General features: G+C 41.9%; 123 protein-coding genes, 4 tRNA genes and 1 pseudogene (2 of these 128 only partly in view). 65 read left to right on the forward strand and 63 right to left on the reverse strand.

All coding sequences use genetic code 11. The features are described from left to right. The 5 genes from MST17_RS13690 to MST17_RS13710 all read left to right on the forward strand — a co-directional run. A protein-coding gene (locus MST17_RS13690; protein ID WP_168377871.1) for a homoserine O-acetyltransferase crosses the window boundary here: on the forward strand, positions 1 to 665 show its 3' portion. It extends 496 nt beyond the left edge of the window; the window shows 665 of its 1,161 coding nt (coding positions 497-1,161); its start codon lies off the left edge, out of view; its stop codon occupies positions 663 to 665. Next, positions 665 to 1,258, forward strand: coding sequence for a methionine biosynthesis protein MetW (metW, locus tag MST17_RS13695; RefSeq protein WP_067763682.1), 594 nt, complete (start codon positions 665 to 667; stop codon positions 1,256 to 1,258). The genes MST17_RS13690 and metW overlap by 1 nt, the downstream gene beginning before the upstream one ends. Continuing rightward, the gene (locus MST17_RS13700) at positions 1,255 to 1,845 is read left to right on the forward strand and encodes a tetratricopeptide repeat protein (protein WP_078189669.1); all 591 of its coding nucleotides are present in this window, start codon (positions 1,255 to 1,257) and stop codon (positions 1,843 to 1,845) included. Before metW ends, MST17_RS13700 begins: the two co-directional genes overlap by 4 nt. 103 nt (positions 1,846 to 1,948) lie before the next feature. Next, positions 1,949 to 2,572 carry an RdgB/HAM1 family non-canonical purine NTP pyrophosphatase gene (rdgB, locus tag MST17_RS13705; protein ID WP_180026016.1) on the forward strand — a complete coding sequence of 208 codons (624 nt, stop codon included), beginning with the start codon at positions 1,949 to 1,951 and terminating at the stop codon, positions 2,570 to 2,572. A 65-nt stretch (positions 2,573 to 2,637) separates the two neighbouring features. After that, positions 2,638 to 2,931, forward strand: a complete 294-nt coding sequence (locus tag MST17_RS13710) for a hypothetical protein (protein WP_180026017.1) — start codon at positions 2,638 to 2,640, stop codon at positions 2,929 to 2,931. A 36-nt stretch (positions 2,932 to 2,967) separates the two neighbouring features. Here the strand turns inward: MST17_RS13710 and MST17_RS13715 are convergent, their stop codons facing one another. Further along, positions 2,968 to 3,849: a permease gene (locus MST17_RS13715; RefSeq protein ID WP_180026018.1), complete on the reverse strand. Its 882-nt coding sequence runs from the start codon at positions 3,847 to 3,849 to the stop codon at positions 2,968 to 2,970. A 141-nt stretch (positions 3,850 to 3,990) separates the two neighbouring features. Between MST17_RS13715 and tatA the strand changes: the two genes are divergently transcribed. From tatA to MST17_RS13735, 4 genes are all read left to right on the forward strand, one after another. Next, positions 3,991 to 4,212 carry a Sec-independent protein translocase subunit TatA gene (tatA, locus tag MST17_RS13720; protein WP_078189673.1) on the forward strand — a complete coding sequence of 74 codons (222 nt, stop codon included), beginning with the start codon at positions 3,991 to 3,993 and terminating at the stop codon, positions 4,210 to 4,212. A 12-nt stretch (positions 4,213 to 4,224) separates the two neighbouring features. Further along, positions 4,225 to 4,701, forward strand: a complete 477-nt coding sequence (gene tatB, locus MST17_RS17165; RefSeq protein ID WP_180026019.1) for a Sec-independent protein translocase protein TatB — start codon at positions 4,225 to 4,227, stop codon at positions 4,699 to 4,701. Then, a complete protein-coding gene (tatC, locus tag MST17_RS13730; RefSeq protein WP_180026020.1) occupies positions 4,698 to 5,468 on the forward strand; it encodes a twin-arginine translocase subunit TatC in 771 nt (256 codons plus the stop codon). The genes tatB and tatC overlap by 4 nt, the downstream gene beginning before the upstream one ends. Positions 5,469 to 5,688: 220 nt before the next feature. Then, a complete protein-coding gene (locus MST17_RS13735) occupies positions 5,689 to 7,905 on the forward strand; it encodes a PhoX family phosphatase (protein WP_180026021.1) in 2,217 nt (738 codons plus the stop codon). Between the two features lie 40 nt (positions 7,906 to 7,945). Here the strand turns inward: MST17_RS13735 and MST17_RS13740 are convergent, their stop codons facing one another. Continuing rightward, positions 7,946 to 8,725, reverse strand: a complete 780-nt coding sequence (locus MST17_RS13740; protein WP_078192717.1) for an NRDE family protein — start codon at positions 8,723 to 8,725, stop codon at positions 7,946 to 7,948. A 93-nt stretch (positions 8,726 to 8,818) separates the two neighbouring features. Here MST17_RS13740 and lgt point away from each other — a divergent pair, with 93 nt between their 5' ends. From lgt to MST17_RS13755, 3 genes are all read left to right on the forward strand, one after another. Continuing rightward, entirely contained in the window at positions 8,819 to 9,631 is an 813-nt protein-coding gene (gene lgt, locus MST17_RS13745; RefSeq protein WP_180010199.1) for a prolipoprotein diacylglyceryl transferase, read from the forward strand. A 156-nt stretch (positions 9,632 to 9,787) separates the two neighbouring features. Then, positions 9,788 to 10,180 carry a hypothetical protein gene (locus MST17_RS13750; protein WP_180026022.1) on the forward strand — a complete coding sequence of 131 codons (393 nt, stop codon included), beginning with the start codon at positions 9,788 to 9,790 and terminating at the stop codon, positions 10,178 to 10,180. After that, the gene (locus MST17_RS13755) at positions 10,181 to 10,549 is read left to right on the forward strand and encodes a hypothetical protein (protein WP_180026023.1); all 369 of its coding nucleotides are present in this window, start codon (positions 10,181 to 10,183) and stop codon (positions 10,547 to 10,549) included. It begins immediately after the preceding gene. 22 nt (positions 10,550 to 10,571) lie between these two features. On the opposite strand, the gene MST17_RS13760 is transcribed toward MST17_RS13755, so the two are convergent. Further along, a complete protein-coding gene (locus tag MST17_RS13760; protein WP_180026024.1) occupies positions 10,572 to 11,084 on the reverse strand; it encodes a peptidoglycan amidohydrolase family protein in 513 nt (170 codons plus the stop codon). Between the two features lie 559 nt (positions 11,085 to 11,643). Between MST17_RS13760 and thyA the strand changes: the two genes are divergently transcribed. The 5 genes from thyA to msrA all read left to right on the forward strand — a co-directional run bounded on the left by thyA (position 11,644) and on the right by msrA (position 15,424). Then, positions 11,644 to 12,486 (forward strand): thymidylate synthase, encoded by an 843-nt coding sequence (thyA, locus tag MST17_RS13765; RefSeq protein ID WP_078189681.1) that lies wholly within the window; start codon positions 11,644 to 11,646, stop codon positions 12,484 to 12,486. Between the two features lie 100 nt (positions 12,487 to 12,586). After that, positions 12,587 to 13,099 carry a dihydrofolate reductase gene (locus MST17_RS13770; protein WP_180010197.1) on the forward strand — a complete coding sequence of 171 codons (513 nt, stop codon included), beginning with the start codon at positions 12,587 to 12,589 and terminating at the stop codon, positions 13,097 to 13,099. Positions 13,100 to 13,126: 27 nt separating this feature from the next. Beyond that, complete coding sequence (locus tag MST17_RS13775) at positions 13,127 to 14,197, forward strand: DUF4105 domain-containing protein (protein WP_180026025.1); 1,071 nt, start codon at positions 13,127 to 13,129, stop codon at positions 14,195 to 14,197. An 84-nt stretch (positions 14,198 to 14,281) separates the two neighbouring features. Continuing rightward, complete coding sequence (locus MST17_RS13780; RefSeq protein WP_168377884.1) at positions 14,282 to 14,740, forward strand: META domain-containing protein; 459 nt, start codon at positions 14,282 to 14,284, stop codon at positions 14,738 to 14,740. A 159-nt stretch (positions 14,741 to 14,899) separates the two neighbouring features. After that, entirely contained in the window at positions 14,900 to 15,424 is a 525-nt protein-coding gene (gene msrA / locus MST17_RS13785; protein ID WP_180026026.1) for a peptide-methionine (S)-S-oxide reductase MsrA, read from the forward strand. Between the two features lie 86 nt (positions 15,425 to 15,510). On the opposite strand, the gene MST17_RS13790 is transcribed toward msrA, so the two are convergent. The 5 genes from MST17_RS13790 to MST17_RS13810 form a co-directional block, all read right to left on the reverse strand. Next, positions 15,511 to 15,915: a biopolymer transporter ExbD gene (locus tag MST17_RS13790; RefSeq protein WP_078189686.1), complete on the reverse strand. Its 405-nt coding sequence runs from the start codon at positions 15,913 to 15,915 to the stop codon at positions 15,511 to 15,513. Continuing rightward, a complete protein-coding gene (locus MST17_RS13795; RefSeq protein WP_078192725.1) occupies positions 15,915 to 16,538 on the reverse strand; it encodes a MotA/TolQ/ExbB proton channel family protein in 624 nt (207 codons plus the stop codon). Before MST17_RS13795 ends, MST17_RS13790 begins: the two co-directional genes overlap by 1 nt. A gap of 30 nt (positions 16,539 to 16,568) precedes the next feature. Then, positions 16,569 to 17,333, reverse strand: coding sequence for a TonB family protein (locus tag MST17_RS13800; RefSeq protein ID WP_180010194.1), 765 nt, complete (start codon positions 17,331 to 17,333; stop codon positions 16,569 to 16,571). A gap of 210 nt (positions 17,334 to 17,543) precedes the next feature. Beyond that, a complete protein-coding gene (gene purU, locus MST17_RS13805) occupies positions 17,544 to 18,410 on the reverse strand; it encodes a formyltetrahydrofolate deformylase (protein WP_078192727.1) in 867 nt (288 codons plus the stop codon). Positions 18,411 to 18,489: 79 nt separating this feature from the next. Then, the gene (locus MST17_RS13810) at positions 18,490 to 19,191 is read right to left on the reverse strand and encodes a TetR/AcrR family transcriptional regulator (RefSeq protein WP_168377888.1); all 702 of its coding nucleotides are present in this window, start codon (positions 19,189 to 19,191) and stop codon (positions 18,490 to 18,492) included. Between the two features lie 116 nt (positions 19,192 to 19,307). Here MST17_RS13810 and MST17_RS13815 point away from each other — a divergent pair, with 116 nt between their 5' ends. The 5 genes from MST17_RS13815 to MST17_RS13835 all read left to right on the forward strand — a co-directional run bounded on the left by MST17_RS13815 (position 19,308) and on the right by MST17_RS13835 (position 23,602). Next, entirely contained in the window at positions 19,308 to 20,756 is a 1,449-nt protein-coding gene (locus MST17_RS13815) for a coniferyl aldehyde dehydrogenase (protein ID WP_180026027.1), read from the forward strand. Between the two features lie 162 nt (positions 20,757 to 20,918). After that, complete coding sequence (gene rpmB, locus MST17_RS13820; protein WP_000048256.1) at positions 20,919 to 21,155, forward strand: 50S ribosomal protein L28; 237 nt, start codon at positions 20,919 to 20,921, stop codon at positions 21,153 to 21,155. Between the two features lie 12 nt (positions 21,156 to 21,167). After that, a complete protein-coding gene (rpmG, locus tag MST17_RS13825) occupies positions 21,168 to 21,323 on the forward strand; it encodes a 50S ribosomal protein L33 (RefSeq protein WP_001205031.1) in 156 nt (51 codons plus the stop codon). Between the two features lie 141 nt (positions 21,324 to 21,464). After that, positions 21,465 to 23,183 carry a cation:proton antiporter gene (locus MST17_RS13830; RefSeq protein ID WP_180026028.1) on the forward strand — a complete coding sequence of 573 codons (1,719 nt, stop codon included), beginning with the start codon at positions 21,465 to 21,467 and terminating at the stop codon, positions 23,181 to 23,183. A gap of 176 nt (positions 23,184 to 23,359) precedes the next feature. Continuing rightward, positions 23,360 to 23,602: a hypothetical protein gene (locus MST17_RS13835; protein ID WP_180026029.1), complete on the forward strand. Its 243-nt coding sequence runs from the start codon at positions 23,360 to 23,362 to the stop codon at positions 23,600 to 23,602. A 78-nt stretch (positions 23,603 to 23,680) separates the two neighbouring features. On the opposite strand, the gene MST17_RS13840 is transcribed toward MST17_RS13835, so the two are convergent. The 6 genes from MST17_RS13840 to MST17_RS13865 all read right to left on the reverse strand — a co-directional run bounded on the left by MST17_RS13840 (position 23,681) and on the right by MST17_RS13865 (position 27,854). Beyond that, positions 23,681 to 23,959 (reverse strand): hypothetical protein, encoded by a 279-nt coding sequence (locus MST17_RS13840; protein ID WP_078192732.1) that lies wholly within the window; start codon positions 23,957 to 23,959, stop codon positions 23,681 to 23,683. A gap of 105 nt (positions 23,960 to 24,064) precedes the next feature. Next, positions 24,065 to 24,568: a DUF6586 family protein gene (locus tag MST17_RS13845; protein ID WP_111884067.1), complete on the reverse strand. Its 504-nt coding sequence runs from the start codon at positions 24,566 to 24,568 to the stop codon at positions 24,065 to 24,067. 75 nt (positions 24,569 to 24,643) lie between these two features. Then, the gene (locus MST17_RS13850; protein ID WP_180004571.1) at positions 24,644 to 25,006 is read right to left on the reverse strand and encodes an ASCH domain-containing protein; all 363 of its coding nucleotides are present in this window, start codon (positions 25,004 to 25,006) and stop codon (positions 24,644 to 24,646) included. Positions 25,007 to 25,048: 42 nt separating this feature from the next. After that, the gene (locus MST17_RS13855; RefSeq protein WP_078189697.1) at positions 25,049 to 25,300 is read right to left on the reverse strand and encodes an RNA-binding protein; all 252 of its coding nucleotides are present in this window, start codon (positions 25,298 to 25,300) and stop codon (positions 25,049 to 25,051) included. A gap of 86 nt (positions 25,301 to 25,386) precedes the next feature. After that, complete coding sequence (locus MST17_RS13860) at positions 25,387 to 27,375, reverse strand: ATP-dependent helicase (protein ID WP_180004572.1); 1,989 nt, start codon at positions 27,373 to 27,375, stop codon at positions 25,387 to 25,389. 119 nt (positions 27,376 to 27,494) lie between these two features. Then, positions 27,495 to 27,854, reverse strand: coding sequence for a hypothetical protein (locus MST17_RS13865; RefSeq protein ID WP_180004573.1), 360 nt, complete (start codon positions 27,852 to 27,854; stop codon positions 27,495 to 27,497). A 154-nt stretch (positions 27,855 to 28,008) separates the two neighbouring features. Between MST17_RS13865 and MST17_RS13870 the strand changes: the two genes are divergently transcribed. Both MST17_RS13870 and MST17_RS13875 read left to right on the forward strand, forming a co-directional pair. Then, complete coding sequence (locus MST17_RS13870; protein WP_071851480.1) at positions 28,009 to 28,404, forward strand: transposase family protein; 396 nt, start codon at positions 28,009 to 28,011, stop codon at positions 28,402 to 28,404. Continuing rightward, the gene (locus MST17_RS13875; protein ID WP_079393637.1) at positions 28,352 to 28,840 is read left to right on the forward strand and encodes a transposase family protein; all 489 of its coding nucleotides are present in this window, start codon (positions 28,352 to 28,354) and stop codon (positions 28,838 to 28,840) included. The genes MST17_RS13870 and MST17_RS13875 overlap by 53 nt, the downstream gene beginning before the upstream one ends. A gap of 58 nt (positions 28,841 to 28,898) precedes the next feature. Here MST17_RS13875 and MST17_RS13880 read toward each other — a convergent pair whose 3' ends face one another. Continuing rightward, positions 28,899 to 29,645, reverse strand: a complete 747-nt coding sequence (locus MST17_RS13880) for an IS5 family transposase (RefSeq protein ID WP_026056797.1) — start codon at positions 29,643 to 29,645, stop codon at positions 28,899 to 28,901. 112 nt (positions 29,646 to 29,757) lie between these two features. Beyond that, positions 29,758 to 30,912, reverse strand: a complete 1,155-nt coding sequence (locus MST17_RS13885; RefSeq protein WP_180026606.1) for a glycerate kinase — start codon at positions 30,910 to 30,912, stop codon at positions 29,758 to 29,760. 83 nt (positions 30,913 to 30,995) lie between these two features. On the opposite strand from MST17_RS13885, the gene MST17_RS13890 reads away from it, so the two are divergent. After that, positions 30,996 to 31,445, forward strand: coding sequence for a carboxymuconolactone decarboxylase family protein (locus tag MST17_RS13890; protein WP_180026607.1), 450 nt, complete (start codon positions 30,996 to 30,998; stop codon positions 31,443 to 31,445). A gap of 77 nt (positions 31,446 to 31,522) precedes the next feature. Here MST17_RS13890 and MST17_RS13895 read toward each other — a convergent pair whose 3' ends face one another. From MST17_RS13895 to MST17_RS13925, 7 genes are all read right to left on the reverse strand, one after another. Beyond that, positions 31,523 to 32,095 (reverse strand): HdeD family acid-resistance protein, encoded by a 573-nt coding sequence (locus MST17_RS13895; RefSeq protein WP_180026608.1) that lies wholly within the window; start codon positions 32,093 to 32,095, stop codon positions 31,523 to 31,525. Positions 32,096 to 32,221: 126 nt separating this feature from the next. After that, a complete protein-coding gene (locus tag MST17_RS13900) occupies positions 32,222 to 32,980 on the reverse strand; it encodes a hypothetical protein (protein WP_180010184.1) in 759 nt (252 codons plus the stop codon). 1 nt (position 32,981) lies between these two features. Further along, entirely contained in the window at positions 32,982 to 33,785 is an 804-nt protein-coding gene (locus MST17_RS13905) for an NYN domain-containing protein (protein WP_180026609.1), read from the reverse strand. 91 nt (positions 33,786 to 33,876) lie between these two features. Beyond that, entirely contained in the window at positions 33,877 to 36,519 is a 2,643-nt protein-coding gene (gene topA, locus MST17_RS13910; protein WP_180026610.1) for a type I DNA topoisomerase, read from the reverse strand. Positions 36,520 to 36,557: 38 nt separating this feature from the next. Further along, positions 36,558 to 37,007 (reverse strand): ammonium transporter, encoded by a 450-nt coding sequence (locus tag MST17_RS13915; protein WP_180005286.1) that lies wholly within the window; start codon positions 37,005 to 37,007, stop codon positions 36,558 to 36,560. 70 nt (positions 37,008 to 37,077) lie between these two features. Then, positions 37,078 to 38,079 (reverse strand): hypothetical protein, encoded by a 1,002-nt coding sequence (locus tag MST17_RS13920; protein ID WP_180024467.1) that lies wholly within the window; start codon positions 38,077 to 38,079, stop codon positions 37,078 to 37,080. A gap of 132 nt (positions 38,080 to 38,211) precedes the next feature. Further along, the gene (locus tag MST17_RS13925; protein ID WP_078189840.1) at positions 38,212 to 38,457 is read right to left on the reverse strand and encodes a SlyX family protein; all 246 of its coding nucleotides are present in this window, start codon (positions 38,455 to 38,457) and stop codon (positions 38,212 to 38,214) included. A 34-nt stretch (positions 38,458 to 38,491) separates the two neighbouring features. Between MST17_RS13925 and MST17_RS13930 the strand changes: the two genes are divergently transcribed. The 4 genes from MST17_RS13930 (at position 38,492) to MST17_RS13945 (ending at position 43,511) form a co-directional block, all read left to right on the forward strand. Next, complete coding sequence (locus tag MST17_RS13930) at positions 38,492 to 40,396, forward strand: ATP-binding cassette domain-containing protein (RefSeq protein ID WP_180026611.1); 1,905 nt, start codon at positions 38,492 to 38,494, stop codon at positions 40,394 to 40,396. Positions 40,397 to 40,581: 185 nt separating this feature from the next. Continuing rightward, positions 40,582 to 41,343: a 3-oxoacyl-ACP reductase gene (locus MST17_RS13935; protein WP_180026612.1), complete on the forward strand. Its 762-nt coding sequence runs from the start codon at positions 40,582 to 40,584 to the stop codon at positions 41,341 to 41,343. Positions 41,344 to 41,430: 87 nt separating this feature from the next. After that, on the forward strand, positions 41,431 to 42,366 hold the full coding sequence (gene lpxL / locus MST17_RS13940) for an LpxL/LpxP family Kdo(2)-lipid IV(A) lauroyl/palmitoleoyl acyltransferase (RefSeq protein ID WP_180026613.1): 936 nt from the start codon (positions 41,431 to 41,433) through the stop codon (positions 42,364 to 42,366). Positions 42,367 to 42,398: 32 nt separating this feature from the next. Continuing rightward, complete coding sequence (locus MST17_RS13945; protein ID WP_180026614.1) at positions 42,399 to 43,511, forward strand: glycosyltransferase family 4 protein; 1,113 nt, start codon at positions 42,399 to 42,401, stop codon at positions 43,509 to 43,511. 177 nt (positions 43,512 to 43,688) lie between these two features. On the opposite strand, the gene MST17_RS13950 is transcribed toward MST17_RS13945, so the two are convergent. Together MST17_RS13950 and MST17_RS13955 are read right to left on the reverse strand one after the other, a co-directional pair. After that, entirely contained in the window at positions 43,689 to 43,994 is a 306-nt protein-coding gene (locus MST17_RS13950; protein ID WP_257223129.1) for a hypothetical protein, read from the reverse strand. Between the two features lie 371 nt (positions 43,995 to 44,365). Further along, positions 44,366 to 45,493 (reverse strand): endonuclease/exonuclease/phosphatase family protein, encoded by a 1,128-nt coding sequence (locus MST17_RS13955; RefSeq protein ID WP_180026615.1) that lies wholly within the window; start codon positions 45,491 to 45,493, stop codon positions 44,366 to 44,368. Positions 45,494 to 45,676: 183 nt separating this feature from the next. Here MST17_RS13955 and asd point away from each other — a divergent pair, with 183 nt between their 5' ends. The 5 genes from asd to truA all read left to right on the forward strand — a co-directional run bounded on the left by asd (position 45,677) and on the right by truA (position 51,584). After that, positions 45,677 to 46,795, forward strand: a complete 1,119-nt coding sequence (asd, locus tag MST17_RS13960; protein ID WP_111884081.1) for an aspartate-semialdehyde dehydrogenase — start codon at positions 45,677 to 45,679, stop codon at positions 46,793 to 46,795. A gap of 143 nt (positions 46,796 to 46,938) precedes the next feature. Continuing rightward, entirely contained in the window at positions 46,939 to 48,372 is a 1,434-nt protein-coding gene (locus tag MST17_RS13965; protein ID WP_180007153.1) for a hypothetical protein, read from the forward strand. A gap of 75 nt (positions 48,373 to 48,447) precedes the next feature. Continuing rightward, the gene (locus MST17_RS13970) at positions 48,448 to 49,758 is read left to right on the forward strand and encodes a fimbrial protein FimV (protein ID WP_180026616.1); all 1,311 of its coding nucleotides are present in this window, start codon (positions 48,448 to 48,450) and stop codon (positions 49,756 to 49,758) included. A 49-nt stretch (positions 49,759 to 49,807) separates the two neighbouring features. Further along, positions 49,808 to 50,770: an asparaginase domain-containing protein gene (locus MST17_RS13975; protein ID WP_180007259.1), complete on the forward strand. Its 963-nt coding sequence runs from the start codon at positions 49,808 to 49,810 to the stop codon at positions 50,768 to 50,770. A gap of 16 nt (positions 50,771 to 50,786) precedes the next feature. Then, complete coding sequence (truA, locus tag MST17_RS13980) at positions 50,787 to 51,584, forward strand: tRNA pseudouridine(38-40) synthase TruA (RefSeq protein WP_078189716.1); 798 nt, start codon at positions 50,787 to 50,789, stop codon at positions 51,582 to 51,584. Between the two features lie 129 nt (positions 51,585 to 51,713). Here the strand turns inward: truA and MST17_RS13985 are convergent, their stop codons facing one another. Beyond that, positions 51,714 to 52,721, reverse strand: coding sequence for an AraC family transcriptional regulator (locus tag MST17_RS13985; RefSeq protein ID WP_078189717.1), 1,008 nt, complete (start codon positions 52,719 to 52,721; stop codon positions 51,714 to 51,716). A 231-nt stretch (positions 52,722 to 52,952) separates the two neighbouring features. On the opposite strand from MST17_RS13985, the gene infA reads away from it, so the two are divergent. From infA to MST17_RS14000, 3 genes are all read left to right on the forward strand, one after another. Continuing rightward, complete coding sequence (gene infA / locus MST17_RS13990) at positions 52,953 to 53,174, forward strand: translation initiation factor IF-1 (protein WP_001284370.1); 222 nt, start codon at positions 52,953 to 52,955, stop codon at positions 53,172 to 53,174. Between the two features lie 153 nt (positions 53,175 to 53,327). After that, positions 53,328 to 53,702, forward strand: a complete 375-nt coding sequence (locus MST17_RS13995) for a hypothetical protein (RefSeq protein WP_180007150.1) — start codon at positions 53,328 to 53,330, stop codon at positions 53,700 to 53,702. Between the two features lie 114 nt (positions 53,703 to 53,816). Then, positions 53,817 to 54,263, forward strand: coding sequence for a hypothetical protein (locus MST17_RS14000; RefSeq protein ID WP_306669366.1), 447 nt, complete (start codon positions 53,817 to 53,819; stop codon positions 54,261 to 54,263). Between the two features lie 74 nt (positions 54,264 to 54,337). On the opposite strand, the gene leuB is transcribed toward MST17_RS14000, so the two are convergent. The 5 genes from leuB to MST17_RS14025 all read right to left on the reverse strand — a co-directional run bounded on the left by leuB (position 54,338) and on the right by MST17_RS14025 (position 58,688). Next, positions 54,338 to 55,417 (reverse strand): 3-isopropylmalate dehydrogenase, encoded by a 1,080-nt coding sequence (gene leuB / locus MST17_RS14005; protein WP_078189719.1) that lies wholly within the window; start codon positions 55,415 to 55,417, stop codon positions 54,338 to 54,340. A gap of 41 nt (positions 55,418 to 55,458) precedes the next feature. Then, complete coding sequence (locus MST17_RS14010; RefSeq protein ID WP_111884086.1) at positions 55,459 to 56,022, reverse strand: hypothetical protein; 564 nt, start codon at positions 56,020 to 56,022, stop codon at positions 55,459 to 55,461. A gap of 109 nt (positions 56,023 to 56,131) precedes the next feature. Next, positions 56,132 to 56,782 carry a 3-isopropylmalate dehydratase small subunit gene (leuD, locus tag MST17_RS14015; RefSeq protein ID WP_078189721.1) on the reverse strand — a complete coding sequence of 217 codons (651 nt, stop codon included), beginning with the start codon at positions 56,780 to 56,782 and terminating at the stop codon, positions 56,132 to 56,134. Positions 56,783 to 56,881: 99 nt separating this feature from the next. Continuing rightward, positions 56,882 to 58,330, reverse strand: coding sequence for a 3-isopropylmalate dehydratase large subunit (leuC, locus tag MST17_RS14020; protein WP_180026617.1), 1,449 nt, complete (start codon positions 58,328 to 58,330; stop codon positions 56,882 to 56,884). 157 nt (positions 58,331 to 58,487) lie between these two features. Then, positions 58,488 to 58,688 (reverse strand): hypothetical protein, encoded by a 201-nt coding sequence (locus tag MST17_RS14025; protein ID WP_180026618.1) that lies wholly within the window; start codon positions 58,686 to 58,688, stop codon positions 58,488 to 58,490. Here MST17_RS14025 and MST17_RS14030 point away from each other — a divergent pair. Next, positions 58,687 to 58,923, forward strand: a complete 237-nt coding sequence (locus MST17_RS14030) for a DUF2061 domain-containing protein (RefSeq protein ID WP_078189723.1) — start codon at positions 58,687 to 58,689, stop codon at positions 58,921 to 58,923. The genes MST17_RS14025 and MST17_RS14030 overlap by 2 nt on opposite strands. A 128-nt stretch (positions 58,924 to 59,051) precedes the next feature. Here the strand turns inward: MST17_RS14030 and MST17_RS14035 are convergent, their stop codons facing one another. After that, the gene (locus tag MST17_RS14035) at positions 59,052 to 59,261 is read right to left on the reverse strand and encodes a hypothetical protein (protein WP_180026619.1); all 210 of its coding nucleotides are present in this window, start codon (positions 59,259 to 59,261) and stop codon (positions 59,052 to 59,054) included. 466 nt (positions 59,262 to 59,727) lie between these two features. Between MST17_RS14035 and MST17_RS14040 the strand changes: the two genes are divergently transcribed. After that, entirely contained in the window at positions 59,728 to 60,591 is an 864-nt protein-coding gene (locus MST17_RS14040) for a LysR family transcriptional regulator (protein ID WP_078189725.1), read from the forward strand. Between the two features lie 197 nt (positions 60,592 to 60,788). Here the strand turns inward: MST17_RS14040 and MST17_RS14045 are convergent, their stop codons facing one another. The 3 genes from MST17_RS14045 to MST17_RS14055 form a co-directional block, all read right to left on the reverse strand. After that, positions 60,789 to 61,031 (reverse strand): DUF2789 family protein, encoded by a 243-nt coding sequence (locus MST17_RS14045; protein ID WP_078189726.1) that lies wholly within the window; start codon positions 61,029 to 61,031, stop codon positions 60,789 to 60,791. A gap of 96 nt (positions 61,032 to 61,127) precedes the next feature. Continuing rightward, positions 61,128 to 61,601 carry a DUF2628 domain-containing protein gene (locus MST17_RS14050; RefSeq protein WP_180026620.1) on the reverse strand — a complete coding sequence of 158 codons (474 nt, stop codon included), beginning with the start codon at positions 61,599 to 61,601 and terminating at the stop codon, positions 61,128 to 61,130. Positions 61,602 to 61,694: 93 nt separating this feature from the next. Beyond that, complete coding sequence (locus MST17_RS14055) at positions 61,695 to 62,351, reverse strand: HAD family phosphatase (RefSeq protein ID WP_078189728.1); 657 nt, start codon at positions 62,349 to 62,351, stop codon at positions 61,695 to 61,697. A 181-nt stretch (positions 62,352 to 62,532) separates the two neighbouring features. Here MST17_RS14055 and MST17_RS14060 point away from each other — a divergent pair, with 181 nt between their 5' ends. From MST17_RS14060 to MST17_RS14075, 4 genes are all read left to right on the forward strand, one after another. Continuing rightward, positions 62,533 to 63,012: an RNA pyrophosphohydrolase gene (locus MST17_RS14060; RefSeq protein ID WP_180010168.1), complete on the forward strand. Its 480-nt coding sequence runs from the start codon at positions 62,533 to 62,535 to the stop codon at positions 63,010 to 63,012. Positions 63,013 to 63,089: 77 nt separating this feature from the next. Further along, entirely contained in the window at positions 63,090 to 65,387 is a 2,298-nt protein-coding gene (gene ptsP, locus MST17_RS14065; protein WP_168377918.1) for a phosphoenolpyruvate--protein phosphotransferase, read from the forward strand. Positions 65,388 to 65,466: 79 nt separating this feature from the next. Then, entirely contained in the window at positions 65,467 to 65,895 is a 429-nt protein-coding gene (locus MST17_RS14070; RefSeq protein WP_180082394.1) for a hypothetical protein, read from the forward strand. 67 nt (positions 65,896 to 65,962) lie between these two features. Next, positions 65,963 to 66,124: a hypothetical protein gene (locus MST17_RS14075; protein WP_180010167.1), complete on the forward strand. Its 162-nt coding sequence runs from the start codon at positions 65,963 to 65,965 to the stop codon at positions 66,122 to 66,124. A 22-nt stretch (positions 66,125 to 66,146) separates the two neighbouring features. Here the strand turns inward: MST17_RS14075 and MST17_RS14080 are convergent, their stop codons facing one another. Together MST17_RS14080 and MST17_RS14085 are read right to left on the reverse strand one after the other, a co-directional pair. Next, positions 66,147 to 66,347, reverse strand: a complete 201-nt coding sequence (locus MST17_RS14080) for a hypothetical protein (protein ID WP_067764150.1) — start codon at positions 66,345 to 66,347, stop codon at positions 66,147 to 66,149. Positions 66,348 to 66,531: 184 nt separating this feature from the next. Further along, positions 66,532 to 68,193: an acyl-CoA dehydrogenase family protein gene (locus MST17_RS14085; RefSeq protein ID WP_180026621.1), complete on the reverse strand. Its 1,662-nt coding sequence runs from the start codon at positions 68,191 to 68,193 to the stop codon at positions 66,532 to 66,534. A 91-nt stretch (positions 68,194 to 68,284) separates the two neighbouring features. Here MST17_RS14085 and MST17_RS14090 point away from each other — a divergent pair, with 91 nt between their 5' ends. Then, entirely contained in the window at positions 68,285 to 68,893 is a 609-nt protein-coding gene (locus tag MST17_RS14090; RefSeq protein WP_180007140.1) for a TetR/AcrR family transcriptional regulator, read from the forward strand. Positions 68,894 to 69,097: 204 nt separating this feature from the next. Here the strand turns inward: MST17_RS14090 and MST17_RS17230 are convergent, their stop codons facing one another. Both MST17_RS17230 and MST17_RS17235 read right to left on the reverse strand, forming a co-directional pair. After that, complete coding sequence (locus tag MST17_RS17230; protein WP_180026622.1) at positions 69,098 to 69,277, reverse strand: hypothetical protein; 180 nt, start codon at positions 69,275 to 69,277, stop codon at positions 69,098 to 69,100. A gap of 130 nt (positions 69,278 to 69,407) precedes the next feature. Continuing rightward, positions 69,408 to 69,647, reverse strand: a complete 240-nt coding sequence (locus tag MST17_RS17235; RefSeq protein WP_180026623.1) for a hypothetical protein — start codon at positions 69,645 to 69,647, stop codon at positions 69,408 to 69,410. 1,166 nt (positions 69,648 to 70,813) lie between these two features. On the opposite strand from MST17_RS17235, the gene MST17_RS14100 reads away from it, so the two are divergent. Further along, on the forward strand, positions 70,814 to 72,334 hold the full coding sequence (locus tag MST17_RS14100; protein ID WP_180026624.1) for a catalase: 1,521 nt from the start codon (positions 70,814 to 70,816) through the stop codon (positions 72,332 to 72,334). Between the two features lie 81 nt (positions 72,335 to 72,415). On the opposite strand, the gene MST17_RS14105 is transcribed toward MST17_RS14100, so the two are convergent. From MST17_RS14105 to hcaE, 9 genes are all read right to left on the reverse strand, one after another. Continuing rightward, positions 72,416 to 73,471, reverse strand: a complete 1,056-nt coding sequence (locus MST17_RS14105) for an MBL fold metallo-hydrolase (protein WP_180026625.1) — start codon at positions 73,469 to 73,471, stop codon at positions 72,416 to 72,418. A 60-nt stretch (positions 73,472 to 73,531) separates the two neighbouring features. Continuing rightward, positions 73,532 to 74,473: a cation diffusion facilitator family transporter gene (locus MST17_RS14110; RefSeq protein ID WP_078192768.1), complete on the reverse strand. Its 942-nt coding sequence runs from the start codon at positions 74,471 to 74,473 to the stop codon at positions 73,532 to 73,534. Between the two features lie 231 nt (positions 74,474 to 74,704). After that, the gene (locus tag MST17_RS14115) at positions 74,705 to 75,607 is read right to left on the reverse strand and encodes a DMT family transporter (RefSeq protein ID WP_168377924.1); all 903 of its coding nucleotides are present in this window, start codon (positions 75,605 to 75,607) and stop codon (positions 74,705 to 74,707) included. A gap of 436 nt (positions 75,608 to 76,043) precedes the next feature. After that, positions 76,044 to 77,279 (reverse strand): 3-phenylpropionate/cinnamic acid dioxygenase ferredoxin--NAD(+) reductase subunit, encoded by a 1,236-nt coding sequence (gene hcaD, locus MST17_RS14120; protein WP_168377925.1) that lies wholly within the window; start codon positions 77,277 to 77,279, stop codon positions 76,044 to 76,046. An 11-nt stretch (positions 77,280 to 77,290) separates the two neighbouring features. After that, positions 77,291 to 78,253, reverse strand: coding sequence for a 3-carboxyethylcatechol 2,3-dioxygenase (locus MST17_RS14125; protein WP_180026626.1), 963 nt, complete (start codon positions 78,251 to 78,253; stop codon positions 77,291 to 77,293). Between the two features lie 65 nt (positions 78,254 to 78,318). Continuing rightward, complete coding sequence (gene hcaB, locus MST17_RS14130; protein ID WP_078192772.1) at positions 78,319 to 79,137, reverse strand: 3-phenylpropionate-dihydrodiol/cinnamic acid-dihydrodiol dehydrogenase; 819 nt, start codon at positions 79,135 to 79,137, stop codon at positions 78,319 to 78,321. Between the two features lie 2 nt (positions 79,138 to 79,139). Next, positions 79,140 to 79,466 (reverse strand): 3-phenylpropionate/cinnamic acid dioxygenase ferredoxin subunit, encoded by a 327-nt coding sequence (hcaC, locus tag MST17_RS14135; RefSeq protein WP_067763933.1) that lies wholly within the window; start codon positions 79,464 to 79,466, stop codon positions 79,140 to 79,142. Beyond that, the gene (gene hcaF / locus MST17_RS14140) at positions 79,466 to 79,984 is read right to left on the reverse strand and encodes a 3-phenylpropionate/cinnamic acid dioxygenase subunit beta (RefSeq protein WP_067763936.1); all 519 of its coding nucleotides are present in this window, start codon (positions 79,982 to 79,984) and stop codon (positions 79,466 to 79,468) included. Before hcaF ends, hcaC begins: the two co-directional genes overlap by 1 nt. Continuing rightward, positions 79,981 to 81,348 (reverse strand): 3-phenylpropionate/cinnamic acid dioxygenase subunit alpha, encoded by a 1,368-nt coding sequence (gene hcaE / locus MST17_RS14145; protein WP_078192774.1) that lies wholly within the window; start codon positions 81,346 to 81,348, stop codon positions 79,981 to 79,983. Before hcaE ends, hcaF begins: the two co-directional genes overlap by 4 nt. A gap of 278 nt (positions 81,349 to 81,626) precedes the next feature. On the opposite strand from hcaE, the gene hcaR reads away from it, so the two are divergent. Further along, positions 81,627 to 82,532, forward strand: a complete 906-nt coding sequence (gene hcaR / locus MST17_RS14150; RefSeq protein ID WP_180002937.1) for a DNA-binding transcriptional regulator HcaR — start codon at positions 81,627 to 81,629, stop codon at positions 82,530 to 82,532. Positions 82,533 to 82,938: 406 nt separating this feature from the next. Here the strand turns inward: hcaR and MST17_RS14155 are convergent, their stop codons facing one another. The 8 genes and pseudogenes from MST17_RS14155 to MST17_RS17240 all read right to left on the reverse strand — a co-directional run bounded on the left by MST17_RS14155 (position 82,939) and on the right by MST17_RS17240 (position 91,516). Continuing rightward, a complete protein-coding gene (locus tag MST17_RS14155; protein WP_168377928.1) occupies positions 82,939 to 83,796 on the reverse strand; it encodes an alpha/beta fold hydrolase in 858 nt (285 codons plus the stop codon). Positions 83,797 to 84,090: 294 nt separating this feature from the next. Then, complete coding sequence (locus tag MST17_RS14160) at positions 84,091 to 85,359, reverse strand: OprD family outer membrane porin (RefSeq protein WP_180026627.1); 1,269 nt, start codon at positions 85,357 to 85,359, stop codon at positions 84,091 to 84,093. Positions 85,360 to 85,906: 547 nt separating this feature from the next. After that, positions 85,907 to 86,926 (reverse strand): 4-hydroxy-2-oxovalerate aldolase, encoded by a 1,020-nt coding sequence (gene dmpG, locus MST17_RS14165; RefSeq protein ID WP_111884105.1) that lies wholly within the window; start codon positions 86,924 to 86,926, stop codon positions 85,907 to 85,909. A gap of 11 nt (positions 86,927 to 86,937) precedes the next feature. Continuing rightward, a complete protein-coding gene (locus MST17_RS14170; protein ID WP_078192779.1) occupies positions 86,938 to 87,834 on the reverse strand; it encodes an acetaldehyde dehydrogenase (acetylating) in 897 nt (298 codons plus the stop codon). Between the two features lie 36 nt (positions 87,835 to 87,870). Next, positions 87,871 to 88,668, reverse strand: a complete 798-nt coding sequence (mhpD, locus tag MST17_RS14175) for a 2-keto-4-pentenoate hydratase (protein WP_078189749.1) — start codon at positions 88,666 to 88,668, stop codon at positions 87,871 to 87,873. A 692-nt stretch (positions 88,669 to 89,360) separates the two neighbouring features. After that, a complete protein-coding gene (locus tag MST17_RS14180) occupies positions 89,361 to 90,029 on the reverse strand; it encodes an HAD-IA family hydrolase (protein ID WP_180026628.1) in 669 nt (222 codons plus the stop codon). Between the two features lie 151 nt (positions 90,030 to 90,180). Continuing rightward, positions 90,181 to 91,152, reverse strand: coding sequence for an RluA family pseudouridine synthase (locus MST17_RS14185; protein WP_078189751.1), 972 nt, complete (start codon positions 91,150 to 91,152; stop codon positions 90,181 to 90,183). A 55-nt stretch (positions 91,153 to 91,207) separates the two neighbouring features. Beyond that, a pseudogene (locus MST17_RS17240) lies at positions 91,208 to 91,516 on the reverse strand (hypothetical protein). A gap of 394 nt (positions 91,517 to 91,910) precedes the next feature. On the opposite strand from MST17_RS17240, the gene MST17_RS14190 reads away from it, so the two are divergent. The 6 genes from MST17_RS14190 (at position 91,911) to MST17_RS14215 (ending at position 98,142) form a co-directional block, all read left to right on the forward strand. Further along, the gene (locus tag MST17_RS14190; RefSeq protein ID WP_180026629.1) at positions 91,911 to 95,339 is read left to right on the forward strand and encodes an Rne/Rng family ribonuclease; all 3,429 of its coding nucleotides are present in this window, start codon (positions 91,911 to 91,913) and stop codon (positions 95,337 to 95,339) included. Positions 95,340 to 95,524: 185 nt separating this feature from the next. Continuing rightward, entirely contained in the window at positions 95,525 to 97,366 is a 1,842-nt protein-coding gene (locus MST17_RS14195) for a long-chain-acyl-CoA synthetase (RefSeq protein WP_180026630.1), read from the forward strand. Between the two features lie 140 nt (positions 97,367 to 97,506). Next, a tRNA-Lys gene (locus MST17_RS14200) sits at positions 97,507 to 97,582 on the forward strand. 21 nt (positions 97,583 to 97,603) lie between these two features. Further along, positions 97,604 to 97,679 (forward strand) — tRNA-Lys (locus tag MST17_RS14205). A 49-nt stretch (positions 97,680 to 97,728) separates the two neighbouring features. Further along, positions 97,729 to 97,804, forward strand: a tRNA-Lys gene (locus MST17_RS14210). Positions 97,805 to 98,066: 262 nt separating this feature from the next. After that, positions 98,067 to 98,142 (forward strand) — tRNA-Lys (locus MST17_RS14215). A 137-nt stretch (positions 98,143 to 98,279) separates the two neighbouring features. Here MST17_RS14215 and MST17_RS14220 read toward each other — a convergent pair. Next, positions 98,280 to 98,933: a hypothetical protein gene (locus tag MST17_RS14220; RefSeq protein WP_180007128.1), complete on the reverse strand. Its 654-nt coding sequence runs from the start codon at positions 98,931 to 98,933 to the stop codon at positions 98,280 to 98,282. Positions 98,934 to 99,235: 302 nt separating this feature from the next. Here MST17_RS14220 and MST17_RS14225 point away from each other — a divergent pair, with 302 nt between their 5' ends. Then, positions 99,236 to 99,493, forward strand: a complete 258-nt coding sequence (locus tag MST17_RS14225; protein ID WP_180002930.1) for a PspC domain-containing protein — start codon at positions 99,236 to 99,238, stop codon at positions 99,491 to 99,493. A 117-nt stretch (positions 99,494 to 99,610) separates the two neighbouring features. Here MST17_RS14225 and MST17_RS14230 read toward each other — a convergent pair whose 3' ends face one another. After that, positions 99,611 to 100,717 (reverse strand): HPP family protein, encoded by a 1,107-nt coding sequence (locus MST17_RS14230; protein ID WP_168377935.1) that lies wholly within the window; start codon positions 100,715 to 100,717, stop codon positions 99,611 to 99,613. A 275-nt stretch (positions 100,718 to 100,992) separates the two neighbouring features. Here MST17_RS14230 and MST17_RS14235 point away from each other — a divergent pair, with 275 nt between their 5' ends. Then, positions 100,993 to 101,574 (forward strand): hypothetical protein, encoded by a 582-nt coding sequence (locus MST17_RS14235; protein ID WP_180002928.1) that lies wholly within the window; start codon positions 100,993 to 100,995, stop codon positions 101,572 to 101,574. After that, positions 101,574 to 102,182 carry an OmpA family protein gene (locus MST17_RS14240; protein WP_180002927.1) on the forward strand — a complete coding sequence of 203 codons (609 nt, stop codon included), beginning with the start codon at positions 101,574 to 101,576 and terminating at the stop codon, positions 102,180 to 102,182. Before MST17_RS14235 ends, MST17_RS14240 begins: the two co-directional genes overlap by 1 nt. Before the next feature lie 291 nt (positions 102,183 to 102,473). Here MST17_RS14240 and MST17_RS14245 read toward each other — a convergent pair whose 3' ends face one another. After that, positions 102,474 to 102,761, reverse strand: a complete 288-nt coding sequence (locus MST17_RS14245) for a 2OG-Fe(II) oxygenase (protein WP_257223011.1) — start codon at positions 102,759 to 102,761, stop codon at positions 102,474 to 102,476. A 313-nt stretch (positions 102,762 to 103,074) separates the two neighbouring features. Here MST17_RS14245 and glyQ point away from each other — a divergent pair, with 313 nt between their 5' ends. From glyQ to MST17_RS14290, 9 genes are all read left to right on the forward strand, one after another. Next, a complete protein-coding gene (gene glyQ, locus MST17_RS14250) occupies positions 103,075 to 104,058 on the forward strand; it encodes a glycine--tRNA ligase subunit alpha (RefSeq protein ID WP_067666981.1) in 984 nt (327 codons plus the stop codon). Beyond that, positions 104,058 to 106,127, forward strand: a complete 2,070-nt coding sequence (gene glyS / locus MST17_RS14255; RefSeq protein ID WP_180026631.1) for a glycine--tRNA ligase subunit beta — start codon at positions 104,058 to 104,060, stop codon at positions 106,125 to 106,127. Before glyQ ends, glyS begins: the two co-directional genes overlap by 1 nt. Positions 106,128 to 106,234: 107 nt before the next feature. Continuing rightward, positions 106,235 to 106,501, forward strand: a complete 267-nt coding sequence (locus tag MST17_RS14260; protein ID WP_257223145.1) for a hypothetical protein — start codon at positions 106,235 to 106,237, stop codon at positions 106,499 to 106,501. Further along, positions 106,502 to 106,708, forward strand: a complete 207-nt coding sequence (locus MST17_RS14265) for a hypothetical protein (RefSeq protein WP_257224519.1) — start codon at positions 106,502 to 106,504, stop codon at positions 106,706 to 106,708. A gap of 235 nt (positions 106,709 to 106,943) precedes the next feature. Continuing rightward, positions 106,944 to 107,300: a DUF3060 domain-containing protein gene (locus MST17_RS14270; protein WP_078192788.1), complete on the forward strand. Its 357-nt coding sequence runs from the start codon at positions 106,944 to 106,946 to the stop codon at positions 107,298 to 107,300. A gap of 107 nt (positions 107,301 to 107,407) precedes the next feature. Further along, positions 107,408 to 107,797, forward strand: coding sequence for a hypothetical protein (locus tag MST17_RS14275; RefSeq protein ID WP_078189759.1), 390 nt, complete (start codon positions 107,408 to 107,410; stop codon positions 107,795 to 107,797). Positions 107,798 to 108,149: 352 nt separating this feature from the next. After that, a complete protein-coding gene (locus MST17_RS14280) occupies positions 108,150 to 108,797 on the forward strand; it encodes a hypothetical protein (protein WP_180026632.1) in 648 nt (215 codons plus the stop codon). A gap of 262 nt (positions 108,798 to 109,059) precedes the next feature. Next, positions 109,060 to 109,548: a hypothetical protein gene (locus MST17_RS14285; protein ID WP_180010278.1), complete on the forward strand. Its 489-nt coding sequence runs from the start codon at positions 109,060 to 109,062 to the stop codon at positions 109,546 to 109,548. Between the two features lie 111 nt (positions 109,549 to 109,659). Continuing rightward, positions 109,660 to 110,169: a hypothetical protein gene (locus tag MST17_RS14290; RefSeq protein ID WP_180026633.1), complete on the forward strand. Its 510-nt coding sequence runs from the start codon at positions 109,660 to 109,662 to the stop codon at positions 110,167 to 110,169. 235 nt (positions 110,170 to 110,404) lie between these two features. Here MST17_RS14290 and MST17_RS14295 read toward each other — a convergent pair whose 3' ends face one another. The 4 genes from MST17_RS14295 to MST17_RS14310 form a co-directional block, all read right to left on the reverse strand. Continuing rightward, positions 110,405 to 110,632, reverse strand: coding sequence for a hypothetical protein (locus tag MST17_RS14295; protein ID WP_180026634.1), 228 nt, complete (start codon positions 110,630 to 110,632; stop codon positions 110,405 to 110,407). Positions 110,633 to 110,688: 56 nt separating this feature from the next. Beyond that, entirely contained in the window at positions 110,689 to 111,642 is a 954-nt protein-coding gene (locus MST17_RS14300) for a 2-hydroxyacid dehydrogenase (RefSeq protein ID WP_180026635.1), read from the reverse strand. 97 nt (positions 111,643 to 111,739) lie between these two features. After that, positions 111,740 to 111,931 carry a hypothetical protein gene (locus MST17_RS14305; RefSeq protein WP_257224013.1) on the reverse strand — a complete coding sequence of 64 codons (192 nt, stop codon included), beginning with the start codon at positions 111,929 to 111,931 and terminating at the stop codon, positions 111,740 to 111,742. Between the two features lie 124 nt (positions 111,932 to 112,055). Next, positions 112,056 to 113,327 carry an alpha/beta fold hydrolase gene (locus tag MST17_RS14310; RefSeq protein ID WP_180026645.1) on the reverse strand — a complete coding sequence of 424 codons (1,272 nt, stop codon included), beginning with the start codon at positions 113,325 to 113,327 and terminating at the stop codon, positions 112,056 to 112,058. Between the two features lie 116 nt (positions 113,328 to 113,443). On the opposite strand from MST17_RS14310, the gene MST17_RS14315 reads away from it, so the two are divergent. Then, positions 113,444 to 113,896 carry the 5' portion of a class I SAM-dependent methyltransferase gene (locus tag MST17_RS14315; protein ID WP_180026637.1) on the forward strand. The gene runs 324 nt beyond the window's last position, so only the first 453 of its 777 coding nucleotides appear in the window; its start codon is at positions 113,444 to 113,446; the stop codon falls past the right edge of the window.

Raw genomic sequence — 113,896 nt, forward strand, 5'->3', positions numbered from 1 at the left:
CTGTGGACTATCCAGATCGTTTACAAAAGTGCGTGATTATTGCCAGCACACCTAAACTGTCTGCGCAAAACATTGCCTTTAACGAAGTGGCACGTCAGTCGATTTTGTCTGACCCAGATTTCCATGATGGTCGCTATTTAGAAAATGACAGTTATCCTAAGCGTGGTTTGATCTTGGCCCGTATGGTCGGTCATATCACTTACCTCTCTGAAGAGGCCATGAAACAAAAATTTGGCCGTGACTTAAAGTCAGGTAAATTTATGTATGGCTTTGACGTCGAATTCCAAGTCGAAAGTTATTTGCGCTATCAAGGTGAGCAATTTAGCCGTAACTTTGATGCCAATACCTATTTGATCATGACCAAGGCTTTAGATTATTTCGATCCATCACGTGAATATGAGCAATCATTAAAAACCGCGATGTCTAAAACCAAGTGTCAATTTTTAGTTGTTTCATTTACAACGGACTGGCGTTTTACCCCTGCTCGTTCGCAAGAAATTGTAGATGCATTAATTAGCAATCATAAGCCTGTGAGCTATGTCGATATTGATGCTGAACAAGGCCATGACTCTTTCTTGTTCCCGATTCCGTTATATGTGAAAAGCTTACGTGCATTCCTAGGCGGTGTAAAACACCTGCAAGAAACACCGAAGGAGACCAACTAATGCGTATTGATCATCAACTGGCTGAACGTTGGATTAAACCAGATTCAAGCGTACTCGATTTAGGGTGTGGTGACGGTGAACTGCTTGCACATATGAGCAAAAAGCACAATATTCGTGCATATGGCTTAGAAATTGATCAAGAAAAGATTGCAATTGCGGTCAGTCGCGGGTTAAATATCATCCAACAGGACTTGAACTTAGGTTTAAGTCGCTTTGCCGACCAGTCTTTTGACTATGTGGTTATGGCACAAGCCTTGCAAGCTGTAGATGCACCAGACGTTCTTTTAAGAGACATGGTGCGTGTGGGGAAACAGGCCATTATCACCTTTCCAAACTTTGCACATTGGAAGACTCGTTCTTTCCTTGCATTAAAAGGAATGATGCCTGTTTCAGACGCGTTACCCTATATGTGGTATAACACGCCCAATATTCATTTATGTACTTTCCGTGATTTTGAAGCGCTGTGTGCTGAAAATAACATCCGGATTATTAACCGACTTGCCGTGAATGGGGATCAACAAGATAGTTTACTGAGTAAACGTCTCCCAAATCTATTTGGTGAAGTCGCAATTTATCGAGTGAGCGCTCTATGAAAAAATTATTATTAAGCACGACGCTACTGATTGGACTTTTTAGCATACAAGCCCATGCGGATTATGTTGCTCCATCATCTTCAGTTTCTAGCCAAGCTGCACAATATTCAATTATGGATATTCACAGCTTAAGTAAAGCTGCTAAAGCAGGTCAGCCTGGTGCTCAGTTTTACTTAGGCACTAAATATCAACAAGGTAAAGACGTTGCAAAAGATGAACGTCAAGCTTTTGCATGGTACAAAGCTGCTGCCGATCAAGGTTTATCTGCAGCTCAGCTCAATGTGGGTCGTATGCTCGCTGATGGCATTGGGACTAAAAAAGATGAAGCGCTTGCTCGTCAATATTTCGAAAAAGCAGCCAGCCGTGGTGATAACCGCGCAAGCTTTAACTTAGCCATGATGGAAGAGCAAAAGAAAAACTACATGGGTGCATACCAATGGTATGAGCTTTCTACCCGTGATGGCATGCTCGACAACAAAGTGATTAGCTTGTCTGAAGGCAAAAAAACCGCTTTAGCAGCGAACTTAAGCCAAGACCAAATCCGTCAAGCACGTGACCGTGCGGACAAATGGATTCAAGCACAATAAGTTTTTGAATCTTAAAAAGCACCTTCGGGTGCTTTTTTATTGCCTGTCAGCCACAGCATCTTGTTAAAATAGCCTCAAATCTTGTTTTATGGTGAATATTCACATGGCTTCAACTGATTGGTTATCTCAAGGCACTTTGGTGCTTGCAAGTAATAACAAAGGCAAAATTGCAGAATTTGAAAAAATGTTTGCCGAGCTTAATCTTCCTGTTGAAGTGATTCCACAAGGTCAGTTGAACATTGAAGATGCCATCGAAGACGGTCTAAGCTTTGTTGAAAATGCCATTATCAAAGCGCGTCACGCATCGAAAATTTCAGGCAAGCCAGCCATTGCAGATGATTCTGGCATTTGCGTTCCTGTACTCGGTGGCGCACCAGGGATTTACTCTGCGCGCTATGCAGGTGAACATGGCAATGATGCCGCTAACAATGCCAAGTTGCTTGCTGACCTCAAACCACTCCGTAAAGAGAGTGAAGCCATCGAAGGGATGTTTGTATGTGTCTTGGCTTTGGTCCAACATGCAGAAGACCCACTCCCACAAATTTTCCAAGGGATTTGGCGCGGTGAAGTGATGGAAGCAGCACGCGGTGAAAATGGCTTTGGCTATGACCCACTGTTTTGGCTGCCTGAACTAAACGTTTCTAGTGCTGAATTATCAAAAGAAGAAAAAAATAAAATCAGCCATCGTGGTCAGGCGATGAAATTATTTAAAGCAAGTTTGAAATAATTTGCATTGGAGTTAATCTTAATGCCAAAGATTAACTCCAATCCCTGAATAAAAATAGAATAATTATGGCACTTCAACCGATACAGATCATATGTAACACTTGCCATCACACTTCAACTGAAATCCCGACACGCTCTTTTCTTGGTTTTCAAAAATTAAGCTGCCCTCATTGCCAGGCGCAACTGACCTACCCGCTCACCTCAGGCTTTCGTACCACTTACGCTATTTTTGCAGTGTTGATCATACTGTCGATCATGCTTAATCTGTCGCAAGGTCAGGTTGGATTTCCAGGGCTGATAGGTATCGCGATGATATATGCCCTCGTGCGTGATTGGCAGATTCGCAAACAGCTCAAGTAGTCACCCTTTGCTGGCATCTATAATTCACTTTTCATTTTAAAGCGAAAAAAGATGCAAAATTAACCCATAAAAACTGACGACGATACAGCTCATAATCGTGCCTGAAGCAATATAACGTGCCGAAGTGCCTGTTCCTTGATAATGCGTTTCTAAAGCCACAATATTCGCTGCAGGGGGTAAGCAGAACAGCATGAACATCACCCCAATATATTTCTCGATCTGGGGAATCGGAAGAAAGGCATAACTCAAACTACAGATCACCGCGCCAACGGTGAGTTTCATCGCATAAATACGACTACTGTTAATCAGATCACGCCACTGTATCTTAGTTTGGCGCAGCCACATGCCTAAGACGCACATCCCTGTGAAACTCATTCCTATTTTTGCAGCTTGATAGAGCCAATCTAAGATCTGATGTTCTTCTAAATGCTGCAGTCCAACTATTCGACAGACACCTGCAATCATCAAGGCAAATACAGGGGGTGACATCGCCACTTTTTGAATCACGCTCGACCATGGGAGTTGGGCTGAACTGACGGCTGTCACGGCCCACATATTGCCAAAGATAGAGCCACCGACATACAAAGCCACCATCGCTGCACTTATTTCAGGGCCGAACAGTGCTAAGGCAAAAGGAAAACCCAGCCAAGCCAAGTTCAAATAACTGACACACAAGGCACGTAAACTATCTTTTAACAGCCAGCGAAATAAATAAAACATCAGCACGGCAACACTAAAGCTAAAAAGCATGAGTGCTAAACTGCCTGCTTGATAGAACACCATGTTGTAGATGATCACGGCTGGAATAAAACAGCGTGCAAGTAAGCTAGAGAAAATCGATTTGAGCGATGATGTTCCTGATAATGATGCCAATCCGAGACCACTTAAAAAACCCAATATCGGAAGAAGAAACGCCACTACACCACCCTCACTGCTCAATCTATGCATAGTAACACTGAACATAAGCTTCGCGGCTGTCTTTAAACTGCAACATCTTGGTCACTTCACTGTCATCTACAACTGCTGAAATGTTGTGCAGACCAACAAGAGGATAACAAGATGGCTGGACTATCGATTTGGCATGTACTGATTTTTGCAATTGTGGTGATTTTACTCTTTGGTACCTCTAAGCTAAAAAACTTGGGCAAAGATGTCGGCGGCGCGGTCAAAGATTTCAAAAAGTCGATGCGTGATGAAGACGCAGCAAATACACAGCTTAATGAGCCTCGCACGCTAGAGCATGAAGCTCAAAATAAAACCAATTCCTCAGTTCAAAGCTAAGGAGTTGTCATAATGCTTAATATTGGTATTAGCGAATTACTGGTGTTCAGCATTATTGCGCTGATCGTACTCGGCCCGGAAAAACTGCCTGAAGGTATCCGCTTTGCAGGCAAATGGTACGGGAAAGTTAAACGACTGATCAGTAACGTGCAAACAGATATTGACCGTGAACTTCGCATGTCCGAACTTCGTGAAGAAATGCAAAAAGAAATGCAACGTATTCAACAGCTCGAAGCGCATATGCAGGCGCAGATGAATGAATTGCAACAAACGCAACATCCCATAGAACAGACTGCGCAAAAACAACAAGAAGCAGTCCTACCTGACAATAAAAATTTATCCCCACGTTATCAATACATCGAACGTGGTCAGAGCACGATCTTTGCCATGGTTACACCCCAAATGAAAATAAAGCACGAAATTAAAACAGATCAATCTGCTGCATTAAGCTCGACCGAAGCATTAGCAGAATATCAGGTGGCCGTATGACAGATCTTTCACTGAATAATTCACAGAACACTGTGCCTGATTTGGAAGAAATGCCGATCACCAAACATTTGGTGATTTTGCGTCGGCATTTGATCAAAATTACAGGGCTCATTTTGATTCTGTTCTTTTGTTTATTGCCCTTTGCCAATCAAAGCTATCAATTGATGTCAGAGCCTCTGCGTGCGCAGTTGCCGATGACCTCATCCATGATCGCAACGGATGTGACCGCCACCTTTATGGCGCCGTTCAAGTTGAATTTCTTTGTCGCGCTTATGCTCGCGATGCCTTTCGTGATTTATCAACTTTGGGCCTTCATCAAACCTGCACTGTATGAAAAAGAGCGGCATTTGGCGATGCCCTTATTATTCGGCAGTATCGTCCTCTTCTATGTCGGAATTGCCTTTGCCTATTGGGTTGCTCTGCCCTCCATCCTACATTTTTTTATGAGTGTTTCCCCTGAAACAGTCGCCCCGATGACGGATATCAATAGTTATTTAAGTTTCTGCTTAAAGCTTTTTTTGGTGTTTGGGCTGACCTTTGAAATTCCCATCATCACGCTAATTTTGATTTTGATCGGGGTGGTGTCTACTCAAACCTTGGTGGAGAAGCGTCGTTTTATTATCGTCGGCTGTTTTTTTGTCGCCATGTTTGCCACGCCACCCGATGCGCTTTCGATGATCATGCTGGCCATTCCCATGTGGATGCTCTTTGAGCTGGGTTTGTTCTTTGGCAAGCTGATTGAAAAACGACGTACATCTGTAACTTAAACAAACTGATGTTTCGACAATTTTGGTGAGTTTTACACCTAAGAGGCTGAGATAGCCTCTTTTTTTATGCGCCCATTTAATGTTTTGCAATTTTCATGCAGCGAAATCTAAACGCCTATTTCATCAGTTTGCAACATTAGCTTCAAAGCATTGTCATATTTTATCTATAGTTTTATGTGATCAACTTTTACCCAGCACACCTTTGCCAGGATTTAAATTCATGACAAACATGCCATATAACGAAGATCAAGAACTTGATAACAACACTTCGGATAACCTTCATTTTCGTGACATTTTAGAACAGCGCATCAGCCGTCGTAGCTTGATTACCAAGACTGCGAGTGGTGCCGTCGCACTTGCATTGGCATCTTCATTAACGGGGTGTAATGATGACAATGACTCAGGTTCAAATAGCAATACCAAACCACCTGTCACTGATCCAAATCAAAAACCGACCAAGTTCAATTTCACACCGGTGAAAAAAAATTTAGACGATATTGTGACTGTTCCTGAAGGCTATCAAGCGCATGTGCTATATGCGATGGGTGACTCGATTAACCCTGCATACCCAGCGTGGGATGATAACAATGTTCCTTCTGGCCCGAGCTTCCAATTCCGCTCTGGTGACTGCCATGACGGTATGAGCTTCTTTGGTTTAAATACCACCTCTGGACGTTATGATGCCAAGCAGTCTGACCAAGGTTTGTTGGTGATGAACCATGAATACATCAATCCAACCTTCTTACACCCACAAGGCCCAACCAAAGTGGATGGTCGTCGCCCTGAAGATGAAGTCATCCGTGAAGTCAATGCACACGGTGTTTCTGTGATTCAAATTGAAAAAGACAGCAAGACTCAAGCCGTTAAACTGGTACAAAATTCTCCATTTAACCGTCGTATTACCGCATCGACCGTAATGGACTTTAAAGGCCCTGTAGCAGGCTCAAGCTTAGTTTGCACGAAATTTTCAACCAATAGCCAGCAAACCCGTGGTACACACAACAACTGCGGTAATGGCTATACCCCTTGGGGCACTTACCTGACAACAGAAGAAAACTTCATTGGTTACTTCGCTCGTGCAAAAGACGATGATGCCAAACGTAGTCCTGCTGAAATTGTGGCACTCAACCGTTATGGCCTAAAAGCGGGTGCAAACTCACGCTATGGTTGGGAAACGGCGATTGGAAGTAATGAGTCACAAGATTTATATGACCGTTGGTCAGCGAATGTTACCGGTACTCAGGCAGCAGAAGATTATCGTAATGGTCCAAACACCTTTGGTTGGATTGTCGAAATCGACCCATTTGACCGCCGTGAAAACCCAGTAAAACGTACAGCACTGGGTCGCTTTGCACATGAAGACTGCCGTGCAAGTCGCTTACGTGAAGATGACAACCTTGCGTTTTACATGGGCGATGACTCGCGCGGTGAATACATCTATAAATTTGTATCAGACCAAAAATGGAATAAAAAAGATGTCAACGGTGGCTATGCCGCGGGCGACAAATACATGAACAACGGTAAGTTATACGTTGCCAAATTTAACAATGATGGCAAAGGTCAATGGATTGAATTGAGCTATAACGTCAATGGTTTAAACCAAAGCAACAGCGTGTATCCGTTTAGCTCACAAGCAGATGTTCTGACCTTCGCACGTCTTGCCGCAGATGCTGTCGGTGCTACCAAAATGGACCGCCCTGAATGGGTCGCTGTGCATCCAGACAATGGTGAAGTCTATGTGACCCTCACCAATAACTCGAACCGTGGTACGACGCATGCACTAGATGCTGCCAACCCTCGTAACTACACCGACCCTGAAGGTGGTAAAGGCAATGTCAACGGTCATATTATCCGTTTCCGTGAAGATGGTGATACAACCACAGCACTCAGCTTTACTTGGGATATTTACCTGTTTGGTGCTGAAGCAAAAATGGCGAGCAACATTAACTTATCTGGTCTAAATGACAATAATGACTTGTCATCACCTGATGGGATGTGGTTCGACCCACGTGGTGTGTTATGGATTCAAACCGATGACGGTGCTTATACCGATACCACCAACTGTATGATGCTTGCTGCACTTCCAGGTCAAGTCGGTGATGGCACAAAAGCTACGACCTCATCGGGTCAAGAAACCATTGTGGGGGCAAAGCTGAATGATGAAAACTTACGTCGCTTCCTGACTGGACCTAAAGAATGTGAAATCACAGGTGTGACGATGACACCTGACTACAAAGCGATTTTTATCAATGTGCAACATCCCGGCGAAGATTCAGCATCCTATGCTGAACCGACCAGCCACTGGCCTGCATCACAAACCAATGCTGCAGCGACCTCACGCCCACGTTCTGCAACCGTTGTCATCACCCGTAAAGATGGTGGTGTGATAGCTGGCGAAGCGGTAGAACAAGCTCAGCCAACGCAAAAAACCGCATAAAAAAACTCTAAAAAATAAGCCGACGAATCGTCGGCTTTTTTTATGGCTTTAAATGCACTTCTATCTGTGTGATCTGTCCTTGTTGCTCACCCTGCTGCTGTTTTTCCTGCCAATGCCACTGTGAATCCCGCATACACAATAAATTTGAACAACGTGTGCCATACACCGGACTTTGAATAAAGGTTGAAGACAGCAAATGTTCCATTTCTGTCTGAATCCCAGTATTGGGTAACAGCGCTGGAATGATTTTTCGCTCATCTTCCAAAATATCCCACGCAGCAGCGTCTATGTCCGCCTGTGGTTGCTGGCTTTGTAGCATCGGCAAAAATTCTTGAGTGAACCGTTTACGTAAATGTCGGGTCTTTTCCCAATGTTCAGTCATTAAACCATTGGATGTGACATACACCCCTTTGGCTAAGACTTGTGGTGCTTCACCGCGATTACTCATATAAACGGCTTGAGTGGCATCGCCAACGAATAAATTAAAGCCAGCATAATTACATTGGATTTGTTCCAGTGCTTGCGCAAACCGAATGGGCGTTTGCTCAGATTCTAAAAATTGCTGAATCAAAGCGCCACGTGAAGTGGGATATGTGGTCTGATCACGACCATCACGAAAATTGGTCACAATCGCCCAACGCCCTTGAGCGGTTATCCCCATCCATGTTCCACCAGACTGTAAGTCCTGCCCTGCAATAATCGGACTATCTACCCATTGCTTTAGGCCTGCCGTCGGTCGATGATAAAACTCATCACGATTCGAAATCAGGCAGAGTGGCATGTCATCCAAGACCTGCCAAGCAAAAGCCACAATGCACATATTCAACTCTCAATATCTTTACACATTGAATGTACAACATTTTTCAGCACATTCAGCTAAAATCTGTGCAAAACATAATGACAAGGAACAGCAATGCTGACATATCCAAATATCGACCCTGTGGCGATATCACTGGGGCCACTACAAGTTCACTGGTATGGTCTGATGTATTTATTGGCCTTTTTATTTGCATGGGGCTTGGCAACCTACCGTGCAAAACAACGTGACGGCTGGAACGCAGAAATGGTCTCAGACCTGATTTTCTACGGTGCATTGGGTGTCGTGATTGGTGGACGCTTTGGCTATGTCTTCTTTTATGGTTTCGATCAGTTCCTTGCCAACCCATTGTGGCTATTCCAAGTTTGGACAGGCGGCATGAGCTTCCATGGCGGTTTCCTTGGGGTCATGATTGCCATGTTAGTGTGGTGCAAGAAATATAAAATGACTTGGTTCCAGACCCTCGACTTTATCGCACCCTGCGTTCCAACAGGCTTAATGTTTGGTCGTATTGGGAACTTTATTGGTGGCGAGCTATATGGTCGTGCAGTGACTGACCCAAATTTTGCTTTCGGCATGATCTTCCCGACCGATCCACTTCAGTTGGTGCGCCATCCGTCGCAACTCTATCAAGCACTCTGTGAAGGTTTAATTCTGTTTATCGTGCTGTGGTGGTTTAGTTCAAAACCTCGTCCACGTTATGCCGTTTCAGCCTTGTTCCTCATCGGATATGGTATCGCACGCTTCACCGTTGAATTCTTCCGTGAGCCGGACAATGGTCAACTGTTCATTGGATGGATGAGTAAAGGTCAGTTCCTGACAGTTCCGATGATTCTGATTGGCCTATGGATGATGTGGTATGCCTACCAGAAAAAAATCTATGACTGGGGTCCACAAAAAAATCATTAATATTTTCTAAATGTCTTTAAGCAAGCGAGGTTTAAGCCTCGCTTTTTTATGCGCTGAAATTTATTCCTTCATACGCATTTACTGCACATGAAGTGACTGAATTAGACAACTGATCTGTGCTAAAGTTTATTCAGCTTATTTTTAAACTATCGATCCATGCTTGAATTTTGGTTTAACCCCAGCGTTTCTGTACTTAAAAAAATCCTGTTTTTTATTGCGATGACCATACTGACAGGTGCTCTGTATTGGATGGAACCCTTAACACTTCAAGCCATTCTCATGTTCATGGGTACAGGCGTGATTTTCCTGATTTGTCGTTATTGCAAGATTCATTTTGCAGCAAAAAACCCAACTGGTTTGCTCTATCGTTTATTGACGTGGATACCGATTGCACTGCTGTTGGCATTGGTTTTTATCAACATGAATAAGGGTGAAATTCTGATTCCGGGTGCTCAAGGCATTGGCTTTATGGCTTTGGCGATCTGCCTGCTCTCCCCGATTTCACTGCTGAATAAAAACGAGAAAACTTCATCCGAAGGTAAAGTTTAAATGCTGACGTTTTGGTACTCTGAGCGCTGTAACCGACAAATCAAGCTCATCATTTGTATCAGTACCTGCGTGCTAATTTTTCTATGTGCAGAACAAAAACAACTTGATCCCCGCTTTGCGGGCATAAGTTTAGCGATTGGTTTGATGATTGATCTGCTTTATAAACTCAGACAAGACAAACTGAGAACACTGTCTCAGTCATTAAAATGCGCTTTGGCTACTTTGCCAATTTTATGTTTAGTGTGCTTAATTTATTTTCTACCCAATGAGCAATGCTGGATTTTAGCGCTGCAATGTGTGGGCTTTACTGCAATTGGATTATTTATTGTCTCGATCTACAGTCAGCGTGCAAAAAGATTTGAAGACTAACCTTTTATTCAGCCACGGGCTGTTAATCTGCTAAGCGATAATAGCTATATTTCACATTTGGAGTTCGATAGACCGCATAACCCGCTTGACGATAATCAGACACCCAATCCTTACCTGAATATGCTGCGATATGACCATAACGGCTACTTTGATTGCGGTCGATAATATAAATATCGCCTTTCTTAGGACGATCAAACGCTAAATTAATTTTTTGATAACCAATTTTTTGTAATGTGCTGCCCCAGTCTGCTGCGGCAACGGGGTGACCGTTAAAACGTGCCCCTGCGGACTCAAGTGCTAGACGAACACTGCGGGCACATTTCTGAGTACTGCTTTGGCGGGTAATGCCTTGTAAAAATCCAGTCAAACGATCGATATCGATACGCTGACCATTGCGGGATACCACATTTTTAGTTGCTGCTTTTTGAGTGCTATTGGACTTGCCCGTATTTTTACTCGCCTGAGAACGAATTATGATATTTGCCTGAACTGGAGTATGCACTTCACTCAAGTTTACATTGTGATCATAAGCCATTCTTTAACCCACACTCCCGCCTGTATTTAGGCATTCAAAAATTTTAACGAGGGTGATAGTACCGCGTAAATCATGTTTTTTCATGTAAAAAATGTAAGATTTCTTAAACAAATCTTCACATTTAAATACGATCGTCTATTTTTAATTCAATTGGATTTATTTTTGATATCAAACTCTTATTCGGAAATAGCAGCCCAAAACCACCTCTTCATAATGAGAAAAATCACGTTTATTTTTTAATCAAACTTATCTGTATTTTTTTCAACGCTTCGAATGAAACATCGTTCAATATAAAAACAATAGAGCTTAAGTTTCCTAAGCTCATGCTTGATTTAACAGACATATTGTCTCGTTAACGCTTGGTGTAATTGTTATTAATAGACGTATTCGCTCCAATAATTCAGTGCTTGTGGCATGCAAAATTTGGTCATCACCCAATAAACACCGTATGTTTCTGATTTTTTAAACCTGACCATATTCAAGCGCCCATCGCAGTTCCTTCCTCACGCAAAACAAGCTAATATGTGCCACAAGAAATTTAGCAAATTATGAGAGAGTCATGCGCCAGTATTTAGACCTTTTACAACACATTCTCGACAACGGCGGCGACAAGGGCGACCGTACGGGTACGGGAACACGTTCTGTATTTGGTCATCAAATGCGCTTCGATCTTTCTCAAGGTTTCCCTTTACTCACCACCAAAAAAGTTCATTTCCGCTCTATCGTGATTGAACTACTGTGGTTCCTTAAAGGCGATACCAATGTTCAATATTTGCAAGACAATAAAGTTTCCATTTGGGATGAATGGTCTACAGCAGAACAAACTGCACGTTTTGGTCGTCCTGCTGGCGAATTAGGTCCTGTTTACGGTCATCAATGGCGTAATTTCGGTGCGACCAAAAAAGCCGATGGCCTATATGAACAAGATGGTTTCGACCAAATTAAATGGTTGGTCAATGAAATCAAAACCAATCCTAACTCTCGTCGTCTAATCGTGTCTGGTTGGAATCCAAATGAGGCAGGTAATGTTGCATTGCCACCATGCCATACCTTATTCCAATTTTTTGTCCAAAACGGAAAATTGTCCTGCCAATTATATCAACGTAGTGCTGACGTTTTTTTGGGTGTGCCGTTTAACATTGCCAGCTATGCCCTGTTAACACATATGATTGCGCAAGTTTGTGGTCTAGGTGTAGGCGACTTCGTTTGGACCGGTGGGGATACACATTTATATGCCAACCATTTCGAACAAGCGCAGTTGCAATTGACACGTGAACCAATGGGTCTGTGCCAATTAAAACTCAATCCTGAAATTACCGATCTTTTCGATTTTAAATTTGAAGATATTGAAATCGTAGGTTATGAATCACATCCTGCGATTAAAGCCCCTGTTGCGGTTTAATTTTTAGAAATCCCAAGTGAAAAGCAAAATCCCGCTTTACCTCAAGCGGGATTTTGCATTCTAATAGACGACAAATATTTCGGCTATTTGAGTTCAAACTATGGCATTTCAAAATTTAGAAATCGTGCACGTTGTCGCTATGGATCAGCAGCGCTGCATTGGTAAAGGTAATGATTTGCCGTGGCATATATCTGCCGATTTACAGCACTTTAAAGCCATCACTCAAGGCGGTGTAGTGGTCATGGGACGCAAAACCTTAGAGTCTATGGGACGTACCCTTCCGAAGCGTGTCAATTGGGTAATTACACGAGATAACACTTGGTCATTTGAAGGCACCAAAGTCGCATATAGTATCGACGAGGCATTAACGCAAGCTGTTGCTGATGTTGCAAGTTCAGAAAAACCAACGAGTTTGTTTATTATTGGTGGTGGTGAAATTTTTAAGCAAACCATCGGCATTGCAGACCGTTTAGAACTCACGCATGTTGAACTGGATGTTCAAGGTGATGCGCATTATCCTGAAATTCCTGCGGACTTTCAAAAAGTGGCGTCAGAACAACATATCGACGACAAAACTGGGATTGCTTTTGAGTTCGCAACTTACCGAAAATAAAGAAAAATCTTAAGCTAAAAGAAAAATATGCAACAGAGTGACCAACAAGCAATGTTCAAAAAAATAGGGCGAAGTATTCTTCATGCTCTATTTAGTGTGTTTGTCCTCTGTTCTTCGATTTGGCTCTGTGCCGCCTTGTGGATACAGCAACCGGCAGGCTGGTTAGGCAGCCGCATTATCATTGGGATCTGGATCGCTTTTGCCCTGAGCATTTTAGGCATCTATATTACCCAACACTTTTTTAGCCGTCGTAAAGATGTCTTAATTTATATTATGGGCTTTATTTGCGGTCTATTTTGGTATTTTGGCATGGAAGCGCGTCAAGATCGTGAATGGAATCCTGAAGTAGCTGAAATTCTACATTATGAAAAGCAAGGTAATCTCGTCACCTTACACAATGTGCGTAATTTCGACTGGCATGCCGATGGTAGCTTTACCCCGCGTTGGGAAACTCGCCAATATGACCTGAGTCAAATCAATGGCGTCAACATCATTACCTCGTATTGGATGGGGCCGAAAATTGCCCATACTCTGGTCAGTTTTGATTTTGCTGACCAACCACCGCTGACGTTTTCGATTGAAATTCGCAAAGAGAAAAACGAAGAATTCTCTGCGATTGGTGGTTTTTTCCGTAAATATGAACTGAGCCTCATTGCATCAGATGAAAAAGATATCATCTATACCCGCAGCAATACACGCGGAGAACAGGTCTATTTCTTCCCCGTAAACATGCCAAAATCTGAAATGCAGGCGCTGTTTATTGAATATCTACATAAAGCCGATGAACTGCAGACTCAACCCAAATGGTACAACACACTCACTAGTAATTGTACAACACTGGTGTTTGACATGATTCAAGCGGTTTCCAAACATCAACTTCCAACCGATTACCGCTTATTTGCATCCGGTTATTTGCCGAATTATTTGCACGACCTCCATGCCATAGACCAAAATTGGGATATGAAAACATGGTATCAAAAAGCCCATGTTAACCCCCGCGTCTCTCAAATTAAGCAACTGAGCAGTGAACAATATTCGAAGTTAATCCGACAAGGTTTGCCGCATTCACAGTCTAATCCAAGCGCCAATCAATTGTAATTCTTAAATATTGATACAAATATGGCTAGCTTATCTGTGCGATATTTGCTTAGATAATTGAAATGCTTCCACGGGGAAATTCCGATGCTAAAACAAATATTTGTTGCTGCAACTTTGGTTTCAACTTTAGTGGTGACAGGCTGTGAAAGCATGCCTGCACAAGACAACACCATAACTGAAAATTTAAACCTATTACAAAACCGTACTTGGATTGCCACTCAGATTGGCAACACCCCAATCAAAACAGCACCCAATGCGCATAATATTCCAAGCATTCAATTCGATGCGGCTTCAAAACGTGTCTCAGGTGCAGATGGCTGTAATCGTATAATGGGCGGCTATAATGCTGGCAAAGACACCATAACTTTTGGCCCGATTGCAGCGACACAGATGGCTTGTCTCAATAACAATGGGCTAGACCGACAGTATCATGCCGCACTCGAAAAGGTAACGCATTATCAAGTTTTTGGAAAAACTTTGAAATTACTAGACCGTCATGGCAATTTATTAATTCAATATGAAAGCGCCGTTCAACCGCGTTAAATCATTTTAAAAGTCTGCTTCGGCAGACTTTTTTATTCACTGTTCAGTCATGCCAGAGACATTTAATGCACATAAACTTGTGATTAGTATACAGACGTACATTGCAGTTTTTAGCTATAACCCCATATTAAACATCAGGGAACAAGATAGGATTTCACTATGCAACAAGCGGTATTTGGTGGTGGATGCTTTTGGTGTGTAGAAGCAGTTTTTCTACAACTTCAGGGCGTGCAAACAGTTGTCAGTGGTTATGCAGGGGGAATTACTCAGCATCCAAGCTATGAGCAAATCTGTGAGGGAAATACCCAACATGCAGAAGTCATTCAGATCAATTTTGATGACAGCCAAATCAGTTTTAGCCAATTGCTGGATGTATTTTTCGCAACCCACGATCCAACCACGCTGAACCGTCAAGGCAATGATGTCGGTACACAGTATCGCTCAGTGATTTTCTATCAGGACGAATCACAAAAGCAGCTCGCTGAACAACGCATTGACGAGTTAAAAGCAGAAGGCATCAATATCGTGACTGAACTCAGTCCAATGCCGACCTTCTACCCTGCCGAAGAATATCATCAGAACTTCTTTGCGCGTAACCCAAACCAAGGCTACTGTAATTTTTCAATACCACCTAAACTCATGAAATTACGTAGCAAATTTCAAGACCTACTCAAATCTGAGTGATCTATTTGTACGACGTCTTTTCAAAATAGAGACATAAAAAAAAGCGACATTTCAGTCGCTTTTTTTTAGCTATCTTTACTCAGTGCTTAGTTATCACTGGCAAAGGCGATATCGCTGAGTCCGGCTCCACTCGCACGCGACATCACTTGCGCAACTGTGTCATAACGTGATTCTTTATCGGCTTTTAAGACCAATGCAGGTTTACGCTCTTGCTGACCAGCTGTATTTAGACGACTTTCTAAATCTTCGAGCGTCACAATATCACCATTCCAAGCGATATCACCCGCTGAGTTAATACTGATGGTTACGCTTTCAGGCGGCAGATCAATCACTTCTGCAGTCGTTTGTGGCAAGGTTAATGGAATTGATGGGTTGGCAACAGTCGCAGTCACCAAGAAGATGATCATCAATACCAACATAATATCGATGAGCGGAATGAGGTTCATCTCATTCATGCCAGCATCGTTGTCTTCACCCAATTGAAAAGCCATTAAGCTTGACCTCCAGCTAAACTTTGCTGTGCAGTTTTCACGTCTTCTTTCTTCGCTGCAGATTCTTGTTGCAACATAGTATCAATCAATAAACCATGCGCTTGATCTTGCAATTCATTCGACAGTGTACGGTTAAAACGAACACAGATGTTATAAGCCAATACCGCAGGAATCGCCACAGCCAAACCAAGACCGGTCATGATCAAAGCTTCACCGACTGGAGTTGCCACTTGCGCTAAACCCGCTTGACCGCTTTTACCCACTGCTACAAGGGCATGGAAAATACCCCACACTGTACCGAACAAACCTACGAACGGTGCAATTGAAGCAATCGTACCCAATACAGATACGCCTTTTTCAGCATTAGCTTTTTCTACCGAAATTTGACGTAGTAATGCTTGTTCAGCCACAGCCTTACGTTGTTCAAAAGCCAAAGGAGCAAATTTCGCTTTCAGTTTGCTTAGTGCATCTGCAAGGTGGTTATACGCCACTTGTTTGAGCTGACGTGTGCCCATAATACGAAGAACGAAGATCGTCCAAGTCGCAATCGACATTGCAAGTAACACGAAATACAGTGTTTTGCTGACTGCATCTGCATGTTGCCAATAAACTGAAAAGTTCATATTCGAACTCCTAATGGGTTAGCCGGAATCTTAATTAAGTTTAAAGTTAAATGGTTGATCAACTCGCGTCGGAGTTGCGACACCATTATCAATATATTTGGATAAACGCGCACGCTTCACTGCTGCAGTCACTTTACGGTTCACAGCAGCGCCACAAGTCGAGTTTTTAATGGTTGCTGATTCGACTTTACCTTCAGCACTTGCTGCAATCGCAACTTCAACTGTACACGACGCTTTTAATTCACCATCTTCAAATTGAACATTAGGTTTCTTAATCCAACTGACACCATTACCGATGCTGACTATTTTAGGTGTCGGTGGCGCAGGTGGTGCTGGAGGCGCAGGTGGTGGTGCAACAGGTGCCGGAGGTGTTGGTTCAACACGAACGACTTTCGTTTCAGAAACCACAGTTGAAACAACAGGTGTTGGTGGTACGTTTTTGACCGCTTCAACAGTTGGTTTCGGCGCATCTTTCTTTTTCACCTGTTCCACTTTTTCCACTTTCTTCGGTGGAGGTGGTAACGGCTTATCTACTATTTTAACTTCTTTTGGCTTTGGTGGCTCTTTCTTCGGTTCTGGTTTTGGCTTCGGAGGTTCAGGTTTTTTCTCTTCAACAATCTTCACAAAACGAACTTTAATCGGATCTTTTTCGATCGGTTTAAGTTCTGGTGCTTTCATATTGCTGACCGCCCACAATACCCCCATATGCCCCACCACAACAGCGAGAAGCGCAGTAATGATTTTCTTTTTCATCGGGTTAGGTGATTGCATCATTGGAGCGGGAGATTGACTCATTAAACTCAGTTACCTTGAAGAAGCGATTGCATTTATTTTGTTAAAAATACAATCATGCTCATCGGTTAGCACAATTAAAGTACAGCAATAATAAATGAGAAGTGTTTTCATTTGCAACTATTAATTCGTCAGTTTTAATGACTTTTTTTAATCATAATATAAAAAAGGCATACCTAAAGTATGCCCTTTTATTCAAAAATTCATCTCGTTTTATTGAAATACAACAGTTTTATTACCATCGACAATAATACGATCTTCAAGATGCCATTTGACTGCACGTGCGAGCACATTACGTTCTACGTCCTGACCTAACTCACGCAATTGTTCAACAGTAAAGTCGTGGCTTACACGCTCTACGTCTTGCTCAATAATCGGCCCTTGGTCAAGATCAGCAGTCACATAATGCGCTGTCGCACCAATCAACTTCACACCTTTTTCATGCGCTTGCTTATATGGGTTCGCACCAACAAAGGCTGGGAGGAATGAATGGTGAATGTTGATCACTTTCATTTCCCATTTTTGAACAAATTCTTCGTCTAAAATTTGCATATAACGAGCAAGAACCAATAAATCATTGCCTTGCATCAATTGATCAATTTGCTCATAAGCTTCACGTTTGTTTTCTTTGTTCACGGGAACCACTTCAAACGGAATACCGAAATTTTCTACAGATTCACGTAAAGCATCGTGATTAGACACGACTTTGGTGATTTCACATGGCAAACCACCACGTGCATGACGCCATAACAGCTCAAGCAATGCATGGTCAACTTTAGACACCAAGATACCGACTTTCTTCACATCACTGACTAAAGCTAAACGCCAGTGCATGTTGTAACGCTCAGCAACATTGCTCGCAAATGTTTGAGTTAGACTTTCTTTACGGCTTTGTAAATTGTCCAATTCGAACTCAACACGCATGAAGTATCGCCCCCCTTGAGCTTCAGTCGCGTATTGATCAAGTGCGGTAATATTTGCTCCCTGATGATACAAAAAGCTCGATACAGCTTGCACAATCCCCGGTTTATCTTCACAGGTAATGAGTAAGCGTGCTGTGTTAGCGGTCGACATATTCATGTTGGTTTATATCACTAATCAGTTAAATTGAAAAAAGAGCCGAGTATTCTAACGCTTTTTAAAGCCAGACTAAATAGTCTTATTCAGTAACCTGATGCTTTGCGTTTGAAAGACTTGCAAATAAGTCCGACGGCCCTAAAGTTTCGAGCAATCGCTCATAGGTTTCACGGCTTTCACCACGTAGATATGCACCTTCTAAGAACACCATTTGTCGTAGTGCTTGCCACACCCACTTTTCTTCCAAAGTGTTTGAGTCAGTAATATGGCCAGACATATAAAGGAAGTTGGTCCAGTTGGTCAGCACGATCCACAAGTTAATGGTTAAGGCCTCAATTTCAGAATCGGTCATCTGCATTAAGCCTGCGTCAACAAAGGCACGATAAATTTTCTGCCCTTGTTGCATGACTTGACCGGCAAAACGTGGATACATTTTGCGGAAATCTTCATTATTTTCGACCAAGTGATAAACATCACGATGTAAAAAGCGATAAGCCCATAATTGGCTACTTAACACTTGGAAATAGCGAATTTTATCATTGGCATCAAGCTGACGATCATCAGGAAGCGCTAACATTTCTAGCGTTTCATGCTGATATTGCTCCATTAATTCCTTAATAATTTCACTTTTATTTCGGAAATGGTAATACAAGTTACCTGGGCTCATTCCCAGTTCAGCAGCAATATGATTGGTTGTCACTGAACGCTCGCTACGCTCATTAAACAACTGCAAACTCAGCTGCAAAATACGTTCTTTCGTTTTTAAGGTTTTGGTGTGAGACATCCTAAAACAACCATTTATTTCAAAGCATTAGAACACTAACACATAAAGTAACTTGACTATTTAGAGTATTTGCTCTAAAAATTAATTAATCGCTAATTTGGATATGGTCGTGCGACATGAATAGTCAGACAAAAACAACTTCAATGACACCACATTCTTTTGATCACCAGCATCTCAACAATATGTTGGAACAGCAGAAACAAGCGTATTTACGTTACCCATTGCCTACAGCGAAGGAACGTATTGACCGTTTGGCTCGGCTTAAGCGTATCTTAGTTAAGTATCAAGATCAATTTGCTGATGCAATTAATCAAGACTATGGTAACCGTTCTATCGGTGAAACCAAGATTGGTGAGTTGCTCACATGTCTTGAACACATCAAATATTATAGCAAGCATTTGACAGACTGGATGAAACCATCCAAACGCCATGTCGGAATTATTCATCAACCTGCAAAAGCATGGGTGCAATATCAACCGCTTGGTATCGTCGGCATTATTACGCCATGGAACTACCCACTGCTTCTTTCTATAGGCCCACTGATTTGTGCTTTGGCTGCGGGCAACCATGCCATGATCAAAATCTCGAGTGCCTCTGCGGCATTCGGTGATGTGCTAGAAAAAGCTCTCGCAGAAGCATTTCCTCAAGAATTGGTCGCAGTCGTCAACGGTGGTGGCCCAATTTCAGATGCGTTTAGTCACCTTGCCTTCGACAAAATGATTTTTACTGGCTCGACCAATGTCGGTAAAACCGTCATGGCGGCAGCGTCTGAAAACTTAGTTCCGGTGATTTTAGAATTAGGCGGAAAGTCACCTGTATTGGTTCATCCGTCTATTGACCTTGCAGATGTCGCACAGCGTCTTGCGGTTGGTAAACTTTGGAATGCAGGTCAAACTTGTGTTGCACCTGACTATGTGTTCTTACCTCGTGGTAAAACAGCTGAATTTTTAGATCACTATAAAGTGTGCGTTGAAGCCATGTACCCAAGTATTGCCCAAAATCAGGACTACACCTCGATTATTAATGACAAGCAGTACAACCGCCTACAAGGTTATTTAGAAGATGCGCGTGATCAAGGCGCACAAATCATCAGTTTTAACCCACAAAATGAAGATGTGGACGCTGTACGTAAAATTGCACCGACTGTTTTAACGGGTGTCACTCCAGACATGCAAATTATGCAGCATGAAATCTTCGGTCCGATCCTTCCGATCATGGAATATGATCAAATTGACGAGGTTATTGCTTTTATTAATAGCCGTCCTCGTCCACTTGCTTTATACTATTTCGACTTTGATCAGGCACGTGCCGACTATGTCGCAACACGTACCCATTCAGGACATTTCGGACAAAACACGGTATTAACCCATGTTGCTCAAGATGACCTGCCGTTTGGCGGTGTGGGGGCTTCGGGTATGGGGAAATATCATGGTCCAGAAGGTTTCTTCAGTTTGTCGCATGAACGCTCGGTGATGTCGAATCCAAAACTGTATAGTTTGAAATTCATTCTTCCACCGTTCAATAAGCCGATCCACAAACTGATTTCGAAGACACTTCTTCGATAAACGATCAAGGCATGAACGATCACACTAGGTGATCGTTCGTTTTATGCAAAATCGCTTGTCTTTTAAGCGCATTTTTGATATAAAACGCCCCTTGAATGAATTCAATGTTTTTTTTGACTGGCCATACAGATTTGCTGTTGGCTAAATCAATGGAGTTACACCATGTCTAAGGTTTGCCAAGTTACCGGCAAGCGTCCAGTCGTTGGTAACAACGTCTCACACGCCAACAACAAAACTAAACGCCGGTTCGAGCCGAACCTGCATCACCACCGTTTTTGGTTAGAAAGCGAAAAACGTTTCGTACGTCTTCGTCTAACTACTAAAGGTATGCGTATTATCGACAAATTGGGCATCGAAAAGGTTGTTGCTGACCTACGTGCTCAAGGTCAAAAGATCTAAGGAGCTACGAACATGCGTGATAAAATTCGCCTAGTTTCTTCTGCTGGTACAGGTTATTTCTACACTACCACTAAGAACAAACGTACTATGCCGGAAAAAATGGAAATCAAAAAATTTGATCCAAAAATCCGTCAACACGTAATTTTCAAAGAAGCTAAAATCAAATAATTTTAGTTTTTTGAAAAAAACGACCTGCTTAGGTCGTTTTTTTTTGCATTTTTTTTATTCGAATTGCTAAACTTTCAAAATGCTTTTGGCACTTTTTGTGCTTGTCTTTTTTACCCTTAACTTAGGCTTAAGGAGTTTTTAGTGCCTCATGATGTAGAACTCATAATATTACTTGCTGTTGGCTTTGGTTTTGCCTTAATTTTTGGCTATATAGCTGCGCGCCTGCGACTTCCTCCCCTCATCGGCTATCTGATTGCCGGTATTATTATTAGCCCAAATACGCCTGGAGTAGTTGGTGACATCCATCTCGCTAACCAGCTGGCAGAACTCGGTGTCATGTTCCTGATGTTTGGCGTGGGTATGCACTTTTCACTCAATGATTTGATGCAAGTCCGTCGTATTGCCCTCCCCGGTGCCATTTTACAAATTGCAGTGGCGACCTTACTAGGTATGGGAATTTCCATGCTTTGGGGCTGGAGCATGGGCTCAGCCTTAGTGTTTGGCTTAAGTTTGTCGTGTGCAAGTACTGTCGTTCTACTCAAAGCCTTAGGTGATCGCGGTTTACTCAACTCCGTCAATGGTAAAATTGCCGTGGGTTGGCTCTTGGTTGAAGATTTGGTGATGGTTTTGGTCCTGGTCCTTCTGCCTGCTACTGCCGTACTGCTTGGCGGCCAACCGCTCACAGAAAGCAGTGCTGATGAAAATATTTGGCTGACCTTAGGTCTAACTTTACTCAAAGTTGCTGGCTTTATTGCCTTCATGCTGATCATTGGTAAACGTTTAGTGCCAATGATTATGCAAGTGGTTGCACGCTTAGGCTCACGTGAATTATTCACGCTCACTGTGGTTGCAGCAGCCGTGTCTATTGCCTTTGGTGCCTACAAGGTATTTGGTGTATCCATGGCACTGGGCGCATTTTTTGCCGGTATGGTGGTCAAAGAGTCTGACTTTAGTCACCGTGCAGAAGAAGAAACCCTTCCGCTTCGTGAAATTTTTTCGATTCTGTTTTTCGTCTCCGTCGGCATGCTGTTTGATCCACGGATCTTGATTGAACAACCGCTTCACGTCTTAGCTGTGGTCGGTATTATCATGATTGGTAAGACCATCGCTGCAATGGCATTAGTATTGTTCTTCCGCTACCCCATCAATACCGCATTAACCGTTGGGGCAAGCTTGGCGCAAATTGGTGAGTTCTCATTTATTTTGGCGACCTTGGGTGTATCTCTAAACCTCCTTTCTATGGAAGGACAAAACCTGATACTGGCAGGTGCATTAATCTCGATTACGCTGAATTCATTTGTATTTTCTGCAATCGAGCCTATGCAGCGACTCATCCGTGAGCGCTCGAATTTGGCCCGTTTACTGGAACGTAGTAGTGACCCATTAGCCATGTTGCCTGATGAGGTCTCACAGGATTATCTACGTGATCAGGTGGTACTGATTGGTCATGGTGAAGTCGGTCGTCGCATTACCCGTGAATTAATGAATGAAAACATTAAAGTGGTTATTGCTGAAGAAAATCGTGAAATCGTGGAAAACTTACGGGAAAAAGGCATCGCTGCGGTATCCGGTGTGGCAACAGAACCCGGCGTTTTAATTCAAGCCCATATTCAACACGCACGCCTTTTGGTCATTTCACCTATGGATATTTTAGATATTCATAAAATTGTCGACATTGCCAAAATGCTGAATCCGTCTATCCAAGTATTGGTTTGTGCGGAAAGCAAAGAAGAAGCTGAAGTCATTCGTCGCGACAATGTCGGTGAGGTTTATTATGCCAAAGAGGAAATGGCGAAAAATATGAGCAATCATATTTTAAATCAAATCCAAATTGCCCATCATCAAACACCGACACACTAAGTGCCTAAATAAAACGCTTAGGGGCGATACAAAAAAGGCGATGCATTTAAGCATCGCCTTTTTTAAACTGATAAAATTCAGCATTTTCAAAATTACAAATAATTGAATTTAAAATATATATTGATAAAATTAGCACCAAACAAAGCATCATTTTAAAAACTTCAAACAAGATAAACATGTTCAGTCTCTATTTAGGCTTTGCCATTATTTTAATTGGCGGTCTGGGCTTTCTCATCGCTGCATTTAAAACCAGTATTTTATGGGGACTGGGCTGTCTATTCTTTTATCCCATTTCCATCGTCTTTCTGATTTTGTATTGGCAAGATGCCAAAAATCCATTTTTCTTACAGCTCATCGGGGTCTTCATTGTATTTTTAGGATCGATGCTGATCTCACCTGCTGAATTGGGCAAAGTCTAAGTGCCATTTTGAGTATAAAAAAACGCACCAAAAGGTGCGTTTTCATCAACATGATCCACAAAATCAGCAGCTATATGATTAGCTCATATATTTTGGCTTTTCATCAACCACTTCGGCATGCCATTCATCCACTTGTTTTTCTAACAAACCAAACAATGCAGCCTGAATCATTTGCTGAGCGATCACACTCATTTGATCGCCCAAAATATTGCGTAATTCTTCATTGAATTGGATAGTCACCAAAGGCTCTTTTTCTGAGCCTGCATTACGCAATGCCAACTCACCACCTTCCAATTGAACCAGCTCTAAAATTGCTTCCTGGTTCCCAAAGAGTTCTTTCAACTGTTCTATAGACATATATCCCTCCATGCGCAACATGGTGATAAAGGCATCTGCACTTTGTATTACTTAGATAATCTTATATCGGGTTAAATAAATTTATTTCAAGTAGCAATAGTCCGATTAGAATTCCACCATCTCGTTACGAAATCCATCAATCAATTGGGTTAGATCACGATGCCATTCACGCAAAATAGCGGTATCTGGCAACCATGCTTGTGGTGTTTGGGTAACTTTAATAATTAAATTTGAAGACGTTTCATCTTCTGGCTCTGGTGCAGACGGTTCAGGTGCATACTGACACATACGATGTGCGCGTTTCAGCTCTGCAATAAAGCCCTGCTTTGCCAATTGCTGCATAACAGTCACTTCAGGTGATACCTGACCTTTTTCAGCCATCAGCGTTTCAATCGACTTTAACGTGGGCGCAGGCTCATTTAAACGATAGTAACGCACCAACTCTTGTAAAAACGCAAGTACTGCACCATGCAAATGAAAAACCGCTGCTTCGCGATAAGCCTGAGCTTGTTGAACATGATCGGTCTGCTCGGCTTGCTGACATGCAAGACGGCTAAAATATAACTTTTGATTGGTACGATCAGCATGAAAGCGAGCAACACGAGACATGAACAATTCCCTAAATTTTGGCGTTTTTCTACATGAATAAGCTTAAACGGATTTTTAGGAAATTCACAATAAATATTATGGATGATCGATTTCAATTAAATAAATGTCACGCTTGGCAGGAACAGGCATATCCCAATCAATCATCCTGATATTTTCCAGACGCCAAGCCCAGTACCCTGCTGCCCAATATGTCGCCTGCGCTTGCTCTACCTCTGTTTCAGTCCATGCATGAACGTCATATACATCGACCTTCGCCACTGCACGTCCAATATCTTCATCTCCGCTTTCATGTAAGTAGCGTTGATTTTCCACGATCACTAAATCTTTTAAAGGCAAATGTTCGGGCTGCCATGAGCGGACTTCAAGCGTTTTAAGCCCACACGCAATGTTCGAACCAGATGGCGCAACAATAGACAAAGCCGAGTAGCGTTTTTTCATAGATCACCGATAAAAAAAGGAGCGTTACGCTCCTTTTTAAATTTATGCTTTAGGCTTATCTTCAGCCGCTTTTACGCGAATACCCGCACCTTTGACTTTCAAAGTATTCAGGCCTTTAATCGCTTTTACAGCTTCACGACCATTTGGCATTTCGACAAAACCAAACCCTTTCGATTTACCTGTGCTTGCATCCATAACAACAACAGCAGACTCTACTGCGCCAAATGGTTTAAACAGTTCAACCAATTCTGCTTCAGTAACTGAACGCTCTAAGTTACGTACTAAAATTTTCATTCAATCTTCCAAATAGACAGCATCATCAAAAAGCATTTGTCTATTTTGCTTTTTAACTTGCATGTAAATCACGTCAAAAATCTATTTTAATCGAGATCGATACCAAAATCTAAATTAATCGATTTTCTTTCGATTAAGGCACTTTTTACGGTTTGCTGACGGGTTTTATAGTGTGTTTCCAAACTACATAAATTTCGAGTTAAATCATTCATAAAGTAACTTTCTACTTTACGGCCTTGCTCATCGACAGTTTCACGTGCCCAGTGGTTCAAGTTTTGCTTGGTCAAAATCAATTCATTTTGCGCACGTGTCAGCGCCACATATAACACGCGACGTTCTTCTTCCACTTCATCGAAATTACCTTGGGCACGTGCATGTGGATATTGCCCTGGTGTGACATTCGCCACATAACAGACTTTTTGCTCCGTTCCTTTTGCCGAATGAATGGTAATTAAAGTCACGACATCACTGTCAGATTGGCGTTCAATTTCAGAAATGGAAACTGGATCAAGGACATATTCTTCTAAGAATTCACTCAACTGCGTATGTTTGGATGCCAATTGTTTCACCAGATCAAAATCACCGACACGGCGATTCCAATCTTTTTTATAGTTCTCTTCCAGCTGCTCAGAAATCGCTTGAACAGCCAAGCTTACACATTCTTTGACCTGATCTTTCAACACCGACATTTGCTTCATCATCAGAATCGCTTGGTCAGGCACTTTGCCAAATTTTTCCAACTTGGTTGCAATGGCTTGCATTTCTGGCTCAAGTAAAATCTGCTGCGATAACTTACTCGCACCGACATCACCCACACCATTCCACAAGGTTAAAAAGCGCATCCACGCGATATCATCTAAAGGATTGGCCACTACACGCAGCACACTGAGCAAGTCTTTTACATGGGCTGTTTCAAGTAATTTCATGCCGCCAATAAAGCGATACGGCACGTTTGCGGCAATACAAGCTGCTTCAATATGACGGGCGGCAAAGCTTGAACGCACAAGCACCATATGATCCGACCATTTGCTGCCTTCGAGGTAATGACGCTCTTTAATGTCGATGGCAATCCATTTGGCTTCATCAAACTCATTCGGGAAAATATGCATTTTCGGCTTAATCCCTTCACCACGATAGGCATCTAAGCGTTTGTCATATTTAATTTCGCTTTCATCCAACAACCAATTCGACAGGTCTAAAATTTCTTGGGTTGAACGATAATTTTTTTCAAGTTTAAAAATCTGTGCGTCGGGTACCCGCTCTTTGAAATGATGAATATTTTCAAAGTCTGCACCACGGAAGCCGTAAATGGACTGTGCATCATCGCCGACACAGAACAAGCTGACACGTTCCTTTAGTGGCTCAAGTAACGCCCATTGCAGCGGATTGGTATCCTGCATTTCATCAACCAACATGTAGCGACAAATCGAAGCGACATAATCGACCAGTCCATCTGATTCCGCCAAGGCTTTTGCCACAATTGCCAAGATATCGTCATAATCTAAAAAACTACGCGCACGTTTACGGGCTTCGTATTCTTTCATGATATCCGCGATTTGATCTTTCAACGCAAAATACTCAGGCATTTGCTTTTCCATGGCAATGCTGAGTTTTTGGCGCGTATTCCGTGCAAAGGAATACAGATCACAGAGTTCTTTCGGCTTAGGCAAGTGATTGGGGTTTTTCTTATCATCACGACCACGAATCAGGCGGAACATCATGAGCTGATCATCACGATCAATAACCGAAAACTGCTCTAGGCCAAAGGCTTTTGGAATGCGGCGCAATAGGTACATACAAAAGGTGTGAAAGGTTGATGCACGTAACCCTTTGGCTTGCTCACCCAGAGCCAGCTCCACACGAGCGACAATTTCACTGGCCGCACGGCGAGTAAAAGTCAAAATTTGAATTTGATTGGCAGGCACGCCTTGATCAATTAAATAAGCTGCACGCGCCACGATGGTTTTGGTTTTACCACAACCTGCTCCTGCCAAAACCAAGCTATGCTGTGCTTCTGTTGTTGCGGCTTGTTTTTGTTGAGGATTTAATTCATCAATCAGGTTGGCTAAACTCATGGTGTCTCATCGTGCTATGTGAGTTGGTAGTTTAACAGAGCTATAGATAAATTATGAGTTTTACAATCTAGTAAGAAATCTTGATTACCAACAAAGTGCAACACTTTATAGAATTAATTTCATTTAATAATGCCACTTGCTATCGAAAGTTTTTCAATAGTTTCGCAGTTTTTTTCAAAAGTCGTTCCTGATAAATTCTGAATTGCTAGTTGAAAAGGTAATATTTCATTTTTCAAATTATTTGCTAGATGCCCAGCATCTTGAATCTGTTTATTTTCTAAAGCTAATTTATACATTGCAAGTTTTGAGTCCCAAACCTTACATGTTAATAAATTGCTTTTTACAGTTGCCTCAAACGAACTTTCAGAATTTAACTTCTTTAGTGCTGCCTGATCTCTAGCAAGTTCATTTTTATAATTCTTATAATTTACATTAAATTCCGCTTCAGAAATTCTTTCTGCATAAATCGGTGTGCTCATAAACACTATTGAGAGAATTATTATTGGTTTCATAAATTTCATTTGTTTAATAATTAAAGAAAAACAATAGATCTCTTTCATAAATCAAAAAACGATCTTCTTTTTGGTTAATATTTGCACTCCGGATTTCTTAGCATTCGTGCATAATCTGCGGATGAAATACATCGATTCAAACAAGCTTTCTGATCCTCAGTTCAAGCGATACACAGGCATCTCATGGTCAACTTTCTATTTGATGGTTGAGCAATTGAAGAAACATGTCCCTGCCAAAGGCAGACCGCCCAAGTTAAGCCTGGAAGACCAGGTTCTGCTCTGTCTAAGCTATTGGCGGGAATACCGAACCTTATTTCACGTTGCGACGAGCTACGGGGTTTCAGAGCCCACAGCCTCAAGAATTGTCCGTCATGTTGAAGACTGCCTGATTCGGTCCAATCTCTTTAATTTACCCAAAGATTTACCCGAGGGCGAAGGCATCGATTGGAATGTTGTGATCGTGGATGCCACAGAAATTCCAATCCAAAGGCCTAAAAAAACAGAAGAAAAGCTATAGCGGCAAGAAAAAGACCCACACTTTCAAAGTACAGGCCATCATTCATTATCAAACTCAAAAAATCCTGAGTTTATGTACGAGTCGTGGTGCCGTACATGATTTCGAACTCTTCAAACGTAACTTGAATCAGATTCCTGCAGGTGCATTTATCCTTGCGGATAAGGGTTATCAGGGAATTTATACAGTGTATCCAAATAGCTTGTTGCCATTAAAAGCAAAGAAGCGCTGTAAACTGGATTCCGAACTAAAAATCTATAATCAGGAAATCAATAAAAGAAGAATTGGAATTGAGCATGTATTTGGCAGTTTGAAAACCTTCAAAATTCTTGCTGAGCGATATCGCAATCGAGGCAAAAGACTAGCATTGAGATTCAATCTAATTGCTGGAATTTATAACTTGGAGCTGAGTGAAAAACGACTTATGAAAGAAATCTAATACTACAAAATAAACAAAGCTATTAGGGTGTGTTGACATTTACAGCCGATAAATTGAGCTAAAGAGGCAACCATATAAATATACAAGCTAAAGCAACAGCGCTTTGATAGTTACGTTTTAGCTTATCGTATCTTGTGGCAATTCCTCTAAATTGTTTTAATCTACAAAATGCATTTTCAACTAAATGTCTGATTTTATACATATACCAGTCCATATCATCATTGCTAGATTTGGCATTTGATCTTCGAGGAATGTTTGCTTTCGTATTACTTTCTCTAATTTTCTTTCTGAAACTTTCTGAATCATAGCCTTTATCTGCACATAGCATTTCTGACTCTGTTAAATCTAATTTTGATACAAGATCAGGTGCAACCTTAATATCATGTGAAGTTCCATCTGAAATAATAAATTCAATAGGATTACCATTTGAATCGATTGCTAAATGTATTTTTGAACTATTACCACCAATACTTTTGGAAATACTTTGATTCTTAATACCAGCTGAATGTTGATGCGCTCGTACATGGCTCCCATCGATAAAAATCCACTCTTTATCAGCATGCTGGCTGAATAATTTAAAAATATTCATAAACTTACTATTTTTAGACCATCGATTATATTTCTTAAAAATAGAATTTGATTTACCAAACTCTTGAGGTAAATCACGCCAAGGACAGCCTGTTCTAATTCGAAATAAAATCGCTTCAATAAAATTCCGTAAATTTAATTTGAGATAAATATTAAAGTGACGGAAAATAGCAAGTAACTTGGACCAGTGTTGATCATTTAGCATTGTTCGAGGCATAGCGAGTGTAAAATTGGGTTTGGCGATTTAATTTTACTATCTCGCTATTTTTTTAATCAACAAATGTCAACAGACCCTAGTCTTTTATTATAAAAAAATCATTACTAAAATTTCAGTCCCTTATAATATTGTATCTACATCTAATAGCCCTAACCACATTCTTGCAACACCATTCTAAATTTCTCTTACCATTTTTTAATGCATCTTCCAACTTACAATCTGGTGGATTAATCCCAACAATCTGTGTGAAACCTAAATCATAAAGTTCTGTTATTTCCTCACCCACTAGACCAGCAAAGGCGATCACGGGTTTATTAAACTTTTTTGCAACCTGCGCCACACCAAATGGTGTTTTACCTAACTTGGTTTGATGATCAATTTTCCCTTCACCTGTCAGCACATAATCTGCCTGTGCTATTTTTTCCTTCAACTGAGTTTGTTCAATGACCAATTCCACACCTGATTGCATCGATGCACCTGCAAAAGCCATCAACCCAAAACCTAATCCACCTGCAGCACCTGCACCTGCTACATCACGTAAAGCACAACCCAGAGTCGCTTCAACCACATCGGCATAATGACTGAGGTTCTGATCTAACTGACGCACCATCTCCTGCGTTGCGCCTTTTTGCGGGCCAAAGATATGGGATGCACCATTTTCACCACATAGTGGATTAATGACATCGCTGGCAATGATGATCTCTGTGTACGTTAAACGTGAGTCAAGCTGCGTCAAATCAAGACTATTAATTTGATCCAGGTAACCACCACAAACTGCTATTTCGAAGCCATTTTCATCTAAAAATTGCGCCCCCAAGGCCTGCGCCATACCTGCACCGCCATCATTGGTCACACTCCCGCCCAAGCCAATGATAATTTTACTTACTCCAAAGTCTAGAGCAGCCTTGATCATTTCGCCCGTACCATAAGTTGACGTCAGTAATGGATTTCGCTGAGCCATATCGACAAGATGAATTCCATTGGCTTTTGCCATTTCAATCACTGCGGTTTTTCCACCGTCGATCAAACCGAAATATGTCGTCACACCTTGATTGGGCAAAGGACCTGTAAGCGCTATCGTCACTTTTTGACCGTCGCAAGCACTGAGCAACGCATCTACAGTTCCCTCACTGCCATCTGCCATTGGCACAGCGATGACATTTGCGTCAGGTATGAGCTTTAAAATTGCACGCTGCATCGCGTCACAGGCTTGTTGAGCACTCATACTTTCTTTAAATGAATCGGGCGCAAGAACAAAAGTGGTCATCTAAATGCTCAAAATAAAACTTGTCCTCAACCATAACGGTTTTAAAATAGCAGGTATATCTAAAAACATCAGAAAGGCTCGAAATGTCACGAATCAATCTAGGTCAGTCTGCACCTGAACAGTATAAAAAAGTTGCAGAACTTGATGCACTGGCAATGCAAAAAATAAATGAGTCTGGCCTAAGTGAAGGTTTAGCCCATTTACTGAAATTACGTGCATCCCAAATCAACGAATGTGCATTCTGTATTCGCATGCATGCGCAAGATGCACTTAAAACAGGTGAAAGTATTGAACGCATTAGCCTACTCAATGCATGGCGTGAAACTGCGTACTACGATGAAAAAGAACGTGCAGCTTTGAGCTTGATCGAAGCAATTACATTGATTGCCGAAGGCCAAGTTCCCGATGCAGTTTATGAAGATGCTTTGCCCTTTTTAACAGATGAACAAATCAGTGCCGTGGAATGGCTGGCTATTGTGATCAACACATGGAACCGAATTGCAATTAGTAGCCGCTATAGCGTTAAACCTTAACGGGTTGTACACATTAAAAGTGAATAAAAAAAGAGTGCCTCAGCACTCTTTTTTTATTTATCAGATCCGCAAGAGGTTTACTGCTCTGCTGAGCTTTTCGGCACTTCACGTCGAATATAAGAAGCCAAAGTAAGGTAGTTGACCCCTTGGAATAAAATATCAACCGCCAAGAATAATCCTAATACCCAAAATGGCGCATCAGGCGACATCAAAATGATCCCCCCCGTAATCAAGGTCAATAGACCTGAAAATAGCGTCCATCCCCAACCTTGAAATGCTCGAAATAGCACAGCATTAAAGATACGAATGACCCCTGCAATAATCAAGATGATCGCCAATAAATTAGTTAGGACAATGGCCGTTTTAACAGGCGTTGTAAAGGCATAATAGCCTGCGACCAAATACAGCACACCAAATAGTGCCCAGAACCAGCGGTAACCGCCTTCAAAAATTTTAAATGCTGCAATGAAATGGATTACGCCACCTAACATCATCAGCACACCAAAAATATAAATCACCGTAAGTGTCGCAAATGGCAAAGCTGCCAAAAGGACCAATCCGAAGACCACCAATAAAGCACCTAAACCGAGATACCACTTACGGTTTTCATGGAGCTGACTGCGAATTAAATCGTTGCCTACTGTTCTCATGTTTTTTCTCAAGTTATTCGTTATTCAATGGATTATGCAACTTCATGATGAAGAAAAATGAAAGAAAAGTCCAAATCTTATCCACACTGCCAATTGAAACTGTGGATAAAATACGCTTTATCCACATTATTTGTTCCATCCCACTTCAATCGCTGTGACGTCATTCACCACAGTATCAGCTAAATCTTCAGGCATTTTACTTTGCGTCTGTGAGGTAGGAATATGCCCTGCCATTAATTCAGCTTTGCTTTGTGGAAACAAAGGCTGCCGCTGGGGCTCTGCATAACCGACAGGGAAGATTGGCTGACCTGTGGCCAAATCATACTTATCCGTTGCACCAAAAGCGTGTAATAACTCATGGGCTAAAACGATTTTATTCTGCGCAGTCTGTTTATTCGATGCAAATAAATTCACCGATCCAATTCGACCATTTTCCAAAGCTGTGGAATGTTTAAGTTCTTTGGTTTGAGTCGGATCGTAATAATTTAAAAATAGCGTCACACTCGAAACACCATCTACATTTTCATGCTGCTGCCAAGCATAGTAGCGGAATTTCAAACTCCATAAGATAACGTCCAACATGCCAGCATCATTGGGTACTTTGGGAGGTAAAACTTTCAGCTCACGACCTAACTTAAAATACACATAAGTCGGTTGTCCTCGGTATTTCTGTGCCGTCGTTTGTAAATATTGTTGAACATCGTTTAAATCATTGACAGAAAGCTGCTGTATATAAGCTTGTGTGCTCTCTCGACCATCTGCATTAATTGGATGTAACAATACAAAGATCGGTTTACTCCAGTCTTGATTTTTGTCTTTATAGGCATTGACTGCGACAACCAATAAAATCAACAATAAACACAGTACCCGAATTTTTTTCCACATTTTAAATCGTACTCTGCTTTTTTATCTTTCTTAAATACATTTGACTCATTTCTATTTTTGTTTCAAATAAATTTAGCGTTTTAATTAGTCCAGATAATTTTGCTCGACCGTAGTTTCTAGAATCAAAGTCAGGTTTGACTGCGCTGATATATTGCCCAACCATACTTAAATTGGCCCATCCATTTTCATCCGCATTATCTTTCACAGCTTTATAAATCAAATTTAAAGTGGGTTTATCAATGATTTCAGTGATTGTATTCTCTTTAATCTGCACAGATGGCTTTGGTTCACTTACTTTTGTATTTTCAATGACTTCTTTAATTGGTGAATTAATAAGATCTTCTTCAGTATTTTTTAGCTCATTATCTTGCAGTAAGTTTTCAACATAAATAAATTTATCACATGCTTTTTTAAATGCCTCTGGCGTCGACTTTTTTCCAAAACCGTAAACACTTAGCCCATTTTCACGAATTCTAGATGCTAAAGGGGTAAAATCACTGTCGCTTGAAACAATACAAAAGCCATCCAATGCACCTGCATACAGCAAATCCATCGCATCAATGATCAAAATCATATCCGTTGCATCTTTGCCCTTTGTGTAAGCAAACTGCTGAACAGGTGTGATGGCATGTGGAAGTAAGACTTCACGCCAATTTTTTAAGGTTTCGCTGCTCCAATCTCCATAAACTCGTTTAACACTTGCGATTCCATATTTTGCAACTTCTTCCAACACATATGGAATAGCATTGATCGATGAGTTATCCGCATCTATGAGTACAGCAAACTTTTTCGTTTGAATTTCCACTATTCCCCCCAATCATTTTTATCATTTAAATTTTGATTAATTCTGACATAAAAAATGCCGACTGAAGTCAGCACTTTATTGGTTTTAAAACTTAAGCCTCAACCCACTTACCGTCTTGGTACACCAAAGACCATTTGGTTTGCTTGCCTTCAGCATTTTCAGAACCAATATATTGCGCTTGGTTCTTACGGCTGAATTTCACCAATGTAGGATTTCCTTCAGGATCGACATCCGGTGCTTGCAAGATGAACTGATACTTTGCATCCAACTGATCTGCGACAGAACGTAGTTCAGCCACTTTCGGTGCACGAGTTTCACGAACTTTCGGGAACTTACTTGCAGCTAAGAATAAACCTGCTGCGCCATCACGAAGGACAAAGAAGTCATCATGTTTGGTTGAGCGTAAGTGTTCCATTTTTATTGGATCTACACGTGGAGGTGCCGGCTGACCGCTCTTCAACACTTTACGTGTATTATCACAGCTATTACATGCAAAGTATGGACCGAAACGGCCTGTCTTCAATTGCATTTCGCCATCACATTTGTCGCACGGAATGGTTGGGCCATCATACCCTTTGATTTTGAACTCACCTTCTTCAAGCTCAAAACCAGCACAGTCTGGGTTATTACCACAGATATGCAACTTACGACCGCCATCAATCACATAGCTGTCCATGGCTGTTTCACAGATTGGACAGCGTTTTTTCGACATTAAATCTGCTGTTTCAGCCGAGTCATCGTCAGACAGTGCAGCCAATGATTCTACAGGTGTCAGGTTTAAAGTTCCCTTACAACGCTCTTTAGGCGGTAAGTTATAACCTGAACAACCCAAGAACACTCCTGTAGTCCCTGTACGAATCTGCATCGGACGATCACATTCTTTACAGTGCACCGCATCCACTTCTACAGGTAAATTACGGCGCATGCCATTTTCACCCTGAGCTGTGGTTAAGCGTGTTTTAAAATCACCGTAGAAGCTATTGAGTAACTCTTTCCAGTTACGATCACCATCGGCGACTTTATCCAGCTGGCCTTCAAGGTCTGCCGTAAATGCATAGTTCATCAAGTTATTAAAGTTTTCATCGAGACGGTCTGTCACGATTTCACCCATTTTCTCGGCGAACAACCGACGGTTATCGAGCTTCACATAACCACGGTCTTGAATGGTTGAGATAATCGCAGCATACGTCGATGGACGACCAATCCCTTTTTTCTCAAGCTCTTTGACCAATGATGCTTCAGTGAAGCGCGCAGGTGGTTTAGTAAAGTGTTGAGATGGATCTAATTTTTCAAGCTTGAGTACTTCCCCAACTTTTACAGCAGGTAGCAGTACATCATCATCCGATTTGTTTTGGCCACGCACTTTAGTGAAACCATCAAAGACCAATGTACGGCCTTTGGCTTTGAGTTCAACACCATTGGCATTGACTAAAATCGTTGATGATAAATATTCTGCAGGGGTCATTTGACATGCAACGAACTGACGCCAGATCAGGTCATAAAGACGCTGCGCATCACGCTCTACACCCACCAAACTATCGCCTTTTAGCGCAACATTTGATGGACGAATCGCTTCATGGGCTTCTTGCGCACCAGCTTTATTGCCATAGCGATTTGGTTTAACCGGTAAATATTTTTGTCCAAACTCAGTTTCAATATGACCACGAACCATATTTACAGCGTCATCACTCAAGAATGTTGAGTCTGTACGCATATAAGTAATAAAGCCGGCTTCATATAACCGCTGTGCCAACATCATGGTTTTCTTCACAGAAAAACCTAAACGTGTACTTGCTGCTTGTTGCAATGTAGACGTGATGTATGGCGCACTTGGATTAACCTTGGTTGGTTTGTCTTCACGTGCTGAAACTGTGTAGTCGGCATCTTTAATCAGGTTCAATAAAGCATCCGTTTCAGCTTTATTGTGCAGTTTTAAAGTCTTGCCATTTTGCTTCACCGCTTCTAAGCGGATATCGTCTTTCTTCGACTTGGTATCTGCAAAAACTTGCCAAAATTCTTCTGGAATGAAGGCACGAATTTCACGTTCACGCTCAACCACAAGTTTAACAGCCACAGATTGCACACGACCTGCCGATAGACCACGGGCGATTTTTTCCCATAAGAGTGGCGAGATCATAAAGCCCACAATACGGTCGAGGAAACGACGGGCTTGCTGAGCATTGACTTTATCTGTATCGAGGCGAGAAGGATGTTTAAACGCTTCTTGGATGGCATTTTTGGTAATTTCGTTGAACACCACGCGTTGATAACGTGAGTCATCACCGCCAATGACTTCTTTTAAATGCCAAGCAATCGCTTCTCCTTCCCTATCCATATCCGTTGCGAGATAGACCTCGTCAACTTGCGATGCAAGCTTTTTCAGTTCCGCAACAACATGTTCTTTGCCCGGTAGGACTTCGTACTGTGCCTTCCAGTCATTTTCAGGGTCTACACCCATACGATTAACCAAAGCTTTTTGTGCTTTTTTGGCTTTTTCAGCTTCAGTTAATTTTGCACGAGTTACTGGCTTTTTCTCTGCTGTTTTACTCGAGCCGCCTGTAGGTAAATCACGGACATGACCCACCGATGATTTTACGATGTAATCAGAGCCCAAATATTTATTGATTGTTTTCGCTTTTGCAGGCGATTCCACAATCACTAACGCACGCTTTTTCCCAGCATCGGCAGATTTTGCTGTGGTACTTTTAGATGTGGACCGAGGAGCGTTCGCCATAGTTAACCATCATTCCTGTTTAATAGGTTTTTTAAAATTTAAAGTTCAGCCAATGAATGTAAAAATGCTTTCATATCTTCAAGCTGTGTGGCTCTTAAGTCAGATTCTTCGTTCCAATAGAGTCCTACACAGTTTGCCTGCATATCAATAGCATAAATGCCCTTTAATGTAATGGCTAAATCCTTGAACTTGTCATCACCATGTACCAGTTCAAGTTTGTCATCGACCACTAAAGCACGCATTAAAGGCAAACGCGCATCTGGAATCAGCACACTGTAATACGCCACCATACTGGCACGTTTTTCAGAAGCCATTGGAATCTTGGTCCAAGCAGGTGCAGCCACTAAACGTGGGTGCAGCCCCATCTTACGCGCCTTCTCGCGCATAATGCCTAAGGCTTTTTCTCTAGGATTTACTCGAAGTCCAAAAATCGACCCAAGTACAAAGACCACAATAAAAACAGTAACCCAGATTCCAGTATTTTCCATAGCACAACCTTTATATTCCTTTATTAGAGTTGCATAAGCGCAATATAAAACGCAAGTTCACTCGATAAAATTAATTCAGGAACATCTCGTGGCTATACAGCACTTCGTGACCATTCCAATAGATATATCCTTTTTCGATCAACTCTTTAAGTAATAGTCGAACATCAGATTGTGGGAACATTTGCTCCAATAAATCACGTAAGGCGTAGATATCTTTTGGTTTATCTGACTTTAATTCATGCAATTTTCGGATCACTTCCATTTGCACAGGATCAATCTTATTGAAATTTTTAAATAAGCCTTGCTGTGCAGCCTGAATCATCGATGCCGTATCATCAGTATTTGAGGTTTGTTCTTCGAGTGAAGCAGTAAATGCATTCAGGTCTGTTTTTATCGGCAATGCTGTTTCAGCAGTCGTATTTAAATCTAGCTGCACCCATTGTTTGAGTACTTTTTTTCGAATCGAAATTTGCTCATCAAAGCGTTTGACGATTTTTAGATTGATCAACATACCGACCAAATGCTGAGCTTTTTCGCTAGAGACTTGCAAAATATTCATCAATGAGTTTTTCAGTTTATCCAAACTGTTGGGTTTGCCACTGAGTTTTTCCAGACCATCACAATAGTGTTTAATCAGTAATAAATCAGGTTTATTCCGAATGGTTTCTAGGTCAGGAATTTTATACTTCACTTTATGTGAAACTTCTTGTTCTGACTGAATTTGAATGAGATGTGCACTGAGTCCAGAGCCATCCAATTGTTCCATCAGTAATTCAATATCAGGCATTGCTGAAATGACTTCAATATGCGCATCTGGATCCATCAAGGCCATCAGTTGCCCCACAATCACCGCATATTCAAATTCTTTTTGCGGTGTTTCTGGAATATCCAAAACCACCAATTGACCACTCGCGATCCACCCTGCAATTTCAGTCAAATCTTCAAGTGCATATTCAAATTTTCCGCTGCAGCTAAACACATACAAAGTACTGTAATGTTCAATGATATTGCGCAATAGATTTGCTGTGGGCGGGTTATTTTCCAAATCTAGCAGGACAACTTTTTGACTCATGAGATGAAATAATGGGTTTCGATCAGCAGATGCGGTGCATTAGACCTGTCACGCTGCAAAAGGTCAAATAAATTTACACCAATCCACAGCTTTGGCGCTGATTCGTCATCTGCCTGTCATTCAATAGTGACATTAATAATGCGGTGGGCGGTTGGTCATTGGGTCAAATGCCGCAATACCTTCAGATAAATCTGCCGATTCAATACGACGATACAACATCTGCATTTGTTTCTTTAAATCAGCGATTTCGGCGTTTTGACGCGCAACTTGATCATTCAATTGATCAACTAAATCATCTAAAAATGCAATTCGGACTTGCAAATCTTCAATGGGTGCGGAAAATGACGCCTGTTCATCAAGATTTTGTTGTGTAGTCAATTTACACTCCTCATATAAGATTTCAGGAAACATTATGGCCTATATTACCTTAAGGGACGTCCAGCTTGCGTTTGGCGGACCTTCCCTACTCGACGGCGCGAACTTCAGTTTAGAGCGTGGCGAACGAGTGTGTTTAATCGGTCGTAATGGTGAAGGTAAGTCTACTTTACTTAAACTGATTGAGGGAACTTTATTGCCAGACGGCGGTGAAGTTTCATTGCAAAATGGCATTACGATTTCAATGCTTGCTCAAGATGTACCCATGGATTCGGGCAAAGTCGCTGATATTGTTGCCGATGGTGCAGGCGAAGCCGCTACTGTACTGCGTGCTTATCATGAAGCCAGCGAAGCCTGCGTACTCGGCGATATGGACGCCTGTGAGCGCATGGGTAACTTACAACATCAGATGGATCAAATGGATGGCTGGTCACTTGAAACCAAGGTGAATGCCATCCTCAGTAAAATGGGCCTAGACCCAGAAGCTGACCTTGCAGATTTGTCTGGTGGTCGTAAGCGTCGTGTTTTATTAGCACGTGCTCTCTTAACGCAGCCCGATGTATTGCTACTCGACGAACCGACTAACCATTTGGACGTTGAAAGTATTGAATGGCTCGAAAAATTCTTACTCGATCAAAACAATTTAACCCTGTTGTTTATTTCGCATGACCGTTCATTTGTCGACAATATTGCGACTCGTATTGTGGAACTTGACCGCGGCATTTTGCGTAGCTATGAAGGTAACTATTCACGTTACCTCGAACTCAAAGCTCAGCAAATGGAAGCGGAAGAAAAGCAAAATGCGCTATTCGATAAAAAACTTGCTGAAGAAGAAGTGTGGATTCGTCAGGGCATTAAAGCGCGTCGTACCCGTAACGAAGGTCGTGTTCGTGCCTTAAAAGCCTTGCGTGAAGAGTCTAAAGCGCGCCGTTCCCAACAAGGTAAAGTGAGCATGGCAACGCAAGATGCGCAGCGCTCAGGTAAAGTGGTCTTTGAAATTGAAAACTTAGCTGTGCAATTTGGCAACAGCGCGCCAATCATCAAAGATTTCTCGGCACTGGTATTACGTGGTGACCGTATCGGCTTAGTCGGTGACAACGGTGTGGGTAAAACCACCCTTATCAAAGCTATTTTGGGTGAGCAAGAACATACAGGTACAGTAAAAACAGGTACACAGCTTGAAGTTGCTTACTTTGATCAGCTTCGAAATGCACTTGATCTTGAAAAATCAGTGAAAGATAACGTCTCTGAAGGCTCAGACCATGTCGATGTAAACGGTAGCCGTCGTCACATCTACAGTTATTTACAAGACTTTTTATTCTCTCCAGAACGCGCACGTACACCAGTTAAAGCACTGTCTGGGGGGGAGCGTAACCGTATTCTGTTGGCTAAACTGCTACTAAAACCATCGAACCTTATCGTGATGGACGAACCGACCAACGACTTGGATATGGTGACGCTTGAACTGTTGGAAGAAATGCTCAGCGCTTACAAAGGCACACTGTTACTGATTTCGCATGACCGTGCCTTTATGGACAACGTGGTGACTTCGACTTGGGTATTTGATGGTAAAGGTCAAATCGATGAATACATCGGAGGTTACCAAGACTATTTGGAACAGCGTCCTGACCAAACTGTCGTGGATCAAAAAAGCGACGTGAAAAAAGCCATGGCTAAAGCCGAAGCAGCGGCTGCCGCTGCCGTGCCTAAAAAAGTCAAGCTCAGCTATAAAGACCAACGTGCCCTAGAACAACTGCCGACTGAAATTGAAGCATTGGAACAAGAGCAAGCTGAATTGTCTGAAAAATTAGCTGACGGTTCTTGGTTCATGACTGACGCCGAAGCTGCGACCAAAGCATCACAGCGTCTAGCTGAAATTGATGACGAAATGCTAGAAAAAATGGAACGTTTAGATGAGCTAGAAACGCTCGCTAAAGGCTAAATCTACAAATATTCCACACAGAAAAAGCCGTATTTCGATACGGCTTTTTTATGTCATATGACTCGACTGGATGGCTAACCTAAATGACGCTGTTTCAAATTGGAGCATACAGCGTCTGTAAAGACGATTCCGCAAATGTGAAATGCTTGCTATGGTGACGTTCAATATAAGATTGAGTCACGAGCATGCAAATTTCAGATCAAATTGTCTTGGTTACAGGAGGCGCACGTGGCCTCGGTTTGGCGATTAGCCAAACTTTAATTGCTGAAGGCGCACGCGTGGTCGTGAACTATCTATCCAGTCAAACTGCGGCAGAACAGTTGGCGACCGCATTTCCTCAGCAAGTGTTTGCCTATCAAGCAGATGTCACAGATAAAGCTCAAGTAGAACAGCTTTTTGCCGCAGCAGAAGCACATTTTGGTACCACGATCACCTCTGTCGTAAATAATGCCCTCATCCATTTTCAATTTAATGGCGATGCCCGTCCTAAAATGGAAGAACTGACTGCACAGCACTTACAGCAACAGTTTGATGGCGCAGTCGTCGCTGCACTCAACACCACGCAAGCGGCGCTTCCCAATATGAAAGCACAGGGTTTTGGTCGCATTGTCAATATTGGTACCAACCTAGTACAAAACCCCGTCGTGCCTTACCACGACTACACTGCAGCAAAAGCGGCACTTTTGGCCTTCACTCGCACAGCGGCGCATGAGCTAGGTGAGTTTGGGATTAACGTCAATATGCTTTCAGGCGGCTTATTACAAAGCACCGATGCCAGTAAAGCCACACCCGATGCCGTGTTTGATTTAATTGCGGCATCAACACCTTTACGCACAGTGACCACGCCTGAAGAATTTGCTGCGGCCATCATGATGTTCTTGTCCCCTTACTCACGTGCAGTCACCGGGCAGAATTTGATTGTCGATGGCGGTTTAGTCAAAGGTTAAGTCTAGCGCAGCATGAGTTTGAACTTTCTCTTTCAATTCAGCTTCATGCTAAACTGAACCCTATTTTTTAATCTTTGATTTAGCCCTATGAGTCAAAAGCCAACATATCAACCCGGAAAATTCCAATGGTCTTTCTTACTTCCTCAGTATTGGGGAATTTGGATAGGGATTGTATTTCTTATGATTTTGGCGATTCTTCCATGGGCAATTCAGTATCGCCTTGGGCAATTCCTCGGTTCTGTTGCATTTAATAATCTCAAATCACGTCGTAAAACCACGATTCGCAACTTGGAAGTTTGCTTTCCTGAATGGACGGCAGAACAGGTTGAAGCCAATGCAAGACAGGTTTTTATCGACCAAATGATTGGTATTTTTGAAACCTTAAATGCATGGTACAGCCCGCAGTGGTTCAAAAATCGGGTGCAAATTGAAGGCTTAGAACATATTCAAAATGCACAAGCTGAAGGCAAAGGTATTTTACTCCTCGGCACACATTCTACCCTGCTCGATGCTGGTGGCTATTTATGCGCACAGTTCTTTGAGCCGGATGTGGTTTATCGTCCGCAAAATAATCCGCTGTTGGATATGTTGATTGTGCGTTGCCGTGCCACCATCTATGCCAACCAAATCGACCATGATGATATGCGTGGCTTAATTCGCAATCTGAAAAATGGCCATGCCATTTGGTACAGTCCCGATCAAGACTTTGGTTTAAAACAAGGGGTCATGGCTCCGTTTTTTGGTACTCCCGCAGCCACTGTTACTGCGCATCGTCGCTTATTAAAAATTGCTAAAGCCGAGGCGATCCCGTTGTATTTTTATCGCGACGGCGACATCAGCAACCCTCAATATCATGTGCTGATTGAACCTGCTTTAGACAATTTTCCGAGTGAAGATGAAGTTTCGGATGCTGTTCGAACCAATAAAATTATTGAAAATCAGCTACGAATCGCACCGACACAATACATGTGGTTCCATCGCCGCTTTAAAACCCGCCCACAAGGCTATGACAAAATCTATTGAGTTCAACTCAGCACATAAAAAAGAGAAATGCTATGAAAGTAATGCAGCTTTTACCTGAATTGAACAGTGGTGGTGTCGAGCGAGGAACCTTAGAAATAGCTCGTGCTTTAGTGACCGCCGGTCATGAGTCCTTAGTGGTTTCAAATGGTGGCCGTATGGTGACTCAATTGGAAGCCGAAGGCTCAACTCATCTCACACTCGCAATCCATAAAAAAGCCTTATCAAGCTTATGGCAAATTCGTCCTCTACGTAAACTGATTGAGCAACATCAACCAGATATCGTGCATGTGCGCTCACGTGTCCCCGCGTGGCTCACGCATTTTGCCCTCAAAGAGATTCCTGCAAACAAACGACCTCACCTGATTTCAACTGTACATGGCTTTTATTCGATAAATCGCTACAGTCAAATCATGACGCAGGCTGAAAAAGTCATTGCGGTCTCGGATAGTGTTGTCAAATACATCACGGACAACTACAAAAACTGTCCTACCAAGGACATTGTGCGTATTTATCGTGGCATTGACCCCGCTGCTTTTCCGCATGGTTATCAACCCTCAGCACAGTGGCTCAATCAAACCCTAAAAGATTTCCCTGAACTAGAAAATAAGCGTCTGATATGCTTACCAGGCCGTATCACCCGTTTGAAAGGTCATGAAACCCTGATCCATTTAATGGAACAGCTACAAACACAGTATCCCGACGTACATGCGGTGGTGGTCGGGGGTGCTGATCCGAAAAAAGCAGCTTATTTACAAGAAATGCAAGACAGCATTGCGGCGAAAGGACTGAGTGATCGGATTACTTTTGTCGGTCACCGTTCAGATATCCGTGAATGGTTAGCTTTTAGCGATTTGGTTTTATCTTTGTCGAGCCAAGCGGAAACCTTTGGACGGACTGTACTCGAAGCACTGTCTGTCGGTACACCTGTGATTGGTTGGAACCGTGGTGGCGTAGCTGAAATTTTATCGAATGTCTATTCGCAAGGTTTAGTCACTGTCGATGATGAAACACAATTACTCGACACTTTAAAGTTGCATTTAGACCAACCACAACACGTGCAGCCTATCAGTATGTTTAGTTTAAAAGAGATGTGTGACCAGACTTTGGAGTTGTATACGCAGGTGGTCTCTCAGCATTCAGCTTGATTGACTACACGCCATAGATCTTTGCTGTGCAGGATAACGCTCTGGAAATATTTTTAATTCAGCAACTAGATCTGCATCTAGAAAGGATATTGTGAAATGCACAATATCCTTTTTTATTATGAATGACTCAATGGTGATTCAACCCTACTATTTAGCCCTTCAATTTCGCGCTTCCACTTAGCCCTTCCACACACGGTATCGAGCCATTAACCAGAGGATTAGCGGCAGTAACAAGACATTCAAAATATGTTGCAAACTTTGCCCTATACGCCAATAACCTCTATCTAAAATATCATGGCGTGCATTAAACAATTCCAACCCCACTGCGACGACCACAACGGTCCAAATCGCATAATGTGATTTCAATTGGCGGTGATGGCAAAAGGCCACAAAAAAGAACAGGATTAAGCCAAGGTAAATGGAAAGTGCATCCGTAGATAAGTGTGTAATCTGCAATATTTTCTGGTACCATTCGGACAGCATAGAACGCCTCATACCTATATTTTTATTGGAAATTCATCGCTTTTTTCTTGGCACACTGTATAAAGAAATTGATCAAAAGAAAAGCAAAAATATCTATATCATAAAAGCAAAACCCGAGTTCTGCATCCTGCAAAACTCGGGTCTATGAGGTTGTGCTTTCACAAGTATTCTTTTTATTTTTTATTGGCTTTCCTTTCCTGCATCCGTTCCGTGATGCTTCCATCGGCTTCGTCTTCCTTAGTGGGATGTTCCGTTCCCAGTTCCATGTGCCGATGAACAAAGAATAAGTCAATACACTTGACCTGACCATTCGTCAGAAGCCGAAAGCTGTGTAAGCTATTTCTTACACTTTTCTCTTAAATCAAACAAAATCAAGGTGCCTTCGTACCATCCTTATAATCATGGGCGATTTCATCAGTCACAATCTTCTCCTCTTTCTCAGCTTTTTCTATACCCTCCTGAATTGCCTCTTGCGCTTCTTGTTCATCTTCATCTGTTTGCTCTAATTCTTCTTGGATTTGCTCAAATACCCTGCCTGTTTGCAGCACCACATAGACTGGAAAATGGTCTGAACCGATATTGGGCAAGCGTTCCATATGTACCAATGCAAAATCTGTACTATGAAAAATATGGTCGAGCGACCAACGCAGCAGTGGATAATTGGCATGAAAGGTATTTACGAAATGACGTCCAACACGCGGGTCTAAAAGCCCACTGATTCGTTGAAAGAGTCGTGTAGTACGTGACCATGCCACATCATTCAGGTCCCCCATAACGATGCAACTTTCATCTAAATCTTTAATCTGATCGCCCACAATCAGCAATTCTGCATCGCGTAAAGTTGAATCTTTGGCTTCTGTTGGACTTGGCGGTTTGGGATGTAAACAATACAGTTGAACCTGATTTCCTGATGCTAAGGTGACTCGGGTATGGATCGAAGGAATTTCATCACTGAGAATAAATTTGACTTCAGTTTCACTAAGTTCTAACTTGCTATACAAATGCATGCCATACAAATTATCCAAAGGTACGGGTACGCGATAAGGATAATCAGCTTCAATCACTGCCAATTCATTTTGCCAAGTTTGATCTGTTTCTAGCGTGAGTACTAAGTCAGGTTGATGCTTTTGTATTTGTGCCAATAATAAGTGATATTGAGTATTCGGCGTAAGTACATTTGAGACAATGATTGAAATTTGTTTCTGTTTGTCTAACTGGTCTGATCGAACTTTTTTGACTTGTTTTTTCCAAAGAAAGGTATAAGGCAAAACCATTTTTAATTGATATGCCAAGGCAGCAATCAACCCAATTAAAATGATTTCACGCGCCAAGTCCCATTCAGCATTCCATAAAATTAGGCCCATGAAGGCGAATATGCCCAAAGCTAAAATTTGCAGGCGCGGAAAATCTGCACCACGAAACCACCATTCATCTCGTGGGATCAGTGACCAAAATGTCAACCAAATGACGAAGCCCGCCAGTATTTCAAACCAAATCATCACGCCTCCCTTATATTCTTTATTTTTTATTGATTCATAAATTTATATCAGTTTTGCATGTAACATAAACAAGATATATTGCACAATATTATTGGTGTTTTCATTATGTAGCGCTTGCAGTTATGCGCCCTTTTGGTACACTCGAACCCCCTTTTATTTTTTAACGCACCGAGGCAAAGTGACATGAAAGTAGGTCTGGTCGGTTGGCGCGGGATGGTTGGTTCCGTCCTTATGCAACGTATGGTTGAAGAAAACGATTTCGCTCATTTCGAACCGTTTTATTTCTCTACCAGTAATGCAGGTGGTGAAGCCCCTGCTTTTGGTGGTAAGACTGCCCCAGCACTTATGGATGCAACGGACATTGATAGTCTGAAGCAAATGGATGTCATTATCACCTGCCAAGGTGGCGATTATACAACTGAAGTTTTCCCTAAGCTGAAAGCTGAAAACTGGAATGGTTACTGGATCGATGCTGCATCGACTTTACGTATGGATGATGAAGCGATCATCGTACTTGACCCAGTAAACATGAACGTAATCAAAGACGGCTTAGTGAAAGGCACAAAAACATTCGTGGGCGGTAACTGTACCGTTTCACTTATGCTGATGGGTTTAGGCGGTCTATTCCAAAATAATTTAGTGGAATGGGCAACCTCAATGACTTATCAAGCAGCTTCTGGTGCAGGCGCGCAAAACATGCGTGAACTGATTTCAGGTATGGGCTACTTGTACAACAATACCAAAGATTTACTAGATGACCCACGTTCACCAATTTTAGATATCGATTCTAAAATTGCACAATTACAACGTGGCGAAGGTTTCCCATCTGCAAACTTCGGTGTGCCTTTAGCGGGTTCTCTCATTCCTTATATCGACAAACAGCTTGAAAGCGGTCAGTCGAAAGAAGAATGGAAAGGTCAAGTTGAAACCAACAAGATCTTAGGCAACCAGCAAATCGTTCCAATCGATGGCCACTGTGTCCGTATTGGTGCAATGCGTTGTCACTCACAAGCATTGACTTTAAAACTTCGTAAAGATGTTCCACTGGATGAAATCGAAGATATCATCGCAAGTGCCAACGATTGGTCTAAAGTGGTTCCGAATACGCGTGAAGCTTCAATGACTGATCTGACTCCTGTTGCTGTAACTGGCACCTTGTCTGTTCCAGTTGGTCGTCTACGTAAGCTCAACATGGGTAAAGAATACCTAGGTGCATTCACTGTGGGTGACCAATTGCTTTGGGGTGCTGCTGAACCTTTACGTCGTATGCTAAGAATTCTCATTGATTATAAAACTGCTTAAGCATTTTTAAGTCTCTGAACAAGAAGCCGATCACAATTGATCGGCTTTTTTATGTAACTGTCGTGTAAATATTTTACAATTCTTCGACAACTCGCTAATCTATAATTTTCGCCATGCGACATATATTCGAGCTAAAGATTAAGATGACCGTATATAACAAATTAAAGATCGCCATTTTAGCCGTTATTGCATCTCAAAACATTCAAGCGATCAGCATTGATCCTGTACAAGTCCAGTCAGCACCCGGGGAATTGCTGTACGCTGAGATTCATTTTCGCCACTCAAACACATCTGTGCCGCTCAATGCAAGTTTGGCCACGGCAGAGGATTTATTGAGTATGGGTACAGGGCATCAACCGCCGGGACATTTAAACTTCTTTACGCGTCGTGATGGTGCAGGCAACGGGGTGATTACCATTACCTCTTCGCGTCCAGTAACCGATGCAGAACTTAATTTTATTGTTAATATTAAAGAAGGTAATGCTTCACGTCTGCAACAAATTCGTACCCCATTAAAACGCAATCCAGCGCCGTCAAATGCGACTCAAACCCGTGCCAATGAGCGTGCTTTAACACCTGTCGTGATTGTAAATGAAAAAGAAATTGCCTTAAATTTACCTGTCAGCACCCTCTACACCGCAAAAGCACCCGTAGCTGTAGAACAACCCTTACTACTCAGCACCAAAACACCGCCGAAGTTAGCACAATTAGCAACGTCAACGCCTGTTGCGATTGAACCTGTCACGCATGTGCAAAATTATAGCGTTGCACCTGCGGAGCAAAATAGCGCAAGTACTTCATCAGGTTCTGAAACATCAATTTCGCAAGTTACAAAAACCAATTCGACCGGCTCTGTCAGTTCAGAAATGCAAGCCACACAAACTGCAACAGCATCAACTGCAAGATCTCAAGACCCATTGGCACAAAAATTTGCTGCGGAGCAGGCAGCACAAAAACGTGAAAATCCAACAACGACAACTCAAACAGCATCTACACCAAAACCAACAAGTACTGCAGCTGCATCGACAGCAACACCAGTGGCAAAATATGTGGTTCGCTCGAATGAAAGCCTTTGGGGAATTGCCTCACGTATTGCGACAGAACAAAACCGCCCTGTTTCTGAAGTCATGCAACAAATTAAAAACAGCAACGAACATGCATTCATTCAAGGCGATGTAAACCGTCTGCGCCGTGGTGCTGCCTTAAATCTGCATGGTATGCAGCAAGCAAAACAGCCTGTCAAAGTCTCTGCTGCAGAACTTGCCAAAGTACCTTCGAAGCAGTCAGGTAAAACCAAATACCGCTTGAATCAAGCTGAAATGAGTCTGGTTGCAGAGAAAGCGCAAGATTCGGCACAATCTTCTGCCAACAGTGCGGCAGAAAAGAATAAAACTTCGAAAGAGTTGTCATTAAAAGTTATGACATCTCGTGAAAAAACCGTTAAATTACAGAGAAACGTAACTCAATTAGAATTGGCGCTAAATCAAAAGGATCACAGAATTCAATTATTAAATGCTCGTCTTGCTCAACTGCAACAACAGTTGAAAGCTCAACAAGCAGATAAAAGAAGCCAATAAACTAAAACGTTACCAATCAAGATTTTATAGGGATGAGTGCAACTGTATATCGCTCTATCTCCAAGGGGTTAAAACATGCTGATTTATGTGATTCCATTAGTGATCTTAGTGATCGTATTGGTTTTTTTAAACAAACGCCAAAAAGGTCAAGAATCAGATAAAGCCAAACCAACATCCACTAAAACCAAGAAATCGGGTGTTTCAGCCAAAGCGACTCCGAAGAAAACTCAAGTGGTTGAAAGCAGTGTCATTGAAAAAAAATCAATGACGCCGTTAACGACCGATGCTCGTGGTAAAATTGAAAAATTAATTACGGAACGTAATTTCTTTTCTGCTGAAGCGCAAATTAATCAATCATTAAAACGTGACAACTCACAACATGAGTTGTATCTATATCTATTAGATATTCACATTTTACAAAAAGACGAATTTGCCATCAGCCAATTGCTGAGCCATATTCGTTCACTTGAACTTGATGAAATTTTAGAACAAGCTGAAGCAAAAAAAGTAGAGTTTGAAAATTCTCAAAATGTGAAAGATGATGCCATTAACTTTGTATCACCGATCACTGAAGAGGCTCCCTCAAAAGCCCAAAATACCTCTGATTTTGATGCTTTAATGCAAAGTTCAACTGCTGCACCTGTTGAGCCCAAAGCAGCCGAAATTAAACCACTAGATTTTAATTTCACCACTGAAACGCCTGCAAAAGCAGACATTTCTACCCCAGTTGAAAGTGCGCCTGCTGAAAAAATACAGCCGCTTGAATTTGACACGCTTTCAATTTCACCAGAACCTGCACTTGAAGCAACACTGAAAACCGAAGAGATTGCTCAGCCATCTCCTGCCGTTGAAGAAATCAAACCAATTGATTTTGCAATGGACTTTGCCCCAAGCACTGAAGCTGCGGCTGAAACTAAAACAGAAACTGTAGAAGAAAAAATCGAGCCTTTAGATTTTTCATTTACAACAGAAACACCAGTTGTAGAAGAAAACAAAGTTGAAGCTCCAACCTTAAACTTTGACTTAGGTGCTTTTGAAACAGCAAAAACAGAAGAAGCCGTTGTCGCTCCTGCAACAGAGTTTAACTTAGAGTCTACGCCTAAAGAGAAACCTGCCGTACCTGCATCAAGTGGTGTGAGTTTTGACATTAGCGGTTTAGGTACACCGTCAACCCCATCTGCTACAGACCAAAACGATCCATTGGTTCAATCTTTCCCTGAACTGGTTGAAGTCAATGAAATTGAATTGAATCTTGAATTGGCAGCGCAATACATCAAACTAGGTGCTTATGACGCTGCACGTGAAATTTTGACTGAAAAAGAAGCTGAGTTTTCTTCAGCTCAACGTCAACAAGCAGATCAGTTACTGAATCAAATCGCATCTTAAGCAAAAGCGATTTAAACTAAAGCAGTCTTTCAAGGCTGCTTTTTTTATGATGAAAAAAATTGCTCTTATTTATATGGGTGGTACCTTCGGTTGTATCGGTGAACCGTTAAGCCCCATGCCAGCGAATGCGTTTTTACCTAAATTACAGCATGTGCTGCCACTACACCTAAACATTGAATGTTTTGTTGCACCTGTCATTCGTGACAGTAGTGCTTGTACTGCGCCCGACTGGCTGGCGCTGATTCAACAAATTCAAAGCTTACAATTACAACAATTTCAGCATTTCGTAATTATTCATGGTACAGACACGCTTAGCTATGCCAGTGCAGTGCTTGCACACTTTATAGGACAGTCTGCTCATATCGTGCTTACAGGCAGCCAATATCCGCTGTTTAATGTGGCTGGTGACAATACCCGTGAATTTACTGATGCCATCGACAATTTAAATTTTGCATTGGAATCGGTACATCAATTGAGTGTTGGGGTTTATTTGGCCTTTCACCATCAATTGATGCATGCTCAATCCGCACTGAAAGTGCATACAACCGATCTAAAAGCCTTTGATGGGCTGCCAGCCACACAGCCACTTTCAATGCTGACATCGCCTTATATTGTTCAGGCCAATGATTTAGACAAAGCGGCTCATTTCAATTGCCTGAATTGGATGTGGCAACCGATTGCAACCAAGCTACACAGTCAAAATTTAACGACTCTGCTTACACACACGCCAGACGTTTTGATTCTGCAAGGTTTTGGCACAGGCAATATTGCCGTTGATGCTGAGTTACTCAATGTATTAAAGGCTATACAACAAAAAAATTGCAAAATTATTTTAAGTACACAGGTTGTTCATGGCGGTATAGATCAACGCTATGCTGTGAATGACTGGGTCAAAGACAGTGGAATATTACTAAGCAATTGTTTGGGTCATGCAGATCTTTATGCCAAATGTTTGAAAATGTATTTACAATACGGCAGTGCCGCAGACTGGACTGCGCATTGGAACGATTAAGTCATTTGAGGTAACTATGCAACGTTTTGCGATTGGGATTGAGTTTTGTGGCATGCAATACAAGGGCTGGCAAACTCAGCAACCGGGCGTACCAAGCGTGCAAGAAACCATTGAAACCGTCCTCAGTAAAGTAGCCAATGAGCCGATCATGTTGCATGGCGCTGGCCGAACAGATGCCGGCGTCCATGCAACCAATATGGTGGCACATTTCGATACTCAGGCGATTCGCCCCATTCGCGGATGGTTAATGGGCAGCAATAGCCAATTACCCCGTGATATCTCCATCCAATGGATTAAGGAAATGGATCAGGACTTCCATGCCCGCTTTAAAGCGCAAGCACGTCGTTATCGCTATGTGGTCTATAACAATCCACAACGTCCAGCTTTATTACATAAGCAAGTGACCCATGTTTATGCCAAGCTAGATGTGCTGAAAATGCAACGTGCCGCGGCCAAATTTGAAGGCACTCATAATTTCGAAAGCTTCCGTGCCGCAGCCTGTCAGTCCAATCAGCCAGTTCGTCATGTCAGCCATTGTCGCTTGATCCAACACGGATGTTACTTGGTCCTAGATATTCAGGCCGATGGTTTTTTACATCACATGGTGCGTAACATCATGGGCTGTTTATTGGAAATTGGGCAAGGTATGTATGACGTTGACCATATTGACGACATTTTTGCGGCTGAAGACCGAAAAGCAGCTGGTGTCACCGCACCGCCCGATGGGCTGTATTTTATCCATGCAGACTATCCAGCACAGTTTGAACTTCCTCAAGTTCCGCTGGGACCTCATTGGTTAAATATGCCTGAATAAAAAATTCCTCCCAACCTCCCTTTCACAGAGGGATGAGTGTCATTTTCGCCATTGCTAGGTTCTAAAAATGAAAGTACCCCTTTCAAAGGGGGGATTCTGTTTAGGAAAGGATTTTATCGAAGATCAACCTTAACGCTGCTTCCGCTTACGGTATTCCACAGGCGTTTCATTGGTCCAGCGTTTAAATGCGCGATAGAACGTACTTGGCTCAGAAAAACCCGTTAAGTAAACAATGCGCTCCACACTTTCATTGGTATTGGCCAATAATTTTTTAGCCAAACGACAGCGATAGTCTGACAAAATTTGCTGAAAACTGGTATTGGCTTCTGACAACTGAGTCCGTAAACGACGTGGGGTAATGTTGAGCTGTGCAGCGACCGTTTCGAGTGTGGTTTCACCACTTTCAAGCGTTGAACCAATAGCACGGCGAACTTCACCAACCAAATCATAACGCGCCAACTCCTGAAGTTTTTCAATCGCTAACTGCTCATGCAATTGTAATAACTCAGGTTCTGCCTGCCACAATTGATACTCTAAAATAGCCGGATCAAAATATAATCGGGTTTCTTTCTGCCCTAAACTCACAGGGCATTCATAAACACGGAAATACTCATCATCTGGCGCGCCCTGACTAAAGTTAAAGTCGATATAAATCGGCTGAAAACGCCCTTCAGTAATAAACTTAAAGAAACGCAAAACACCGGACATCGCGCATTCAGAAAAATGACGATTCACGATATTTTCTGCCCAAGGCTGATGACCATTGGTCAAATAGCAGCGGTCATCTTCAATCACCAATTGCGCATGAAAGGCATCGCTAATTAGGCGTTGATAGGCCAAAGCCCGCTTTAAACCTTCACCGAAATTCTCAGATGAAATAAATAAGTGTTCAATCACCTGCCCTCGATATAAAGGCAAATGCTCTCCCAGATGCAAACCAATGTCAGGATCCTTACTGACCTCTTCTGCAGCCACCCAGAATGCAAATTGTGCATTCAATGGGGTACGGTCATTGGTTTCAACCTGATTTAATGCCACACCCGCTTTTGTTAAAATTTCTTCTGTTGGCAATCCGGCACGACGAATCGCTTGATACCCTAAACGCAACACAACAGATGCATCAGTTAGCTGACCCACTCCAGAACCTTCCTTGTATGTACTTCATTTATACCTAAAAAGATTGATTTTAGATTAACTGCGATTGACCAAACTGACAACAGTTACTGCACATTTTTTGTTGAAAATATTTAACTGAATTGTTCGCTTATTTTACTGACAGTCGATCAGTTCAAAGCCTTTTACGGCTTGTATTCTGAAAAAAAATTGACTATAATTTGCGCCTTGCTAATTTATTCATTCAGGTAGGCTATGGCCAATAAAGAGGAACTCATCGAGTTCGAAGGCGTTGTCACCGAGACGCTTCCTAATACTATGTTCCGTGTACGTTTAGAAAACGGTCATGAAGTGATTGCTCACATCTCTGGCAAAATGCGTAAACACTATATCCGTATTTTGACTGGCGACAGTGTTAAAGTAGAAATGACACCTTATGATTTGACTAAGGGTCGTATCACTTACCGTGCGCGCTAAGTTTTAGCGAAGCGAAAAAGCCACTTTATAAGTGGCTTTTTTTGTATTTATTTCAATACAATGATAAAAATTGACTGCAAATTTGCTTTCCTTTACAGTCTAAAAACATAAAAATTCGATTATAAAATTCAAAATATAAGGACATAAAATCATATGAAACATCTAGGATTAGTCGGTGCTATCTTTTGTGTGGCTTGCGCCACGACAGGCCAAAAGCAACTCAATCAATCCCTACAACACTATATTGGACAGCCAGCTGATCAAGTTCATAAAGAGCTCAACTTGAGTCAATTGGGCTATAAAGTGATGGGAGCACCCGTACAAAGCAATGAAAAACTTAGCTATACCATTTTACGCTCGATGCCAATCCCGATTGGTACACCAAATATCGGCACCAGTATAGCCATGGGCGCCCCTATCCCAACGCCGTCTAAAGGTGGTGTCACTGTCGATATGGAATGTAAAATCGAGTTCAAATTACGCAATCAAATAGTTGAATCCATTGACTATGTTGGCAGAGCTTGTTGATCCTGCATGAGAATACTAGAGGCTAATCTTGCTCAGATGACCGTGTATCAAATGACTACAGTGTTATACAGACCGATCTGACTAAACTGAATTTATTTCGTGAGGAACTGACCCATGGAATTTATTTTAGAACATCAGGTTTACAAAGATCAGCGTTTTATTCGTCCGATATTGAGCATGGGATGCGTTCTAAGCATTGTATGCTTGGCTGGCTGTAGCACGACATCAACGATATCCTCCGTTGAACGTGAACGCTATTTAACCTCATTTATTGGTCAATCGAGCCAAACGATTCAAGCAGAACTTAATCTCAGCAAACTCGGCTATCAAAGAACCTCTCCCGTAGAGGTCAGTTCTGACTACCTCCGTTATCGTGTCGCACGCCCGATCAGTATTCCTTTACCGATGGCTGAAAATCCCGCAATGGGCATGGGCAGCGGCGCTGCTGTGCCGATTCCCAGTGGAAATACACGCTATGAGGTTGAGTTAAACTGCCTTATTCAATTTCGCTTAAAGCATAATATTGCAACTGATGTCCGATTAACTGGTCGCACCTGTTAGCGCATCAATTCTAAGATTGATAATTTCTAGGCACAAAAAAACGCAGCATAAACGCTGCGTTTTTTGATTCGCCATTAGTTCAATGCAGAAACTACAGCTTGACCCATTTCAACAGTACCGACTTGAGTACTGCCTTCTGACATGATGTCACCTGTACGTAAGCCTTGATCTAAGACGTTGCCTACTGCATCTTCAATCGCTTTTGCCGCCGCTTCTTCACGGAAGGTATAGCGCAGCATCATAGCAACAGACAGAATCGTTGCTAATGGGTTCGCAATGTTTTGACCTGCGATGTCTGGCGCTGAACCGTGGCAAGGCTCATACATACCTTTACCATTTTCATCTAAAGAAGCCGATGGCAACATGCCGATAGAACCGGTTAACATCGCCGCTTCATCAGACAAGATATCGCCGAACAAGTTACCTGTCACGATTACATCAAACTGTTTTGGCGCACGGACCAATTGCATAGCAGCATTGTCAACATACATATGAGACAAGTTAATTTCAGGATACTGCTCTTCTTTTAACGCAGTTACAGTTTGTTTCCAAAGCTCAGTCACTTCTAGTACGTTGGCTTTATCCACTGAACACACTTTACCACCGCGTAAGTTCGCCATTTCAAAAGCAACTTTGGCAATACGCTTGATTTCAGATTCAGCATATACGTCAGTATTGAAACCTTGTTTTTCGCCGTTTTCGAGTTCACGAATACCACGTGGTTGACCGAAATAGATCCCGCCAGTTAACTCACGTACGATCAAAATATCCAAACCTGCTACGATTTCAGGTTTTAAGCTCGACGCATCTGCAAGCTGCGGATAAAGAATTGCTGGACGTAAATTGGCAAATAAATTTAATTCTGAACGAATTTTTAATAGGCCACGTTCTGGACGAATTGAACGCTCAATGGTATCCCACTTAGGACCACCCACTGCACCCAATAAAATCGCATCAGCAGTCTTCGCTTGTGCTGCTGTTACATCTGGATAAGGTGAACCGTGCGCATCGATCGCTGCACCACCTAAAAGACCTTGTTCCCAAGTCAAACCTAAGTTGAATTTCTCGTTTACACGTGTCAGCACTTGTTCAGCCGCTTTCACGATTTCAGGACCAATACCATCACCTGGTAAAATCAAAATATGTTTTGACATGAGTCTTTCCATTTATACGCTGGCTTGATTACCAGTCAGATTTAAAGTTTCTTTTCTACAAACTCACCAAGTCCTGTGAGGACATTGTAGGGTCGGCAGAAACGTCGAATCGTTTTTGCACCTTGCTTTAAGTCTACACAGAGCGGATCAGGCGCAGATTTATCCAGTAAACTGCCTCTGTTTTTTGAACGCTCACGGTACATTTTAAAGGTGTACTCGTGTTTGGACCTAAAGTTGTGAATGACATGCAAGCGCTCTGCTTTTTCCTGAGAAATTGGATAATAGCGAATCACGATTTCATGCTGACCTGTAGGTACAGACAAATACAAAGGATTAGGTTCAGACAATGAACGACCATTCAACCGTACAATGCCTGCTTTAATCGCAGCACGTTGTACACGTTGATTATTTGGATCAACCACTTGTATTTGATCAAAACGCTCAAATTCACAGTGCGCTGTACCTGCACAGTAAATCAAAGCATTATTGTTTGTACTTTCAGTTTCTTTCACATTTTTAATGCGTGCCGTGTCAAAGCTTTGACAGGCAGAGAGCGTTGCAAACAGCGCTCCCGTTACAACCAGCTGACCGAAGAACTTTTTCATTTTTCGAACCCAACCTGATAAATTCTGGCTAACGTATAAATTTTGTTTCGCCTGATATTAACAAGACTTAAGCCGACTGACTACTAAGAAGTTCTACAGTGACACTGACTTAAGCTTTAATTTCTGCAAATACCCAAGGGCGAGATGCTTTGGTTTTTTCTTCATAAGCACGGATATCATCGGCTGCTTGTAAAGTTAAACCGATATCATCCAAGCCATTCAATAAGCAGTGTTTACGGAATGGATCGACTTCAAATGTAAATGCTTCACCACTCGGTGTACGCACTTCTTGCGCAGCCAAATCAATGGTTAATTGATAGCCTTCAGATGCAGCACATTCTTTAAACAACTGATCGACGATCTCTTCAGACAAGATCACTGGCAACATGCCGTTTTTAAAGCTGTTATTAAAGAAAATGTCCGCATAGCTTGGTGCAATCACGGTACGGAAGCCATATTCTTCCAACGCCCATGGCGCATGTTCACGGCTTGAACCACAACCAAAGTTAGCACGTGAAATCAAGATCGATGCACCTTGATAACGCGGTTTGTTCAATTCGAAATCGGGGTTAATCGGACGTTTTGAAATGTCCTGACCTAAATAGCCTTCATCCAAATAGCGCAACTCATCAAATAAGTTGGCTCCGAAGCCTGTACGCTTAATAGATTTCAAAAACTGTTTTGGAATAATTAAATCTGTATCAACATTGGCACGGTCTAATGGTGCAACGATACCTTGTTCAACGGTATATTTTTTCATGTTTATTTCTCACTGAATCCGTGACCTCTCCCTAACCCTCTCCTAAAAGGAGAGGGAACTCCTTCTCCCTCAGGGAGAAGGTTGGGATGAGGGCTTAAACTAGAATGTACGCACATCCACAAAGTGACCAGCAATTGCCGCAGCTGCTGCCATTGCTGGACTCACCAAATGTGTACGACCACCATTACCTTGACGACCTTCGAAGTTACGGTTAGACGTCGATGCACAGTGCTCACCCGGTTGCAATTTGTCAGCATTCATTGCCAAGCACATTGAACAACCCGGCTCACGCCATTCAAAGCCTGCTTCGATTAAGATTTTATCTAAGCCTTCTGCTTCTGCTTGTGCTTTGACTAAACCTGAACCCGGCACCACCATGGCTTGCTTAATCGATGCCGCCACTTTTTTGCCTTTGGCCACTTCAGCCGCTGCACGAATATCTTCGATGCGTGAGTTGGTACATGAACCAATAAATACACGGTCTAATTGAATATCAGCCAAAGCTTGACCTGCTTCTAAGCCCATGTAGTTGTATGCACGTGTCCAGTCATTACGCTGTACGTCATCTTTAGCTTGTTCTAAAGTTGGCACTGCTTGAGATACAGGAATCACCATCTCAGGAGAAGTCCCCCAAGACACTTGTGGCTCAATCTCTTCACCTTGCAACACCACAACAGTATCAAAATGCGCACCTTCATCAGACACTAAAGTATTCCAATACTCTACTGCAGCGTCCCACTGTTCGCCCTTCGGTGCATACGGACGGTCTTTCACATAGGCAATGGTTTTGTCATCGACAGCCACCATACCCACGCGCGCGCCACCTTCGATCGCCATGTTACACACCGTCATACGACCTTCAATCGACATATCACGGAATACTTGACCACCAAATTCAATTGCGTGACCTGTACCACCTGCCGTACCGATTTTACCGATAATCGCTAAAACCACGTCTTTAGGAGTAACGCCTTGACCCAATTGACCGTCAACACGCACCAACATGTTCTTCATTTTCTTTTGAACTAAGCATTGAGTCGCCAACACGTGTTCAACTTCAGATGTGCCAATACCATGAGCCAAGCAACCAAAAGCACCATGCGTTGCAGTATGTGAGTCACCACACACCACGGTCATACCTGGCAAGGTTAAACCTTGTTCTGGCCCAACCACATGCGCAATACCTTGACGCACATCGTTGATGTCAAACTGGGCCACATCAAAAGTTTTACAGTTGTCATCTAAAGTTTGCACTTGGATACGTGAAGTATCATCTTCAATACCTGCAATACCTTCAGCACGCTCCTTAGTAGAAGTAGGTACGTTATGGTCTGGCGTTGCCACGTTAGCACTTAAACGCCATGGTTTACGACCTGCAAGCTGTAGCCCTTCAAAGGCTTGTGGAGAAGTCACTTCATGCAATAAATGACGGTCGATATACAATAATGAAGAGCCATCATCTCGTTGTTTTACTAGATGGTCATCCCACAATTTGTCATACAAGGTTTTTTTTGTTTGGGTTTCCGCTTTTTGGGTTTCGCCTGCCATGTCGATTTGCTCCACTGGACTGGGTAAATTCTTTCGTTAAATCGATTATAACCACGTATTCACATAAATCTAATTTATCATTTTTATTAGTTTAAAAACTTATAGGAATGATATTTAACTGCTGATTTCCGCTGCATTTTAAAGACCATTAATGCGTTTAAAACACGCTCACTTCAATACTTTCAGCAGATGAGACTTTAGAATTTTCTCCGACTTTTTGTTCACTTTCTGCCATTTTTAAACAGTAATTTAAAAATTCAATGATCATAAATTGAATTTTCTCTTTTACATTGCAAATAAGAATCATTATTATTAACTCATTGCCAAGATTTATCAATTTAACAAGGAGCATTTTCATGGCACACATTAACAAGTTCGTCGAAAATAATCAGCGCATGTTCAAAAAAACCTTGAGCTATTACATCATGCATATCACGGTTGCGATGTTGGTTGGTTATTACGTGACAGGCAGTATTGCAATGGCTATTACCTTAAGTTTACTTGAACCAACTGTTCAAGCGGTTGCCTTTTTCTTCCACGAAAAAGCATGGGAAAAGAAAGATAAAGCTGCAGAGGAAAATATCCCCGCTTAATCCAACCCTGCTCCTTGTAAAAAAACCACCATCACGGTGGTTTTTTAATGATCTTAAAACGTTCTTTTACTCCATCCACTTTAACGTTCCATCGATTTCATCCTATAGATTCAATTGCAGACGGATCATCAAAGCTTGGTTTTTTGCTGTAAAGCCAGTTGGTCATGCGCCTCAACCAATTGCTCTATCGCAAGAATCAGTTTGTTTTTTGCCGCATTACACTCGGCTGCTGCACGGTTTTCGTCGTCTTCATCATCTGCGATTTCATATACCGCACAGCGCTTTTCGACTGTCCCTTCAAAAATATCCAATAAATTTTTAATGTGCTTAATATCCATCGCCTTCTCCCTGTGAGGTACGCTATCACTAATCGATGCCGCCCTGACTGTACCTGTTACTTTAATTATTCACTGAAAAGTATGTTCCCCAAGCCATCAAAACTTCAGTTCATTTTTGTTTTAGTTCAATGCTGAGTTAAAAGAAACGCCATCGCTCCTCTTTAATTCAAACGGTTGAAATACTTTTCAGCCCTGTATTTTTTATATTATGCATAACTCTGGTTTCGGTTTAAAAAACAACTTTGTAACAACGCATTTGAGCTGAAAACGTCACAGCTCCATCTCGAATCATGCAACAATCAAGCACTCGAATAACGCTATAGAACTCGAAAAATCCCCTCAGATTTAACGCGTAGTATGGCTTGAACGCCTAGTTTTAAATCAAAAGATACAACTTTCCCTTTGATTTATTCTTAAAATATTATAACAATGAGACTAAGCATAAAAATTCTTTATAGGAATGAAGATGAATCTCGCAGCCTTTGAAGCCTTTGTAAAAGTTATGGAAACTGGTTCGATCTCTTTGGCAGCAGATCAGCTCTTCATTACGCAACCTGCTGTAACCAAGCGTATTCACAGTTTAGAAGAATACTTCGGTGTCAAACTTTTTGAATCGGCGGGTCGTGGTGTTCAAGCGACGCATGCAGCAAACTCTCTCTTGCCAAAAGTAAAAAGCTGGCTGAATGAGTTGGGCGATATTCACCATACGCTCAGCCATGAGCAAGGTCAGGTTCAAGGTAAACTGAAAATTGGTACCAGCCATCATATCGGCTTACACCATTTACCAGCGCATTTGCGTCAATATGTACAACAGTTTCCAGAAGTGACCTTAGATGTACACTTTGTTGATTCTGAACAAGCCCATGAGCAAGTTTTGGCAGGTGACTTAGAGTTGGCATTTTTGACTTTACCGCCACAAGGTGACAGCCGTTTAAAATACATCACGACATGGAATGATCCATTGGTATTCGTGGTTGCGCCTTTCCATCCTTTGGCGCAAGTTGAACATTTAACCTTAGAAGATTTGATCCAATACCCAAGTCTTTTACCTGCGGCGCAAACCTATACCAGTCAAATTACTTTGGCTGAGTTTGAAAAGTATGGCCTGAAGCCAAAAGTCACCATGAGCAATAACTCACTTGAGTCGATTCGCATGTTGGTTTCAATTGGTCTCGGTTGGTCTGTCCTTCCTAAAACCTTATTGAACCAAGATTTAAAACAATTGAATTTACCTTCAAACATGAATCGTCAATTGGGCATGGTATGGCACCCAGGCCGTACTCAGTCACTTGCTGCACAAAAGCTGGTTGAATTGATGAAACACATCTAATTGAATTTTTACCTACAAAATTCAGTTATTAATCAAGCCACCGCTATGGTGGCTTTTTTTAGTGATCTGTTTGAGCATTTAGAAAAAGCGAATGATTTTCTATATGTTGAATGGTCGCTTAAATTTATTTTGCATTAAAAATGGGATCGCCTATTTCAGCCGATCCCATTAAAAAAACCAAGGAAGACCCGTCAGTTTTACTTCGTCAACGAATCTTCATGTAATGATTCATTCAATTGATCGACAATAATCGCCCATTCACCATCTGACTTAATTTTTTCGGCCAAGAACTGACGCTGAGCATCTGTCCAATAGTCTGCTTCGGTAATTTTAGTTTGGGCACTGAGTTGATGCGTCACGATAAATAAAGCAATCGCGTCTTCACTCGAATCTAAACCCAGTTGTTCAAATAGATGAGTCATGCGTGGACGTACACTCATTGTCATTCTCCGTGTTAAAACTTATTGTTTATGGATACAAAATTATTCTGTTTTAAGGATATAACACGGAACGGACACGCACTCAATTACAGAATTCTACAGCGGTGAAAATTGAATAAAAGGCAAACTGAGCATAATCATCACGACCGATTGAATAAATACCAACAACAAAGGCAGCCCCCAGTTCACTCCGCCTTCTTCAGCAAACACCTGCTCACTATATTTCGGCTGCTGCATATAGGCTTTGGTCTTTTGCACCGCAAAATCGCTATAAAGCCGCTTTCCGATGCCAGCGAGTATGAGGTTAGGAATCAATGCTAGCCCCATCAAGACTTGATCAGGCACTCCGATGATGAGTGCCAACATACTAATCAAAAAACCAACCGCAAAGAATAAGAAGAAATAGCGATACATCTTCCGATAGAGTAACCAATAGGGCCCAAAAATTAACCCCGCCCAACTCAGGCCACTGTTCTGCCCAGCTTGTTGTTCTATGAACTTTAAATAAGATTGAGCACGTGGCCCTATAAAGATTTGAATTAAATGTTTAAAAGAAGCTTCTGTCTGCATATAGAGCGATAGTTCAAATTAGTGAGCTGAAGTTTAATCAAAAGGACGTCAAATAAAAAAGCATCTAATGATGCTTTTTTATCATATCTATTTTTAGGCTTGAATTGACCAGTCTTGAATGTCCCAACCTTGTTCTTTTGCAAGGACTTCTAAACGGTCATCTGGGTTAATTGCAAAGGCATGATCGGCATATTCCAATAGGAAGCGGTCATTAATCGAATCTGAATAGGCCCAAGATTCTGTCACATCACGACCTTCTAACCATTGATTCAAACGGACTAATTTGCCCTTTTGGTAGCACGGAGTATTAATCACTTTACCCGTATATTTACCATCCACAACTTCGGCATTGGTCGCAATGATTTCAGTAATACCAAATTCACGAAAAATCGGTGCGGTAATAAAATCAGACGTTGCGGTGATCCCGACCAATTGATGTCCTGCATCTTGATGGCGCTGAATGGCAGCAAAGCCCTCAGGACGCATTTGCGCACGAATAACTTTTTTCATAAACAACTGATGTAACTCAGTTAAGTAGGCATTGTCATGTTGAGTTAAAAACTCAAATACAAATTCATTATAAGCAATCGGGTCAAGCTGGCCTTTTTTATAATCATCATAAAATTTATCATTCATGGCACGATGATGAATTGGATCAACCAAGCCTTCATTGACCAAAAACTCCCCCCAAGAATGGTCTGAGTCGGTATTTAATAAGGTGTGATCAAGGTCAAACAGTGCCAATTTCATGAAAATACTCGTAAAAGCTGAAATTTAAGAAAAAAATTGTAAATCTATCTCCGCTAGTCGATAGAAATTCGTTAAGATCATAACAATTTTAACATTTTTACACTTTGCTTTTTCGAGATGGACACAGAAATAAACGTCCCCGTGAGCAAAGTCATAAATTACACAATATTTAGGTAGCCAAATGATCGATTCAGAAGGTTTCCGACCCAACGTCGGGATCATTTTGGCAAACGACATTGGACAAGTTTTATGGGCAAAGCGCATTGGTCACAATGCCTGGCAATTTCCACAAGGAGGTATCCAACATGGAGAAACCCCCGAACAGGCACTTTACCGTGAGCTGAGAGAAGAAGTTGGCTTACTGCCCCAACACGTCCAGGTGATAGCACAAACCCAAGGGTGGTTGCGCTATCGTTTGCCACATCGGTATATACGTACGGATTCAGACCCCGTTTGTATTGGTCAAAAACAAAAGTGGTTTTTATTAAAACTGACGGCTTCGGCACAGCATATTCAGCTGGATTTGTCAGACCCACCAGAGTTTGATCAATGGCAATGGGTCAGCTATTGGTACCCTTTGGGTCAAGTGGTGAATTTTAAACGCGATGTATATCGTAAAGCCATGGTGGAGCTGTGCAATCAGCTTCCGCAAAAACCGTAAAAATTTGCAGAATGGATGCAGATTTTTAGGATGAGTGTTGTTATAAATAAAGCAGAATAAATTTTGGAGCAGACACGATGTCGAACATGCAACTGGATACCTTAAGACGCATAGTCCAAGAGATTAATGCGTCGGCCAGTTTGCATGAATCTTTAGACATTATGGTCAATCAAGTGGCCGAAGCCATGCATGTGGATGTCTGCTCAATCTACTTGCTTGATGAACGAAATCATCGTTATTTACTAATGGCTTCTAAGGGTTTAAACCCTGAAGCCGTTGGGCATGTCTCTTTGCATACCAGTGAGGGTTTGGTCGGCTTAGTTGGACAACGTGAAGAAATCGTCAACTTAGACAATGCACCCAAACACGAACGCTTTATGTATCTGCCAGAAACGGGGGAAGAAATTTACAATTCCTTCCTCGGTGTTCCGGTGATGTATCGCCGTAAAGTTATGGGCGTCTTGGTGGTTCAAAACAAAGAGCCTCAAGACTTTAGCGAAGCTGCCGAATCTTTCCTCGTGACCTTGTGCGCTCAACTTTCAGGGGTGATTGCCCATGCACATGCCGTCGGGAATATCGAAGTCTTTCGTAAGCCCAACAACCTCCCTGCCTATAAAACTTTCCAAGGTATTTCTGGTTCAGGCGGTATTGCGCTAGGTCGTGCAGTCATCCTGTATCCACCTGCTGACTTGGCTTCAGTCCCCGATCGTGAAGCCGATGACATCAGTGAAGAACTCGAATTACTCGACAATGCCATAGACGCAGTTCGTCAAGAAATTCTGTCCCTCGATGAAAAAATGCAAGATGCCCTCATGGCCGAAGAACGTGCATTATTTAGCGTGTTCTTGCGAATGCTCGATGCCAATGCCCTCCCCGCGGAAATCAAAAGTGAAATTCGTGACGGTAACTGGGCACAAGGTTCGGTACGCATTGTTATTGATAAACACATTGCGCTGTTTGCACAGATGGAAGATGACTATCTCCGTGAACGTGTTTCAGACTTAAAAGATCTGGGGCGTCGTATCTTGGCTTATTTACAAGAAGCAGATGCCAGTCACCGTGAAATCACCGATGAAAGCATTTTAATTGGTGAGGAAATTTCTACGGCTGCCTTGGTTGAACTCCCTGTCGATAAAATCGCGGCGATTGTGACCACCGAAGGTGCCATGAACTCACACATGGTGATTGTGGCACGTGCCCTCGGCATTCCAACTGTAGTCGGCGTGACTGAACTGCCAATTAATACCCTCGATGATGTCGAAATGATTGTCGATGCACATCAAGGCCGTGTATTCATCAATCCACCTCGTCGTTTACGCACACGCTATAAAGAGATTCAAAAAGAAGAAGAGCAAATTGCCAAAGATCTGAAGCAATACGAAACCAAAGATGCCATCACCCCTGATGGTGTTGCAGTTCGATTGTTTGTAAATACTGGCTTGATGATCGATGTGGTTCGCGGTGTACAACGTGGCGCCAAAGGTGTCGGTCTATACCGTTCTGAAATTCCGTTTATGCTGCGTGATCGCTTCCCTGGTGAAGAAGAACAGCGCGCTATTTATCGTCAACAGCTGAGTCATTTTGCCAATAAACCAGTGGTGATGCGTACCCTCGATATTGGTGCAGATAAAGACCTGCCTTATTTCTCGATTGAAGAAGAAAACTCAGCACTGGGTTGGCGTGGAATTCGCTTTACTCTCGATCATCCTGAGATTTTTTCAGCCCAAATTCGTGCCATGCTCAAAGCCAGTATTGGCCTGAACAACTTGCATATATTGCTGCCGATGGTGACCAGTGTCAGCGAAGTCGAAGAAGCGTTGTATTTGCTCGATCGTGACTGGCAAGCGGTGCAAGAAGAAGAACAGGTGAAAATTACCAAACCCAAAATCGGCATCATGGTCGAAGTGCCGAGTGTGCTGTTACAGATCGATGAGTTTGCTGAATTGGTTGACTTCTTCTCGGTCGGATCTAACGATTTAACCCAATACTTACTTGCGGTTGACCGTAATAACCCACGGGTTGCCAATGTCTATTCACACTCACACCCAGCCGTACTTCGTGCGCTGACTCGCTTGGTGCAAGAATGTCATAAATACGACAAGCCGATTAGTATTTGTGGAGAAATGGCCGGTGATCCACTCACAGCTATTTTACTGATGGCGATGGGCTTTAATACCCTATCGATGAGTTCGAGTAATATCCTGAAAGTTCGTAAAGCCATCTGCCATGTGCCGATGCCAGATGCAAAAGAGCTCTTGGATCGTGCTTTGAGCATGAATAATCCACTGATGGTGAAAAGCATGATGGAGTACTACTTCAAGACTCATGGTCTTGGTGATATGGTGAAATCGGCAACCCGAATCGTGAGTGCTTAAGAACACTCATGTAAAATAATAAAATGAGGTGATGATGGATTTTTTATTTTTTCTGGCTTTTGTCGCCATTGCCTTTTATATGACAAAGATCCATCCGCAACTCAAACAAAAAATGTTAGAGCTGCAACACGATACACCGATTGAAAAAGTATCCTCAACTCGACCTAGACCGCCCCAAGCACAACAAGTCAATATACGCCCAACCAAGCCAACAAAATCCAAAGCTCCGGTCAGCCGCTCTCGTATTCCCCCCTTACTCGGTATAGAAATTACTGCGTCACAGCAGCGCCGCTTAGGTAAAAATGATCCATCGGTGCTGGCTGCACAGCGCGCCAAACAGCTAAATCAGACGCAGCACAGCGACGCAACATGGTTTGAGCAATTGACCAGTCAGGTGGAACACGTACTTCAGCAACCTAATAACGCCGTAAAACATCAAAGCACAGCGTCTAGACCACAACAAAAATCCACATTCAACAAAATGTTTGAAGACTTATTTTCAAAATAAGCGGTGTTTTAATGTTCAATATTTCAACTCAAAACCAATGCTTTAAATCCTGCATGGAACCACCTAAATGAACGTTGGTATCTTATTATTCAACGAAGTTGAAGTCTTAGATGCTGCGGGGATTTCTTCGGGGATCCATGCATCGCTTTATATTGTGGCCAAATTGCATGGCTTAGAGATTGCGAAGCAAACAGCAAAACGTATGGAATATGATGTGGAATTTGTTTAAGCAGATGTTGAAGCCGAATCATTTAGTAGACTAAAAACTGAGAAAATACACTGAAATAAAAAGGGAGATAATCATTCGAATATCCCCCTTTTTTGTGCTTTGCATAGCCGCGTTTTGCATTTTTCTTTCGATCTACAAAAGTTTGGCTTTTGTTAAAATCGTTCATGTGTTTTGCCACAAAGTTGCGAACTTCAACTTCAGGCAGGACTTTTTTCTTTGCCATTTGCATTCACCTTTTTGCCTATACAGCACCCTCGTACTGTAGTGCATATATTGATCTATTTTTAGATTTTTTCAAGCACTTTCCTATGGCTTTTTGATACAGCGTAGTTAGCCCCAAGGCCATAAAAAAATTGCTTTGCCACATTTTTCCCCCTCTCCCAAAGGGAGAGGAAAATACGTTGCATTTAACTTGCGAAAGCTCTTTCCAGCAAACGCTCCACATCGACCATTTTGGCGTCCAACATCCCCACTACTTGCCCATGTTTAGCGCTATAACGGCTTTGAATAAAGCCATTTGCTACATAGTCAGGCGCATAGCGTTTCAGTAAAACCGTTTGTGCCAAGACCGTTAAACGGCTCACTAGACTGCGCCCCATAAATTGTAAATCTTCAGGCGATTGATGGAACAACCTGAACAAGTCCTGCAATTCTGTTTGCAAGCTTTCATCTGTACTTGCTGTACTGGCCAAATCTTTAAACAGCACCTCAATAGATTCAGGATCACGCCCAATCGCGCGCAGCACATCTAGGCACATAACATTGCCTGAACCTTCCCAAATGGTATTCACAGGTGCTTCTTTAAAAATGCGCGCCATGATGCCGTTATCAACATAACCATTACCACCAAAGACTTCCATCATCTCACCAGTTAGTTCGACTGCACGTTTACAAATCCAAAACTTAGCTGCTGGGGTCATAATGCGTTTCCATGCCACAGACAAGGCATCATCTGATTCATAGCACTGCGCCAAATGAAAACTGAGCTGCGTCGCTGCTTCACTCTCTAAAGCCAAATCTGCCAAAACTGCACGCATTAAGGGTTGTTCAATCAAATGTTTACCAAAAGCCTGACGCTGACGAGTATAGGCAATGCATTGCACCAAAGCTTGACGCAGCATGGCGCTCGAACCGACCGAACAGGTCAGACGGGTATAATTTGCCATTTCAATAATGGTTGGAATGCCACGCCCTGCCTCACCAATCATAATGCCCCATGCATTTTTGAATTCGACTTCCGAGCTTGAATTACTGCGGTTACCGACTTTTTCTTTTAGGCGTTGCACCTGAATATTATTCTTCGTGCCATCTTCCAACCAACGCGGCACAAAGAAACAAGCCAAGCCATCTTGTTCGGTTTTTGCCACCACCAAATGCGCATCACACATCGGTGCAGAGAAAAACCATTTATGCCCCGTGAGTAAATAAGCTTTGCCTCGTCCTGTTTCTGCCACAGGCACAGCTATAGTTTCATTAGCACGTACATCTGAACCGCCCTGCTTTTCGGTCATGCCCATACCGAGCCAAATCGACTTTTTCTGCGCAATCGGTACATCGCGTTCATCATATTCAGTCGATAGTAGTTTCTCGCCAATTTTCGCCCATAGTTCAGGTTCGCGCTGAATGAGTGGAATACTGCCGAGCGTCATTGAATTTGGACATAAATTGCCGCACTCGACCTGACCTGCTAAATAAAAACGTGCTGCCCACTCCACCCATTTTGCCTTGGAATTTGGCTGATTAAATGGATGTGCATGGGTATCAAACTGGCGGTTGAGACCCATCCATTTATGCCATGAGGGATGAAACTCGATAAAGTCAGTACGGCGACCACGCGCATCAAAGGCATGTAATATTGGCGTGTGTTTATTGGCTAAAGCCCCATGCTGAAAATATTCGCTCGAACCTGCGACTTTGCCCATTTCACATAAAGTCGGCTGATCATGGCTGCCGTAGCGTTTTAAGATTTCGTGTAAAACCGTATCACTTGAAAATAGATTGTAGCTTTCCAGTTCATCAAATTGGTTGCTGATTTGATGTGTCATCCATGTCTGTTCTAATGTATTCATCGTCTATATTTTCCGCTTGTTCTTGTTGGCGTTTCATTTCAGTATAGAGAAAATTTAAAGCATAGACGTTCGGTTTTCCGCACTAAAAAATATGAAGCATTCAGCCATTCAAATACGGCGCAAGCCACGTCAATCTCGTGCCAAACTGACCCAAGAAGCCTTACAGGACAGTTTTGTTCGGCTTTTGCATGAGCGCCCTGCCAGTCAAATTACCATTCGTGAAATTACCGACCTTGCAGGCGTTGGCTTAGGGACATTTTATGAATATTTTTCCAAGAAGGAAGATTTGATTGCGCTGACCATTCATTTACATGTGAAGCACAATGCCGAACAGATGAAAACTTATGCACAATCGCTGATGAAGTTATCCACAGATTTGGATTTTCAAGAGTATTTACAGCAAATCATCCACTTCCAAATTGAGCAAATTCAAGCGCAGCAGTTTTTATGGTCACAGGTGTTTTTATTGGAACGGCGGATTTCAGATATTGAAAGTTACCGTAAAAGTTATGTCATGATGGTGCAAATGTGGCAACACATGCTTAAGCCTTTTATAAATAACGAGGAAAAGCTCAAGCCAATGGCTTTAAATATACAAAGAGTGTGTTATGGCTTTGTGTCGCAAAGCTTGTTGATCGTACCAAACTTTACTGAATGGGATGAATTAAAGCGAGATATAATTCATATGTTGCGCGATTAGACTTCGCGGACAAGTCTAATGACGTTTCAAATGCATTGGTGAATAAAATAAAGTCATGTTATTTACAAAAAATCGGCTCTTAAACCAGTTATTTTAGATATTTAGGAAATTCATTTTTACGGTAGAAGAAAATCATTCATCACTTGTTTCATCCGTCAATAAAAGTGCTTTAGAAGTTAAGCTTTTATTGCCAGCTTACTTGTCTCATTTATACGCCTTTGCAATGCTGGCCAGTTGTAAGCTCTTTAAAAATTCAGCCGTATATTTTGGACTATGGCCTAATGCACCACGATGATCACCATTTGGGATCGCCTGATAGACTACTGGCAATTTTTTATTTGCACACTTTTTGGTAATAACTTTGAGTACCAAGGTGATCGACAAATGGTCTGCGGCGCCTTAAACAAACATCAGTGTTACGGTTAGGGTCATATATTCAATCGACTGCCGTTTTAAATAGCTTAGGGATGGCCTTAAGTCTGAATTTTTTAAAAGATTGGCTGAGGTGCTTGTTTTAACTCAGTTTGTAGTTCTGACAAACAGCGTTTACGGCCTGATTTAATAAAGACTGCATATCTGGACTAACCAGTTGATTTACATTGATCGATGGATCTGCTGCGGCTGCTCCCAACAACAGGATTGGGAAAAATGCCGCTACGTTGGTATCTGGATTTGGATTGGTTTCTACGTATTCAGCAATACATTCATATTGATAACCACCCGGTGCCAAGGGTATTGCAGCTTTAAGATTCAATTCAAGCGCATCTTTTTGTCCCTGAGCTGCAACCGCAATAGCAGCTGCACCACCTTGACTATGCCCCCATCACCATCCAGTCTTTATTAAATTGCTTCGGCTTCCAAGAATGCAGTGCATGTACAGAATCCACCAAATTATAAACTTAACTGACTACATTCATATAAGGGTGCTGTTTTGGCTTACCTAGTCCTTGATAATCTGTTGTAACCACTACATAGCCATGCCTCAAACAACTGTCGATTGCACCATCTATGACTAGTTGCAAACTATACACAGGCCCATTGTATAATCACTTGAAGGAGCACTTGTATCAGCCACACAGTCGTGCCATGTGCTCATGCCAATACGGTCCAGTCTTGTTTAAGTGCTTATCCATTTGGGAGTAAAATATATCCCGAGGTCAAAATGGGTTCGCCATTAACCCCCTCAACTACGATATGCGATCACGTAAGGTTGCCTAGTATGTTGATATGATGTAGGAATCGATTCAAGCTGGAGTGACAACACCTGACCTGACAACAATAAAGATAGGTGTGCCAACTAGCATCACCCCATAAAGAATTTATTTACAATTTTCTAAAACAACTTAGACCACTTGCCAATATTTCTTCAGCTGTATTTTTAGCTTATTTTAAGTATTAAATAATGTCTTTAATGTTGAAAAGCTCTGCAATATTAACAACATAAAAATGTCTTTCATTAACTAGAATCAGCTAAAAAACCTATATTAAGGCCAAAATCCATAATAAAAATATGGATTTAGATATTTCGTCCTGTTCTACCTATCATAGCTATATATTTGAGTTTAATTCATGGATAAAATATTAAAACAAAATATATAAATAAATAATATAAATTCAATAACTTAATCAATCGAATTAACCATTTATTCAAAACTATTTTTCCATTTGTCAAAAGCCACAGAAAGCTTTAGAGTCAATAAGTATATAAAGATTTTTAAGCTTTTAACGGCTACAGTTTTATGACTTCTCTTCGATTGATTGCTGCTTGAAAAATTTTAGAATGAGAGAAAAACTGTTGTCACATTGTCACTTTAAAATGAATTAACAAAACGGTTAATGTCATGTGCTGTTGAGCGTGTTATCAATTGAAAGTTTATAACTCCCAACTTTAATACATGATTATAATAATGGAGATACTCAATGAGCGACGACGTTAAAAAATGTCCTGTCACCCACCTAACAACTGATGCTGGTGCTCCTGTTGTAGACAACCAGAACAGTATGACGGCAGGTGCACGTGGTCCTTTACTTGCCCAAGACCTATGGCTTAATGAAAAACTCGGTAATTTCGTTCGTGAAGTAATTCCAGAGCGTCGTATGCATGCCAAAGGTTCTGGTGCTTTCGGTACGTTTACCGTGACTAACGATATTACCCAATATACCCGCGCTAAAATTTTCTCAGAAGTTGGTAAAAAAACTGAACTTTTTGCTCGTTTCTCTACCGTAGCGGGTGAGCGTGGTGCTGCAGATGCAGAACGCGATATTCGTGGTTTTGCCCTGAAATTCTATACTGAAGAAGGTAATTGGGATTTAGTTGGTAATAACACACCTGTCTTCTTCCTACGTGATGCTCGTAAATTCCCTGACTTAAACAAAGCAGTAAAACGCGATCCTAAAACCAATAAGCGTAGTGCAACTAATAACTGGGATTTTTGGACTTTACTTCCTGAAGCTCTACACCAAGTTACTATTGTGATGTCTGACCGCGGTATTCCAGATGGTTACCGTCATATGCATGGTTTTGGTAGCCATACCTTCAGTTTTATTAATGCTAATAATGAACGCTTCTGGGTTAAATTCCACATGCGCACTCAACAAGGCATTAAAAACTTAACCGATGCTGAAGCTGAAGCGATTATTGCCAAAGACCGTGAAAGCTCACAAACCGATCTGTTCAATGCAATTGAACGCGGCGATTTTCCAAAATGGAAAATGTACGTTCAAATCATGCCTGAACTTGATGCAGAAAAAGTACCTTATCACCCATTTGATTTAACCAAAGTATGGCCTAAAGGCGACTATCCGTTGATTGAAGTGGGTGAATTCGAACTCAACCGTAACCCTGAAAACTATTTCCAAGATGTTGAACAAGCCGCTTTTACACCAAGTAACTTGGTGCCGGGCATTAGCTTCTCACCTGACCGTATGCTGCAAGCGCGTTTATTCAACTATGCTGATGCTGCACGTTATCGCGTGGGTGTAAACCATTACCAAATTCCTGTAAATGCACCACGTTGCCCTGTTCACTCGAACCGTCGTGATGGTCAAGGCCGTATGGATGGTAACTATGGTGCAACACCGCATTATGAACCAAACAGCTTCAGCCAATGGCAAGAGCAACCACAATACAAAGAACCACCATTGAAAATTACTGGTGATGCTGACTTGTGGGATTATCGTGAAGATGACAGCGACTATTTCAGTCAACCACGTGCATTATTCAACTTAATGAATGATGAACAAAAACAAGCATTGTTTAATAACACTGCTGGCGCAATGGGCGATGCACTCGACTTCATCAAATATCGTCATATCCGTAACTGTTACGCATGTGATCCAGCTTATGGTGAAGGTGTTGCAAAAGCATTAGGCTTAACTGTAGCGGATGCGCAAGCTGCTCGTGCAACTGATCCAGCTCAAGGTAATCCAGGCTTGCTTTAAGTTTTATCTTTGAATAAAAAAACCACCTTTTAAGGTGGTTTTTTCTTGGCATTAAATATTCCAATTACCTTCTATTAATCCTTAAACAATCAATTTTTTGCCTTCATGCATGGTTAAAAATGGATTCATTAACTTTGATGTTTTTCGCATGGCTTGATGTAAGTCATGTTCAGGTTGGTCTCTAGCTTCATCAGTCAACTGAAAAGTCCGATAATGCATGGCCAATGAACATTTTGACTGTAAATCTTTATGCGCCTGAAAAGCTTCTTCGGGATTCATGTGCAAATATTTCATTAAACGACGTGGCTCATAAGCTCCAATCGGTAATAACGCTACTCGGGGTGCACCTAAGCGTGTATGGATTTGTTTGAAATGTGCAGCATAGCCCGTATCTCCAGCAAAGAAGAAATGTCCTGTACTATGCACGATGGAAAAACCTCCCCATAAGGCATGATTTTGATCTCGCCAACCACGCCCTGAGCCATGCTGTGCAGGCGTATAAACGATACGCAAATCTTCAAACATTTCCGATTGCCACCAATCAAGTTCAATGACATTGAAATGTGTGGGTAAATAATAAGCATTGCCTAAACCAGTATAAATCGGCATAGCAAATTGTTCATGTAACCAATTCAAGGTTGCTAAATCCATATGATCATAATGATTATGGCTCAGTAAAACCCCATGAATTGTAGGTAATTCTTCTAAGGCAATTCCTGCAGGACAAGCACGTCGTGGTCCAGTCCCTTGACGTGGTCCTGCATACTCCGCCCATACAGGATCGGTCAAAAAATTATATGGCCCAATTTGAATTAGCACCGTAGCATGCCCAACAAACCAAACTAACCAATCATCCATTTTAGCCAAAGGTCGATTTTGCGGAATGCTACGCGAAGAAGCAAAAAACTGTTGGTATTCTTGCTCACGATCTACTTTCCATGTATCGCTTTTACGCGTCATGATCCATTTCAGCATATCTTTACGCGTAAACGCATCTGGATTTCGAAGGGTATTAAAAAAATTTTCCCCATTAAAATGGTCAGTTGCCAGATAATCAAATACAGGCTTCGTCCACGTATGTTTCATACAGCTTTTAGTACTGATTTGAAACTGTGCTGATTGAGTTTTTTGATTCATGTGTATTTAAAATTCATTCACTATGCTGACAAACCTTGCAAAGTATTTAACCTCGCAGACCTATTGATCAAGACGACCTTTCATGCGCTCAAGCCAAACCTTCCGAGATTGAGGCTTGACAAAGAGTGCCACAATTTCAGGATGAAGCTGTTTAATTTGTGCTTCAATTCTGTTGACACAAGCTTCTATATCATCTGACGTTAAATTATCTTTAAATTCAAGACTCAAAGATGCCAAAACTTGATGTGCACCCATCTGCTCTGTTAACACCCCATTGGCAGAATGCACTGCTGGATCTTGCTCTGCAACCATCAAGACATTATGCCTCAATTGTGGGTCAGCAGTTTCTCCCATGAGCAATCCTTTAGTCTCACGTGCAAGTAAGATCGCTGAAATAGCGAGCACCACACCAATTAGAATTGATGCCAGACCATCAAGCATTGGCATATTCAGCGCGTGTGATAAATAGATACCGATCAGGGCAATAAACAGACCAATCAGCGCTGCTGAATCTTCAAATAACACGGTAAATGTCGTCGGATCTTTACTGCGTCGAAATGCTTCAAAATAGCCCTGTTTCCCTTTGATTTTACGAAATGCTTTCAATGCCACAAACCAAGAGGTCCCTTCACACAAAATCGCAATACCTAATACGATATAGTTAATCATCGGATTTTGCATTTCTTCGGGGTGATAAATATGACTAATCCCTTGATAAATCGACACGATCGCACCCAAAGCAAAGACCATCAACGCCACAATAAAAGCCCAAAAATACAGCTCTCGCCCATAGCCAAACGGATGGCGTGCATTTGCTGGCTGCTGCGATTTTTTCATACCGTAGAGCAGTAAGATTTCATTTAAAGTATCAACCACAGAGTGAATAGCTTCACTCAACATGGCAGAACTATTCGTGATATAGGCAGCGACAAACTTCACCAGTGCAATCGCTAAATTGCCGAAGAGCGCTGCATATACCACGATTTTGTTAGATTCAGACATTTAAAATTGTCCTAAATTTATTTTTATCAAACAGATCTATTTGATTTTATAGCTCATTCCATAGTACTCAAACTGACTGTAGCTGTTGTTTGTTATTTTGTTGTTTTTACACCAACTGTCGATTGTTTCGACAATGCCATCATATTCCATGTGAAACACGCTCTTTAGCGCAAAGGTATAGAACAAAAAAGGAAGCCGCAGCTTCCTTATAATTCTGTAGATGTACGAGGTTCAACGTACTTTATTAAAATACTGCTCGCGCCACTCTTTCCAAAAGTACATCACAATACCAAACATCACGACCACGATTCCAACAAAGGCATTGGAGCTAATATGTTCACTGTTCAACGTAGCTCCCAAAACCAATGCTATGACAGGTGTCATCACATTACTGAGTGACACCGTTGATGCGGCCAAACGTCTTATAAGCCAGAAGTAACACAGCATTGCCACAATGGATGACATGATCATGGTAAAGACAAATCCAATCATCGCACGGCCACTTGGCAATTCGGTTGGAAAATGCTGCCAAATAAATGGAATAATGAGCATCGATCCTAAAGCAGAAACAATCAGGGAACCGGTTGCCTGTGACATCGGCTTTAACGGTGCATTAATCTGCTTCACCCAAAAAATCGAACTAATATACGACACCATGCTGATTAGCATCAGTACAACGCCAATTGGATTGACTTTGCTATCAGCAGAATCTGCAAAGACAAAAGTTAGACCTCCCACTGCAACCGCCATGCCCAACCACTGCAAAGCGACCAATTTATGTGTTTTTAAAATTACATGCCCAATCAAACCGGCAATTAAGGGTGAAAAACCAAAAATCAGTGCCATTAAACCAGAGGTGAGATAATTGGCTGCCAGATAAATAAACAACTGTGCGCCAATCAAATTCAAACTCCCTGCCACATAACTTTTTAATGAGGTTTCATCAAACGGCAAAGGATCACGCATCAATTTCAATAGAAACAGCGCAATAATAGATGCGCCGAAGTAACGGATAATCAACACCCACATCGGATGTATTTCCTGCACACTCCACACAATCGCGAGCGGCGTCGTCGCCCAAATCAGTACCAAAAGAGCATATATACTTGCCGTCAGCGGCAGTGAAGATTTCATTTCATTCTCAAATTTGATTGTTCTAACGACTTAACTTGAAACCCACTATTCAGATCTGGAACTACTCGTAAGACCATTAACTAATAAAGTTTAAGACCAATTATTGTTCTCCCCTTTATCAACTAAATTGGAGGCGGTATGAATGCCACCCGATCGTTTGGGGTATAAGGACTTCTCTTCAAACGATCAATAATCTCCCCTAACCACTCTTAAAAAAAAGAGGAGGGAAACATCTAAACGAAATCCATTCTTCACAAAGACTACTCCCTCCTTTGAAAAAGGAGGGCTGGGGAGGATTAAAACCGTTGAATAGATCTACATAAGCTAAAACTATATACATGGACTACAAAATAGCTTTATAAGTGCGATGCTAAAACTAAAGACATAAAAAAACAGACCTACGTTACCGCAAGTCTGCTCATCTTAGACATTCAGCTTACTTTACAAGTTTACGTAAATCTTGGCTTAAATCTAAATATTTATCTGCTTCAAACGCTGCATTCTTGCTGATCAGCTTTTTCAGGTGACGCATTTCTTTTGCCGCATTTACCGTAATACCGCCGACAATAACGCCATCAGTCACACCAAACATCACGAATGATGATTCAGCGCGAAGCTCTGGATTGATTTCACCACGAACTTGCCATTCAGCAGCCGCCATGTCACCTACGAACTGATAATTGATGTCCAACTGATCTGTCCAGAACCATGCCGGGTTAGGTGTCGGATGCTCAACGCCCATCACATGACGTGCAAAGATCCCTGCTTGCAGGTTGGCATTTTCCCAAGTTTCGACACGACGGTGGTTACCGCAATTACGAAGTTGAGTTGCCACATCACCTGCTGCATAGATGTCTGCATTTGAAGTCTGGCAGTTTTCATTTACTTTAATCGCGAAATCAACATCCAGGCCAGCTTCTACAGCCAATTGTGCATTTGGCACGATACCAATACCATAAACTACAGCATCAGCGCGAAGTTCTTCACCACCCTCAAGGGTAATCACCACTTCTTCACCATCCAGTTTGCAATCTGCAATTTTGGTTTCCAGACGAACGTCGATCCCTGCCAAACGTTGTTGTTCAAGCAGGAATTCGCTCAGGATACGAGGTGAACAGCGGCCCATCACCATAGGACCCATTTCGATCACAGTTACCTGACACTCTTTGAAACGTGCTGAAGAAGCAAGCTCAAGACCAATCACACCACCGCCGATCAATACAATACGGCGACCCGCTTGTAATACAGGCACCAATGCTTGTGAATCTTCTAGGTTACGTAGCGTATAAACATGTTTACCCAGCGCATCGAAATTCGGTAAACGGCGTGCTGCACCACCGGTTGCTAGAAGCAACTTGTCAAATGCAACAATTTCGCCATTTTTCAGTTCAACTGTTTTTGCATCGCTATGGATTTTCACAACGCCATTGCCACGAATATGTTCAACACCGAGTTCTGCCAATTTTTCTTCTGACAGAATTTCGATTTTGGTCTCTTCAGGTTTTAGAATTACGTCTTTAGACAAAGGCGGACGTTCATAAGGAAGATGTGTTTCATCACCCACCAAAATGATTTTGCCTTCATACTTGTTCGCACGGAGTTCTAAAATGGCGCTAGCACCAGCTTGACCAGCTCCAACAATAACGATGGTTTCGATACCATTTTGGCTCATGGGTTTGTTCCTTATTTCAATTCTGCAGATACGATGCCGAAGCCCGCAATCCACTCACTAATGTCTTCGTAGCAATGTGTTGTCATGTCGTATTCGCCCACTTCATGTAGTGCAGCAAAAGCAGCCATCCAAGAACGAACTTCTTGACCGCCACGACCGCCTTCAACACGAATTTCAGCTTCAGTCATCGCTTCAATGGCAGCAAAGTCAGCTTTGGCGAAAGTATCAAGCAATGCACGATCCCATTCTGGGTTTAAAGGCACTGCGACAGAAGTATCACCCGCTGCGAGTTTTTGACCGACAGCAATGATTTTGCCTTGACGTATATTACGTGCCTCTTCAGTTGGATTACGACCTGCAATCAGGAACTCTTCCACTTCTGGTGGAACTGAACCCATTTGCGGCGTTGGTGGATCATGTGAAAGACCACCTGTACCCAAGATCAATACACGTTCATTTTCGAGGTTCAATGATTGAATAAACTGACCGACTGCACGACCCAAAGCGACTGTACGCTTAGTTGTCGGCATCGGTGCAGCCGCACCATTGATAAAAATTGGAATCGTTGGATAACGATCAAGCTTGCCACCACATAGGAAATGTAATGGTTGAGTCACGCCATGATCTGCTTGCATACGGTATGAGTACGCAACATCAACACCTTCATCCAACACACGACGTACTAAATTCACTGCAGTTTCTTCAGGTACGTTGATGTGATCATTGTCTTTACCATAATCCCAGTCACCTGCTGCTTTGGCACGAATACCCACGCAGAAGCTTGGCATCAGGTCATAGAAGAAACCATTGAAATGGTCTGGACCAAAAGTAATGATCAATGTTGGATTATAGTCTTCAATTTCTTTCGCAAGTTGGGCAAAAGTTTCACGAACTTTTTCCTCTTTATATTTCTCTTGCGGAGAAGCAAATTCCATTAGGGGACTGTGCGATGCACAAATGAGTTTAACGGCCATGGGTGACTCCTAAACGGAAGGCAGCCAAAACGGCTGCCGAGTAAGTCCTTTACGTTTTTGGCGAATTAAATCTCGTCAAAGAAGCCAGCACGTGGTTGTCGTAAACCACGGATACCCAGACCACATTCAGCATTAATTAAAACACCAGTTAATGGGCGGTTGTTTTGACGAGAAGCCAATAACACGTATGAACCAGTCATATCTTCAGGTTCGGGTAAGAAATTGAGCGGCATGCCGCGTGCAATCTTCTCAGGATCGCGTGCATCGAGTAGACCGAGGTTTTCTTGGCCTAAAGAAGCAGCACCTTTGATGTTTACATTCATACCCGACGGAGCAACAGCGTTCACTCGTACTTTAGGCGCAAGCTCGTAGGCTAATTCTTTCATGATCCCAACGCCAGCATGCTTAGACGCTGTGTATACAGGGCCTCCGCCTGCCGAATACAGTGCTGAGTTAGACAAAGTAAATATGATAGAACCTTCCGAAGCTATCAATGCATCAAGTGCAGCTTTGGCACCTAAGATGAGAGATTTGGTGTTAATACCCATAATCTCATCAAAAGCTTTCTCCAGCTGTTCACCCGATGTATTGACGATATCTGCGTAATGATCCCAGATACCTGCGTTTCCGACGAAACAGTCAAGTTTGCCATAATGTTCTACAGTTGCTTGAACTGCACGAACATTATCCTCATAGCTGGCTACATCTCCTGCGATCGCAAGCACGCGGTCACCAAAATGTTCTTTCAATGCATCAACTTTCGATTGAGAACGTTGAAGAACAGCAACTTGTGCACCTTCTTCTAAGAAACGTTCAACCAATGCCCAGCCTAAGCCTGAACCACCACCGGTAATAAGTGCAACTTCGCCTTGTAGCCAACCCATGATTACTCTCCTGCCATCTCTACGTATAAAGCACCATCTTCAACAATCACAGGGAATGTTTTGATAGGATCTGTTGCTGGTAAGCATAATGCTTGACCAGTTTTCAAACAGAATCGAGCCGAATGAAGTGGACATTCAACAGTGCCATCATCTTCAAGGTAACCTTCAGACATTGAAGCATTACCATGTGAACAACGGTCGTTCATCGCGAAAAATTCGCCATTGTTGTTGAATACTGCAAGCGCATCGATACCGTTAACGCCGCAATCTACTTTCAATGCTTCGCCTTCGTCTAATTCGTCAACTTGGCAAACAAAAATCTTATTCATTAGAAGAACACGCTCAGGTTATGTGAGTTGTAAGTCACCTGATCAAGGGTAATCTTACGGTTGAAGATTTCGAAACCTTGCTCAGTGTCGACTTTGCGGATCTTGTCGTGACGCTTACCACAGTAGATTGTTACATCTTTCTCTTTCTGGGTACGGTACAACAAGTACGTTACGTAAACGTCGTATTCGCCTTCAACTTCAGTCGCTTCAACAATCACATTTGAAACCATGTGTGTTGTACGTGAAGGAGGTTCTTCGGCCCATGCCATACCTGTCTCAAGACGGGCAACACGGCGTTCCAACAAATCTTTAGTATCGTTAAATACCCAAGTTGTAGGTGGCTCGATCGAACGGCGACGGTCACGAGTTTGAGCGTTCGGTGTAGTACGCAAGGTATAAGAAATATCTTCAGCTAATACAGCTAACCAATCGCGGAACTTCCAATCGTCAAGCAATTTTGCTTCACGATAAAGAAACTGACTAATTTGGTGATGAAGTTCTAAACTGATTTGACTCATTTCATAAGCTCCTTCTCATATTCGTCAGCCGCAGCTTCAACGTCTTCCCATTTTTCATGAATCAATAAATCTGCCCAACGGCGGTACATACCACGTGCTGCAGTCTCAGAGAAAATATAGTTAGTGATACCCGGGATACCATCTTCACGTACTTTCTCGTTGCCTTTACCCATTTCCATAATGAGTTTGTTTTGACGTGCTTTATAACCACGTAAAACTTTTTGAATTTCAATCCAGTTCTCAGAGTCATCTTGCTCAAGGAAACCAGCAGGACCGAAGGCACGTGTTGCAGAACGTTCAAATGCTGCTTGTACATCTTCTGGCGCGTCCGCATCACAGATACAGAATGCCCATACTTCAGTCTTGTTTGGACCACGTGGGTGCCATACACGAAGCGTTGCAGTACCGTTCAACCAAGATAGTGTTGGGAACATGGTGTTGTGACCAGCAAGACGCAGTGCACGAGTTTCACCTAGGCGTTCTTTCACTTCTTCATACGTTTCACGGAAGTAGTTTGCTACTTCACCATCCACCCATACGTTTGCGTCTGGTTTCTCAGTGAAGAAGAAGCCTGAACCGTGACCACGTGAACCGTATTGGATCGCGTCTTTGGCAGTTTCCCAAACTGGACGGGCAGTTTGTGCAGCACCTAATTTCTTAGAAGATTCATCATCTGGTTTAGCACCAAGCACCTGAATCGCAGATGCATGAGAGAACAACGCGTGGTATTGGTCAGAAGCGAACTGTTCAGCTGCAAATTTCCAGTTACAGTCGATTTCCCATTTGTGTACACCACCAACGATCACAGTACCACCTTCACGACGGTCTACAACGCCGTCCAGGTACCAAGCGATATCACCCATGTATTCTTCTAGATCTGGAGTTGTTTCATCCCAGCAGCCGAATACTAAGCCTTTGTATGATTTAACGCGGTTAACTTCTACCAGACCCCATTGCTCTTTACATGCACCATGTGGGTAAGCACGATCTTCAAGCGGGATATCTTTTAGAGAACCATCAATGCCATAAGACCAGCCGTGGTATGGGCAAGTAAATGCACGTGTATTACCACAGTCCGCGAAGCTCACACGCATAGAGCGGTGACGACATTGGTTTAAGAATGCTTTGATTGAGCCATCTTTTTGACGTGCCACGATGATTGGATCTTCACCCATATAGGTATTGAAGAAATCGCCGGCTTTAGGAATTTGGCTCTCATGGCATAGGAATAACCATGTACGACCGAACACACGTTCTAATTCAAGTTCGTAGATGTCTGGATCTGTATAGATAGATGGCGTGATACGTCCATTTTGTGCATCGACTAAAGCATCGATTTCGCGCACATCAATTTTTCCACTCATGAAAAGCTCTCCTGTGACCATAAGGCACAAAGTAATAGACTCAACTTTTCAACGATGATGGATTTTAGAGCGATATTCGGGAAATATTTATTTTGTTTTAATTAAGAGATTTTATGGATTATTACGGTAGATTTTTTTTATAGCATTTTTTTTAAATTGCCGAGAACACCATTTATTTCGTGAATGGTAAAATAATCTTCACGCAATAGTTGTTTATAGATTATACTGAACGGACTTCTAAGTAAGACATTTTTTGGATTACTCCACGGGTTGATTATATGGAATTACGACACTTACGCTACTTTATTACTGTCGCTGAAGAACTCAATTTCAGTAAAGCTGCGTTAAAACTTTATACTGCTCAACCTTCTTTAAGCCAACAAATTAAAGATCTTGAAGAAGATGTCGGCGTAAAACTGTTGCACCGTACTAAACGTAAAGTTGAGCTCACAGAAGAAGGTGCCGTATTTCTAGAACAAGCACGTTTAACCTTGGCACAAGCAGACAAAGCTGTGGCTATGGCACGTCAGGTTTCACAAGCCAAACAGCAGATGCTGCGCATTGGTTTTGTCCCTGTTGCAGAGATGAAAATCTTCCCTTATGTGCTGCCAAATTTACGTGTTCAGAACCCAGAACTCAAAATTGAATTACTCAGTTTAAATAACCGTGATCAGATGAAATTACTGCAAAAAGGTGAACTGGACATCACTTTTACCCGCAATAACTTCCACAGCGACGAAATTGAAAGTCAGTTTGTACTGCGTGAACCGCTGATCTTTATTTTACCCAAAGATCACCCTTTAGCGAAGTACGAGCGCATTCCAGTTAAAGCATTGAATGGGATTGATTTTATCATTCCTGCACGTGAACAATCTGGCACGTTGCATGAAGCCATTTTGGACTTTGCTTCGACCCATGATATTCAATTTAATATCGTGCAAAAAGCCGACAATATCCTGTTTAACATTAACTCCATCGGCATGGGCTTAGGCTGCACGATCCTACCGGGATACATCGCGCCATTGACCATGAACAATACGGTGATTCGTCCTTTAGATGTCGAATTACCGTATCTAGACTTGTATGTAAGTTACCGAAAAACGGCGAGTTCTGTGGCTGTAGATAAATTCCTTGAACTGCTAACCAAAGTTTTTTATCTCGATATTAATCGCGAACAGCGTTAATTTTCGCCAAGTCATAATTTATAGATATAGCACCATTATTTTTAAAATGAATAATGGTGCTTTTTTTATGGCTAAAAAGTCGCTTTTTTAATCGTTTAAATGTTTTAATCGACGCATTTTATCTATCATGCATATCGACTTGATGGAAAATAACTTATAAATTTTAGTTTAGACATTGATAAAAATTGCTAAAAATTGCCGATTTACAACTTAAGTCTAATAAATAATTCCCCTTCCCCAACCATTCAGATAAGCTTATTTTATGCCTTTTTACTGATTTAGACCGTACACTGTCGACCCATTAATGAGAATAATACTCATTTAAAGTATTTCTTTCAAAAGATTTATATAAAAAAAAGGATGGCAAAACCATCCTTTTTTTGAATTTCATGTCAGTGACAAGAAATTACACACCACGCGCTTTTAAATAATCTTTAATCACGGTGTTGAATTCTTCTGCTTTTTCAACTTGTGACCAGTGACCACATTGGCTAAAGATATGCGCATCCGCATTTGGAACTGTGTTCAAAATATCCCACGTACGAGATACTGGAATCACCACGTCTTGTACACCGTGAATCAACAATACTGGCACAGTAATGTCTTTCATTTTTTCAAAGTCGAGTGGGAATTCGAAACGGTCACGGTCGCGTGCGCCAACAACATCCATCAAACGATTTGATGCATAGTCATTTGCAGCAGAAGCGAAACGTACTTTTACCAATTCGTCTGTGATCAAGTCTTTGTTTACAACAAACATAGACAAGGTTTTCTTGATGCCTTCTTCGGTTAATACAGGGTTTGCATGTGCTTTAAGTGCTGCAGTTTGTTTAGCACCGCCTGTACCCATAGACACGATACCCAATACACGTTCTGGATAGTCCAAAGCCATTTGGAATGCTAACCAGCCACCGAGTGAGTTACCCACTAACCAAGTTTTTTCAATACCTAGGGCATCTAACGTACGTACAGCGTGATCAACCCAAGCACGGATACCATAAGCAGTATTCGGTGCAACAACAGTTTGACCATAGCCAATCGTATCGATAGCGATACAACGTGCTTGTTCACCAATTTGTGGAAGGTTTAACCACCAGTTAGCAGCAGCAGATACACCTGTACCTGAACCGTGTAAAAATAGAATTGGTGTGCCTTCACCCACTTCGTGGTAATGCGTTAATTCGCCTTCAGCAGTTTCAATCCATTTATCTTCTAAACCAAAGAATGAATCAGTTGTATAGTCAGGAATCTGAACAGTGCTCATACATGCTCCTCGTATTGCGTAGAGCTTATGTTTCAATCCATAACGGATTTAAACACAAGGGGGACTCTTTTGGATTTTGTGGTTTTTACAGTCTCATATTACCTGTTCAGCCACTGCTAACTGATACATATTTACGATCATAAACAACAAATAGACTATAATTTAAGTTATTGTTTTTTAAATATATAACTCAAAAATATATCCATAAAATCTTTGAGGTATTTCTTTTTTAAATAACCCAGCAAATAAAAAGGGAAGCAATGAATCCACTTCCCTCTTTTTTATCCTGAGAAATTAGAACTTATAGGTATAAGTTGTCGCGACACGGTACTCTTGCAAGTCAGATTTGTAATCGAAATCGGCATCGATATACATTGCCTGGAAGCCTAAGCCCTTCAACTTACCTTCAGGCACGGTGTAGTTCACAATTAAGTTCAATTCATCTGACTTCTGATCTTTAAGACCAGCAATTTCTGCATCTGAACCTGTGAAATACACAGCAGTTGTATTTAAGCCTTTCACACCCATTTCTGAGAAATCATAGCCATAAGTAAAGCCCCATGATTTTTCATTTTTTGCAGTAAATGTTGCTACACCCCAGTTGACTAAGTACGGCTGTGGCACCCATCCGCCTAGTGTTGGGAAGGCATTATCGCCAAACATTTGTTGATAGCCCAATCCAAAGGTATGCGAACCGTAATTCACTTTCGCACCAACCGATAGCGCTTGGTTATCAATTTCGCCATATAGTTTGTCACCCGAATCCGAGTTATCGAAGTAACGGATATGGCTATCCAGTTTGGCTTTGTCACCTAACTTGGTTTTATAGTTCGCGCCGACATATTGCTGTGTGTAGATGTCTTGAACATCGGCATACCAGTAGCTACCACCAATTTCAGGTGTGAATTGATGGTCAATACCCGCAATATACATACCATCAGAAGTTGGCCCAAGATCATAATGACCTATGGTGCCATCTGGTAATCTTTTACCTGGAGCGAACATTGATAAATCACGGAATTGGTTGTCATAACGGTTATTGATCCCGTCAATGTATGCCAAAGTTAACTTAGTATCTTTAATCTCTTTCGATTCTAACCATGCACCGCTATAAGTCGTCATTAACTGACGTGATGGATCGAAAACCAACACTGGAGACACTGGTAATAACTCACCCACTTTCAACTCAGTTTCAGATACTTTGGCTTTAAAGGTCACGCCCACTTTACCAAAGTTATCTTTTGATTCTTTACCATCGTGCGGCAAGATCCAGTCTGGGTTTTTATCACGTGCATTAAGTTTAAATGCATGTTGAACCAAAAGGTCAGCACCCACTTGAATACCTGCACCAATATCTTGATACCCTGACTTGGCATCCAAAGTCACACCCTGTGACCATGAACCCCAGTTACCCGCCGGATTTTCTTTAATTTGACGGTCTAAGTAGAAGTTTTTAAATTTCAATTGTACTTGGCTGTCGTCAACAAAGTCCGCATAAGTTGCAGATGTTCCTAATGTTGCTGTCGCAGCAAGAATTGCTATCCATAAATTTTGACGACGCATGGCTTATTCCCAGTGATCAAATTAAGCTATGACATCATCATGCTCAACAATACCTTGGAAAAAAATCCGACTACAGTATTAAGGTTTATCAGGCTTTTGTACGACTTGAACTTTGGAAGCTATTTCTGGTTATTTTCCTTAGAGATTAAAACAATAACTCTTTTTTATCATTTAGAACAACTGATTAAATTAACCTCATGTTTTATTAACATAAAATTTAAAGTTTTTTATTTTTTGCAATTACATGCGCTGTATTAATTGCTTTTAAGTTTAAACAAAGTTTTTTACTGAGATTTATCCTTATTTGAGTTATAAAATTTAGCTATGACATGATATTTAATTTATATAATCATCAATAACTTAAAGTTAAATTTTACTACTATGGCTGCTCGAAATCAGCCATTGGTTCGTAAGACATTTCTTATTTCAATCCACTTTTCATGCCTCAAATCAATCTCAACGTAATCTCAAGCCCATCTCAAACCAACACAGCCACTTCAGACATAAAAAAAGCGCCCATTTCGGGCGCTTTTTGATTTAAAGCAAATTAAGCATTGGCTTCTTTTGCTTTAGACATGGTCAATGCCAAATCTTCGATCATATCTTCTTGACCACCAACAGTACCACGACGACCAAGCTCAAGAAGAATTTCACGCGCAGAAACGCCATATTTCGCTTCAGCACGTTTCGCGAATAACAAGAATGATGAGTAAACACCGGCATAACCTAAAGTTGCTGCATCACGGTCAGCACGGATCTGATGTGTCATCATTGGAATGATTAAATCTTCCGCAACATCTTGAACTTTAAACAAGTCCACACCTGTCTCCATTTGCATACGGTTGGCAACCGCAACAAACAATTCAAGTGGAGTATTACCTGCACCTGCACCTAAACCTGCAGAAGCTAAATCGACACGCGTTGCACCAGCTTGAACCGCTGAAACAGAGTTCGCAACACCCATACCTAAGTTATGGTGACCGTGGAAACCGATTTCGATCTCTGAAGCCAGGTTGGCACGTAAAATACCCACGCGGTCAGTCACGTCTTGAGGCAACATATAACCAGCAGAGTCAGTCACATAAATACAGTTTGCACCGTATGACACCATTTTGCTGGCTTCTTCCAAAAGTTTTTCAGGAGTTGCCATGTGCGCCATCATCAAGAAGCCCACAGTGTCCATGCCAAGTTTACGTGCAGCAGTAATGTGCTGTTCAGAAACGTCAGCTTCAGTTGAGTGCGTTGCAACACGAATGGTTGCTACACCAACATCATGTGCCATTTTCAAATGGTCAACCGTACCAATACCAGGAAGTAAAAGTGCAGATACTTTCGCCTGTTTCAGGTTTGGAATCACCGCTTTTAGGTATTCTTCATCGGTTGCTGCTGCAAAACCATAGTTCACAGAGTTACCGCCTAAGCCGTCACCATGCGTAACTTCGATTAAAGGTACACCTGCATCATCCAAAGCAGTTGCAATGGCAACCATTTGTTCAGGTGTAGTTTGATGGCGCATAGGATGCATACCATCACGTAAAGTCATATCATTAATAATAATCTTAGACATTTTGGTATTCCTTAAGCTTCAGCAGTGTTTAATACGCGTTCTGCAAACATTTCTGCAGTACGTGCAGCTGCCGCAGTCATAATATCGAGGTTACCTGCATATTTAGGAAGATAATCACCTAAACCTTCAACTTCTAAGAAGATTGAAACACGGTTACCGTCAAATACAGGACCATTTACAAGTTTGTAACCTGGTACATATTTTTGAACTTCAAGAATCATCGCATGTACAGATTCAGTGATTGCTGCTTGATCTGGTTCACCTTCAACAAGACAGTGAACAGTATCACGCATCATCAGTGGTGGCTCAGCAGGGTTAATGATGATGATCGCTTTACCTTGTTTCGCACCGCCCACTTTTTCAATAGCGCCAGCAGTCGTACGAGTAAATTCATCAATGTTTTTACGTGTACCTGGACCCACAGATTTTGTTGAAACTGTTGCAATGATTTCGCCGTATTCAACAGGCTGAACTCGTGAAATCGCAGCAACCATAGGAATCGTTGCCTGACCACCACATGTCACCATGTTGACGTTCGGAACTTCACCTGCGTCCAATAACGCTTCTAAGTTTACTGGTGGTACGCAGAATGGACCGATTGCAGCAGGTGTTAAGTCAATCATTAACACGCCAAGTTCATTTAATTTGCGGCTGTTTTCAGCATGAACATAGGCAGAAGTTGCATCAAATGCGATTTTAATGTCGTCTTCAATTACGTGTGCAAGTAAACCATCTACGCCTTCAGCAGTGGTTTTTAAACCCATTTTAGCAGCGCGAGCCAAACCTTCAGACGTCGGGTCAATACCAACCATCCATACTGGTTCTAAAAATTCGCTGCGTTGAAGTTTGTAAAGCAAGTCAGTACCAATGTTCCCTGGACCGATCAATGCACATTTAATCTTTTTCATGAATGTGTACTCTTAAAAATTCAGTAAAACCCAAGCTTATTTCGCTGCAAATGCTGCAGTCACAGAACCAAAGCCTTCAATTTCAACTTTGAATTCATCACCAGGATTTGCCACAACCATTGGGCCTAAGGCACCGGTCAATACGATGTCACCTGCAAGCAATGGACGACCACGACGAACCATTTCGTCAGCCAACCACACTGCTGCATTTAATGGGTTAGAAAGACACGCTTTACCCACACCTTGTGAAACCACTTCTTCACCACGAGTCATGACCATTTTGCAATTTACAAGGTCAAGATCTGCAAGTTTTACAGGCTTAGAACCCAGTACAAAACCTGCTGAAGATGCGTTATCTGCCACAGTATCAATCAACGAGATTTTCCAGTTTTCGATACGACTATCGACCACTTCAATTGCAGGCAGTGCATATTCAGTTGCACTAATAATGTCTGCATAGGTGTGTTTTTCTTTGGTCAAATCTTGGTTAATCACCAAAGCAATTTCTGCTTCAACTTTTGGCTGAATCAATAAACCAGCAGGGATTTCTTCACCATCGCCATACGCCATGTCAGCAAACAACATACCGAAGTCAGGTTGATCAACGCCTAACTGCGCTTGTACAACTTTTGAAGTTAAGCCAATTTTACGACCTACAAGGCGACGACCTTCTGCCACCGCACGTTTGGTATTCACTTCTTGAACGGCATAAGCAATATCTACATCAGCACTTTCACCACCAAGTTGTGGACGGATTGGTGCAATCGCAGCCTGATTTACTTCCGCATCGCGTAATGCTTGCGCAACTGATTCAACAACAGCAGAATTCGACATCAATGTTTCCTTAAACTGCAAAAATTGGATGCACAACGTGTTTCATCCCGATCACCATCAAAATCAAAGTGATGAAAGTCATGTCAGGATTCGCCTAAAGCATTTCACTTGACATACTACACGTTATGTTTAGATGCATTTAGCATCGAGATTTTAGAAAGTGAATACCAATACTTATTTTATTTATGACTATAGCTATTAGCTATAAATTAATCATTATTTATTATTAATATTCAAAAACTTAAGTCAAAATAATTAAATAAAATTCACTATTTTTTTCGCCCTTAAATCTGAATCTCTACTAAAAAACTTGGCTTATACGACTAAAAGATAAGATTAAAAGATTATTTTAGCGTCAGCCTAATACCCGAATAACAATGTTCAATTATGATAAATTAAGTACGCCACTTTCTTCAAATAAAAATAATTCAATAAATAACAACAAGATAAATCATAAAATTCAAACAAAACCCTATCCTGGCTTGTGCTAAAAAAGCAAATAGTCGCGCCAAACTACACAGATAAATCAGCTTGAGGACCGCTTGTTATTGTTAAAAAATCTAGTGTTATCAGTTTTTTAAAATAATTCAGTTCAATACTTCTCAAAAGAGATGAATGATGTATTACCCCCTATGATTGGCAATAAAAAAGGTGAAAACCAGTTTCACCTTTTTACTCGTTTGTATCCGCAACTAGACAGCGAGACGCAATTTAACGTGTTCCAGTAGAAATTCCGCCAAATCATCGACTGTATGTGCAATATGTAGGGGGTGAAAATGTTGCAGGGTTTCAACCGTATGCACCCCATAGCTCACACCTACACGCGGCATCTGAATATTCAGTGCCATTTCCAAGTCATACGATGTATCACCGACCATAATGGCTTGATCGGCACGCAGCCCCGTTTCCGCCAAAATTTCTGCCAACATCAACGGATCTGGCTTAGATTTGGTTTCACTGGCTGCACGTGTCGCACGAAACAGCGCATGACTTTGCGTTTGAGCCAAGACTCGATCTAAACCTTTACGGCTTTTCCCCGTTGCAACAGCCAATTGTAAACCTGCATCACGTAGTTCCTGCAACATGTCAGCGACACCATCAAACCACATATCACCTTTGGAATGGGCAACATAGTGATCGGCATAGCTTTGCAAAATTTCGCTGTGCAATTCGGGAACCGTCGGAAATAAACGCTGTGCGACTTCTGGTAGACCTAAACCAATAATACTTTTCGCATCAGCATCGGTCAGCGGCTGTGAATATTGATCCGCTGCGAATTTTAAACTCGCCACAATTTGACCCACAGAATCAAATAAAGTGCCATCCCAATCGAAAATGACTAGTTTTACAGCTGAGTTCATACGTTTTCCTAGATTTGATTCAGTGTTTGGTAATTCAGATTCTGGAGTGCATCAATTTATTTACCTCACCCCGGCCCTCTCCTTAAAGGAGAGGGAGAAAGAAAACTTACGAAGCAGTCCTGCTCAGGGAGAGAAGTCTCGTATTTAAAACTTACTCGTCATCTTCTGAAGACTTCACCACTTTGTCGGCTTTTTGCGCGCGTAGCTGCGCCACAAGGCTTTGCATATCTTCTGGCAATGGCGCTTCAATGGTTTGGTAACCCGGAATTTCTAAACGCATAGCATGCAGACATAAACGACGTGGCTTTGGACCACGGTATTCAGTTTCATGACCGTATTTTTCATCGCCCACCAATGGATGACCAATACTTAAACCATGTACACGGATCTGATGGGTACGGCCCGAAAGTGGAGACGCATACACCAATGTGGCATGCATAAAACGCTCTTTCACGTTCCACAGCGTCTTCGACTCTTTACCTTCTTTAGGTGATACACGAACACGACGCTCGCCATTTGCCAGTTCGTAACGATGCAAAGGCTGATCAATGAGCTGCTTATCCAAACTCACCACGCCTTTCACCACAGCAGCATAAGTTTTTTGGATTTTGTGCTCACGTAACATGTCTTGCAGGCTTTTTAACACACTACGTTTTTTCGAAATCATCACCAACCCAGAAGTGTCGCGGTCAATTCGGTGAATCAGCTCAAGGTATTTCTTCCCTGTTGCGGCACGTAAGCCTTCGATCAAGCCATACGCCACACCACTACCGCCGTGAACAGCAATACCAGAAGGTTTGTTTACCACCATTAAGCCTTCATCTTCGTACACCACACGGCTCAGTAAACTTTGTGCCACTTTGTCCGATACGGGAACCGCAGACTCATCTTTTTGCTCATAACGAATTGGAGCAACTCGAACTTGGTCACCAATATTGAGTTTGGTTTCCGCTTTGACGCGTTTTTTATTGACGCGGACTTGGCTTTCACGAATCAGACGATAAATGCGACTTTTAGGCACACCTTTCAGACGACTAAACAGGAAATTATCAATACGTTGACCCGCCTGATGCTCGTCCACTTCAAACCAGGTGACGCTTTGCCATTCTTGCGTAGAATTCATACAGTTACTGTGACCTAAAAAAATACTAAAATTGATTAAAAATTGATCATTTAAGCTATACTTTTCGCAAGAAACATAAGCTTAGCCCATAGGCAGATGATGCAAGGTTTGATATAGTCAGCGCACGGAAACCACCGTAACTGAGTAAAAGTTGATTCATTTCAGTATTTACTGTCATTGAACTTTCAAGCAATTACTCATTTAGCTCGGAAAGGTCCCAAAAGAATTATGCCGACGCCGAAGGCTTATTATATCGGCAAAACTGCAAACTGTTGCGTTTAATTGTGCCGTAGGTACATAAAACAGTTTGCCCCAAAAAAATATGTGCCAACCAAGGTTGGTTTTTAAACGTAAACTGATACACATCAGACCAGTCGCTCCCTGGAAATCGTGTTCAGGCCACAACGTTTGATGCATTGGATCTGCACAGTTTGTAAAGGTACGATGATAATTCCGTATCAAGACGCTCTATCAGATATGAATGGATGCTCTTCGAGCAATGTGACAGTGAAAGTTACTCACATCCAATGCACCGTTTGTCCGCCAGTGAAACGCGTTCAGGTGACTTTAATCGTTTAAAAGATTGAAGCCGTATTGCCATCATCAATACGTGAATCAAAAATCGTTGCCCACCCAAAGAAGGTCGGTACACATGCACAGATGATGTTTTTCGATCTGTGCAACTTGATCCATGCTATCTGATGCTCGCTACGAGTCAGGCGATGTTCTTCTGTGTATCACTATTAGGTGTTACACCCATGAAACGTATGTTGATTAATGCAACACATGCCGAAGAAATTCGCGTTGCACTTGTCACTGGTCAGCGTCTTTACGATTTTGACTTAGAGAATCGTACCCGTGAACAAAAAAAATCGAATATCTATAAAGGTCATGTGACTCGCGTAGAGCCGTCTTTAGAAGCTGTATTTGTTGAATACGGTGCAGGTCGTCAAGGCTTCTTGTCGATGCGCGAAATTGCTAACTCTTATTACAAAGCCGATCCTCGCCAAACTTCAAACATCCGCGAATTGATCACTGAAGGCACTGAGCTTTTAGTTCAAGTGGAAAAAGAAGAACGTGGTAATAAAGGTGCTGCCCTTTCCACATTTATCTCACTTGCTGGTCGTTATTTGGTCTTAATGCCAAACAACCCGAAAGGTGGCGGTATTAGCCGTCAAATTTCAGGTTCAGTTCGTGAAGAATTGAAAGAAATGTTGGCGTCTTTAAATGTCCCTCGTGGCATGAGCGTGATTGTACGTACTGCAGGTATTGGTCGTTCTCAAGAAGAACTCCAACTTGACCTGCAACACTTGCTTGACCTTTGGGCACAAATCCAAAGCACATCAAGTTCAGGTCCATCACCAATGTTGGTTCACCAAGAAGCCGGTGTGGTTACACGTGCAATTCGTGACTATTTACGTGATGATGTTGCTGAAATTCTGATTGACTCTGAGCAAGCGTATAACGAAGCGTATAACTTTGTTAAAGCAGTGATGCCACGTCAAATCGACAAATTAAAAACCTATACTTTAAATGAACCGTTATTCGCTCATTTTGGTATCGAAAGTCAAATCCAAACTGCCTATGAACGTGAAGTAAAACTTCCTTCTGGTGGTTCAATTGTGATTGACCAAACTGAAGCATTGGTTTCAATTGATATTAACTCTGCAAAATCAACACGTGGTAGCGACGTAGAAGATACAGCGCTCAATACCAACCTTGAAGCTGCTGAAGAAATCGCTCGCCAATTACGTTTACGTGATATCGGTGGTTTGGTTGTGATCGACTTCATCGACATGACCAAAGACCGTAACCAACGTATGGTTGAAGCTAAACTTCGTGAAGCAACACAAAGTGACCGTGCACGTATCCAATTCGGTCAACTGTCACGCTTTGGTTTGATGGAAATGAGCCGTCAACGCTTACGTCCATCGCTTGAAGAAGCCACTGGTTATGTGTGCCCACGCTGTCATGGCACAGGTATGGTACGTGACCTACGTTCTTTATCACTTTCAATTATGCGTAAAGTGGAAGAAATTGCGCTACGCGAACGTCATGGTGAAGTTCAAGTTGAAGTGCCTGTTGAAATTGCTGCATTCTTATTGAATGAAAAGCGTCACAGCCTTGTATATCTTGAACAAACTTCAAATGTTCGTGTGACTGTACTTCCACACCCTCACCTAGAAACACCACATTACGAAATTTCGTATAACCCTGAAGGTTTTGCACCTACAAGCTATGAACGCACTGAAGCGACACGTTCTAGCGAAAAAGAATTGGGTTACGAAGCATCTGAATGGCATTTAGGTGAAGAACAGGCCGCTGCTGCTCAGCAACAAGCACCTGTACAACAACAAGAAAAAGGCCACAAAAAGAATAAGCAACAACCCGTTGCTGCTCAACAAGCACCTGCACAAGTTGCCGCTTCTGCAGCATCATCTAGTCCATGTGCATGGTTAGAAAACTTATTTGTTCAAAAACAAGCTGCAACCGTTGACCAGTCGCGTACTGCAAACAATGCCGCTGCTGCAATTGAACAAATGGTAAATAGCGGTGCTGCAAGCCGTGGCCAGTTTGGTCAAATTACCCCTGCATCGGCAGTGCCTGTTGTTGTCGTAGACAATAATGCTTACCTTGCGCCTTCTTCTGTTGTGCACAAACAAGAACGTGACAGCCATTCAGAAAAAGCTGACCGTGAAGAAAAACGTCACAACAAAAAGCGTACTAAGCATAAAGAACCACGTGAACAAGAAGCTCAATCGCATCAAGTTCATGAAGAAGTGTTACAACCTTCACGTCAAGACCGTCAAGAACAGCGTAATAACGAAGCACGTCAAAACGAACGCCAAGAGCAACGCTCTGAACGTCAAGAACCGCGCCAAGACAACCGTCAAGACCAACGTGAAAACCGCCGTAACTCACGCCGTCAACACAACAACGAACAAGTACAGCAAGATGTTCAAAATAATGAGCAACCGCAGTCTGTTCCACGTCGTGACCGCAACAACCAACAACGTCCAAATCGCCCAAATCGCCACCGCGATCAAAGCGTATTGAACGAGCAAGCGATTGCTCAGGAAGTTGCAACTGAGCAACAACCTGAAAACCGCAATCAACGTCAACCTAAAGTTGAAGTTGTTAATGCACCACGTCAAGACGTGATGCCAACAGCACTTGTAGTAAATGTTGATCAAGCTCAAAGCGAAATCGTAGCGCTAAATACTGCCCCAGCAGTTGAAAAACCTGTAGAAACCCCAGTAGTCCCAAAAGCCGCTGTCGTTGAAGCAGAAAAAGTGGAAAAACCTGCGACTGAAACAAAAGAAGCAGCGCATAAACCACAGCATGCGCAGCAAAAACCGTCTCGTGCAAGCAATGACCCTCGTCAGCGCCGCCGTGAACAGCGTGAAGCTCGTGCTCAACAAGCACAGGCTCCGAAAATTTCGCCATCTCAAGTGCCGACACTAGGTCAATACACTATAAGCAGCTTGATTAAGCATGTATACGGCGAAGACTGCTCAGTACTGATTGAGCAATTTGGCTTAATTCCAACATTCAACCGTGCATTGCAAAAATTCACGGAAGAATATGCCGCAACTTTGACTGCACCTGCAGCTGAAACAGCTGTAGAGAAAAAGCCTGTCACTCGTGATGTTCAAGTTGCAAAAGCTGCACCTGAAGCTGAACCAGCGCCAATGTTGGATTTGACACCACCAAAGCCTGTGTCAGATAAGCGTGTTGCTAATGACCCACGTGAGCGTCGTCGCCTTGCTAAACTTGCCGCTGAACAAGCGAAACAAGACCAAGCAAAAGCACATGCTGAGGTGGAAGCTACGCCTGTCGCAGACACTGCTATTGAGGCGCCTGTAGTTGCAGAAGCTAAAGCTGCTACAGTTGAAGCCAATGTATCCGACGTTGCAATTCAAACTGAAGCACCTGAACCCGTTCAAGCTGAAGTACCGACACCCGTTCAAGCTGAACTGGATGTGAGTGCGCAGCCTGAAAAGACGGAAGAAGTGTCTAAAGCTCCTGCTAAACCAGTAGAAGAAAAAGCTCAAGCCGTTGAAGCGGAAAAGAAAGTTGAGGTTCCTGTAGACGAGAACTCGGCCACTGAAGGTGAAAAACCTGCACGCCCTCGTCGTCCTCGCGGTCGTCCACCGAAAAAAGTAAACACCGCAACTGAGCAGTAATTTGCTATTTTGCAGGTGAATAAAAAAATCCAGTCATTTCGGTGACTGGTTTTTTTTTGATACTTTTGTCAAATTAGGTTGATTGCACTAGATCGAAACGATTAAAAGACAATTGTAGAATTTGCTGCAAATTTCATTGCAAAGAAATAGACCGTATCGGATTACGAAAAATAAATAGGATTCACATGAGCCAAACTACACAACACGACCTTATTGGGATTGCTGATGTTGCAGCAAAAATTCCCGCGTTCATTAGCAAAGTACCCAACCTGTTGAGTGGTCTAAAGCAAGCCTATTTACGTACCCCAAATACTTCCGCAGGCTTAGGGATTGCATTTGAAAAAGCCGTAAAGCGTAATCCCAAAGGCTATGCGCTATATTTTGAAGAGCAAAAATACACCTATAACGAACTCAATGAATGGGCCAATCAAATTGGTCACTATTACCTAGCACTCGGCGCAAAAAAAGGTGATGTGATTGCGGTGATGATCGAAAACCGATCTGAACTCGTGGCAACTATCGTGGCTTTAGCCAAAATTGGCGTCACCAGTGCCTTGGTCAACACCTCACAAGTTGGCAAAGTCCTGACACACAGCATCAACTTAGTGAACCCAATTGCGGTAATTGTGGGCGAAGAATGCCGTCAAGCCGTAGAAGATATTCGTAATGATCTCAGTGTGGCTACAGATCGTTTACATTGGTTTGCAGATCAAGCCAATCGTGTTGATGCCGGTCAAGCACCTAAAGGCTTCTTAAACCTTGCAGAAGCGATTGATAAATTTCCAAAATTCAACACACCCACCACTGCAAGTGTAAAAGGCAAAGACGGCCTATTTTATATCTACACTTCTGGGACAACAGGCTTACCTAAAGCGGTGATTTTCACCAACAGCCGTTGGACTTTGGCTTATGGAACATATGGTCACGTCCTTAATCTGAATAAAGATGATGTGATGTACGTAACTTTGCCGCTCTATCACGCTACAGGCACTGTAGTTTGTTGGTGTGGGGTGATTGCAGGTAGCGCCACCCTTGCCCTGCGTCGCAAGTTCTCAACTTCATCGTTTTGGAAAGATGTACAAAAATTTGATGCGTCAGCCATTGGCTATGTGGGCGAGCTTTGCCGTTATTTGATGGATGCTCCACATTCAGACCTTGAAAAAGGCCATCGTGTGAAAAAAATGATTGGTAACGGCATGCGACCAAATATTTGGGATAAGTTTAAAGAACGCTTTGGGGTCGAAGAAGTCCTTGAACTCTATGCTTCAAGTGAAGGCAACGTTGGCTTTAGTAATGTATTTAACTTCGACAATACCGTTGGTTTTTCACCAACGCCTTATGCGATTATTCAGTTTGATAAAGAAAAAAATGAAGCTGTACATGATGCTAAAGGTCGCTGCATTAAAGTGAAAAAAGGCGAAGTCGGCTTACTCATCGGTAAAATTACCCGTCGCTCACCTTTCGATGGCTATACCGACACGGAAAAAAACAAATCCGTCATTATGAAAGATGTGTTCAAGCATGGTGATTCATACTTCAACACTGGCGACTTGGTCCGTGACATTGGCTTCCGACATGCACAATTTGTCGACCGTCTAGGCGATACCTTCCGCTGGAAAGGTGAAAACGTCTCAACCACTGAAGTTGAAAACATGGTGAGTGAGTACGATAAAATTGCTGAAGCTGTGGTTTATGGCGTAGAAATTCCAGACACCAATGGCCGTGCAGGTATGGCTGCCATCACGCTCACCGATGGTGCCGAACTCAACGAACAAGATTGTAGTGAAATGGTTCTACAATTTAAAAAATGCTTACCAGCGTATGCTGTACCGGTATTTTTACGTGTACAGAAAAAAGTCGAAACCACAGGTACGTTTAAATACCAAAAAAATAAGCTGAAAGAACAAGCCTTTGATCCTCAGCAAACGGATGAGCGAATCTTGGTTTTACTGCCGAACGCGAGTGCTTATTGTGACTTGACCCCTGAAATTTATAATAATATTCAGGCCTATCAATACCGTTTCTAAATCAAACTTGCTCATTTTGACGACAATCACCCGTCAAAATGAGCCACATTGTTGTATTTATAATCAAACACAAGCAAGTTTATGATTTTTTACTTGCGCTTGAAGCAGATCTTGCTACAATACGCACCATCAAGCGAAATGGGTCGTTAGCTCAGTTGGTAGAGCAGTAGACTTTTAATCTATTGGTCCCGCGTTCGAGTCGCGGACGACCCACCATTTCCTTCGATACCACAAGATGGGTCGTTAGCTCAGTTGGTAGAGCAGTAGACTTTTAATCTATTGGTCCCGCGTTCGAGTCGCGGACGACCCACCATCTTTCTAAAATGCCAGTTTTAGATTACAATCTTGTGCATACCCCCTAAGGGTCGTTAGCTCAGTTGGTAGAGCAGTAGACTTTTAATCTATTGGTCCCGCGTTCGAGTCGCGGACGACCCACCATTCTTTCTTAGGGCTTCTTTCTTTCGGCAGTTGAAGAAAAAGAAACCTGCAGGTTCCGACCAAGACAAACCATCACCATTATTGGTTTTGATTCGCCATTCTCGAAATTTTGCTATAGCGATGTTGCGAAGTATCATTCTTGTCTTGCTAGATGAAGTATTTGACCTGAAAAATTTTAGATAACAAATATTCCCTAGTACTCAAAATTACGCGCTTCGTTTATCTTGCTAAAATTTTAAAATGTTATTTTAAAATTTTCTCAGGGTTGTTAGCTCAGTTGGTAGAGCAGTAGACTCTTAATCTATTGGTCGTGGGTTCGAACCCCACACAACCCACCAATTCTATTTAGTCTTTACTATGTCGTATTAATAATTCAATTTTTTATAAGCCAATAGCATTCGATCCACCAAGAACTACGAATTTCACGCCGACGCTCAAACTCAATTTATAATTTTATTTATTTTATCCGCAGCATTTAATTTGGGTCTTTCACCAAGGTATAGGCATGTTGAGGCTGAGGATAACCTTTAGAAAATAATTCCTGATTTCGGTCGACTTCACCTTGACGAATTTTGTCCAAATCCATAATGATTTTATTTTCATTAATCACGTGATAATAAAAATTCACGCCTTCTTTTCGATGAACCACCAGCTCGGTATGTGCTTCATTGACACTCCACGTATCCTTACGGTATTTCACATTAATGCCTGGCGTATTGGTTTTTTCAGCAAACACTTTACCAATTTGAATAATACTGCGGTGTACCGTGCCATCTGGTAATAAGTTAAGAATGAACTCCGCATCGCCTTCTGGGCATGGAATAAAACTGTCATCGCATTTTACTTTGGCATGAAAACGTCCAATAAAAATTTTGGCATGCTCAGGAACAGGAGCTGACTTTATTTCATCGTCATTCGGTAATGTCGCCTGCCCTGCCACTTGGGTTAATTTTTTTCCATGATCTTGCTTCGCTTGAACTTCCGATGCGACAGTTGATGCTGAACTTTCACCCTTATCCGCTGCGGGTTGATGCGTTGGACTACAACCAATAAAAGAGAGGCTGAACACTCCTGCAAACACTGAAAGATATGCAAATTTCATCAAAAAAGGTGAAGCCGATGTTTTCATATAATGTGCCAAGACCAATCATTCATTGGTTTTTTCAGTTCTTGCTGACTTAATATTGTAATCAAAAAATCAACGCTGTATACATATATTTGCAATATATGTTAATCATATCTCATTGTTATCGTTGATATTTAATTAGTACTCAAGCTATTTTAAAGGCAAACTAATCAAACCAATTCTTCAAATTACATAACTTTACTTAATTTTTTTTCTGCACCCTTTAAATCGTAAAGCTTGTCACCATTTCTATAATATGAATTTGGAAATATTCAAATTTATTCTATTTTTTTAAGGAGACCTGAATGGCCAATGTTGGTTTATATCGCTCAAACCACTCTAACATGATTGCTGGTGTGATGGGGGGTATTGCTGAACGTTTTGGTTGGAACGCAAATTTACTGCGTATTATTTTTATCTTTGTATCATGCTTAAGCGCAGCCTTTCCCGGTATTTTGGTGTACTTGGTTTTATGGTTAGTCATGCCTAAAGCACAAGATAACTTTTTCCGTACCAATGGCTATTCAGACCCGATTCGTACTGTGAATGATGACAGACGTTAAAATCCCTTGACCCAGTTTGGTCGCTACGGTTTCTCCCCCAAGATTCCGTAGCTTTTTTTTGTCTACATATTGGCAAAGCCATATTTAAGTCTGATGAATTTAACTAAAGTTTAAGGCTTAAGATTTTGTTTGCTGATTTAACTGTTGATATAACGCGGCAATCATATCGGCACGGCTAATCATTCCCACCAACCGTTTTTGCTCAACGACTGGAATATAATTAAAAGATCTTTCCACAAAATATGGCACCAAGTCTTCAATCGGCTGATCCGGCTGCACGGTCACCACTTTGGGATTCATAATTTGATAAACGTGATTTTCCCAACTGGCTTTGGGGTCTGCGGCACGCTTAAACCATTCCACTACATCATATAAAGCCAAATTTCCCACCAAGCGATCCAAATCACTCACCACAGGCAAACTCATCAAATTGACTTGTTTAAACTTTTCCAACGCTGACTGAATATCATCTTCTGCACGCAAGCTAATCACTTGCTGGCTCATGAGATCACGACAATGAAACTGGCTTAGACCACGACGACTAGCTAACTGCTGTGCTTCTAAAATGATTTTTTGTAGGTCGTATTCACTGATATCGAGTAACTGACTTTGCTGTTCTAAGACTTGCTGAATATCCGCAGGTTGAATCGACACTTTTTGTGTCGGTGTTGGATCTGTCGTCCGTGTATTAACTTGTGATTTTTGTGGATACTGCTTACCTAGTAATCGGTTATAAATAATAGCAACCACCATCAAGAGGACCGAATTTAAAAGGACTGGATAAAAAAGAAAGGCGTAGCCTAAATCATGGACAGCCTCGCCGCCCAATACCGCGGTAATCGCTACTGCCCCACTCGGTGGATGCAATGAGTCCGTGGTCATCATTAAGATAATCGCTAATGCAACTGCGATACTAAAAGCTTCGGTTAAATTAGGAATATACATCGCACAAGTCACGCCAATCAAAGCCGCAAGACTATTACCGACCACCATATTCCACGGCTGTGCCAAAGGACTAGCAGGTACAGCAAAGAGCAGCACAGACGATGCGCCCATCGGGGCGATATACCATGCATTTAAGTCACCTAGCGCTAACCAACTAATCAGCGAAGATATACTCAAGCCAAGCAAAGCACCTACCCCACATAGGATGCGATCTTTTAATGGTAAAACTTTAAAGTTGGGTTTAAGTGTATTAAGCCAAGCTGATTTTGCGTGAAACACGATATGCCTGATTGATTATTCGAACAGATGGGCGATTATAAAACGAAGTCTCTTATAAGATGTATTTATTTTATACCTTTATCTTATAAAATTTTCTACTGAACAATATCTAATCCAAATTAAAGCCGAAAGAACTGAATAATGCTCACGAGTCAATCACCTGCTCATCTCTCTTATTTCATTAACGTTTTACAACAAAACCTAGACAGGCTAGCTGTTTAAAATTCCCTATAGTCAAAAGACCTATAAAAATATTTGAAAAAAGGATGTTCTGAATGAATAAAAATATCTTCGCAATGTGTGCCCTCTGTATGCTTGGCTTGGGTTTATCGGCCTGCTCCAAAGAACCTCAACAAGCCAATCCGCCAGCCAATGATAATACACCTCAAGAAATGGCCCCAGCTGAAACTGCAAAAAATGGGGATGATCTTATTCGAGAACCAGCACCACAAGTTGAAGCACCAGCGCCTCAACCCACTTTAGCTGAAATCCCCATGAGTAAAGGCACTTTAGGTTTACAAAGCGTCAAGGTGATTGGAAGAATTTTAACCGTAAAAGTGATAGCTCAACCTAACCCTGCCCCAAATGGAAACACTGAATTTATGAGCACATCCATCAATTTGGAACAAACCAATTATATTGATGATGACACAGCCAAAAAAGTAGGACTGCTGCAAGATGATGCTGGCATTTGGATGGCAGCACCTTTAAATGCAACAAATAAAGCTATCCAAAAAGCCAGTTATGAACCTATTTTACTCACCTTTAAATTCCCTGCGCCGCCTGAAAGCACCAAGACCATTAGCATCAATTTAGGTAATGCAGGTTCTTTTGACGGCATACCGGTTGAACGCTAATGAGAACATTACTGTATAGCGCAAGTTTGAGCTTATTGATTGCAGGATGTGTAGATTCCAAAACTGATCCACCGCCTACTCAGACTGAACAGAACGTCACGGAAATAGACAACTCTCAGACTGTGCCAGAACAGCAGCCGAAGTCATCTGAACCAAGTCAACCTCAGGCAGAAGCCAGTAATTTATCGGCTGTCGGTTCAGATTTAAGTGCCAATCATAATGAATTTAATATTCAGGTGAATTTAAGTTCGGATGTGCTGTTTGATTTTGGCAAAGCCAATTTAAAACCCGAAGCTGAACCTGAGTTGCAGCAAGCAGCCCAGACCTTAAAAAGCAAAGGTAAAGGCATTATTGCCATTGTCGGCCATACCGATAATATTGGTTCAGATGCCGCCAACCAAAAACTGTCGTTACAACGGGCTGAAGCGGTGCGTGATTATTTTAAAGCCCAAGGTATTGATTTAAATTATCAAATCAGCGGGATGGGAGAAAGTCAGCCGCTTAAACCGAATACCCTATCTAATGGTGAGGACAATCCTGAAGGTCGTCAGAAAAATCGACGGGTTGAAATTGTAATTAATAAAACCAAAAGCTTATCTGAGTCATAAAGCCTTGATAAAAATGAGTCTAAACGACTCATTTTTTATTTTACGACTAAATTTTTAGTGGTGAATTTTGATTCTTTTTTTGAGAATATCTCTAAACGATAGACGCGCCAAAGTCATATAGCAAACGTTCATTGAGCGGCGATATTTTTTATTCGATTTTCGTATGCTGTACCAAGCCACCTAAGTTGCAAAAGACGTTATAAAAGACCGATTACCCTGTTGGTTATTTGGGATTTTTTTGAAAATTACAGGCTGAATTTTCTTAAAAGATATTGATTTTATCTATCAAATTTAATCGATTACGCATCCGATACTTAATACATAGCATGAGCTGCCTTGCACCTCAGTCACTTCATGCCGATACAAATCTGGTCTAAATAATTTAACTCTTGGTAAATCAATGATGCTTCGCTCACATATAAATTCACCACCTGCTTTCGATTTTTTAATCACGATATTCAACCTAAAATGCTGCCCATATTGTACAGAGTCTTGACGTGGTGGAATCATTGAACCCACAGGAAAACGAAGAAAATAGGCATCACATTTAAGTCCTAAATGGTTTTGTAATAACAACATTTTGTCACAACCCGAATGCTGTCTTCCTTTTTACCAACGCAACCACTTCGAACCCATAAGTCTTTGAATAATTTTATTATTCCTAAATTTCATTGTATTTTTATAGCATGATCATCGTTAACAACAGTATCACTGATGAAGTTGTCTTATTGCCACCATATTTCACCAATAAAGACTCAGCTTCATTTAAAACCCGCAGTGCCTTTATTCTATCTGGCATTAAAAGCCCACTTGTTCACGCGAAACCTTTGCCACACACCCCCAAAATCCTTATAATTGAGCACAATTTTTATCTAATTTTAAGTGGATGACCATGAGTCGCGCCATATCGCATATTGATACCTTCCAAGGCTTAATTCTTGCCTTACAAAACTACTGGGCTGAACAAGGCTGTGTAATTCTTCAACCTTACGATATGGAAATGGGTGCGGGTACATTCCACACTGCAACTTTCCTACGTGCCTTAGGCCCTGAAACTTGGAACGCTGCTTATGTTCAGCCATCTCGCCGTCCGAAAGATGGCCGTTATGGTGAGAACCCAAACCGCCTACAACACTACTACCAGTTCCAAGTCGTGTTGAAACCAAACCCAGACAACATCCAACAGTTGTACTTAGATTCATTAAAAGCCATTGGTATTGATACCCTTGTTCACGACATTCGTTTCGTGGAAGATAACTGGGAATCTCCAACACTTGGCGCATGGGGCTTAGGTTGGGAAGTTTGGTTAAACGGTATGGAAGTAACTCAGTTCACTTACTTCCAACAAGTTGGTGGTGTTGAGTGCTACCCTGTGACAGGTGAAATCACTTACGGTCTAGAACGTCTAGCGATGTACCTCCAAGGTGTAGACTCTGTTTACGATTTGGTTTGGACTAAAGGTCAGTTTGGTACAGTGACCTATGGCGACGTGTTCCACCAAAACGAAGTTGAACAATCAACCTATAACTTCGAATATGCCAACGTTGAAAAAATGTTTGAACTCTTCGACTTCTATGAAGCGGAAGCGACTCGTTTAATGGAAGCGGAACTTCCACTTCCTGCTTACGAGCAAGTGATTAAAGCATCGCATAGCTTTAACTTGCTTGATGCACGTGGCGCAATTTCAGTAACTGAACGTCAACGTTATATTTTACGTGTCCGTACATTGGCGCGTGCTATTGCACAAAGCTATGTCGCTGCGCGTGCGAAGCTTGGCTTCCCGATGGCAGAACCTGCTTTACGTGACGAAGTCCTTGCTCAACTCAAAGCTCAAGTTGAAGCGGAAGCAAAAGTAGAATCTAAGGAGAGCAAATAATGTCTAAACATACAGTATTGTTCGAATTAGGCTGCGAAGAACTTCCACCAAAAAGCTTAAAAAAATTACGTGATGCGCTTCATGCAGAAACGGTAAAAGGCTTAAAAGACGCAGGTCTAGCATTCGATTCAATCGAAGCTTATGCGGCACCACGTCGCCTTGCGCTTAAAATTGTGAATGTCGATGCTGCGCAAGCTGACACTCAAAAACGTTTTGATGGCCCTGCGAAGCAAGCAGCGTTTGATGCCGAAGGCAAACCGACTAAAGCACTTGAAGGCTTTATGCGCGGTCAAGGCATTACAGTTGATCAAGTATCAACTTTCCAAGCAGGTAAAGTTGAAAAAGTGTGCTACTTAAAAGATGTAAAAGGTCAAAGCCTTGATGTTTTACTTCCACAAATTTTACAAGCCGCTTTAGATAACCTACCTATTGCAAAGCGCATGCGTTCTGCTGCAAGCCGTACTGAATTTGTACGTCCTGTTAAATGGGTTGTGTTGTTGAAAGACAGTGATGTGATTGAAGCAACGATTCAGGATCACCAAGCAGGTAACGTGACTTATGGTCACCGTTTCCATGCTCCTGAAGCAATTACACTTGCAAATGCCGATGCTTATCTTGATGCCCTTCGTACTGCAAAAGTGATTGCAAACTTTGAAGAGCGCCAAGCGATCATCGACCAACAAGTGAAAGCTTTGGCGGATGAAGTGAATGCCATTGCGATTGTCCCTAGCGACCTTCGTGACGAAGTAACTGCTTTGGTTGAATGGCCTGTTGCTCTTCGTGCAAGCTTCGAAGAACGTTTCCTTGCTGTTCCTCAAGAAGCACTCATCACGACGATGCAGGACAACCAAAAGTACTTCTGCTTAGTGAATAGCGACAATAAACTTCAACCTTACTTCATTACCGTGTCAAACATTGAGTCGAAAGATCCGTCTCAAATTATTGAAGGTAATGAAAAAGTTGTACGTCCGCGTTTGTCAGATGCTGAATTCTTCTTCTTACAAGACCAAAAGCAACCACTTGCATCTCGTAAAGAGAAACTTGCAAATATGGTATTCCAAGCTGAGCTTGGTACACTATGGAACAAGTCTGAACGTATAGCGACTTTGGCTGTTGCACTTTCTGCAATCACTGGGGCAAACCCAGCAGATGCTGAAAAAGCTGCGCTTCTTGCTAAATGTGACTTAACCTCTGAGTTAGTGGGTGAGTTCCCAGAGCTTCAAGGTATTGCGGGTACTTACTACGCACGTATTGAAGGCGAAAATGATGAAGTTGCTGAATCTTTAGGTGAACAATACTTACCTAAATTTGCTGGTGACGTTTTACCAAAAACCAAGACCGGTACAACGCTCGCGCTTGCAGACCGTTTAGATACGCTCACAGGTATTTTTGGTATTGGTCAAGCGCCGACAGGTTCGAAGGATCCGTTTGCACTGCGCCGTTCTGCAATTGGTATCTTGCGTCTTGTGACTGAAAATGATTTAGATGTTTCGATTGAAGATCTAATCAAACTTGCACTTGCTGCTTATGGCGATGTATTGAAAGATCACGATAAGACTTTAGCGGATGCTGTTGCATTCCTTGAAGGTCGTTACCGTGCTAAATACGAAGACCAAGGCGTGGCTGTAGATGTGATTCAAGCGGTTCAAGCACTTTCTCCAAAATCGCCACTTGATTTTGATAAACGTGTAAATGCGGTAAATCATTTCCGTGACCTCCCTGAAGCTGCTGCACTTGCCGCTGCCAACAAGCGTGTTGCAAACATTCTTGCGAAAGAAGCTGCACCTGAAGGAAATGTCGTTGAAGCAAATCTAGTTGAAGATGCTGAAAAAGCATTGTTCGCTGAACTTGCGAAAATCACACCTGTGGTTGAGCCATTATTTGCTGCGAAGGACTACACTGCTGCATTGTCTGCACTTGCTGCACTTCGTGCGCCAGTCGATGCGTTCTTTGACGGTGTGATGGTGATGGCAGATGATGCTGACTTAAAAGCGAACCGTTTACGTATGCTTGCACAGCTTCGTGACTTGTTTACGAAAGTGGCTGATATTTCAGTGTTACAGCACTAAGTTTAAGCATTAATTAAAAACTCGCTTTAAAGCGGGTTTTTTTATGCCGTTTGAAATCTAGGTAAAATCCTGTTAGAAATAGCGGGATTTTTTGATAAGAACAATATATGAAAAGTATTACAGTCAATCATCCTTACCGCCCAGATCTCTATCTTTTTATCTTACATACAGTATTGATGGCATGCAGCTTTTACCTTTGGAAGGTTTATCCATACATTCCAAACAAGCCAGATATGGGTGCTTTATTCTTTTTGATTATTTCTGTTTTGGGTGGATTTATTGGAATCGTCATCCTTGCGGTGACTTTGCCAAGATTAGACCGCACTGTGCGTTACTTAACGCTTTCAAAATTTGTTTTAAGTTTGGTGTATTAGTTGTCGAGCACAACCATTTTCGTTTTATTGGGCAGTACTAAATTTATATTCAATAATCCCCTCGTGCTATTTGTCTTCGTTTTTCTATTTTTTAGCAGCCTGTATTTTTCAGTAATTCGTGTTGCAGATATGCGTAAGAAAGATTGGCTCATTATCGGTGGAGTATTGGGTGGCCTTGTGTTGTTGTTCTTTTTGCCAAAACTTTAATCGCTAAATAAACCAGCTAAGACCTCATGGGTTATTTAGAATAACGTCCTGATAATTCAATGAGACGGTTTGAAATACGAGATCAATCACCAAGCTAAATCACTTCTTAATACATCAATGTGAAAAAGATCTGCTGTTGCACTCAATATCTCGTTTTAAATAAAGTTGAATAAGACTTGAGCAAATAAATCTCGGCATGCTAAAAATAACTCAACCTGAATAAAATGAAATACCTATGATGAATAAAAAATTACTTAGCTTTGGATTATTGATCCTATCTATTTCTTCTGCAAATGCTGGAACGGAAATGACTCATTCTCAAATCATCATTTCTTCACCTGATACCGTTGCAAGTTATGATTGCGCAGGACGCTCAGTGAATATTCCTGCTCCAGATAGCCGTATTACTCTAAAAGGCAGTTGCCCGATGATTACGGTTGCAGGTCCAAATACAACGGTCTATGTAGAATCAGTCAATAAAATCAATATTTATGGACCAAATTCGAAAGTGTATTATCAAAAAAGCACCCATCCATCACGCCAAGTCAGCATCAATGCCGTTGGTCCAGGAAGTGCAGCCTATAAACGTTAAATATTAAGTGAATGAAGTTGAATTTAGGCTTAAGACTTAAATCTATAGCCAATAATTCACCAATTCCCTATACTCAAAGACAACAACACTCAACAAGAATGAAACTTATGAAATTGAAAGCATTCCTTTTGACTGGTCTTGCGGGTCTAACACTTTCTGCATGTACATCTGCACCAACGATTCCACAACTTGAAACTGGTGTATTACAAGAAGTTCAAAACATTGATGTCTACCCAGATACCACGGATAACAAAGCAAAACTGACTAAATTTGTAGATAAATGCGTGATTGAATTTACAGGCAATTTAGAAGAAGCAAAATCGGTTGAACAATGGTCATTTAAAGGCTTAACCCTGATTTCAGGTGGTACAGCAACCTTTGCTAAAGACGGCACAAGTTCAGCACACAATTTTGATTTAAATGCTGCGGATGTACAAAAGAACTTCCTTGCATTACGCGGTCATTTTGCAAAAGATGCACTTACACAATGTGAATAAATGATAAAAACCATATCTCCAAATGGGGGTATGGTTTCATTTTTCCTTGAATCTTGAACTATAATCCGTTCAAACCCATTATTTTTTATGATGAAAATCGTAACTAGAACCACACCACAGCAACGCGCAAATCACATATAAGCCACTGTATTTTCATAAAATTACAATACTACGTTAACTTAACTAAGTTTCCACATTTCAAACTTCCGCGTATCTGAGCTGTTATCGCATTGTGTGACTTATCGCACAAAACCACTTTTTGCTTTTTTTTTACTCTTAAGATGTCCTCTGCTCCAAAAGCGCAAATGCTGAGTGCAACAGCAGCGTTCAATAAAAGAGGACAAATGCAAAGATGAAACCTTTATTTAAAACAACACTGATCACCGCAGCATTATTCGCAACCACCCCACTATTTGCGAACACCGCAGTAGAAGCCAATGCGAAAGTTGAAACACAGCAACCGTCTGTACTGCAAAATCTAAAACAAGACATTAATCAGTCTGCGCATACAGCCGGTGACAAAATTGAAAAAGGCGTCGATAAGACCAAAACATTCACCCAAGAAAAATGGCAAGACACCAAAGAATTCAGTGCTGACAAAAAGCAAGATGCAAAAAATAAATGGGCTGACCTAAAACAGTCTAAAGATGAAAAGTCAGATGCAGCGAAAGCCAAGATCGATGCCAAGGCTGAGCAAAATAAAGCTAAGCTTGATGAGCGCAAAGCACAGCTCGATGAAAAAGCTGCAAAAGACAAAGCAAAACTTGATGAACGTAAAAGCAATGTCGACAACAAAGTTGATCAAACCAAGAGCTATTTAGGTGAAAAAGCTCAGGAAGGTCGCCAATTTGCCAGTGAAAAATGGCAACAAACCAAAGCGAATTTCCAAAAAGGTCAAGAAGCTAATGTGAGTGGCAGTAGCAATGTACAGTTGCAAACGCCTGTCGCACAAGCTGAAGTCCATAGCTCACATGAAGCCAGCTTAGGTGCTCACAAATAAATAAACTGGCTTTCATACCCTCTCCTCCAGAGAGTAGGCTCACCCTTCAGTGGGCCTTTTTTTTACCCTAGGCAAAATACAAACGTGTACAAAGCTGTCATTTGCTGTATTGATTTTGCTACGGCAGGTTTTTTTCGCTGCAATTTTTCCTATAATGCGTTAAAACCGTTCATCAGATAGAAAATCTATAAAATTCAGAGGTGAAGCTGTGAAAATTTCATTAAAAGCAACGTTATGCCTAAGCTTAATATTCACGACACCCATGCTTTGGGCACAAGAAAACACAGCAGCGCAAAGTACTGAGCAACAAGCGAAAAAACCTGTGAGCCCTTATGGCGATAATCCAAATTTATTGCATGTGTGGGCCTATAAAGCCCAAGAAGGCGTGGTCGGTGCTGCTAAAAATATTGGCGAAATGACTGAACGTGGAATTTCTAAAATTAAGCCTTCGGTTGACCAAGCTTGGGACAATACGAAAACTGCTACTCAAAATACAGTACAACAGGTTGATCAGGGTGCACAGCAAGCCACTCAAAACGTCAATGAAAAATTGAAGCAAACCCGTGAAAATATCACAGGCAAAACCAGCCAACCTGCGCCCATTAGCCAACAGTCGTTGAGTGAACCGTCTTCAGGCAATACAATCAATACGGCTCCAAGCAACAATGCGGGGCAAAATAGTAATCAATATCCACAAAGTAGCTATCCATCGAGTTCGACGTCTACGACGTATCCAGTGACTGATTTATAATTTAACAGCACATTTAAAAGCTCAACTTTGGTTGGGCTTTTTTAAAACCAAAATTGAATGCTTTTGGTCTTTGGCCTATGCCTATAAAAACAATGAATTAATGAGAAAAAAATGCGAATTTTATTTGGTATCTTGCTTGGTATTCTGCTCTGTGTTGGCTCTGTGCTTGGCTTACAACGTTTTCCACAATTGTTAAAAAGTTATCCACAGTTGCAGGCCATTTTTCCCCAATTGTACAATTCTCACCAATATAACCATGATGCCGAAGGTAAATTATTACAAACCTTAGAGATGCTAGATGACGAAGAATACAAATCGACTGAAGGCAATGAAGCGACACTGTATCAACTCGATGGTCAATGCAAAATAAACCTCTATGTTTTTGGTGAATCCAATCAATCCCTAACAAGTTTCTATTTTCACAATGATCAGATTTTACGTGCCTATGAGACAAATTTGATCTACCCAAATGGTGGCTTTAATCCTGTACCCAATACCAAAGATCCTTTTAAACTCGAAAAAAGTTATTTACGAATCATGATGCCAAACAGTATCAAGACTGAACTTGAATTTGAGCGGATCAAACATCACTTCAATGCTAAATTTTTGAAAAAATGCTGAAATTTAACTATTAAGTTAAGCATTAATGCATTAAGCAGTAGGCTTGAGATATCGCCTACGTACAAACGATGCTGTACAAATTTGAATAAGCATCAACAGGCAAAATGGATAGTCAACCCAGACTGATAAATGATCAATATGAGCAACCTCTCCAAAGACAGAAAAATAGACCTGTCCCACAATAATTGGCACCACAACAAGCCATAGTCCCCAATACCAATAGCGATTTAAAAAATCAATAAGCGCTAAGACGCAATGCGCAATGCGCAATAAAAAATACCGAAACCAACACAACTTGTAAGGTCGGCATGAATTTATGAACTTCAAAATCAGGGTTCTGGAATAAATAATTTTCACTGATATTTAGTACATAACTGTACCATGCCCAAGTGATGCATGCGGTAAAGAGAATCAGCATGCAAAATAATCTTAAACTTTTTTTATTGGCAAGATCGACCTGCATAGACATCCCTATTTATATGGAGCATTGTTCAAAAATAATGTTCCTTAAACTCGATTTTAATTCACCTGTCGAATTACCATCCCAGCTTTAAAGGCTTCTACATTTTCCACCAATTGCTGCACAATGCGTTGTCGCGCATCGACGCTGCCCCATGCACTATGTGGGGTAATGATTAAATTTGGAATACTTGGGTCAAGCAACACATTGCCCTGCTTGGGTGGCTCAACGGTCAAGACATCGGTTGCCGCACCTGCGATCTTTCCTGATTTTAATGCCTCGGCTAATGCAGTTTCATTGACAACACCACCTCGTGCGCAATTGATCACAAAGGCCGATGCTTTCATTTGAGCCAAGCTTTCATAATCGAGTAAATCACGGGTTTCCTCTGTTAAAGGACAATGCAAACTGAGAAAATCGACCTGCGCTAGCATCTCAGAAAAGGCCACTCGCTCAGCCACCATAGGTCGATTCGGTAGCGCACCAATCATAATTTTCATGCCAAAAGCTTTAGCCAAATGTGCCACGGCTTGCCCCAATTCGCCATAGCCGACAATCCCCAAAGTCTTACCGGCCAACTCAATAATTGGAAAATCCAGTAAGCAGAACTGATCCGCTTTTTGCCAATTTCCTTGTTGAACCGCCCGATCATACTGTCGAAATGATGTCGCCAAGTTCAACATTAACATCAAGGTATGCTGTGCGACCGCAGCGGTGCCATAAGCTTGGCAATTACACACCACGATGCCTTGTTGCTGTGCTTGTACAAGGTCAACGTTATTGGTGCCAGTGGCAGAAATTAAGATCAGTTTTAATTGCGGATTGAGCTGCATGTACTCAGCATTGATGTGTACTTTATTGCTGATAATCACATCAGCCCCTTGTATGCGCTGGGCAACCTCTGCAGCCGCTGTTGCGGGATAGAGCATCAATTCATCAAACTGTGCTTCTAGTCCGCTAAAATCTAAGTCTTGTTTATCTAGAGACTGATAATCTAGAAATACCGCTTTCATGGCTGCTTCCCTTCTGGCCGATTATAAAGATTCGATTGTGAATGATTAAAACCTGTGATGCACCAAAGTGCAATCGAACAGCATATAAAAAAACCCGCTATTTCGCGGGTTTATCGAGATGATGTTGCAGTGAATTTCGAATTTTGAGTATGACATAAATGGCCAGTATCGTAAGTAACAACATACTGCTGCTAAAAATCAGTATGCTTGAACTAACCCCCTGTGCATAGGCTGAACCCATGGTCAGCACTAAGATGAATAATACAGCAAGCATCTGTGTTGAATGCATACTGATACCCCTCATATTCCTTATGATGTTTTGGGCAGTATGATTGTTTTTTATACTGCCTTTATCTCATCATAATCTCTTCCGACAAATTAGCAAGCTTTGGATTTTCAACTAAATGTCGAGCTTAAATCTGTTCGGGTTGCACCACGAACTGACAAGATGCATCGGCATTTTCGACAAAGAAGATTTGACCAAATTCATCGCTACTCAAACGCAGTTCTTTATAGTTCAGCGTGTAATAGCCCACATATTTCTGCATTAAAATCGGATGCATACCTGTCGCAAGCTCATCTTGAGCTAAGACCAATTTCATTACCTGACGGTCATTCATCACCACCATGTAACGCTCATCTTGGACTTGTACGTATACCAGGCCTGTGCCCTTCGGCTGCAAAGGGATCAAAAACTTGTGATTCAGTGCAATCACACCGGCTGCATAGCTTTCAATTTTTTGGCTAATCACGTTAAACACTAAACCATGATCAAACTGATCGAGTAACAGGCTACGATTTTCCTGAGGTAAAAAGGTCGTGATTCCCAACTTTTGCAGATCTTGCTCACTGACTTGTTTGTTATTAAACAATACTCGTAATAAGGTCTGTTTTTGTTTGGCATCAAAAAATTGAGGGTCAAGCTGAAACGAATTGCTTTTTAAAATTTCACCTAAGGCATCACGATGGCGTGTCAGTAAATTTTCGATGACTTTTCTATAATAAAATTTGCTGTTTTTCTTAACCCGACGCATTTTTTGATAAAAATACGGCGCATCAAAAGGATGTCTCAAGAAATCATTTAACAGTTCAGAACTCGCCAACACTGCAATGGCATCATGCCCTGTAAACGGCAGATGCAACACATGCACATGCGGAATTAAAGCCTGTAGTTTTTCAAAGTGAGCGCGATCTTCTGGGCAATAAGGATCATACACTACGATATATTCACGTGTAGTCGATACGTCTTCAGCAAGTACCCGCATATTGGCATGCAGATTGGGCTGAAAGAACATGCCATAGCGTGTATCGACAATGTCTTCTGGGTCTATGGAGTACTGCGGCACCATACTGACCACACGCTGAAATCCAAATAAATTGGCATACTTAATGGCAGCATAGCCGCCCATGGAACCACCATAGGCAATACGCATCTCAAATTGTTCGAGGATCGGCTTGATGGCTTGATACATCGGCTGCATTGACGATGCTGGAAACCACGATTTTTGTTTCGGCATCACACCGATCACATTAAAACCATATTTTTGCAAAGACTTCTCGGCATTGATGCTCAAGCCCTTGGCACGGGTAATCAAATCACCGAAGGAGAAAATAAGCTCACGAGAATTGCCAGGCTGAAAAATGACACGAATTTGATCATCTTCAAAAATGATGTGCTTTTCCATTGTGCTTTGCTCCAGTCCTTGTTGCGTCACGCTTTTCCTTCCTTGTTGCATTCAAAGTTTATCTTGTTCCGAATATGCTATTTTATAGAGGCCATACAGATTAAAAAGTGCAGAATATGACACATTCAATACATCCTGCCGCACAACAAGGCTTTAGCTCTGCAGCTGAACTCTATCAACAAGCCCGCCCTGACTACCCGATTGAAATCAGTGCGTGGCTACAACAACATTTAGCTTTAGCCCCTCAAGCCCATCTGGTGGACTTAGGCTCAGGTACAGGCAAATTTCTCGAGTATATTCGCCCACTCAGTGAAAATATCACCGCGATCGAACCTGTGCATGAAATGCTGCAACAATTGCAGAAAAAACATCCGCATATTGCAACTTTAGCCGCCCAAAGTGATCAGATTCCACTGCATGATCATTCTGTGGCAGCGGTATTTTGTGCCCAATCTTTTCATTGGTTTTCCACCCCTGATACCCTCAATGAAATCAGTCGTATCTTAGTTCCCAATGGGGATCTTGTATTGATTTGGAACCAACGTGATATCCAAGTCAATTGGGTCAAA

This window comes from Acinetobacter sp. YH16056_T (genome assembly GCF_024605895.1).
Taxonomy (GTDB): domain Bacteria; phylum Pseudomonadota; class Gammaproteobacteria; order Pseudomonadales; family Moraxellaceae; genus Acinetobacter; species Acinetobacter amyesii.

Excerpts from the sequence above, each read along its gene's own strand:
- metW (WP_067763682.1), top strand. The coding sequence starts at position 665 with ATGCGTATTGATCATCAACTGGCTGAACGTTGGATTAAACCAGATTCA.
- MST17_RS13700 (WP_078189669.1), top strand. The coding sequence starts at position 1,255 with ATGAAAAAATTATTATTAAGCACGACGCTACTGATTGGACTTTTTAGC.
- rdgB (WP_180026016.1), top strand. The coding sequence starts at position 1,949 with ATGGCTTCAACTGATTGGTTATCTCAAGGCACTTTGGTGCTTGCAAGT.
- MST17_RS13710 (WP_180026017.1), top strand. The coding sequence starts at position 2,638 with ATGGCACTTCAACCGATACAGATCATATGTAACACTTGCCATCACACT.
- tatA (WP_078189673.1), top strand. The coding sequence starts at position 3,991 with ATGGCTGGACTATCGATTTGGCATGTACTGATTTTTGCAATTGTGGTG.
- tatB (WP_180026019.1), top strand. The coding sequence starts at position 4,225 with ATGCTTAATATTGGTATTAGCGAATTACTGGTGTTCAGCATTATTGCG.
- tatC (WP_180026020.1), top strand. The coding sequence starts at position 4,698 with ATGACAGATCTTTCACTGAATAATTCACAGAACACTGTGCCTGATTTG.
- MST17_RS13735 (WP_180026021.1), top strand. The coding sequence starts at position 5,689 with ATGACAAACATGCCATATAACGAAGATCAAGAACTTGATAACAACACT.
- MST17_RS13740 (WP_078192717.1), bottom strand. The coding sequence starts at position 8,725 with ATGTGCATTGTGGCTTTTGCTTGGCAGGTCTTGGATGACATGCCACTC.
- lgt (WP_180010199.1), top strand. The coding sequence starts at position 8,819 with ATGCTGACATATCCAAATATCGACCCTGTGGCGATATCACTGGGGCCA.
- MST17_RS13750 (WP_180026022.1), top strand. The coding sequence starts at position 9,788 with ATGCTTGAATTTTGGTTTAACCCCAGCGTTTCTGTACTTAAAAAAATC.
- MST17_RS13755 (WP_180026023.1), top strand. The coding sequence starts at position 10,181 with ATGCTGACGTTTTGGTACTCTGAGCGCTGTAACCGACAAATCAAGCTC.
- MST17_RS13760 (WP_180026024.1), bottom strand. The coding sequence starts at position 11,084 with ATGGCTTATGATCACAATGTAAACTTGAGTGAAGTGCATACTCCAGTT.
- thyA (WP_078189681.1), top strand. The coding sequence starts at position 11,644 with ATGCGCCAGTATTTAGACCTTTTACAACACATTCTCGACAACGGCGGC.
- MST17_RS13770 (WP_180010197.1), top strand. The coding sequence starts at position 12,587 with ATGGCATTTCAAAATTTAGAAATCGTGCACGTTGTCGCTATGGATCAG.
- MST17_RS13775 (WP_180026025.1), top strand. The coding sequence starts at position 13,127 with ATGCAACAGAGTGACCAACAAGCAATGTTCAAAAAAATAGGGCGAAGT.
- MST17_RS13780 (WP_168377884.1), top strand. The coding sequence starts at position 14,282 with ATGCTAAAACAAATATTTGTTGCTGCAACTTTGGTTTCAACTTTAGTG.
- msrA (WP_180026026.1), top strand. The coding sequence starts at position 14,900 with ATGCAACAAGCGGTATTTGGTGGTGGATGCTTTTGGTGTGTAGAAGCA.
- MST17_RS13790 (WP_078189686.1), bottom strand. The coding sequence starts at position 15,915 with ATGGCTTTTCAATTGGGTGAAGACAACGATGCTGGCATGAATGAGATG.
- MST17_RS13795 (WP_078192725.1), bottom strand. The coding sequence starts at position 16,538 with ATGAACTTTTCAGTTTATTGGCAACATGCAGATGCAGTCAGCAAAACA.
- MST17_RS13800 (WP_180010194.1), bottom strand. The coding sequence starts at position 17,333 with ATGAGTCAATCTCCCGCTCCAATGATGCAATCACCTAACCCGATGAAA.
- purU (WP_078192727.1), bottom strand. The coding sequence starts at position 18,410 with ATGAATATGTCGACCGCTAACACAGCACGCTTACTCATTACCTGTGAA.
- MST17_RS13810 (WP_168377888.1), bottom strand. The coding sequence starts at position 19,191 with ATGTCTCACACCAAAACCTTAAAAACGAAAGAACGTATTTTGCAGCTG.
- MST17_RS13815 (WP_180026027.1), top strand. The coding sequence starts at position 19,308 with ATGAATAGTCAGACAAAAACAACTTCAATGACACCACATTCTTTTGAT.
- rpmB (WP_000048256.1), top strand. The coding sequence starts at position 20,919 with ATGTCTAAGGTTTGCCAAGTTACCGGCAAGCGTCCAGTCGTTGGTAAC.
- rpmG (WP_001205031.1), top strand. The coding sequence starts at position 21,168 with ATGCGTGATAAAATTCGCCTAGTTTCTTCTGCTGGTACAGGTTATTTC.
- MST17_RS13835 (WP_180026029.1), top strand. The coding sequence starts at position 23,360 with ATGTTCAGTCTCTATTTAGGCTTTGCCATTATTTTAATTGGCGGTCTG.
- MST17_RS13840 (WP_078192732.1), bottom strand. The coding sequence starts at position 23,959 with ATGTCTATAGAACAGTTGAAAGAACTCTTTGGGAACCAGGAAGCAATT.
- MST17_RS13845 (WP_111884067.1), bottom strand. The coding sequence starts at position 24,568 with ATGTCTCGTGTTGCTCGCTTTCATGCTGATCGTACCAATCAAAAGTTA.
- MST17_RS13850 (WP_180004571.1), bottom strand. The coding sequence starts at position 25,006 with ATGAAAAAACGCTACTCGGCTTTGTCTATTGTTGCGCCATCTGGTTCG.
- MST17_RS13855 (WP_078189697.1), bottom strand. The coding sequence starts at position 25,300 with ATGAAAATTTTAGTACGTAACTTAGAGCGTTCAGTTACTGAAGCAGAA.
- MST17_RS13860 (WP_180004572.1), bottom strand. The coding sequence starts at position 27,375 with ATGAGTTTAGCCAACCTGATTGATGAATTAAATCCTCAACAAAAACAA.
- MST17_RS13865 (WP_180004573.1), bottom strand. The coding sequence starts at position 27,854 with ATGAGCACACCGATTTATGCAGAAAGAATTTCTGAAGCGGAATTTAAT.
- MST17_RS13870 (WP_071851480.1), top strand. The coding sequence starts at position 28,009 with ATGAAATACATCGATTCAAACAAGCTTTCTGATCCTCAGTTCAAGCGA.
- MST17_RS13875 (WP_079393637.1), top strand. The coding sequence starts at position 28,352 with ATGCCACAGAAATTCCAATCCAAAGGCCTAAAAAAACAGAAGAAAAGC.
- MST17_RS13880 (WP_026056797.1), bottom strand. The coding sequence starts at position 29,645 with ATGCCTCGAACAATGCTAAATGATCAACACTGGTCCAAGTTACTTGCT.
- MST17_RS13885 (WP_180026606.1), bottom strand. The coding sequence starts at position 30,912 with ATGACCACTTTTGTTCTTGCGCCCGATTCATTTAAAGAAAGTATGAGT.
- MST17_RS13890 (WP_180026607.1), top strand. The coding sequence starts at position 30,996 with ATGTCACGAATCAATCTAGGTCAGTCTGCACCTGAACAGTATAAAAAA.
- MST17_RS13895 (WP_180026608.1), bottom strand. The coding sequence starts at position 32,095 with ATGAGAACAGTAGGCAACGATTTAATTCGCAGTCAGCTCCATGAAAAC.
- MST17_RS13900 (WP_180010184.1), bottom strand. The coding sequence starts at position 32,980 with ATGTGGAAAAAAATTCGGGTACTGTGTTTATTGTTGATTTTATTGGTT.
- topA (WP_180026610.1), bottom strand. The coding sequence starts at position 36,519 with ATGGCGAACGCTCCTCGGTCCACATCTAAAAGTACCACAGCAAAATCT.
- MST17_RS13915 (WP_180005286.1), bottom strand. The coding sequence starts at position 37,007 with ATGGAAAATACTGGAATCTGGGTTACTGTTTTTATTGTGGTCTTTGTA.
- MST17_RS13920 (WP_180024467.1), bottom strand. The coding sequence starts at position 38,079 with ATGAGTCAAAAAGTTGTCCTGCTAGATTTGGAAAATAACCCGCCCACA.
- MST17_RS13930 (WP_180026611.1), top strand. The coding sequence starts at position 38,492 with ATGGCCTATATTACCTTAAGGGACGTCCAGCTTGCGTTTGGCGGACCT.
- MST17_RS13935 (WP_180026612.1), top strand. The coding sequence starts at position 40,582 with ATGCAAATTTCAGATCAAATTGTCTTGGTTACAGGAGGCGCACGTGGC.
- lpxL (WP_180026613.1), top strand. The coding sequence starts at position 41,431 with ATGAGTCAAAAGCCAACATATCAACCCGGAAAATTCCAATGGTCTTTC.
- MST17_RS13945 (WP_180026614.1), top strand. The coding sequence starts at position 42,399 with ATGAAAGTAATGCAGCTTTTACCTGAATTGAACAGTGGTGGTGTCGAG.
- MST17_RS13950 (WP_257223129.1), bottom strand. The coding sequence starts at position 43,994 with ATGCTGTCCGAATGGTACCAGAAAATATTGCAGATTACACACTTATCT.
- MST17_RS13955 (WP_180026615.1), bottom strand. The coding sequence starts at position 45,493 with ATGATTTGGTTTGAAATACTGGCGGGCTTCGTCATTTGGTTGACATTT.
- asd (WP_111884081.1), top strand. The coding sequence starts at position 45,677 with ATGAAAGTAGGTCTGGTCGGTTGGCGCGGGATGGTTGGTTCCGTCCTT.
- MST17_RS13965 (WP_180007153.1), top strand. The coding sequence starts at position 46,939 with ATGACCGTATATAACAAATTAAAGATCGCCATTTTAGCCGTTATTGCA.
- MST17_RS13970 (WP_180026616.1), top strand. The coding sequence starts at position 48,448 with ATGCTGATTTATGTGATTCCATTAGTGATCTTAGTGATCGTATTGGTT.
- MST17_RS13975 (WP_180007259.1), top strand. The coding sequence starts at position 49,808 with ATGAAAAAAATTGCTCTTATTTATATGGGTGGTACCTTCGGTTGTATC.
- truA (WP_078189716.1), top strand. The coding sequence starts at position 50,787 with ATGCAACGTTTTGCGATTGGGATTGAGTTTTGTGGCATGCAATACAAG.
- infA (WP_001284370.1), top strand. The coding sequence starts at position 52,953 with ATGGCCAATAAAGAGGAACTCATCGAGTTCGAAGGCGTTGTCACCGAG.
- MST17_RS13995 (WP_180007150.1), top strand. The coding sequence starts at position 53,328 with ATGAAACATCTAGGATTAGTCGGTGCTATCTTTTGTGTGGCTTGCGCC.
- MST17_RS14000 (WP_306669366.1), top strand. The coding sequence starts at position 53,817 with ATGGAATTTATTTTAGAACATCAGGTTTACAAAGATCAGCGTTTTATT.
- leuB (WP_078189719.1), bottom strand. The coding sequence starts at position 55,417 with ATGTCAAAACATATTTTGATTTTACCAGGTGATGGTATTGGTCCTGAA.
- MST17_RS14010 (WP_111884086.1), bottom strand. The coding sequence starts at position 56,022 with ATGAAAAAGTTCTTCGGTCAGCTGGTTGTAACGGGAGCGCTGTTTGCA.
- leuD (WP_078189721.1), bottom strand. The coding sequence starts at position 56,782 with ATGAAAAAATATACCGTTGAACAAGGTATCGTTGCACCATTAGACCGT.
- leuC (WP_180026617.1), bottom strand. The coding sequence starts at position 58,330 with ATGGCAGGCGAAACCCAAAAAGCGGAAACCCAAACAAAAAAAACCTTG.
- MST17_RS14030 (WP_078189723.1), top strand. The coding sequence starts at position 58,687 with ATGGCACACATTAACAAGTTCGTCGAAAATAATCAGCGCATGTTCAAA.
- MST17_RS14025 (WP_180026618.1), bottom strand. The coding sequence starts at position 58,688 with ATGAAAATGCTCCTTGTTAAATTGATAAATCTTGGCAATGAGTTAATA.
- MST17_RS14035 (WP_180026619.1), bottom strand. The coding sequence starts at position 59,261 with ATGGATATTAAGCACATTAAAAATTTATTGGATATTTTTGAAGGGACA.
- MST17_RS14040 (WP_078189725.1), top strand. The coding sequence starts at position 59,728 with ATGAATCTCGCAGCCTTTGAAGCCTTTGTAAAAGTTATGGAAACTGGT.
- MST17_RS14045 (WP_078189726.1), bottom strand. The coding sequence starts at position 61,031 with ATGAGTGTACGTCCACGCATGACTCATCTATTTGAACAACTGGGTTTA.
- MST17_RS14050 (WP_180026620.1), bottom strand. The coding sequence starts at position 61,601 with ATGCAGACAGAAGCTTCTTTTAAACATTTAATTCAAATCTTTATAGGG.
- MST17_RS14055 (WP_078189728.1), bottom strand. The coding sequence starts at position 62,351 with ATGAAATTGGCACTGTTTGACCTTGATCACACCTTATTAAATACCGAC.
- MST17_RS14060 (WP_180010168.1), top strand. The coding sequence starts at position 62,533 with ATGATCGATTCAGAAGGTTTCCGACCCAACGTCGGGATCATTTTGGCA.
- ptsP (WP_168377918.1), top strand. The coding sequence starts at position 63,090 with ATGTCGAACATGCAACTGGATACCTTAAGACGCATAGTCCAAGAGATT.
- MST17_RS14070 (WP_180082394.1), top strand. The coding sequence starts at position 65,467 with ATGACAAAGATCCATCCGCAACTCAAACAAAAAATGTTAGAGCTGCAA.
- MST17_RS14075 (WP_180010167.1), top strand. The coding sequence starts at position 65,963 with ATGAACGTTGGTATCTTATTATTCAACGAAGTTGAAGTCTTAGATGCT.
- MST17_RS14080 (WP_067764150.1), bottom strand. The coding sequence starts at position 66,347 with ATGGCAAAGAAAAAAGTCCTGCCTGAAGTTGAAGTTCGCAACTTTGTG.
- MST17_RS14085 (WP_180026621.1), bottom strand. The coding sequence starts at position 68,193 with ATGAATACATTAGAACAGACATGGATGACACATCAAATCAGCAACCAA.
- MST17_RS14090 (WP_180007140.1), top strand. The coding sequence starts at position 68,285 with ATGAAGCATTCAGCCATTCAAATACGGCGCAAGCCACGTCAATCTCGT.
- MST17_RS14100 (WP_180026624.1), top strand. The coding sequence starts at position 70,814 with ATGAGCGACGACGTTAAAAAATGTCCTGTCACCCACCTAACAACTGAT.
- MST17_RS14105 (WP_180026625.1), bottom strand. The coding sequence starts at position 73,471 with ATGAATCAAAAAACTCAATCAGCACAGTTTCAAATCAGTACTAAAAGC.
- MST17_RS14110 (WP_078192768.1), bottom strand. The coding sequence starts at position 74,473 with ATGTCTGAATCTAACAAAATCGTGGTATATGCAGCGCTCTTCGGCAAT.
- MST17_RS14115 (WP_168377924.1), bottom strand. The coding sequence starts at position 75,607 with ATGAAATCTTCACTGCCGCTGACGGCAAGTATATATGCTCTTTTGGTA.
- hcaD (WP_168377925.1), bottom strand. The coding sequence starts at position 77,279 with ATGAGCCAAAATGGTATCGAAACCATCGTTATTGTTGGAGCTGGTCAA.
- MST17_RS14125 (WP_180026626.1), bottom strand. The coding sequence starts at position 78,253 with ATGGCCGTTAAACTCATTTGTGCATCGCACAGTCCCCTAATGGAATTT.
- hcaB (WP_078192772.1), bottom strand. The coding sequence starts at position 79,137 with ATGGGTTGGCTACAAGGCGAAGTTGCACTTATTACCGGTGGTGGTTCA.
- hcaC (WP_067763933.1), bottom strand. The coding sequence starts at position 79,466 with ATGAATAAGATTTTTGTTTGCCAAGTTGACGAATTAGACGAAGGCGAA.
- hcaF (WP_067763936.1), bottom strand. The coding sequence starts at position 79,984 with ATGAGTCAAATCAGTTTAGAACTTCATCACCAAATTAGTCAGTTTCTT.
- hcaE (WP_078192774.1), bottom strand. The coding sequence starts at position 81,348 with ATGAGTGGAAAAATTGATGTGCGCGAAATCGATGCTTTAGTCGATGCA.
- hcaR (WP_180002937.1), top strand. The coding sequence starts at position 81,627 with ATGGAATTACGACACTTACGCTACTTTATTACTGTCGCTGAAGAACTC.
- MST17_RS14155 (WP_168377928.1), bottom strand. The coding sequence starts at position 83,796 with ATGAGCACTGTTCAGATTCCTGACTATACAACTGATTCATTCTTTGGT.
- MST17_RS14160 (WP_180026627.1), bottom strand. The coding sequence starts at position 85,359 with ATGCGTCGTCAAAATTTATGGATAGCAATTCTTGCTGCGACAGCAACA.
- dmpG (WP_111884105.1), bottom strand. The coding sequence starts at position 86,926 with ATGTCTAAGATTATTATTAATGATATGACTTTACGTGATGGTATGCAT.
- MST17_RS14170 (WP_078192779.1), bottom strand. The coding sequence starts at position 87,834 with ATGAAAAAGATTAAATGTGCATTGATCGGTCCAGGGAACATTGGTACT.
- mhpD (WP_078189749.1), bottom strand. The coding sequence starts at position 88,668 with ATGTCGAATTCTGCTGTTGTTGAATCAGTTGCGCAAGCATTACGCGAT.
- MST17_RS14180 (WP_180026628.1), bottom strand. The coding sequence starts at position 90,029 with ATGAACTCAGCTGTAAAACTAGTCATTTTCGATTGGGATGGCACTTTA.
- MST17_RS14185 (WP_078189751.1), bottom strand. The coding sequence starts at position 91,152 with ATGAATTCTACGCAAGAATGGCAAAGCGTCACCTGGTTTGAAGTGGAC.
- MST17_RS14190 (WP_180026629.1), top strand. The coding sequence starts at position 91,911 with ATGAAACGTATGTTGATTAATGCAACACATGCCGAAGAAATTCGCGTT.
- MST17_RS14195 (WP_180026630.1), top strand. The coding sequence starts at position 95,525 with ATGAGCCAAACTACACAACACGACCTTATTGGGATTGCTGATGTTGCA.
- MST17_RS14220 (WP_180007128.1), bottom strand. The coding sequence starts at position 98,933 with ATGAAAACATCGGCTTCACCTTTTTTGATGAAATTTGCATATCTTTCA.
- MST17_RS14225 (WP_180002930.1), top strand. The coding sequence starts at position 99,236 with ATGGCCAATGTTGGTTTATATCGCTCAAACCACTCTAACATGATTGCT.
- MST17_RS14235 (WP_180002928.1), top strand. The coding sequence starts at position 100,993 with ATGAATAAAAATATCTTCGCAATGTGTGCCCTCTGTATGCTTGGCTTG.
- MST17_RS14240 (WP_180002927.1), top strand. The coding sequence starts at position 101,574 with ATGAGAACATTACTGTATAGCGCAAGTTTGAGCTTATTGATTGCAGGA.
- MST17_RS14245 (WP_257223011.1), bottom strand. The coding sequence starts at position 102,761 with ATGTTGTTATTACAAAACCATTTAGGACTTAAATGTGATGCCTATTTT.
- glyQ (WP_067666981.1), top strand. The coding sequence starts at position 103,075 with ATGAGTCGCGCCATATCGCATATTGATACCTTCCAAGGCTTAATTCTT.
- glyS (WP_180026631.1), top strand. The coding sequence starts at position 104,058 with ATGTCTAAACATACAGTATTGTTCGAATTAGGCTGCGAAGAACTTCCA.
- MST17_RS14260 (WP_257223145.1), top strand. The coding sequence starts at position 106,235 with ATGAAAAGTATTACAGTCAATCATCCTTACCGCCCAGATCTCTATCTT.
- MST17_RS14270 (WP_078192788.1), top strand. The coding sequence starts at position 106,944 with ATGATGAATAAAAAATTACTTAGCTTTGGATTATTGATCCTATCTATT.
- MST17_RS14275 (WP_078189759.1), top strand. The coding sequence starts at position 107,408 with ATGAAATTGAAAGCATTCCTTTTGACTGGTCTTGCGGGTCTAACACTT.
- MST17_RS14280 (WP_180026632.1), top strand. The coding sequence starts at position 108,150 with ATGAAACCTTTATTTAAAACAACACTGATCACCGCAGCATTATTCGCA.
- MST17_RS14285 (WP_180010278.1), top strand. The coding sequence starts at position 109,060 with ATGCTTTGGGCACAAGAAAACACAGCAGCGCAAAGTACTGAGCAACAA.
- MST17_RS14290 (WP_180026633.1), top strand. The coding sequence starts at position 109,660 with ATGCGAATTTTATTTGGTATCTTGCTTGGTATTCTGCTCTGTGTTGGC.
- MST17_RS14295 (WP_180026634.1), bottom strand. The coding sequence starts at position 110,632 with ATGCAGGTCGATCTTGCCAATAAAAAAAGTTTAAGATTATTTTGCATG.
- MST17_RS14300 (WP_180026635.1), bottom strand. The coding sequence starts at position 111,642 with ATGAAAGCGGTATTTCTAGATTATCAGTCTCTAGATAAACAAGACTTA.
- MST17_RS14305 (WP_257224013.1), bottom strand. The coding sequence starts at position 111,931 with ATGCATTCAACACAGATGCTTGCTGTATTATTCATCTTAGTGCTGACC.
- MST17_RS14310 (WP_180026645.1), bottom strand. The coding sequence starts at position 113,327 with ATGGAAAAGCACATCATTTTTGAAGATGATCAAATTCGTGTCATTTTT.